Raw genomic sequence first — 115,343 nt, 5'->3', positions numbered from 1 at the left:
AGAAACCATTTATTTTTGTGGTGACAGTGGTTATTTCCAGGGTTTCAAAGAAATCGGCAAACGCTTTTCAATTGATATTGCCCTTATGCCAATTGGCGCTTATGAACCAGAATGGTTTATGAAAATATCCCACGTTTCACCTGAGGAGGCTGTGCAAGCTTATTTAGACTTAAACGCTACACACTTTATACCAATGCATTACGGAGCTTTTGCTCTTGCCGATGAAACACCTCGTGAGGCAGTAACAAGGCTTCGAAATAATTGGAATTTACGTATGTTACCGTGGGAACAACTGCATGTACTCTTTTTAGGCCAAACTTTCACTTATAATAGCGTAACAAATGATAAGCAAACAAATGAAAAAAGTGAAACGATACACGTATAACGTAACTACTTATTTTCTATATTCAACATATACTATAGAAAATCATAAAGTGAAACTTTAATCAGTGGGTGTTTTCTATGAATGAATATTTACAGACTCGCTATATCATTAGCGGTAGTGCCTGTATAGCCCTTCTTATTTCTTACTTCCTATTCACATAAAAAAGCTACTTGAAAATTCATTTCAAGTAGCTTTTTTATTACTCTGCTAAATACATAAATCCGATTGCACCTGGACCTGTATGAGTACTGATAATAGGCGTTGTAAAGAAAATTTCTGATTGAGCAAATCCGCTCACTTTTTCAACAGCCGCTTTTACATTTTCAGCTAATGGAATTGCTTTCGCATGTGGAATTGCAACAGCTTTTACAACTTTTCCAGCTGTATCTTCCTCAAATAACTTAGCTAACGTTTTTACAATTTGACCTTGGCTACGCACTTTCGTTACAGGGTTATAAACACCATCTTCAAGGCTAGCAATTGGTTTTATATTAAGTAGCGAACCGATAAACGCTTTTCCTTTACCGATACGCCCACCCTTCACTAAGTTTTCTAATGTATCTACTACTACATATAAACGAGTGTTCTTTCTCACTTCATCTACACGTTTTAAAATTTCTTCTAGTGAGCGTCCTTCATTTGCCATTTTCGCAGCTTCTATTACTTGATATGCTAAAGCATGTGTAATAAATTGCGAATCAACAACTGTTACTTTTGTATCGGTCATTGATGCAGCACTATTTGCAGTTGCCACAGTACCACTCATTCCACTTGTCATATGAATGGAAAGTACTTCACTTCCATCTTCACCTAACTTGTCATACATTTCTACAAATGTACCCATTGCTGGTTGTGATGTTTTTGGTAGTTCTTCTGATTTAATCATTTCTTCAATAAATTCATCCGGTTGTAGATCAACGCGATCTAAATATGTTTGTCCATTTACAGAGATTGATAATGGTAAAACATGAATGTCATACTTCTCAATTACCTCTTGTGATAAATCTGCTGTTGAATCTGTTACAATTTTAATTTTTTGCATATTATATTCTTCCCTTTCCAATACGCTCTCCTTGTTATTATACTAGTATTCCCATTGCTTTCAACAATTTGGAACGAAATTTAATCAAATTAATTATATTTTTATACCTAAAATGAAAAAGACAGAGCTCCTAACCCTGTCCCCACTCTATATCATGCATTTTTTTCAAGAGTATTTGTTTTATATACATTTAAATAATCATTCCACTTCAAACAATTTTGTAAATATTCACGGAAAGAATACGAAAATCTTGGGTGTTTTTGTTTTTGAATTTTTGCAATAAATAATTGAAGACGAGACTGAATTAGAAACGATAATGGATGCTGCGCCTGTAGAACAGGGATTTCAAATATTTTAATACAATCCCCTGTTGAATGAGTGAAATAAAAACTTTTCGTAATCACAATATCAATCCTCTTTTTCATTGGATTTTGAACTTCTTCTACTTTACGCTGTAACACGTTGTTTAAAGTGGAGACTCCTGTGAATACAAAAGTATCCTTAGACAATCTCTGTAGTCCTTATGGCTAGAAGATTTATACTCTATTCATCTCCACCTAATCCATCCCCCATCCTAAATTTCGCATAAGACGAGGACTCGTTATCCGTATATTGCTTAATATATTCAGTATAAACTTATAAAAGCGCAAAGTTTGTCTAAATTTTGGAGATTCTATAATTTTTTTCTTCTCTATATTGTATACGTTTATAGCTAGAGTATAACAAATAAATAAAAAAAGTGCCTTTATAACGAGGCACTTTTCGATTGGATTTCTTCTTCTCTTTTCTTTTTTCGCTTACTAACAATCTTTGATAAAGCAATACTAATTTCATAAATACAAATAAGTGGTACCGCAACTAAACTATGAGATAAAAAATCTGGCGGTGATATACACGAGGCAATGATAATCAATGCTACGTAAGCATACCTTCTTATTTTTATTAGAAATTCCGCCGTCAATAGTCCAATACTCGTTAAAAACATGACAACTACAGGCAATTCAAAAATTACAGCAAATGGAACTGTTAAATTAAGAACAAAATGAAAATACTTTTCTGTCGTAAACATCGTATTAAACATTTCATTACCTATCGTTGTTAAAAAATGAAATAAAAACGGCATTACAACGAAATATCCAAAACATAAACCTGCAATAAATAATATAGACAATACCGGTATATACATTACTGTCATCTTTTGTTCATTTGGATGTAAACCCGGTTTTACAAATAACCAAATTTGTATAGCAGCAAAAGGAATTGTACAAACGATAGCAAATACTGTAGCAATCGAGAAAAAAATCCACAATACATCACTTGGACCGAGAACAGTTAATTTCATTGGTAAATCTTTTACAAGCCAAAAATAAATATCCTTCGTAAAAGTAAACCCAACAATTAAAAATAGTACAAAGGATAGCACTGTATATATTACTCGTTTGCGAAGTTCAACTATATGTTCTACTACGCTCATTTCCCGATCTTCCATCTCGTTCACCACACTTTATTTATCCATTACAAGGAAAATTTATTACATTTTTTCTTTCTTTTCCTTCTCTTGAAATGCATCATCAGTCAATTCTTTCGTTGATTTTTTGAATTCTTTTAACGTTTCCCCTAAAGCCTTTCCGATTTCCGGCAATTTTTTCGGGCCAAATAAAATAAGTACAGCTACTAAAATTAAAATTAATCCTGGAAAGCCAATATTTGAAAACATTTCTCCATCCCCTTTATTAGTAGATTCCTTGTCCTACTATTGCATAATTTTATTTTGTCAAAAAAGTTTGAAAACGTCAACAAAACCATTGTCTTTTGTCAAAAAAATTCAAAAATATAATCAATTATACAAATTTCATTTTCTATTGCTCTTGTGTATGATATGGTAAGGGAAACGACATATTATTTTATGATAGTAGAAAGGATTACCATTATGACTGAAAAAATGACACGAATGACGCAATTTGTGAAAGAAGAAATTGCAAACGCAATTACACATGGTATCGGTGCCATTTTAAGCATCCCTGCCTTAATCATATTGATTATACATGCCTCTAAGCATGGTACCGCATCTGCTGTTGTTGCATTTACGGTTTATGGTGTAAGCATGTTCTTACTGTATTTGTTTTCGACATTGTTACATAGCATCCACCATCCAAAAGTAGAAAAATTATTTACTATACTAGATCACTCAGCCATTTATTTATTAATCGCTGGCACATATACTCCTTTTTTATTAATTACGCTTCGTGGACCATTAGGCTGGACGTTACTCGCTATAATATGGACACTAGCAATCGGAGGTATCATCTTCAAAATCTTCTTTGTACGCCGCTTTATTAAAGCATCAACATTGTGTTATATCATCATGGGTTGGCTCATAATCGTTGCAATTAAACCACTTTATGAAAATCTAACTGGGCACGGTTTCTCACTACTTTTAGCGGGCGGAATTTTATATTCAGTAGGGGCTATATTCTTCCTTTGGGAAAAACTTCCTTTCAACCATGCCATTTGGCACCTTTTCGTTTTAGGTGGTAGCGCGATGATGTTTTTCTGCGTACTCTTTTATGTCTTACCTACAGCATAAAAAAGGTTTCAGCTTATATAAGCTGAAACCTTTTTTGTTAATTATGTAATTGTGATGCGATAACATCTTGTGTATGCTTCGTTAACTCTTTAATATCCATATGCGCATACTCTTCAGGTGTAATCGGCTTAGAAATTGTTACTGTTGCATGAGCTCGTTTCATGCGGTTTCCATTCGCTTCAAACATTTTATATGTCCCATCTAATGTTACAGGTAAGATTGCTACACCAGATTTTACTGCAAGGTGAAAACTCCCAGCCTTAAATTCTCCAATTTCGCCACCTTTACTTCTCGTCCCTTCTGGGAAGATTACGATAGAATGTCCATTCTTTAACAGCTCAATTCCATCTTTAATCGCTTGAAGTGATTGACGACGATCATTACGATTCATAAATACACAATTCATAAGTTCCATCCACGTTGGTACAACTGGAAACTTCTTAATCTCTGCTTTTGAAACGAATCCAATTGGTTTATTTAAGTAACCTAGTAAAACAGGAATATCCATATTACTTTGGTGATTACTTACAACTAGTACCGGCTTATCTTTTGGAACGTTTTCAAGCCCCTTTACTTCAACTGTAGATCCAGCTACTCGTACCATTTTCTTACCAAACCAATTTGTCGTTTTATACACAACATTATCTTTTTCTTGTGGCGACATCGTATTTACTTGTCTTTTCAGACGCCACATTCTCGGTGTAATCGCAATTACAATTAAAATTAAATAAAAGATTTTAAAAAACGTTTGAATCATACAGAACCCCCACCTATTATCATTCCGACCTTCATTATACTAGACAAACGAAGGAAAAAGAAGAAAAAATGTCCAAACAGCAAGTGTTTGGACATTTTTAAGTATTCTATATTAGAAACGTTTTGCTAATTCACGCGCATTAGCAATTGCTGCTTCTTTAATTTCTTGTGCTTTTTCAGGGTTTGCATTCATACCTTCAACTGCAATATATTCAGTATCATTTACACCAACGAATCCTAATACTGTTTTTAAGTGATTGCGACCGAAGTCTACAGATGCGTATGCTCCTTCAGAATAAACGCCACCTGTTGCTTGAATGTGAAGTGCTTTTTTGCCTTCTAATAAGCCAACTGGTCCATTTTCAGTATATTTGAATGTTTTACCTGCGATTGCTACGTTATCTAAGTATGCTTTTACTACTGGTGGATAGCTAAAGTTCCACATTGGAGTTACGAATACATAACGATCCGCATGCATAAATGTTTCTAAGTTTGTGTTCATTGCTGCAACTTTTTGTTGTTGAACTTCAGTTAAAGTTTCAAAGCCTTCACCTGCTGCAAATTTACCCCAAGCAGCGAATACATCTGCATCAATTGCTGGTACTGTAGTATTGAATAAATCAATTGTTACAACTTCGTCTTGTGGATGTTCGTTTTTATAAGCTTCGATGAAAGCTTCCCCTACTGCCATTCCGAAAGAACCTTCTGCTGAATTTGGATTTGCTGTAATAAATAGTACTTTTGTCATTGTATTCTCTCCCTTTTATACATTTTATCTTTAATTTGAGATTTATAATTTGAAAGTAAATAACTTACCTTATGTAAGTATAATACAAAAAGTTATGTGTGATGTCAATAAAAAATAGCTACTTTTTTTTCGTAAGTTAATGATTTATTTTGTTTCTTTAAAATTCAGTATATAGATATTGAGAATTCTTTCAAACAAAAAGGCTATCTCTACAAATTATAGAGATAGCCTTTTATTACATATTATTTTTGAAACACATGTTTCACTTTTTCAGCTGGAATGTTACTTCCACCTCTACCTTTTACATCTTCAATCATCATTGTAATGACCATATCTGGTGAATTTAAATCAAATGCAGCGAACCAGCCTAGTTCTTTCCCTTCGGCCTCTTTTGATACTTTTAATTCCGCTGTACCTGTTTTTCCAGCAAGAGTCATTCCATCAATTTTAGCAATTTTCCCAGTACCATCTGGATCATTAATTACTTTCGTCATAGCAGTTTTTAATATATCCTGATTGCCTTTTGAAATTACATTCTCTTTCCAAACTTTTGGTTGCTTATCTGTTTTAATAATATATGGAGAAGGTATGTTTCCATCATTAACAATTGGTGCGTACGTTAATGCTAGATGGAGTGGCGTCATTAATACTTGCCCTTGTCCATAACCTGTGTCTGCCATTTGAATATCATTTTTAATACCATCATTTGCGATTTTAGAAGCTGGGAATCCATATTCAATTGGTAGTTTCTCATCGAATCCGAACTTTTTCGCTTCGCTCATAAATTTATCTTTTCCGATTTTCAAAGCTTCTTGTGCAAAATAAATATTATCCGAATATTTCATTGCCTTATCAAAATCAATCGGATTTGCATCTTTTACACGTGTTACATAATAATTACCCCAAGAAGAATCTTTTGTCCATTTTAATCCTTCAATTTTCAACTCTTCTTTTGGATCAATTGTTTTCGTTTCAAGACCGATTGCAGCTGTAATCGGCTTAAATACAGATCCTGGCACTGATAATTGTGTAAATCGATTCGTCATCGGTTTTTTTGGATCATTATTTACCGCATCACGTTGCGCTTTTGACGCCCCTCTTGTAAGGGTATTTGGGTTATAAGCCGGTGTGCTCACAAGTGCAAGTGTTTCTCCAGTCTTTGGATTAATGGCTGCACTTGACCCTACTTCATTTTTCATTTCATTATAAATTTCGCTTTGAACTGCACTGTCAATCGTTAAAGTTACATTTTCTCCATCAACAGCATCTGTTTTTGCTAAATTTTTCATTTCTTTTCCTTGTGCATCTTCTACGAAGACACGACCACCTTTTTTACCGCGTAGCTTTTCTTCCAGTACTTGCTCTAAACCAGCTTTACCTACTGGATCATCAGCTTGATAGCCTTTCTTTTGTAGCGTTTTCAAATCTTCAGCATTCACTTTTCCAATATAGCCAGTAAGATGTGCTGCTTCTTCTCCTAATGGATATGAGCGAACATTTACTGGCTTTGTTGCAACACCCGGTAAATCTATGTACGTATTTTGAGTTGCTCCTTCAGGCAATATTCCCATTGGTACAAGGTAATTTGGTTTTACCCATTTAGCTGCTAATTTTTGATCAATTTCTTCAACAGACATATTTAGTAACTTCGCTACCGTTTCTTTCGTTTGCGGAGCAGCATCACCTAACTGTTCAGGAATCATTCCGATTTCAGAGGCTTTACCATTTACTGCAAGATATTTACCATTACGGTCATATATTTCTCCACGTTTCGGCTGCGTCGTTTGCATACGCACTTTACTATCTTTCGTCATACCTGGGAATATAAAATCAGGAGTCCAATCTACTTTCCAAGATTCTTTATCTCCATCTTTTTCTTTCACCATTTTTGCTTCATGACCAAAAGTGATTTTACCGCCAACTGTATCCATACTTACTTTAAAAGGAACAGGGCCTTCATCTTTTTTATCTTCTTTTACTTCCCCTGTTTCTACTTTTAAATCTTTCACTTCAATGCCAGAATAAATTTTTTCATATTTCTCAGTGAATTCTTTCTTTGAAATATCTTTTTTTGCCTTTTCTGATAATTGATCATACATTTCAGCAAATTTTTGTTTATTCCATGCTTTTGCATATGTATCAAATGCTTCTTGTGGTTTTTCTTCTTTACCACATCCAACTAACATGAATGTTAAGCAAAGAAAAAGAATCCCCCATATCTTTCTCAATCGATTCTCCTCCTCTTTCTATACAAATACTTTAGAAAATATTAGCATTTTTACATGCTACCATTCATTATAGCACTATCGAATCTCATCTATAAACCAATATTGATGGATATAAATAAAAAGATTGATGCGAATATTCACATCAATCTCTATTATTATTGTTGCTTTTCATATACATGATAATAGTACATATACGGATTTTTTTCATCCGTTAACCCTTTTTCAACAAAAATTTCTTTCCAATTTGCCATATCGATTTCTGGGAAGAACGTATCTCCTTCAAATGCATGATGGATTTTTGTTATATATAATTTGTCTACGTAAGGTAAAAAGAGATCATAAATTTGCGCTCCGCCAAAAATAAAAATCTCTTCTTCATTTTTACATAGCTCGAACACTTCTTCTACAGAATGTGCTACTTCACAGCCTTCAACATGATACCCTTCATTACGAGTTACAATGATATTACGTCTTCCAGGCAGTGGTCTACCAATCGCTTCATAGTTTTTTCTTCCCATAATAAGCGAATGACCCATCGTTGTTTTCTTTACATATTGTAATTCACTTGGTAAACGCCAAGGTAAATTATTATCTTTACCAATTACTCTATTCTCGTCCATTGCGACCATAAATGAAACTATCATCTTTTCATCTCCTCTACAATTACACTGCAACCGGTGCTTTAATTGCTGGGTGCGGATCATATCCTTCAATCGTTAAATCTTCCATTTCAAAATCAAACACAGATTTCACATCTGGATTTAATGTAAGTTTCGGGAACGGACGTGGTTCACGTGCCAATTGCTTTTCTACTTGCTCAAAATGATTCGTATAAATGTGTGCATCTCCAATTGTATGAACAAATTCTCCCACTTCAAGTCCGCATTCATGTGCAATTAAATGCGTTAATAGCGAGTAACTTGCAATGTTAAATGGAATTCCAAGGAATATATCACCACTTCTTTGATATAGCTGACAAGAAAGTTTACCGTCTGCTACATAAAACTGAAATAGGGTATGACAAGGTGGTAATGCCATACTTGGTACATCTTCAGGATTCCAAGCAGAAACAATTAGACGACGTGAGTCTGGCGTTTTTTTAATCATTTCAATTACATCTTTTAATTGATCAAGTGTCTCACCAGCTGTCGTTTTCCAAGCACGCCACTGCTTACCGTATACGTCTCCTAAATAACCATATTTATTTGAGAAATCATCATCTTCTAAAACGTTCTTTTTAAACAATTCCATTTGTTCATCGTACTGTACTTTAAATTCCTCATCTTGTTGTGAGCGAAGACCGAAATCGGTCATGTCAGGACCAGTATACTCGTCACTTTCTACCCAGCTCTTAAATGCCCATTCATTCCAAATGTTATTATTATGCTGCAATAAATAACGAATATTTGTATCACCTTTCATAAACCAAAGCAACTCACTTGCTACAAGGCGAAACGGCACTCTCTTTGTCGTTAATAAAGGAAAACCTTTACTTAGATCAAAACGCATTTGATAGCCAAATACAGATACAGTGCCTGTCCCTGTACGATCTTCTTTCTTCGTACCATGCTCCATTACATGGCAGCATAAATTTAAGTATTCATTTTCAGCATGTTTCATATGTAGTAAAACCTTCTTTCAAATCTCTAGTCTATATGGATTTTATCATAAATTTAATGCTAACAGATTGAACAAACTAAATTTATAAAAAAACATTTCTATACTTAACAAAATTCTACTTCTGTATGTTCTTACAAAATCTAAATTCATATGCGCCTGAACCTAATTTCATTTCAGGCATATCACTTGCCTTCCAATCATCTTCCACTATTCGTAATGTAGCAGATGTATTTGTTGGCACATCAACGTTTAATACTGCTTGTCCATGTTCTACACGCCAATCAATTTTAATTTCCCCATATGCTGTTTCACGCTTTATACAAACCCAGTCTAGATTAGAATTAAAATGAGGCTGTATATAAAAATGTTTATATGCAGGGTCGGCTTCATCCACTTCTAATCCAACGATATATCGGTATATCCATTCAACGATAGAGCCATATGCGTAATGATTGTACGAATTCATACTATCATTCCAAAGGGTTCCATCCTCTTTCACACCATCCCAATGTTCCCAAATTGTTGTGGCACCTTTTTTCACTTGGTATAACCATGATGGATAATCTTCATGAAATAGAAGCTTACAAGCAAGGTCATGACGGTTAAACTTGCTTAATATTAAATTTAAATACGGTGTTCCTATAAAACCAGTTGTTAAATGATTTTTACTTTCTTTTAAAAGCTCAATTAACCGATTAAATACTTTCTCCTTCACATCATCTTTCAATAGTTCAAAAAGAAGTACTAATATGTGGGCTGTTTGTGTGTTCGAACTTAACCTACCATTCGGTGTAACGAATTCATTTTGAAACGCTTGAACAATATTTGCATGTAATTCTTTATAAAACGTAGCATCTGTTTGTTCACCTAAAATCTCAGCAATTTTTTGTACAAGCGATGTTGAATATGCATAAAAAGCCGTCGCAATAAAATGCTTGTCTGTTCCGCCTTCATATATATCGGGTTTCGTATCTAATGCAAGCCAATCGCCTAAATGATAGCCTGTATCCCATAAATACTCGTTCTCACCTTGTGAACGTATGTAATCTATATACTTCTTCATACTGTCATATTGTTCTTTTAAAATTGATACATCTCCGTAATGTAAATAATGAACCCACGGACAAATAATTGCTGCATCGCCCCAACCACCGGAAGTATCCAGATTAAAATCTGCTCTTTTTCCAAACGCATCTGGTATAACTAAAGGCACAGCTCCGTTTTTATTTTGGTCTAGTGTTAAATCTTGGAGCCACTTTTTAAAGAACAATTGTACATCCATAATTTGCGTAGCTGTTCCAATGAACATTTGTGCATCTCCTGTCCATCCGAGCCGATCGTCCCGCTGCGGACAATCTGTTGGCACATCAAAAAAGTTCCCTCTTTGAGACCATTCCACATTATGATGAAGTTGATTGATTAATGGATTAGACGTTTCAAATTCAGTCGCTTTTTCCATATCTGTATACAATACAACCCCCTCAAAATCTGCTATTTGAGGCGGCTGAGTTAATCCACTTATTTTTACATACCTAAAGCCTTGATATGTAAAATGAGGTTCAAACGTTTCCTCCTCTTCTCCTTTTGCTATATACACTATTTTTTGTTTTGCCTTTCGGAGATTTCCAGTATAAAAACTACCGTCTTTATTTAATATTTCAGCATGATGCAATTCAATCTTTTGTCCAATATAAACATGATGGACTGTAAAACGCATCCACCCTACCATATTTTGTCCCATATCAATAAGCCATTCATGATTTGATAGTTTTGAAATAGCAATTGGTTTTATTATTTTCATTTTGCGAATCGCTTTATTTTCTTGTGCAACAATTATTTGTTTGGAATACTCAATTATTTCAACTTCTTCTAGCACTTGCCCACTTTCTTCAAGCCTAGCATCGTATACTTCACCTTCATAAATTTCTGAGTACAAAATTGGGCTTGAAGTTACCTTCCATGTTTCATCCGTTACAATTTTTTCTTTCGTTCCATCTTCATAGGTTATATGTAATTGAGCAATTATTGCTCGTCTTTTCCCGTAATAATTACGCACATGATGCATAGTAATTGGCCCTTTATACCAGCCGTTACCAACCAAAGTAGAAATATCATTATGCCCAATATTTAATACATGGGTTATATCATATGTTTGATACAATACCCTTTTATCATAACTTGTCCATCCAGGTGTAAAATAACAATCTCCAATACGTTCACCATTTATAGAAGACTCGTATAACCCTAAACTTGTGATATATAAACGTGCTTTTTTAACTAATTTTTTAATAGAAAAGCTTTTATGAAAAGACATAACTTGCGTGCTCTCTTTTTTCGCAGCAATCCAATTCCCGCTCCAGTTATCTTGCCCTTGTATTCCAGTCTCCCAAAATGCTACTTCTGACCAGAGTGATTCTTCTCCGTAATTATCCCATACCTTTACCCGGTAAAAATAACGCGTTTCTGCTCTGTATGAAAATGAATTGATTGGAATATGTAAGCTTTGATCTGTTTCTACTTTTTGGGAGTCAAACATTAATATTTCAAAATCTCTATCCTTCGCAACCTGCAATTGATAAGCAATTTGTTTTACATTTTGGTTACTCGATTCAAGCTGCCAACTCATTTTTACAACTTTTGAATCTATACCAATCGGATTTTTTTTATTATCGCAAAGCATTCTCTTTATTGTTAGCACACTTCTTCACCATCTTTTCTAAAACTTAATTTAAATTAATTATAATAAAAATAAAATTCTAAATAAATAATAATTTCATTCATCCTTACAAAATTATTAACTTTCCATAATTAAAAAGGTTTTCATTTTCTATTACCGAAAGTATAGTGCGGTAGAACAAAATTTATATTTGGAGGTTAGAGGTATGTCTAAAATTGAAACGCCTGTTATGACTTCTTTACAAACAACGATTGAAAAGATGATGAAGGATTTAAATGTTCCTGGCGCTGCTGTAGCTGTTATAAAAGATGGTGAAGTTATTATTTCAGAAGGTTTCGGATATCGAAATATAGAGAAAAAAGAAGCTGTTACACCGAGTACTCGGTTCGCGATCGGTTCCTCAACGAAAGCCTTTGGTACACTTTCATTAAGCTTGTTGGCACAGCAAAAAAAGTTTGATTGGGATACTCCCGTCCAGTCATATATACCTAACTTCTCTTTATCTGAACTACTTGCTAGCTCACAAGTTACAGGACGAGATTTGGCTTCCCATCGCACTGGGGTTAGTCGTCATGAGGCTCTTTGGTACAGCTCTTCCTTATCTCGAAAAGATCTCGTTGAAAAAATAAAACATTTACCACTTGATGCACCGTTCCGTACATCATTTCTTTATAACAACTTAATGTATGCAACAATTAGCTACATTGTTGAAAACATTACGAATCAAAGGTGGGAGCAATACGCTACAGAACATATTTTAGAACCTTTAAATATGAGACATACAAACTTCTCTGTTACAGATTCACAAACTACAGATGATTATGCTTTACCTTACGTTGAAAATGAAGGTGAAATAAAAGAAGTTCCATTCCATAACATCGATACAGTCGGCGCTGCTGGGTGTATTAATTCTACAATTGAAGATATGGCAAATTGGGTACTTCTTCACTTAAACAAAGGGAAATTTGGAGACCATGAATTAATCTCCTCTGAATTATTACAACAAATGTATACACCACATAACTCCATTCCAGATCAACCAGTTTTATCACTTCCTGAATCTCCATTAAATAGTTACGGTCTTGGTTGGTTTATAAGCGCTTATCGTGGTAAAAAGGTGATTCATCATGGCGGTAATATTGATGGATTTTCAGCGCTTGTTTCATTCATACCAACAGAAAACATAGGCCTTGTCATTTTAACGAATGCTGGAGGCACATTACTTCCTACTTATCTTGCTAATCAAATTTATGACGAACTACTTGAATTAGAATCCATTAATTGGCATAAACGTGTTGTAGAAGATACTGAAAAAATGAAAGAAATGATGAAAGAAGCAACTGAATCCATTCCTGAACAAATGAAAGGGACTACACCTTCTCACAAGTTAGACGATTACACTGGTACTTTCGAACATCCTGCATACGGAGCATTACAAGTATACAAACGAGATGATTCGTTATTTGTACAATTTATGGAGATGGACATTCAATTAGCGCATCATCATTACGACATCTTCTCTGCAAAAGTTGATTTATTTCAAATGAAAATGAGTTTATTATTCGCTTATGAAATGAATGTGAGCGGTGAATTCCCATCCCTTCAGTTACATGTACCAGCTATGTTAAGTACGCAGCCACTTGCATTTAAGAAAATTAAATAAATTTTTTAATAGAGGGATGATAACACATCCCTCTTTTCTCTATCTAAAAAAGGATAATACGTAAAGAATACAGAATTCTATTATTCAACTAATCAAATTGCTAGGAGGAAAAGCAATGTACACAGAAATTTTCAAAGAAGTTGTTTCGATTACTCATCACGATTATTCCGGTTGTATTGATAAAAAAGGATGGGACGATCCTTCTACTTATTTACAGACAATCGAGAAATTAGAGAAACACGGAGAACTGACACCAGTACAATTTACTGAAATTGTACGTGATTACTTACTAGACTTTAAAGATAATCATATGTTTTTCAAAATGTACTCTAACAATCAACCTCTTAACAGTGTTGGCTTCCAAGTGAAAAGATACGAAGACCGCCTATATATTACATCCACTTCACATGAAGTAAGAGTGAAAAAAGGACAGTCTATTCTTGCAATAGATCATATGAAAATTCCTGAGCTATTAATAAAATATAAAAAGTATTTAAACGAAACTTCATATGAACGCGAAAAATGGGATTATGTTTTATTAAAATCATCCAATTGCACACTTATAGATGAAGATGGATTGACGCAAACAATTACTTTACAAAAGTATAAACAAAATGAATACACGCCTATTTATTCATTTAAACAGCATAATAAAGATACACTTTTAATTACTTTGACGGACTTCACGAATGCTGAAGCTATTAATAAATTATTAGACTCACATAAAGATGAGCTTAATACTTTTCCAAAATTAATAATAGACGTGCGTTTGAATCGTGGCGGGAGTGATGATGCATTTTTCAACCTACTTCCTTACTTATTTGAAGAAAAAGAAATTTCTCTTTTCAACTCTTCAGATACAATGCAATTAAATCATACAGAACGAAACTTTCATTTACGTATGAAAGACATCGAAATGGAAGATTATGATTCTTTAGACGAACTTTCCAAAATATTTACAGATATATTTATTCAAGATTTAAAAAAGAATTATAAAAAAGGTTTCGTTACATTTGATCCTTCTGAATTACCAAAAGAACTCCAATCATTAACAATACACGGAAGAAAATCACCTACTAGAGTAGTGATATTAACAGACGTTACATGCGGAAGTTCTGGTGATTCTTTTGTAGAAGTTGCAAAAAAATCATTGAAAGTAAAAGTAATAGGTCGTCCTACTGCTGGATTAAATGATTATTCTAATTTAGCGGTAATGGAATGGGCAGATACATTCGCTCTTTACTACCCTACTTCACGGCTTTCTATTATAGATAAAGGCGAAGGAACGTCCGAAATTGGCATACAACCGCATATACATATCCCGTGGACTCCTAAACATATACAAGAAGATGTTGATTTAAATTTAGCATTACAACTACTTCAAAACGAAGAATGGTAAATAAAAAAAGGTAGATGTGAACCACACCTACCTTTTCTATTTCATATCAATCTTTTCTGGTTGAAACCAAATCGGCTTTAATAGCTCAAAATCTTTATGATCCTCTAAAACGATAGTAAGGCGTTCTAACGTATCCTCTAACATATGCGGTGCTGCTCGTAATGACCATACAACTGATGAGAAAACTGTCATGCCCACGTATACCGCGTATAATTTCCAAAACTCCTCTGGTATTCTCTCATTAAAGTATCCTTCTATTTGTCCGATTGAATACGGAATACTAATATCCCTTGCAAATAGCGCAATTTTCACGAAATCATGAAGTGGGTCGCCCCAGTCGTAGCCATTAAAATCAACAACACCTACATATTTCCCATCTCGTACAATTATATTTTCTAAATGAAAATCATCGTGTTGAAATCGATTTGGGCGGTTCTTTAAATATATTTCATTTTCATCTATAAACTTAATGATTTTATCATCATTTTTTATTTTTATTCCACACGTTTTATATGCCTCTACATATTTTCGATGTTTTTTCATTGCTCTTTCATACCACGGAAGGATATCATTAGGAGCTTCATATGTATGCATTTTTGCTAAATCTTTTCCTGCCTCTATACCAATCTCATATTGTTCTTTTGGTGAATACGTAGGCAATAGTTTCTTCGCATCTTCCCCTTCTATATATGAGAAAATACTATATACACCTTCTTCTTCCAATATATCTATTTCAATCGGCCTTTGTGCCTGTACGTTACGTTTTACCATTTCATTTAAAATTTGAAATTCTATTTTCCTTCTTTCATACTCTTTTATATCGCCAATCCGTAACAAATATTTTTCATTATCAATTGTCGTAACTATATATTTCTTATCTGGTGAGAAACCTTTAGAAATTTCTTCAATATTTGCTGCATCTTTTACTATCTGTATATTATTTTGCCATGCGGTAATTGTTTTCATCTATATTCCCCTTACATTTCTACATTTGTTTTATACGCTACCCAAAATTCAATATGATGAATGCCTGCACGAAGTGTATTCATATTAAGAATATGCCCCTTGTACTACTTGTACAATTTCCATTGGTGTATTGACCATATAATCTGGTGCATCTTTTTTCACTGTTTCAATGACATCATACCCCCAAGATACCCAAATTACATTCACCCCAGCCTTTTTACACGCTGCTACGTCTCGCTGTTCGTCACCGACGTAAAACATATCTTTCTCTGTTATTTTTTTCGATTTTAAAAATCTTTTTATCATTTTATCTTTACCGAACAAATTTTTAGAACAATATACTTCTTGTATATTTTCTATATCATTATTGTGTAAAAATGCCCGAATATGCTCTTCTGAGTTCGATGATATGACTGCAATTCCGTATCCTTTTTTATGTAGTTCCTCTAATACATCCTTCATCCCATGAAACAAAATGAGATCTTTTATAGCAGGTTGATACAATTTATAAAATTCCAGTGCTAATATCGGTAGTTTATACAGTGGTACATCGAGTTGTTTACATCTTTCTGGCATCGTTAATTTACGTAAATACTCAATTTCTTCTTCCCTTACCGTTTTATATCCATGCTTTTCAGCAATTTGATTATAAATTGGTACAAATATATTTTGTGAATCTACTAATGTGCCATCAAAATCAAAAACAATATATTTTTGCATTCTCATACTCCCTTTACTTGTTTTTCCTAAACCTATTTTATTCAACACCGTAGTTGTCTTACCCTTCTATACATATAAAAAAAGAACAAGATTTTCTCTTGTTCTTTTTAAGAAAGCCATTTTGGCGGTACATTCGTATTCCAATAAATATTTCCTAATTCATGATGTCCTGAGTACCCATCATCAAAACGGTGATAGTGGAAATTAAAATAGTAACCATCTTGCGGTGGATGATCTCTCCTTACATGAAATCGCAATAAGTCATTTCCTGATTTCGTGTCATAAACGTGAAAGATTTTTTCATTATTCCCACCAGCTGGTTTTTGAGAAATCGCTAATGATTGTAGCGAATCTTCTGGTACATCATTGGCAAGTTCAGCAATTGCCTCTTCAATTTTCGGTAATATTACATCTTTAAACTCATCTTCAATTACTGGACCAATTTTAGTGCCAAACTTTTGCATCGACTGTTTCTCTGCTTCTTGCATTGCATACGTAATAAAAGTATCGGTGGTTAACCTGTCATTCGTTTCTTCATATGTATAGGACGTACTCTCCAAATTTTGTTGCCCAGCTGTGCTTGTAGGCTTGTCCGCAGCTTTGGCATTATCAAGCAATATGGAAGGAGGCGTCACTAAACCAAATGTAAATACGGTAATTAAGGCGACTAAGGTTTTTCTAAACCAATTTGGCATGTATATTCCCTCCCCTTTCACTCATTATATTTTATATAACGGTTGTTTCTTCCATTATACAAAATGATTGTAATTTTTGCACTTTACAATTTTGTTAACGTTCACATATTTTTCACTTGAATATGAAATTGTAAGATTTCATACAATAAAATACAACAACAATGAGGAGGCGATCATATGTCTTTAGATGTCATGTATTCCGCCGCAAGCATACTCGTTTTAGCATATTTTCTTTATCAATGTGTGACAGATTAGAAAAAGAGCCATTTTCCGGCTCTTTTTTTATGGTAAAAATACAATCCAACCAATCCATACTATAAAAAGAATCCCGGCAATTACAGCTAGTAATAAATAAAAATGAGAAAGGATAACTATTCCATACAAAAGTAGTACTGGAAATAATAAATAGCGATCTGCCTTCCATCTTAACAATAGTAATTTTCCTTCATCACAATATAAATGAAGAAACATTTTTTTCGAAAATTCATTCCAATAATCGCGCGCATAACGAGAAATTCCAACTAAAGTAAATGCAAGAATAATAGCTGCAATCCACCTCGGACTCATAATAATACTGACTGTACTTATGCATAGAAGTTGAATATAAAATATTCGCGCACTACTTGTACGGAAAAATTCTTTTAAAAAGGATTCAACAATACGAGATTCCTTTTTCTTTCCTAAAAACTTTTTAGAACGCGGAAACATCCATGGTTTTTTATTCGAACTACTCGGTTTAGCTGTATGACCACCAACTTGCATAATCCCACTCGTCCAGCGCATACTTTCTTCTTTCTCTGTCTCAACTTCTTTAAAAAAACAATTTTTATAATTCAATTTTTCTTTTATCAATACGATAATTAGAAAAACTGCTAGACCGATACATAGTATAGAATAAAATGGATTTTTATAAATAAGAAACAGACTCAATCCAAAAAAGGTTAAACTTATAGAAAACATTACATTTTTCATAATCTATAGTAGCCATCGTTTCCCCACACGTATATGAATAAATCTCGTTAATAACGACAATAAAAATCGAAATACAGTAAAGAATACCCAAAATAATACGACTTGTATTTTCGTTACTCCAATACTTTTCATCAATACTGGTAACATAGCAGCTACTACCACTACATTCGTTATCGCTATTCGAATAAACGTATATGTCATGCCATACTGGATTAATTTTTGCATGTGAGCGGGATACGAAATTAAAAATAAACTATCCGCTTGTTCAAAAAATGAACGAACTCCTCTCGAATATGTAATCACATAAAAAGCGAATAGACCTAACCCAAAATAAACTGTCTCTCCCATCGATAATTCTTCTATCCATAGTGAACGATAATAAATCCCTATAAATATAAGTGCTGGAATAATAATATATAGCGCGACTGTCCAATCAGTTATAGAACGTATGGACTTCCATTTCCGTCCCAGTTCATGACGCAATCTTTTATAAAATTGTTGTTTAATCATGCTGTTCACGCCTTACAATTACATCAAAACAGTCTAATAATGAACTCCCTGGCATTTCCGCTAACGTTTGGATAGATTCTAAATGTCCATCTGCGACTAATGTACCTTGTGAAATGAGTAAAAATCTCTCACAAATTCTTTCAGCTGTATCTAATACATGTGTACAAAGTAAAATTCCTGCGCCACGTTCTTTCTCTTTATATAAATAACTTAAAAACTCTTTCGTAGCTACTGGATCTAAACCGATAAAAGGTTCATCAATAATATAAAAATCTGGTTCAGTTAAAAATGCCAAAATGAGCATCGATTTTTGTTTCATTCCTTTTGAAAACTTTGATAAATACTCATGTTTATGTTTATCCATTCGAAACATATGTAATAATTCTTCAGCTTTCTTTTCCCAGCTTCCTACTGCGTTCTCGCGAGCAGCCATTAATAGTTCAATATGTTCCCATAGCGTTAAATAATCATAATATGTCGGGTGCTCCGGCACATATGCATAAGGGTTCTTTTTTTCACCGAATGATATTTCACCATTCATATTTACAAGTAAACCGAGCATCGTTTTAATTGTCGTACTTTTCCCAGCACCATTCGCACCAATAAGTGCAACTAATTCACCTTTTTCAATTGAAAAGGCAATATCATGAATTATCTTTTCCCCTATATCATAACCGGCAGTGCGGATATTCACGTCTAACATACATTCCCCTTCTTTCCATTTCCAATGCAAACTAGGAAAAGAATAACATATAACTATCTATATATCATTATAAAATATTTATTTTCATAGCAGGAATAAATATTTTTTAACAGAATACTTAATGTTTGATTACATTTAATTGGAGTGGATAATATGTCTTTTCAAATTCGTGAAGCTACGATAGACGATATAGATGCACTTTGCTCTTTAACAACAGAACTAAAAGGTTCCTCTATTTCGTATGAGGATATGAACAACCGATTACAATTCGTACAAATGAGTCCTTTTGATTTTTTATATGTTTATGAGGAAGAAGAAACTATATTTGGATTACTTGGGTTTCGTATACGTGAAAATTTAGAAGATGTAACTCGTTATGGGGAAATTTCAATTATTAGCGTTGATTCTACAATACGACGAAAAGGCATTGGGCAAGTATTAATGGATTACGCAGAGCAATTAGCAAAGACACATAATTGTATCGGCACATGGCTAGTCAGTGGAACAAAAAGATTAGAAGCACATCCTTTTTATAAAAAATTAGGCTATGAAGTGAATGGATATCGATTTGTAAAGCATTTTTAAACTATCTATAAATGGAAAGGACTAAAACTATGACAAACATCGAAGCTATTTTTATTGATCGTGATGGTACAATTGGTGGTGACACTACAATACATTATCCGGGATCTTTTACATTATTTCCGTTTACAAAAGCAGCTTTGCAAAAACTAAAAGCTCAAAATATAAAAATTTTCTCTTTCACAAATCAGCCAGGTGTCGCAGACGGGATAGCAACTGTTGCTGATTTTGCACAAGAATTAAAAGGTTTCGGCTTTGATGATATATACATATGTCCTCACAAACACGGTGATGGTTGTGAATGTCGTAAACCAAGTACAGGTATGCTGCTACAAGCAGCCGAAAAACACGACCTTGATTTAACAAAATGCGCTGTAATTGGTGATCGCTGGACTGATATCGTTGCAGGAGCAACGGTACATGCGACAACGATATTAGTGCGTACAGGCGCTGGATACGATGCTTTACATACGTACCGAGACAAATGGGCACATATTGAGCCAAACTACATTGCAGAAAACTTTGAAGATGCTACAAATTGGATTTTAAATCAACTGTAATACAAATGAAAAGAGACGTTTTTATAATGAAAACGTCTCTTTTCATTTTATTTTTTTTTAAAACGTTAATTCATAATGGAAATAACGATTATCTCTCAAATAACCATTTTCAGCGTATAATCGCTGCGCTGATAAATTATCAATCTCTGTTTGTAATTTTACACCTTTTGCACCATTTTCTAAGGCAAATTCTTTAGCCGCTTCTAATAATTTTTTTCCTGTTCCTGCCCCGCGCTTAGTAGCTTGTACAAACAGATCATTTAAAATCCATAATTCTTTCATCGAAATAGAAGAAAATGATGGATATAATTGCGTGAATCCAATATATTCACCGTCTTCAACTGCCACGAAAATAACAGATTCCTTTCTCTCAATTCGATTTCGCAAAAATACTTTTGCTCCGTCTATATCGGAATCTTGTCTATAAAACATACGATAATTATTAAAAACTGATGCTAGTCCATCTAAATCTGCAATTGTTGCCTCATATATTCTCATTTTACTCCATTCCCCTTCCAATACTGTTTCATTATATCCGTTGCCCATTTAGGCTGTACAATTTCTTCTGTCGGCATAAACTCTTTCATTACCGGCTTTATATCCAATATAGGGGTGCCATCAATAGCATCTAATCCCTCAACAATAATTGATTTACCTTCTCTTTTGATTACCTTTGCAATTGTTGCTCCTATGCGATTCGGACGATTTTTCCCGCGCTGTGCAAAAATGCCTACTTTAGGATAATCATTATTATTTCTAGGATGTCTAGCAAAATATTGAATTTGTTCATCAGTTACTTTATGAAAATAAAAAACAACTTCAATATGAGAAAAATCTTCAATCCCTTGTATACTTTCTTCTGTATACATTTCATTTAAAGTAATATAGGATCTTACTTCTCCCCACTCATCATCTTTTATTTCCTTTCTTTCATTATGTACAAATGCGATTGGTTGAACTGAAAACATACGCATTCCCCCTTAAATGTAACCACTTACATTATAAAATATTTTCTGAATGTTTTCCACAAACACGCATTAGGTTACATAATATAATTATAATCTATTTTGTAAAGCGAAATTAACTGCTTCAACTGCATGTATATGAGTTGTGTCGAATATCGGAACTGATACGTCTTCCTGCTTTATTAATAATCCTATTTCTGTACAACCTAATATGATTCCTTGTGCCCCTTGTTGTACTAGCTCTTCTATAACTCTTTTATAATACTCCCTAGATGGAGATGTTATCTTTCCTAAACATAATTCTGTATATATTACTTCATTTATCTTATCTCTATCCTTTTTTGATGGAACTATTACTTTTATATGATCTTCCTCTATGCGTAATTTATAAAAGTCTTGTTCCATTGTATATTTAGTTCCAAGCAAACCAACCGTTTGAATGTCTTTCCTTTTCATTTCTTTCGCAGTTGCATCAGCGATATGTAAGACTGGAATATGAATATTCTCCTTTATTTTCTCAATTACTTTATGCATTGTATTCGTGCAAATAATTATAAAATCTGCTCCTCCCCTTTGTAACGCATATGCTGCATTCCCTAATACTTCTCCTGCGCCATTCCAATCTCCGTTAGACTGGAATCGTTCAATCTCTTCAAAATCCACACTATTAATCATACATTTTGCTGAATGTAACCCTCCTAATCTCACTTTTATTTCTTCATTTATAATTCGATAATATTCAGACGTTGATTCCCAACTCATACCACCAATTAAACCTATTGTTTTCATGAAAAATAACACCTACCTCATACTATTTTCAACAACTAATCGCTACATTTTATTATGTATATTATTCATAATAAAACAAGACTTTACGTTCAAAATATAAAGTCTTGTTTTAACTATTTCCAAGGAAATTTTATAAGAATATTCTGAAATTAATTATCTAATATTTTTATAGAATCTTCATATTGATAATGAAAACACTCTCGATACAACTGTTTAATTTCATCATATGATGGCACACGTGGATTATTTGCTGGACTTCCACTTTCAATTGCATCAGATGCCATTTTAGAAATAGCTTTTTCAAACTCAACCTCACCAATTCCATATTCTTTTAAATTTGGAATACGAAGATCAAAGCAAAGTTTTTTTATTTCCCCGAGCGTGTAATCGGCTACTTCTTCATCACAGTAGGAATACATATCTTTATTTAAACAACGTCCAATTTCCGCTAGTCTTTTTATTGCACTCACTTTTGTATATTCTAAAACTGTCGGTAATAGTATTGCATTCGATATACCATGTGGTACATGAAATAACGCACCTACTGGTCTTGACATTCCATGAACTAATGTAACAGATGCATTTGAAAATGCGATTCCAGCTTGTAAGGATGCTATCATCATCGCTTCTCTTGCCTCCATGTTCTCACCGTCTTCATATGCAATACGTAAATATTTCATAATACTTTCAATTGCGGAAAGAGCTATTACATCTGTAAGTGATTGTGAAACTTTAGAAATATATGCTTCGACTGCATGACATAATGCATCTATCCCTGTTGCTGCTGTAATGTGAGGTGGTACCGAACGTGTTAAAATTGGGTCAATAATCGCTACTTGCGGGGTAAAACTTGGATGCTTCATCATCATTTTTACATCTGTTCGTTTATTCGTAATTACTGCTACACTTGTTACTTCCGATCCAGTTCCAGAAGTTGTTGGGATTGCAATAAGTGGTAGCGGATCATTGTCTATTTCCATATCCTTTTGGACATAATCTTCCACTTCTCCACCATTTGTATATAACACCGCAACTGCTTTCGCTGCATCGATACAACTTCCACCACCAATACCAATAATAAAATCACACTTTCCTTCTTTACAAAGTGTTAACGCTTCTAACACGTGTAAATTGGTAGGCTCAGCATTCACTTTATTATATGTAATAACAGTAATACCTTTCGTATTTAATTGTTGTATACACCTCTCGACATATCCTAAATCCTCCATAATTGTATCCGTAACTATAAATGCTCTTTTCCCCAACTTTTTAGATTGTTCCCCCAGTTTTTCAAGCGAATTTCTTCCATATAATACAGACTTCGGCATACGAAACTCAGCAACTTCTTGCAAGTACTCCACCCCTTCTTCCCCTAATTAATATTTTAGTTCATAACATATCGACTTAATAAATTCCTGTTACTGTATAGAATGCAATAACTAAAAATACAGCAACCGTTTTCAAAACAGTAATTGCAAAAATATCTTTATATGACTGTTTATGTGTTAAACCTGTAACTGTAAGAATAGTAATAATTGCTCCGTTATGTGGTAATGTATCCATTCCTCCTGATGCCATTGACACGATACGATGCATTACTTCTAATGGAATATCGAATTGATTGGCCGCTGCAATAAACTTATCTCCCATCGCACTTAAAACAATTCCCATTCCTCCTGATGCAGAACCTGTAATTCCAGCTAAAATATTCGTCGTGACTGCTCCATTCACTAGAGGATTTGTGAATGTGGCAGAAATGCCATCTCTCATAATCGCAAATCCTGGAAGTGCTGCGATGACACCACCGAATCCAAACTCAGCTCCTGTATTCATCGTTGCAAGTAGCGCTCCACCAATACTTGTATTCAATCCAGCTTGAAATCCTGTTACTACACGTTTCCAATATAATAATAACGTAGTTACTATACCTATAATAAGTGCCAATTCTACTGACCAGATTCCAACTACTGCACTTAATTCTACTTTTCCAAATGACTTCATACCAATAGCTGAAAAATCAAAACCATTCGGATACCACTTCGGTATCATAATAGTAAAAATTTTATTCATTACACCTACTAAAATAAGTGGTATAAAAGCAATCACTTGTTGTGCTCTTGTAATTTCAATACTTTTCAGTAACGGCATATCTTTTTGTTCTGCTTGTAAAGAAGCTGCCATTTCAGTATTCCCATCGTTAAAACCAAAATACCCTTCTCCTGCTGCCTTTGCCTTCTTACGTCTACTCTCTAAATATAGTAAACCTAACGTAAGTACAAAAATTGCCCCTACAATACCAAGTATCGGTGCAGCGTAGATGTCCGTTTTAAAAAACGTTGTAGGTATTACATTTTGAATTTGTGGTGATCCAGGTAGCGCATCCATTGTAAACGTGACTGCTCCAAGAACGATTGTTCCAGGGATTAAACGTTTTGGAATATTCGCTTGTCGAAACAACTTAGCTGCGAACGGATATACAGCAAACACTACTACATACACACTAACGCCACTATACGTTAAGATAGCACCCATTAATACAATCGCTAAAATCGTACGTTTTTCACCAACTAACTCTATAATTGTCTTTGCAATCGAGTCCGCAATTCCTGACATTTCTACTACTTTCCCAAATATTGCCCCAAGTAAAAATACAGGAAAATATAGCTTAATAAAACCTACCATTTTCTCCATAAAGATATTAGAAAAGAAAGGTAATACAAAACTAGGCTCTGTCAAAAATACCGCAAATAATGCAAAAATCGGTGCAAATAATATAACAGAAAAGCCTCTATAAGCTACAAACATTAGTAAACTAAGTGCTAATAATATAATAACTAGCTCCAATTATACCCCTCCATTAAACTGAAAATTCAAACTTTTATTATTAAACTTCTACTGATCTTTTATTTCTGACATTCCTCCTCTTATTCATACAAATTTTTTATGCTAAAAATGTCTAATTATAAGTATTCGATTACATATGAAAAATCCCTTTAAACAAAAACGATTTCATCGTCATCTGTCATAAAGGGATTTTTAGTCTCTATATTTACTTTTTTACCAAACTATTTTCTACACAAAAATAATGTAATTCTTTTATATCATTTACTATATGAGTCGCACCAACTTCATTCAATTCTGTTTCACTACCATAGCCATATAATATACCGACTGAAGCAATTCCATTATAATTCGCCCCTATTATATCGTGTTTTCTATCTCCAATCATAACAATTTCTTCTTTATTAAGATCTTCATTTGTTTGTAGAATATGAGCAATGATCTCTTCTTTCTTTATTCTCGTACCATCTAAATTACTTCCAATGATATCTTGGAAATAATCCGTTAGTTGAAAATGCTCTAATACTTGTTTTGCAAATACAGTAGGCTTTGAAGTTGCTATAAATAAACGATTTCCGGTATCTTTTAATTGTTTTAAAAGATTTGGAATACCCTCATAAACATTATTTTCTAACAATCCACGCTGCTTTAAATACTCTCTGAAATAAAAAACAGCTCGTTCAACTTCTCCTTCATTCATATTGTATCTCTCTACCAATGATTGCTGAATGGGCGGACCGATAAATGATTCCAACTCACTTACATGTAATTCTTCAATTCCAAGCTGCTTTAATGCATACAATACTGAATTTACAATTCCTTCTTTCGGATCCGTCAATGTTCCATCTAAATCAAATAGAAATGTTGTATACAAATTTAATCCCCTCACTCATTTTTACTTTATATATTATATGGAAGGCTTATTCATGCCCACCTTTTACTATACTATCATTATTTATCTTTTCGAAATATTTTTCCTTCTATGTCACATACTTTCAGTTACAAAGTGTAATACATATGTTAAAGTAAAAAAGTTACAATTATTTTAATAGAAACTGGTGAATCTAATGTCAATTACCTTAATTGTTATAATGGTTTTCACAATTGTTATTCACGCGGTTGAAACAAGCTCTTATAGTATTCGATTAGCTGGAGTGCGTTTAAAGAGAATTGCTGTTGCTTTGTCTGTCGTAGGCATGGTGTTACTTATATCAAGAACATCTAACATGCTACAAGCCTTTTTAATCGGCGGAATCGTCGATGAGGCAAAACGAGACGCTTCCATTAATTTAGAACATACTATACGGCTCATTCTATTATCCGCCTCTGTCGGTACTTTACTTGCGATTATACTGTATCCAACTTTGACCAAATTATTTGGATACGTCATTCAAAACTTTGAAACAAATGGTTCTTTCATTCGAATGATGAAAACAAATAACATTCAAAAATTAAAGTATACAAAAAAATACGTACGCTTTCCAAAATTAGAAATGATTCATAGACTGCGTATCGGTGGTATTCCAAAACGTATTATGCTTATTAATATGTTTGCTACTGCAATTTATACAGCTGGTGTTCTTTCAGCCCTATACGCTTCCTTTTTACTTCCAGCTTACGCAACAAAAGCTACTACAGCTTCCGGCCTTATTAATGGTTTTGCTACAATTTTATTAACAGTGCTGCTTGATCCACGTATCGCACTTTTAACAGAGCGAGCTCTTCAATCAGAAGAAGGTGCTGAAGCAATGAGTAAAATGTATGGTTGGTTAATGATTTCTAGACTTTTCGGTACGTTATTAGCACAACTATTATTCATACCAGGTGCTTATTGGATCACATGGATTATAAAACTAATGAATTAGTCCTCAATTAAAAAGTAGGTGGGATAACAAATGACAATCCAAACAGAGCAAGATATAATTCACTTAATAGAAAACGACGAATGGATGATGAATATATTACAAATGGCAAAATCACTACAATTACCTGATTGGTGGATTTGCGCCGGATTTGTTCGCTCTAAAATTTGGGATACTTTACATAACTATGAATCTAAAACAGCTACGCCTGATGTTGATGTAATTTTTTATGATAGTCTACATAAAGATGAGATATACGAACAATCTTTAGAAACGAAATTAAAGAATATGGATGCTACTATCCCTTGGTCTGTAAAAAATCAAGCTCGTATGCATGTATTGAATAATATGCCACCGTACTCTTCTTCTGTTGATGCTATTTCTAAATTTCCTGAAACGGCAACGGCTTTAGGAGTTACACTTGATGAGCTAAACAACGTCATATTAACGGCTCCATGTGGTATTGAAGATGTGATAGCCTTACAAGTGAGACCAACAGATCATTTTCTTGAAACAAAAGAACGATTACATATGTACAACGCTAGAGTTACTAAAAAGAATTGGCAAAACAAATGGCCTAACATAACAATTACTTATCCAAAAATATAAAAAAGGAGCTTCGTATTATACGAAGCTCCCTTTCTATTTTATTTCAAAAACTCAATGACTATTTCAGCAAAACGATCTGCTTCCTCATAATGCGGTGTATGTCCACTCTCTTCAAATGCGATACACTTGCCGTTTCGAGCGTCTTTATTAAACGTTTCAATTTGTTTTTCACACGTTACTGCATCGTGTTTTCCTACAATTAATAACATTGGGTTTGTTATATCTTTTATTTTAGGTAATAATGAAGTATGGAATACTCCTTCTAATTTTAATCTATCAAAATGGGTCTTGGAGCGATTTGAAAATACTTCCCACTCTTCATCACTATATAAACTCTCGTCTGTCACATCTTCCTTATTATTGTAAATCTCTCTTCTAATTCATCACTTAGTCTTATATAAGCTTCTAACAACTCTTCTGAACTAGCATTGCTAGATGAATACGCAAGAGACTCTTCTGCTACTTCTTCTTTTCCATACTTTTTTAATAAGTTACCTGTCTTTTGTAACAAACCTTTACTTGTTAATGCAAAATCGAAAGTTGGCCCTTCAAATATGATTTTCTCTATTGAACTTGGATAAATCGACGCATATAACAACGCTACATATCCACCGAAAGAATGTCCAATTACAGACCACTTATCAATTTGTAATGCTTTTCTTAGTTCCTCACAGTCTTCAATTAAATCATGTAATCCAAAAGCTTCGTCCTCAGTAATTTCTTCTGAGCGACAAACACCCCTTTGATCTATCATAATTACAAATAAAGAATCTTTTAAACGTTCCGCTTGATGAAATGAAAAATCATAGCAACTTTCTCCTGGTCCACCATGTAAGTATAGGACTGGTTTATTTTTAGGGTTTCCATGCGTTTCAACGTATAGCTTTTTGCCTCTAATATTCATGTATTTCCCTACTTCTATCAAATTTGCCTTTATAATCATCACCTTCTTTTTCACTGAATATTATAACACTTTATCTTAAATAATACCTATTACATTTAAAAAGACGATGATAATTGCGAGCGGTGCTACAAATCGAAGTAAAAACGCCCAACAAGTAAATACTTTCTTTCCATAATTACCACCTACAAAAAACTCTGCTTCTAGTACCTTCTTCTCCATTTTGAATGAAACGAAAATACTAATAAATAGTGCTCCAAGGGGCATTAATATATTACTAGATAAGAAGTCTACTGCATCAAAAATATTCTTTCCAAAAATCGTAATATCACTCCATATTCCAAACGATAATGCTGATGGTATACCTACTAAGAAAATGCCGAAACCGATCATCCATGATAATTTCGTTCTCTTTTCTTGTTCACCATTTGCTAATGCTGAAACAACTGTCTCTAATAGTGAAAAAGCTGATGTTAATGTCGCAAATGTAAATAGTGCAAGAAATACTGTTAAGAAAACCCCACCGAATGGAATTTGACTAAATACTGATGGTAATACGATAAATAGTAATCCAGGCCCTTCTGTTGGCTCCATTCCTAATGAAAATACGGCCGGAAAAATAGCAAGACCTGCAAATAATGAAACAAATAAATTCAATCCAACAATTGTTATTGCTGATTTTGGTAAACTTTCTTTTTTATTTAAATAGGAACTATACGTGACCATAATCGAAATACCGATACTAATTGCAAAGAAAGATTGGCCCATTGCGAACAAAATACTTTCTGAAGTAATCTTTGAAAAATCTGGTTGTAAGAAAAACTTCACACCTTTCATTGCATTATCAAGTGTTAACGAGCGAACAATAAGAGCGACAAATAAAACGAACAATGCTGGCAACATATATTTACTTGCTTTTTCAATCCCATTTTGTACTCCCTTTGATACAACCCAAATCGTAATGAACATAAAAGCGAAATGTCCCATAATCGCCCAAGCGGGATTTCCAATTGTTTCAGTAAATAATGCTCCGTAATTTTGCCCTGGAGTAATAAGTTGCCCCGTTACTCCTCTGAACAAATAAATGAATACCCATCCACCTACAACACTATAAAACGAAAGTAGTATAAAACACGTTCCAACGCCAAGGCGTCCAATCCAGTGCCATCCTGTATTAGGTGCGATACTTTTAAATGCGCCAACTGCTTGTTTCTGCGTACTACGTCCAATCATAAATTCAGCTATAAGTAACGGCAGCCCAATTAGTACAGTAAATAATATAAATATTAGAAAGAATGCTCCTCCCCCGCTCTTCCCAGCTATATAAGGAAACTTCCATATTGCGCCAAGCCCAATTGCCGATCCTGCTGCAGCCATTATAAAACCTAATTTCGAAGTCCATTGCTCTGTCTGTTTCATCTTATTTTCCCCCTAATTAAATCTTTTTATATAAATAATAGAATTTTATAAACCAGTCCAAATAAACCCTCCATTTCTATTTCCATAAAATAAAAAAATGGCCCAACGTCTCTATATAAAGAGACGCTAAGCCATTTACTTAACGCGGTACCACTCTTATTGATTCCATTATGAATCCACCTTAGTAGTAATCGTTTGATTACAAACCTAATATCGAAGGTTAACCGTTAAGATTTACTAAGAATGTGATTCCGTTCCACCTTACTGCTCCTAGGCGAGTTCAGGATGTCATTTGACTATGTCACACCAACCCATAGCTCTCTGTACAAATATACGACCTTACTACTCCTATTCAACACAATTAAATATTTAGAATATATTTTCTTTTGAAATTAATATGAAGTATATCGGTTATATTAGTAACTGTCAAGGGGTATATTAAAATTTGTTGAGAAACCTTTTTTATTTTTCGCTATCCATCATCATCACCGTGATCATCAGTACCTTCTTCTGGATTATCTTCATCTTGTTGTTGTGATGACTCTTTTTGTTGAATAGCGTTATTTACCGCTGTAGTAGACATGACTCCACCTGTTATTGGATGTACTCCATCTACACTATATTTTATTTCAGTGTACGTTTCGATTTCATCAAAATCACTAAAGCATCCTAACCATAAAGAAACATCGTTTTTCATTTTTTATCTCCTCAAACCTTCTGGTAAATACATAATGCCATTTTTTATTCTATTTTCAGCCCACTCATTAAGCCCTTTAAAAAACTTTCATAGTCAGAAGTAGAATCAATAATCTTTAACATTTAATTATGTATTTTTGTCGAGCCTCTTCTTCCATGACGACCAGGTGGATTTACAAATTCAACATCTTTAGTCAGAGACCTCATTTCTTTAATATCATCCCTACTAATTCCCCACCGCTTAAATTTAGGAGTTCTTGCTACAAGATGCCACTCATGGTATCCTCCTGAGCGTCTAATCCTATCTTCTATTTTACTTCTCAACTGAGGATTATTCTACATTTCCTCAAATTCTTTTACTGTTAGATTATCAAACCATTTATTAAACTCATTGTTTCTTACTGATGGAATTTTCACATCACTTAAACGCTTACTATTCCCACTAGTACTCTTACTACCTTCACCCGTACCCTTATTTAAAAACAAAAGCGATAATTGGGTTACCAATTATCGCTTACTAATTCAAATCATTTGATGTACTATAAAGTAACAATTATTTTATTATCTATGATAGTTCTAAAATTGGTGTAATTTCTCATCATGTTATTACCATATGCACTAACTGCTTCATTACTACACACCATACTTTCATAGTTATCTTTAAATTCTTTTTTTATTGACTCTTCCAAACTGGCATAGTATCTTTTGATAGCTTCCTCTGCCAATTCACGCGACCCGTGCGTTAATATAAAATTAATATCTATCATATAACCCTTTTGAGGATAAAAACCCTTTTCAACAACCTCTTTTACAAAGTTATTTAAATCATTTGTGCACTTTTCTAAAATTGGCATAAATACACTATTTAACCAATTAGTGAATTCATTAACTGTCCGCTCCCACTCTTCCTCATTTGCTATGTTCCAATATAACTGATCGCTTGGTACATTGCACTGACGTGTATTAATATGAAATATTTTATCTTTAGATTTTAAAGGAAGAATTGCACATTCACCATAAAATACTACATTTTTATCAAATATATTATTCCAACTTGTATAAAGGAGTACCTTATAAATGAAATTTTTATCTTTTTTACTCATCCAATGACCTGACTTAGAATATTTCCAACCATTATCTAAATACTTTTCAGATATTAGATTACATACATATTCAAATGCTTTATTCGCTTTCATATTACATCTCCAATTCAAACTACCTAAGATTCATATATTTTAAACTCAATCCTTAAATCTTGAGTATTCTCCCTAAAATTCTCCAATAATTTGCAACAACGTATAAATTTGATTTCTGTAATATCTCATAAAAACGAACTCTTTTTTCTTCATTCTGTAAAACTTCCACTAACGTCTCATCTAATGGACAAATTTCTAGTAAACTCATTGAACTACACTCTTTATTTAAAATAACTTCGCCACCTTACTTAAAGTAAGATGGCGAATGTTAAATCCTTTATTTTTGAATATTGATAACTGGTACTTCATTTGTATTATTAGTTCTATTTACTAGATTTAGGTAGAAATGTGATACTGTAGTAGTATAATATGGCGTAATCCAAAGATATGGAAGATTTAGTGTAAATATTCCCACCAATGAACCTAAAATAAACCACCCAATGAAACTTAACCAAGTGATAAATAAATCTAACTTATGTCCTTTCATCATCATTTTACTTTTTTTAATTGCTTCACTTGCTGTACATTCTGGATCCTCTAACATAATGTAGTAAGCCATAGAATAAGAGAAAAATTTAATAATACCTGGAACAATGAACAAAAGACTCCATAAGCTAATAAATATTGTTTGTAAGATACCTAATTTCATAGCTCTAAATATATTTTTTGAATTGAAACCAGCAAATAAATCACCTATTGTGGTAGATTCATTTTTCGCTAAACGTAATGTGATTGTATAATAGCCGTAACTCATAACACTTTGTACAACAATATAAAGAATAAAAATAATAGCCCATACAATAATTTGAGATAAAATCAATCCAAAATTAATTTGAGGTTCGCCATATGAATAATATACAAAGTTCTCAGGTCCTATAATATCTATAAACAAACCCAAAATTAGAAATACTACTATACCAATGATATACATACTTGCTACGGGGATGAGATAATTAAGAAACGTTGAACCTACCCCTAATCCCCATCGGCCTTTCAATGAGGCTAATGCTTCTCTTTTTAAATTGCTAATCATCTTTTTTCCACCTTTCAAATTCTGTATTATGCATAGTGTGGCTTTAATGAATAATTAATGAGTTTAGTAAAATTCAAATTTCTACTAAACTCATTAATATTTACTCCTTATGCGAAATAATTTCGCCATCTTACGCAAAGTAAGATGGCGAATGTTAAATCCAATTATTTTTTAACGTTCATAGCTTTAATTTTTTCTACATTCTCTTTTGCTTGTTTCGTTATTTCTCCATTAATAGCTTTTTCATATTTATCACGAGTTAAAAATTCAAAACATTTATACGCATTATTCGTATCAGTTGCAGACATATATCCTGCACCTTTATTAAACATTTTTAGAGCTACCGTATTCATCCACTCTTTTGCATCTGCTTCTGGATATCCTAGTTCCATAGAGTGGTAAGTTAATTCAATTGCTGAAGCTAAATCTTCAATCGTATCTTTATTCCCGCTTACCTTTGCAGCTTCAAATGTACTCAAATACTCAATTGCCGCTTTTACCCCATCTTTAATTCCTAATTCTTCAATACCTGGTGTTTTATATAAAATTTGATAGTTGTTTAACGCTGATTTATATTGCGTTTTTTCTAACTGTTTTGCTTCTTTAATTACAAGACCAGCTACATTAGAAAATCCTGTTTTGTCAACCACACCGCGTGAAGCTGCTTGACCATAATAATGTAAAGCATTATACAGGCTCGTTTGTCCTTCTTTATTTGCTTCATCACCTGCTAATTGCACAAGTTGAATTCCCTCCATTTTTTTTGATGCATTATCAATCATATTCATACCACTAATTTGGCCAATCGTTTTATCAATATCTTTTAACTGTGCAAGTAATGTGTATGATGGTAATAATGTTTTACCTACTTCACTTTGCCATCCTGTCGTTCCATTCATTTTATTCCATTCATTTTCTGTATCTGTCCATAATTTATTCGCATAATTAACCATTTCTTCTCTTGAACGTTCCAATGGGTGCTTTGTACGAATTGCGTTTGCAATATTTAATACTGCTGTATAATATTCTCCATTATTTGCAGCATCGTTTGCTTTTCTTTCAAACATTAGCGGCATTAATAACTTATGAGATTCATCTTGAACGGATTTTTCTACTCTTGTCGTATTTGCTAATAAATTCGCTTTATTTATAGCATCTTCGACTTTGAAATTAGAATCTTTAATTTGTCCACGAAGTCCCTCTACAGCCGCACTAAATTGCTGTTCTAATTTTTCTTTTTGTTCTCCTGTTGCACCGTCAATATACTTATTTGCTAATAGTAAAGCATTTTCATATTGTGGATTCGTTGGATTTAAATATGTTTCTATTTGATCGATTTCTTGACTAAATGGTTCAGATTTTACTTGTGCTTTTTGAGTACTTGAATCGATATTATTTGTTTTCTCGTTATTTTTGGTACCTCCAGTCTTAGCATCTTTTTGGTTTTTCTCAGTTGTTGTACTTGTTGCCTCATTTTCTTCTGTAACTGCTTTTCCTTCATTACTGCTAGTATTTTCTTTTACAGGGCTTGCTTTTTCTTGTATCTCAGTTGCAGACTGCACTACTGTTGTTTGGATATTAAGGTTCTGTAATTCTTCTTGTAATAGCTTGTTGAAAATATCTTCTACACCTTGATTCGCTTTTTCTACTAATGTAGGATCTACGCTTTCAAGTACTGATGTAACTAAATAAAATTTACTTAATGCTTGTTCTAAAGATGCTACATCCCCTGTATTTGACCACTCTCTTTTTTCTTCTATTGCTGTTTGATAAACTTTTTCTGCTACAGATTTAATATAATCTTTCTTATTTTCACTTAAATATCTTTGTAATTCTTCTTGTGTAGTAACCGATTCATTTAATACATTCATTTGGTTACGTAAATAGAATAGTGCTCTCTCATTTGAATATTCACCACTTGTAAGAATTTGTTCTACATTATCTAATGCTAACTTATGTTCAGCTATCGATTTTGATTTTGATGGTGTATTCAATTGGCTAACGAGCGTCCAGTCTTCTTTTTTGCTATAGTAGTTTGTTAAATTATTTAATGCATTTTCATCCAGTTCTTTTTGACTCGTATAAAAATCATTAAAGAAAACAGATGAATAGTATTTTCCATTTCCAGCGTACCACTCAACTAAAATATCACCCGTTTTTGGTGATACTGTAATTGTTGGGTGTGTTGGTTCTGGATCCGGCTTTGGTTTTGTGTCTGTATCTGGTTTTGGTTTTGTACCTGTATCTGGTTTTGTGTCTGTATCTGGTTTTGTACCTGTGTCTGGTTTTGTGTCTGTATCTGGTTTTGTGCCTGTATCTGGTTTTGTGCCTGTATCTGGTTTTATGTCTGTATCTGGTTTTGTGCCCGTATCTGGTTTTGTACCTGTGTCTGGTTTTGTACCTGTGTCTGGTTTTGTACCTGTGTCTGGTTTTGTACCCGTGTCTAGTTTTTGTCCGTCTCCTTCTTGTACATTTGGCTGCTGTTTATTATCATTTGCTTTCCCCGGTTCTGCCACAGGTCCAACCATATTAGTTGGTAAATCTAGTTTTTGTGGAGTTGGTGCATCTGATAATTTGATTTGTGGATCTTTCTTTTCCACCGATACTTCATCAGGTTTATACGTTACTGGCGTAATTGGTGATTTATTATTTCCAATTAAGTCTGCTAAATTAATAGTTGGTTTTTCGCCGGGTTTTTCATCTTTTTTTGCAGGATCAGCGACTAAATTGGGGAACATAGACTGTAAATCGCCCCCTGTAATACGATCATCTTTTTTCTCTTCTGTATTACTTGCTAGTTTTACTTGTTCTTTTCCTGCTGTCTTAAAGCCTTTGTCATACACAAGATATCCTGACGTCCCAAATAAAGCTACTGACATTACTGATATAGCGACTTTTTTCCCTAAGTTATTATTGTTTTCCTCCATGTCCTGTTCCCCTTTTCCTATCTTTATTGAATCCAACCGTTTGTTTTCATTTCTGTTAGTTTTTCTTGCGCAGCTTTCACTTCGGATTCATTTTCATTTGCTTGCACTGTTTTTCTTAAGAAACGACTTGCTTCCTCGTATTTTTTCTGTTTAATTTTAAACATACCGAATGCAAAATTCACATGTGGATTTTCATCGTTTTGTGAGTATGCTTCTGTGAAAAGCTTCTCTGCTTCATTCCCTTGTCCCACTTTATCGTATAAAATCCCTATATTTACAAGCGTATTTATGTCGCGTGTTCCACTGCTGACAACTCTATTGTAAGCTTCTAACGCTTGCTGATATGCAGCAGTACTCTTTGCACCATCTCGCGTTTCATAAAATTGACCCGCTTCGTAATACACAATTCCTAGTTGATTTAACAACTCAATATTTTTCATATCTTTTTGAATCGCTACTTGTAAAATGTGAGATGCTTGTTGATAATTCATTTCTTTCTTTGCACTATCAATTAGATTTGTTTTATTCCAAAGCACATATAAATTTGAAAGTTCAATTGTATATATGGCATTCTTTGAATCTTGCATAATAGCTTGTTTAAAGAAAGATTCTGCTTTGTCTAACTGTACCGTTGCGGTTGATAATTGACCTTTTAAATAAGAAACAATTGCCTTATCCTCATTTGTCTTCGTGCTCATTTTGACAATAACATCTTCCGCTTTTTCAAATTCTTTCATTTTCATATGACTTACAGCTAAATCTCGCATCGCATCTTTTTTGTATGGTTCAATTCCTTTTGCATTATTCGCTAACGCTTGTTCAAAATTTTGCACTGCTTCTTGATATTTTCCAATTCGGAAATTAGCTGAAGCTAATAGATAAGCAGCTTCATTATTTTCTTTATCGATTTCTCTATCTTTTATTAGTTTTGTAATATAATCGATTGCAATTTTATTTTTTCCTTCAGCAACGTAAATCGTTGCTAATTGGAGATAAGCCTCGTCTTTACCCTTCACAGCAATTGCATGTCCAACAGCTTCTTCAGCTTTTGTATATTTTTTATCATCATAAGCTTGTCGTGCTTGTTCCATAAACTTTTGATATTTAGCGTTTGTTGTGTAGAAATAAAATAACGTTGAACCACCTATAACAACCACTACAGTTGAACCAATAATCAAAATTCGCTTTTTATTCTTTTTCCACCATGTAGAAAAAGCCGACGGTTCGCTTTGTTCATGCGTTATTGTGAGTGGTTGATTTGATGCTTTTGCATTTAAAATTTCATCATCCACATCATATTCCACTTGTTTTTTCGTTTGTTTTCGGCTCTGTAGAATGCTATTTGGCACTGTAATTGTAGCTGCTACTTCTTGCTGCGACTGTGTTCCTTGCTCTTCTTTTATCTCTTCAATAATGCTTTCAATTTCCTGTTTTAACGCCTGGTCAATGTTTGGAAATTGTACGATTCGTGAATAGACGAAACAAGCAAATGCTGCATTGTTTTCTCGTTCCAATTCAGTAGCTAATTCCAAATAATGTTGTAGGACCATTTTATTATTTATTTCAGGCTCTTGACTCTCCATAGTTTGAATGATATATGCGAGTTCTTTTTGTAGAGCTTTTGATGGATTGAGTGAATTGAAAATTATTTTATACTCATATAATGCCGCTTGTTTAAATCCTCTCTCTTCTAATAATCTTGCAATTTCCAAACATTTTGATACAAAAAGAGAGTGTTCTTCTGCTGACTGCCTTTCCGCATCAATTTTTATTCTTTCTCTCGCGCTATTAAATACATTGTACCACTGTGCAAAGCTTGGGCATTCTGCGAAAGATTTACTGCTCCATGTCCGCTTAAATAATTTTGCAATTTCCCCGTTCCATTCATCATGTAATACTTGTTGAAGTAACGTATACCTTTCACATTCTGTCTGCATTTCTTCCGTTTTAAAGTAACTTGCATCCGTCCATTTTTTATTTCGAACTTCTTCACTACACCAACTTAATATTTCTCCCAATAAAATAGCACCAGCAAATCGATCGGCTTCTTTTTGCCATACTCCACTTTTTAAATACATCGGTGCGTAACCCGCTGAACCTGCTGGCAATAACGAAGGTCTTTTCGTTTTTGGGCCATACATTTGCTCAACATCAACAAGTTCGATATAGTGTTGACCTTTAATTGGATTTTCACTTAAGAAAGGTACAAGTATGTTGCTAGACGATAAATCATTATGAGCAACTTCATTTTCTTCCATCATTTTAAGTGTTGTAAGAAATGCTTCTGCAATAAAGAAACATTGTTCTTTTGATAACATTCGTTGCTCTTGTAAAATATCAGCCCAAGTTGGACCTTCAATCCAAGGCATTACAATACTGTTAGCAAGATCTTCTGATTTTTCAATTGCAGATATATGTTCTTCTTTAGTAACGATATAGCGTGAACATACTTTAAGACCCGCTATAGAAGAAAGTGGTTTCAAAAATGCTAGTTGATGTTTTTCCTCACGATAGCGTTCCTTAAAAACTTTTAATGCAATTCGTTCCATACCATTTTCATGTTGTAGTTGATAGACTGTTCCTTGTCTACCTTCTTGCCCATATGGCATTTCAATCCCAACTACTGCTGGATGTTTCTCAAACCGATAAACATCTTTATTAAGACTAATTTCTTCTCCTACTTCCGGTCGGAATCCCATTTTATCCCCTTACTCTCATATGACAATTTTTCATACAAAAGACCAGGAACAATAGCTCCCGGTCTTTTGCAATTGTTCTATTCTTAGTATGTGTTATCTGTACTACGGAATTTCTCAGCAATACGTTTTAGGTCTCTCGAAATTCCTTCTAAAATAGGAATGTATTGTTGCATTTTTTGTTTAGAATTTTCAAATTCCCCTCTGAATTTCGCTTGTGTTGACCCAGCCCATTGTCCATCTAAGCTTTTAATATCGCCTTCAAGTCTATTAACTTGACTTTGTGCTTCCGCAGCTGCGTTATTAAAGTTATTAGAAATTCTTTCAAGGTCTTCTGGTCTAATTTTAATTTCTGTCATTTTATTAATTTCCCCTTTCAAATCATAAATGATACAACAATTAGATTATAAACTATATTCATACAATTTTAAAAGAGTTAAATTGCAAAAAAATTCTATTTTATAGTAATTTAACCCTATTTTAATATTATTTCACTTTTAATTCAGACCATTTCACACTAATTTTGTCTGTCATCGTGCGAAGTAAATGTAATGGTGTATATGCACATTTTATTTTTATTGGCTTTCTACGTATGCAATATCCATCCCCACTTAATAATTCTTGATCGATTTCAGCATGTGGAAGTTTCATATTAAAGAAATACACATCGTTATTGTGAGTCGTTCCTAATAAATAACCTATACTTCTCTTTCTAATTTCCGCAAACCATTTTTCATGTGAAAAGTTATTTACACTTGATGTTGTAGCCGCCGTTAAAAAATGAATCCCTTTATTTTTACAATTTTGAACTATTAGTTCCATTTTATTTTTCGCCTCATAATCATTAGATAATACAGTTAACATTTGATCAATATCATCAATTGCAATGATTATTTTCTTATATGGAAACTCCACTGTTATGTTTGGATCTATAGAAGGTACTACTGCTTCTCTATTATTTATTAGCTCTAACAATTCATCTAACATTTCTTTTAATTGCATATCATCTGTAACTTTCTTCTTCACATGGGGTAAATCTCCAAGAGCTAATATGCCAGTAGGTCTTTCACCAAGGTCTACTAAGTATAGCTCAACCTTTTCTGGAGAGTATTGGTATGTAGTAGTGAAAAGAAGTGTTTGTAATAATGATGTTTTCCCGCCTTCTATTCTTCCACCGATAAATATATGATTCATTTCGTCCAATGAAAAATTTTGCAAACGGATATCGTCTGTTTCAACTCCTGCAGAAATTTGAGTTGGTTCTAATTGCTCAACTAAATCTTCTACAAATATTTCTTTAGGAACCATTGGAATCTCTTTTGCTTTTTCACCATTCCATTCACTGCCCATTTTTTGAATAATCGTTTTTAATTGCTGTGAGTATTCTAATTCACTTTCACCTATAAATGGCAGTGCTGCTTGGAACAATTCAGGTGGTTGTCCTTTCATTAACCCACGGCCAGTAGGAACTTCAATTAACGGGAAATTCGGTCTACCAACTAAACTAGGATATTCAGCTCTATCTTGCAATTCAAATGTAATTGCCATCGGTATATTATTACGAACACGATCAAACATATCAATTGTTTGATTAAGCGAGAAATAGAAGTACACGCCATATGTGCTTGATTCGCGTAATAACATTTCTAATACTTCATTCTCTTTTTCGAATTCATTTTTAAATCTTATATAACCATCTACCATTACAACGATAGCAGGAATTCTCTTTCCAACCATTCGATTATACATAGAGAATGACTTTGCACCGATATTAGAAAAACTCTCTTTTCTATACGTGATTTCCTTCTTTAAAAATCCGAATAGACGTTTCATTTTTTCATTTTCGTCCTCTTGTACAACCCCGCCTACATGAGGTAAATCTCTAAAATCTAAGAACATACGACCAAAATCAATAATATAAAAATTCACTTCTTCTGGTGTATGAGATACTGCTAGAGACATAATAATCGTTTGTAACATCGTTGTTTTTCCTGTTCCTGGCATACCATAAATATTTAAGTGTCCTTCTTGTAAATCTAACTTCAGCGGAAATTGCGCTTGATTTGCAACATCATCAATTAATCCTACTGTTACTTGTAAATATTCTTTTGATTTATTCCACTCACTAATTGTCCAATCTTCCATAGCATAAAATTCTTTTAACAATAATTTTTCTGGTAATGGATCCAGCCAAGGTCCTGGTAATGCTTTAATATTTTCTTTTTCTGATACGCTCTGTACATATTGAATAAAAGCTTGTAGTTGTTTTGGACTATTTGTCATTGGTTTTGGACGCTTTTTCACTTTTATTCTTTCACCCGATAGCTTAACTTCTGTAAAATCAACTATATCAAGAACTTTCTCTTCATCTGGATTATAAGGTGCTCCGCTCCATGCTGATTGGAATAATTCCAATACTTCATTGCTACCAACTTGGAGATACCCTCGTCCTGGTACATTGATTTTTGATGCATCTGGAATCTTTAACATTTCACGACTATCCGCATCATCTTGTACACGTAAACAAATTCGAAAACGCGAGTTACTCCAAATCTTGTCATTTACAACTCCTGAAGGTTTTTGAGTTGCTAATAATAAGTGAACTCCTAACGTCCTTCCTATTGCAGCGACACTAATTAGCTCGTCCATAAATTCTGGTTGTTCCTTTTTCATTTGAGCAAACTCATCAATAACAATAAATAAATGTGGTAAAGGTTCTTTTTCACGCCAGCTTGTTTCATAATATTCATCTAGATGCTGGACATTTCCAGCCTGAATGAATAATTTTTGTCTACGCTCTAATTCTGCTTTTAATGAAATTCTGGCACGCTCAATTAAATTTGGATCTTCTAAGTTCGTAATAGATGCAATAATGTGCGGTAATCCCGCAAATGTATTTGACATTCCACCACCTTTATAGTCGATAAGCATAAATGCCATCTCATGAGGATGATAGGTTGCCGCTAACGCCGCTATTATAGACTGAATTACTTCGCTTTTTCCTGATCCAGTTGTACCAGCCATTAGACCGTGCGGACCATGCCCTTTTTTCTCTATTTTATCGTGAATATTTAGAAAAACAGGTTTACTTCCTTCTCTTACACCAATTGGAACCGGCAATGAAGTCGGGTATCGATTTTCTTTCCATCTCTCTAGCACTTGTAATTCTTCCATGTTTTTAGCTTGAAACAAGTCTAAAAATGTTAATACTTTCGGAATGTTGGCTGCTGTTGAACTTTTCATTCGAATTGGAGCAATACTTCGCGCTCCTAATTCACATCGTTCGAATGAAAGTCGATCTACTTTAAAACTAGCACGCGTTGTTCCACTATTTTCAGCTGAACTTGAAAACGTTTCTACTAATTCACCATTTTCTCCATTTAAACTTATTACAAGATCACATTCCATCGGTAAACGTTCCCTCTGTTCCGCAAAAATAAATGTAGAAGCTCCTACACTTTCACCTTCTCTAAGTAGCATTGGAATTAAAGGGTCATCCTCTAATAATTCTCTCGCTGATAAGAAAAAGACATACATCGGAATTAAAGGAACTTTGGCATCCGCTTGCGCAGAGGAATTATAGATTCTACGCATGTTAAGTGGGGTAAATAGTACTTCAGCTAGTTTCTGTGCATCTTGTTGATTTTCAGATAAAAAGCGCATACTTCTCTGTTCATCCCATACGTGAGGAAGCCACCTCATCCACTCCCACTGCTTTTTCTCTTTCTCATGATAAAATGCTGCTATTTTCACTTCATTTGGTGCATGATGCGTCATAATTTGCGTCGTTACAATTCGAATAAAGTTTAGTCTATCTTCTTTATTTCCAACTACACCAATTACATCGTTTTTTTTCAAAGAAATAGAAATGTGTCCATTTGGTATCGTATTGAAATCCCTTTTCACATTTTGTGCTTCTGTAACTAATGGATTTTCCTCATAACCTTTCTGCTCGGGCACCTTCAATTCTACAAGGAATGGTCTTTCTCCAGTTCCAATACGAATATCTAAAAAGTCCGGACTTTCAGGTGTACGCTCCCATAAATTACTTTCCCGATTTTCAATTCTTTGTACACTTTTTAATGGGCTTGGATTTTGTGTAATTAAATATTTTGCTTGTTCAACCTTTAACGTATCTAATTCCACTCGATGCTTTTGAATTTGCTCTAAGTATCTTGTTTGTAATTGTTCAACCATTTGACGATGTTCTTTCTTTTTACGGAAATGTCCCATCGTTGTAAATAGATATGACCCCAACATCGGAATACTTGAAACCATCATTAATGGCATATAACTTGCATTCATCTTCATAAATTTCATCATTACAAAATATAATACCAATGTTAAAACCGTCATCATTGCAGGCAGTAACATTGTTTCAATTGAAAACTTCGGCTCCTCCGGTATATTCGGTGGATCATGAATAATAACATCCCCTGTCGGTATATCTACTTTCACACGCGGAGAGCGTTGAAAATACGGTGATTTTTGCACAAAACATTTCTCCTTCCCCATCCAAAAACTATTACTCAATGATTTTCCATACATAATCTTCTTCACTAGAAGACATATCTTTTTTAACAGGTTCATTATAAACTTCTTCTGCTGGCATCATTTCAAAAGAAGGGATAATTGCTCCTTTTTTATGTAGCATTACATATTGTCCATCCCATACATCATTATCGCGCAACGTTTCATCATTTCCAATAGAATGCCACTCCTCTTTATCTTTTGCCACTCTAATTTCATAGATCCCGCTTAATGCTTCATCTATTTTTTCATGATGTAAAATCGATTCAATAATTTGCACCACTTTTACGTCATTTGGAATTGCAATATCTATTTCTTCATTTGACTGTTTTATGTATGTAACAATAATCTCTTCCACATTTATTCACCTTTTTTCCATCATGTTTGTTACCAAGAAATATCTAAAAATGAAATATCATCGCTTGTCGGAGAGTTCTGTGCCCTCTCAATTTCTTTTGACACTTCCTCAAAGTTATACTGCTTAAGCGGCACAAGTCCGTCTGAGTGAATAACTATCCGATTAGCTTCTTGCCTAGATAATGTCTTTGAAAAAACCGCCAATTCCCCACCAATAATGCCCCGCTGCGTAGACCACCTTTTCTCTATATTTCTCTCAAACTTCATTACATTCAAACAATTCTCTTTATCTTGAAACAATTGTACAAATGAATCGCCATGTGTAACTATCGCTATTTGTACTTTATCTTGATTTGGAATCAGCTCTATTTTCCCACCGATAAACATCGCTTCACTACCTTGTTTTCGCTTTTCTTCTAATACATCGCGAAGTAACCACGGTGTTTCTTCTGGCAATCGAAATGCACTCACTTCCTCTGAAGCTTCTTCTATCCAATTTTTTAACTGTTCATTTAATAATGTAGCAATATCCAGTCCACTTTCTTGACATGTTTCAAACAAGTTTACTAACTTCATACCAAGAAATTTCGCAGCAATTTCACCATGAAAAGACAGCCCTACACCATCACATAACGCAAATATGAAACTAGTTCCATTATCTAGAAATACTAGAAAGTCTTGTCCACTCTCGTTTAAATCCTGCGTTTCTTTTGCTCTTACATAGCTATATCGATAAGTAAAATGTTTCGTTTCCTTTTCTTGCAATACCGTTTCTTTCTCTTGAGATAGAATATATTTCATCATACTTCTCTCTCCTATCGAACCGGCGTTGCAGCAGACATTTGAAATCCAAGTGATACTAAGTCCGCATTTGTCCCAGGAAACATCATCACAGCACCATCTGCAATATGAAACCCATGTTCCGTCATCATCTCACGATAGCTTTGAGGGATAGGCGATGAAAGTCTTTGCAACTTTGCACCATATTCATCTGTAATCTCTGTATTTGGCATAATTCCTTCCCACTTCTTTATATTAGAAATTTGGTCTTGCATAATTTCATCTGAAATAAAAATATTTTCAATTAGTACGTTTCCATCAGGTACAGCCATATTCATAATTCTTCGTACAATTGATTCTGGATCTTCACCAGTTGATGCCCCATCTGTCATATGACAAACAACAGGAGCTGGCCCGTCTTGTAAATTTGGTAGTTCCTTTTGCAATAACTTCTCCACTACTGAGAAAGCTTTTGCTGTATCAGTTAAACGATGCGTTTGGATTTTTTCTAGTGGGCGAAGTCTTGCTACCTCATCTATTGTTTTCACACCACCCAATAAATCAAAAACATGATCGCTATAGGCTAAAATAGATAACTTATATCTCGGAAGCAAACGACTACCTTTTGTTGAACGAAATACCATTTGGCGAATCGCTAAAGAAAGAGCATCCGTTACAATATCAATTCTTCTTTTTTCTTCTCCGCCTGCATCCATCATTTGGTTCATTGATGCGCTTACATCAAGAAGATAAATTATATAAGCTGGTGTTTGTTGTGTTGCTTGAGTTTGATATAACATGTTTCATACCCTTCCATACATTATTATATGAACTTTTTTTATATTCATATTTCATTATAACTTATGAATTTTCTTTTTCTCAATTCATTATAAAATGTTCTTAATATAATTTACATATTTTCACACAAAAAATTATTCCTTTTAACATGTGTTGAAAGGAATAAACCCCTTCTATAGTATAGAAGGGGTTTATTCTTATGGTATAAGACGCGTACAATCTCTCGGAAAAGCACTCGCCTCTCGTACATTTGTTAATTCTAATAGTTTGTATACAACTCTCTCTAATCCAATTCCAAAACCACCGTGCGGGGGACAACCGTATCGGAATGTAATTAAATAAGATTGAAATGTATCTAGATGTAATCCTTTTTCTTTAAAAGAAGCAAGTAACATTTCATAATTATGAATTCGCTGCGCCCCTGAAGTTATTTCTAGTCCTTTATATAGTAAGTCGAACGAATCAGTAATAGATGGATTCTCATTATTCGGCATCGTATACATCGGCCTAGCTTCTTTCGGATAATGTGTAATGAAAACAAACTCACTCTTATATGTTTCCTTCACATATTTCCCTAATAGCTTCTCGCCTTCCGTATCTAAATCTCCAATTGGCGATTCTTTTCGGTACTTACTTTTCAAAATTTCTTGCGCTTCTAACAATGTAATTTTCGGTATTTCTGTAATAACAGGTACTTCTATTTGTAATAGTTGCAGTTCTTTTTCACAGTTTTTTGCCACTTGTTGAAACATATATCGTAAAACATCCGTTTCTAGTTGCATCACTTCATAAAAATCATGAATAAATCCAAGTTCTACGTCTAACGATATATATTCATTCAAATGACGGGAAGAATTATGATGTTCTGCTCTATAAACAGGTGCAACTTCAAAAACACGTTCTAACCCTCCAGCTACCATCATCTGTTTATAAAACTGTGGTGATTGTGCTAAATAAGCTTCTTTTTGAAAGTATGGAAGTTTAAAAACATTCGCTCCTCCTTCTGCCCCTTGTGAAACAATTTTCGGAGTAAATATATGCGTGAAATCGTTCTCTATAAGAAATTCACTAAAGCTCTGAACGAGTGTAGATTTCACTTTAAATATCGCCGCAGTTCTCTCATGCCTTAATGATAATACCCTTTCATTCAGTAGTTGATCCAAGCCAACTTGCAATTTCTTTTTATTTATTTCAAATGGAAGTGGTTCTGCACCATTTAATATTTTCACTTCGTGAGCAAGTACTTCAACTCCTAATTCTGTTTTTGAAGTCTCCACTATTTGGCCTACGACTTGAACGACACTTTCCACATCTACTTTAAATCCAGCTAGCTCGTTTTCTAATACGCATTGCATAACTCCTGATCGATCCCTTATTAATAAAAAACTAACATTACCTAGATGACGAATCTTTTTTACCCATCCTTGAAGTACTACAACTTTTCCGCTTTGCTTTGTACATTCTTTTGTGAGTGAACGCTTCATTACATTTCCCTCCAGTAAATTTATATTTATTTACGTTATTGTTGTTGTCATCGTCATCATCCACGGTCACTCACCTCCCTTCAAAGAATACAAAAATCCGCCCCTATAAATAGGGACGGATTTTTCCGCGGTACCACCCAAATTGTCATAATGACCATCTTAGCCCTGATAACGGTAGGTACCGTTTGCTTTTACTAATTATCACGTTCAAAGCAACACTCACAGGTGTCTTTTCATCATGCGGTATCGCAATCTTCTCAGCAACCGATTGCTCTCTGTAGACCTTTGCATCATGTACTTTTCCTGATCATCACTTTTTATATTTACAGAGTATTCTATCTCTTCATTTTATTAAATGCAAGCCTTTTTAAATATATTTTCATTTTTCATATCCAATTTTGTACGATTTCCTCTAAAGCCATTCCGCGTGAGCCTTTCAATAGTACGACATCCTTTTTCGTTATTACTTTTAATACTGCCTCTGCTAATTTTACTTTATTATTAAATGACTGTACTTTTCCTGTTTCAAAGTTCTTTCTTGCTTCTTCCGCTACAATTTCAGCTAACTCTCCATAGGTAAATACATATTGAACGCTCTCTTGATTTAACATTTTGCCAATTTCTCTATGATATGTTTCAGCTTCCTTCCCTAACTCCAACATATCCCCAATTACTATCATTTTTTTGTTATAGACTTTTAATTTCTGTAACGTTTCAATTGCAGCCTTCATTGAAGAGGGACTTGCATTCCATGCATCGTTAATAATCGTAAAACCTGTTCTAGCAGTTAAAAATTGAAAGCGCATATGAGTAATATTTACTTGACGCAATGCTTCCTGTATTTTTTCTGCAGTGACATTATAATATTGACCTACAGCGATTCCGACGATCGTATTTAATATATTATGTTTTCCATGTAAGGGAACATCGTACTGTATATTTGAATCATTTAATTTAAAATGAACACCATATTCATCTAATTGCACGTTTGTTGGAAACAAATCATTTGTATACGTTTCACCAAATGTCTTACAATTTATTCTTGGTAGATTCTTATTTTGCAAAAGCGATGGTTCATCACCATTATATAAAAACAAAGCATTTTCTTTTAACCCATCAATAATTTCTAGTTTAGCGTTCGCAATCTCTTCTTTTGATCCAAGCGTTTCTAAATGTGATTGTCCAATCATGGTAATGATCGCTACATCTGGCTGTGCTATTTTTGATAAGTTTCGAATTTGTCCTTTTTCACTCATTCCCATTTCAAGTATTAAAAACTCTGTATCTCGTTTCATTTCTAAAATTGTTAATGGCAAACCAATTTGACTATTAAAATTCCCCTTTGTTTTATGCACACGATGAGTTGTACTTAAAATCGTGCTTACAATATCTTTTACTGTTGTCTTTCCATTACTACCAGTAATTCCGATTACTTTTACATTTAGCTCTGTTCGATAATATTGTGCCAATTGTTGCAAAGCAAACAAAGTGTCCTCTACAAATATAACTGGTATTCCTTTTGGCGGAGTACCGTGAGACTTTTTCCATAAAGAAGCGACAGCTCCATTTTCCATTGCCTCTTTCACATAATCATGTCCATCTTTCACTCTAATAATTGGGACAAACAAATTCCCTTTCTTAATTTTCTTGGAGTCAATGCAGATACCTTGTATCTCTATATTGTGAAATGATTCTTTTAACCCTTCACCATCTATTACCTCTTCCAGTTTATTTAATTGTATTTGAATCAAATTATCACCTCTTTCCATTTTATTACATAAAATTTGTATTTTTTTCGCATATTAATTAACAAATTTAAAGCGAGGTGTGTATATGAAAAAAACAATAAGTTTCTTTCTCCTTTTGTTATGCCTAATCGTAGTAAATGAAACGTACGCCTATTCTCCAAAAGCTTTACCAACCTCCCAAAACTCTAATCAATGGCAAGTGAATATTGATGAACCGAAAAAAATAAGCAAAAAGACTCTTCAAGCTAAAAAAGATGAATTTCAAACATATCAATTTTCAGTAAAAAATGTTGGCAACAGTGAAGTATATAACGTACAAGTCGAAGTATTCCGCAATGAGCCAAAAACGAAAACGAAATATGAACTTTTTTCCCTAAAGGAAAGTCGTTTAGCAAGTGGAAAAACCGGATTTAGACATGCTAATTTTCCAGTTGCTACAAAAGCAGATGTAGTTGATGTAATCATTACTTGGCAAGAACACCCTTTCCGCTCCATGAGAAACGGTCAGAAAGTTGAGTCTAGAAAATTTAAAGAGCATTTTGTTTTTAAAGACGAGAAAAAGTAAACAAATACATATAAATTCACACTACCATTCATTTTGCTTACTTTACTAGTACCAGTTCATTAGCAAATTAAAAAGTCGTGGCTTATAAATGCCACGACTTTTTATATTAATTCGTACTAATTCCTCTTGCTGCCCAAATACGATCGATATCAGCAGCATGTTGTCCGCCATATAAAAGAGCATCCGCTTGCTTAATCGCTTTTGCTCCATCACTGAATTTAGAGTTTGGTGTTAATGACCAGTGCGATTGTAAAATAATTTTCGTTGCTACATCACGTCCAAATGCTTGTGCCATTTCGTATTGACCTTGTGCCCAAATTTCACCATCATCATGTACCTCATTTGTAATATCTTTCGGATATACTTTATTCGTATCTAATCGGCGTAAGCACGTCGGATCTGAACTAGAATAAGCTGTCGCATCCCATTCTCCAACACATGCTTTTCCGTACCCTGTCGTCGATACTGCATCTTCATAAGTTGCACCTAAAAAATCGCCAAATCCTTCTCCCATCGCTCCACCTTCTGCCGAACTACCAAAACCAGGTACTTGGTTATCTTGAATCGAATGCCCGTATTCATGTGCGATAATACCAGCATCTTCTGCATCATCTACTCCGCCAGTACCGAAAGTTAAAGCTTTCGTTGTCGGAGAATAAAATGAATTATCAGCCGTCGTTCCATTCACATTCACTTTAATAGAGCGATTATTAATATTTTTAAAACCTAACCCTTGAATGTAACGCTGTAATGTATCGATATGATAATACGACATCACGTCTTCAAAGCTATCATTCGCGCGTGTATAGTTAAATTGTAAATTTGTAGATTTCGTTTTCGCTTTTGAAGAAATCGTTACATACTCTCCAATTAAAAATCCTGTTCCATCTAAACCTTTTAACGTAACAGTCTTCAATTGGTTCGTTAGCGCTGTTGAATCTGCATCGTTATTATCTTTTAAGCCCACTTTACTACCACTAGATACGACAGGGTTAGGTAAAAATACTTTTCCTGATCCTTCTGCTTTTCGGTTTATATCAACCTTTTTAATTAACTTTCCGTTTTCTGCATCAATAAATGTTTCCCACGCACCAAACGGGTTATTAGAATGGACTACAACTTTATATACTGGACGAGCAATTCCTTCTTCCACAATATATCCGAATTCTTCCTCTGTAGGAGCCCATAAGTTTTGCTCACTAGCTTCTCCAACATATGCCATTGATTTTTGTATTGCATCTTTTTCACTAATTTTTGTCGTTACTTCCTTCACACCTTTAACGGATTGATAATCAGAAACAGCAAGTACTCCTTTTCCCTCTCCGTTAAGAGTAACTGTAATTTGTTTTGAAAATACAGATGCACCATTAACAACTTGCTGGAACCTAACATATGAAGCTACTGACGTTTCTGTTGTAGAAATATATTGTAAGTCTGAAAGGTCTGTTTTCAATCCATACTGCGCAGCATTTTCTTTTAAATATTCCGTTGCTTTTTTCTGCGGCGAATAAGCTTCTAGCTTTACTTGCTGCTGTTTTTCCAATGCCGAAACCGTAGAAATCGTCCCCATTACTAACGGCACAGTCATTGCCATTGCCACCATTTTTTTATTAAACATAGAACCACTCCCCCTAATAAAGTAGCTCAACCTTATCCCATTACCACTAGGCAATCATTCCCCACAAAATGGGGGGATAAAAATTGAATCTACGAGTAATTCTCTATAAACAATTCTATTACCTTTCCATTTAGGGTGAGTGAAATTTTCTCAATATTTATGTGTAAAATGAAAACAATACTTTAGAAAGAAATTTTCACAGCATTTTAATTAGCTTGATGTGGAAAAAGAAATTTACTAGGGGGGCCAATCGAATGGATTAATTTCCATCATAAAAAAAGGAAGTTGAAATCATTCCAACTTCCTTTTTTTCTTTATTGTGCCGCGCTTAATTTAATACGGACTTTCGTCTCACCTAATGATAGTTCATCGTCTTCATTCGTTAAGCGATCGAATGTAAATCTCTTAACGAGTAAATTTTCTTCCAACAACTCTTTATGGTTCGTTAATGTTCGCTTTAGTTCTTCCTCTGTATCAAGAATAACATCGACTCGTAAATTAACCGGTAAATTTAGTTGCTTACGATATTCTTGAACCGCTCGAATAAATTCACGTGCTACTCCTTCTTGTAACAGTTCTTCCGTGACATTCGTATCTAACATAACTGTATATTGTCCGTTAGTCGTATTAGAAAATCCTGATTTTGCTACTTTCTCTACTAATACATCTTCAGCCGTCACCACTACTTCTTCTCCTGGTGCAGCTTCGTAAACTGCTCTTTCTGTAGATACAAAGTGTTGTACCTCTTCTTTTGATAATTGTTTTAGCCAACCATTTAATGCATTCACATTTTTACCAAACTTCGGCCCAGCTGTTTTAAAATTCAGCTTTAATTGATAGGACGTGTATTTCGTTTCATCGAGTTCAACATGGAAGGCCTTCACATTTAACTCATCCATGACGATATCACGATAAGATTCCCAATCCATATCATTTTCATTATGTGCTAGTAATACAAGTTCTGCTAACGGCTGTTTTACTTTTAAAGAATGCTGATTACGGTTACTTCTTCCAAGTTCAACAACTTGTAAAACAGCATCCATTTCTGCTTCTAATTTAGGCTGAAGTAGCGATTCATTTACGACTGGATAATCCTCTAAATGAACACTATTTCCAGTTAAATTCACATGAATATCTTCAGCTACAAACGGTGTAAACGGTGCAATTAATTTACTAATTGTCACAAGTACTTCATGAAGTGTCTCATACGCAGCTGCTTTTTCAGCATTCATACCAGATTCCCAGAAACGATTACGTGATCGTCTTACGTACCAGTTACTCACTTCATCTACAAGTGCCGCGATTTCACGAGCTGCATTCGTAAATTGATAATCATCAAGTGCAGCTCTCACTTTTTTCGTTGTGCTATGCAATCTTGATAATACCCATTCATCCAATTTCGTCCGCTTTACATCATACGTTTCTTTCGGATTATACTCATCTAAATTTGCATATAAAACGTAGAAGCTATACACATTGACTAACGTATCTACAAATTTAGATTTTGCTTCCAGTACTGTTTTTTCAGAAAAGCGCTTCGCATTCCACGGAGCACTATCAACGAGAAGCGCCCATCTTAAAGCATCTGCACCAAACTGATTTACTAAATCAACTGGATCTAGTGCATTTCCTTTACTTTTAGACATTTTCTGTCCTTCTTCGTCTAATACATGCCCTAGTGATAATACTCGTTTATAAGGCACTTTTCCTGTATATAGTGCTGATACTGCTAATAAACTATAAAACCATCCGCGTGTTTGATCAATGCCTTCTGCAATTACATCTGCTGGAAACTGTTCTTCAAATAACTCTTTATTTTCAAATGGATAATGATATTGCGCAAATGGCATGGAACCACTATCAAACCAAACATCAATTACTTCTGGTGTACGATTCATTGTACTTCCGCATTTTTCGCAGCATACTTGCACTTCATCTACATACGGCTTATGCAATTCTAAATCTACAGGTGTTTCTTTCGTACTATGCTTTCTTAAATCAGCAATACTTTTCGGTGCGAATTGATGATCGCAGCTTTCACATTCCCATACGTTTAATGGTGTTCCCCAATATCTATTTCGGCTAATATTCCAGTCCACCATATTTTCTAAAAACTTACCGAAGCGTCCATGTTTCATATGGTCTGGATACCAAGTAACAGAATCGTTATTTTGTAAAAATGTATCTTTAATTGCAGTTGTGCGGATTAACCAACTCTCTCCTGCATAATAAAGAAGTGGTGAATCACAGCGCCAGCAATGTGGGTAGCTATGTTCATACTTTTCTTTATGGTACAGTAAGCCTTCCTTCGCTAAATAACGAACGATATCCACGTCACAATCTTTTACAAATTTACCTTTCAAAAATGGTACTGCTTCTGTATACTCGCCTTTCTCGTCTACAACATGTAAGAATGACAATCCTTCACTTTGAACGACTCTATAATCGTCCTCCCCGTATGCTGGAGCGATATGAACGAGTCCTGTACCACTATCTGCCGTGACAAAATCTGCCGCGATAACTCGGTAGCCATTTGTAACTTCCTTCATTGGAAATGGCGGCATATAAGATGTATTTACTAATTCTTCGCCTTTATGAACAGATAATACTTCATAGTCTTCTTTTAATACATCTTGAACACGTTCTTTCGCAACAATGTATACATAACCTTCTTGTTTCGCTTTCACGTATTCCATATTTGAATGTACAGCGAGCGCAACATTTGCTGGAAGTGTCCAAGGTGTTGTTGTCCAACCTAGGAAATATTCATTTTCACTATCTTTCACTTTGAACTTAACTGTTGCACTTAAGTCTTTTACTGTTTTATACCCTTGTGCAACCTCATGTGAACTTAGTGAAGTTTGACAGCTTGGGCAGTATGGTGAAACTCTATGCCCTTTATACAATAATCCTTTTTCATGAATCGTTCCTAAAATATGCCATACACTTTCGATATATGGATTCTCTAACGTAACGTATGGATCATCCATATCGACCCAATAACCGATGCTCTCAGTGAATTCACGCCACTGCTTCTCATATGTGAATACACTTTCTTTACACTTCTGAATGAATGGCTCAATTCCATACTCTTCAATTTCATGTTTACCAGAAATACCGAGTTGCTTCTCCACACCTAATTCTACAGGTAAACCGTGTGTATCCCATCCCGCTTTTCTTAACACTTTATAACCAGCCATCGTTTTATATCTTGCAACTACATCTTTAATTGTCCGTCCAAGTGCATGACCTACATGCGGCAATCCATTCGCCGTTGGTGGTCCTTCATAAAACACAAACGATTGTGCGCCTTCTCGATTCTGAATTGATTGCTCGAAAATACTTTGCTCGTTCCACTGCTTACGAATACGTGTTTCTCTCCCTACAGCTGACTCTTTTACATCTACTTTCTTCATCTACAATCACTCCTTTGAATGTTTTAAAGCACACAAAAAACCCGTCCCTATAAAGTAGGGACGGGTTTACCCGCGTTACCACCCTAATTCTATTAGCTCTTCACTAATAGCACTTAGCAACGTACTATCATACGTGTTCTTTGTAACGGTAGACATCCGTCCGGGCTTACTCACTTTCAGCCTCGGCTCCTCGGAGATGATTTTCAAATAACGTCTGCACACCGGCTTTCAGCTACATACCGGCTCTCTGGGGAACAGTACACTATTTTACTCTTTCTCGTCTTCAGATTTGTATACTTTGTTAAAAGCTATTTTATGCCATTTTGCAATAAATTGTCAACTAATTCTAAATATATTTTATTTATACCCTTTTTTCCTATTTTTATACAATTACTTTTCAAATTCTCGCAATGCTGCTAAATTTTCCTCATCCTCGATAAGTTCAGCAAAAAATCCTGACTCATCCTCACGAAGTACAATTTCAAGCTCTTCCTTCGCCTCTTCATTTCTGTTTAACTGTGCTAAATAACAAGCACGATCATATCTCGCTAACAAATCACTCGCATCAATTTTTAATGCTTCATTTGCTATTTTTTCTGCCTTTCGTGTTTGGCCGGCACCATGATATGCAGATGCTAAAGAAAGAAGAATTGCTGTTTCATTCGGATGATGTATAGAAGCATTTTCTAATACATGAATTGCCTCTTCAAACCGTTCTTGAATTTGATATATTTCTCCTAAAGCAAGAAACGCTCTACTTACAAACGGTGTTTGCTCCGTTAATTGTAAAGTAATCTTTTCTGCTTTTCTTTCTTCTCCCATTTTAAAGAATACTTGTGCTTGTAAAAGAAGCGTATCATAATCATCTGGTAACTCTCGAACCATTTGCTTCGTTAATTCTGAAGCATCCCGTAACCTATCTTCTTCCTCACACTCTATGAAAAGATTTACAAGTTGCTTCGCTACATCGTAATCCCATTTACTTTCTAATGATGTTTGCAATACATCTATCGCCTCGTTGTTCATCGCCACATTCTCGTAAAATAGTGCAAATCGCTGTGCTGCCATACTATTTTTTGGATTTAACTTTAATGAGATTTCATATAAATCAATGATTGTAGTAATAATCGAAATTTCTTTCGCACGGTTTTTCATGCGATAAAAAGCTCTCGTAATTATGGATTTCTTCGGCTGATCATTTTGTTGACGTTCAATCCATCTTTCTGTAACCGCAGATGCAGCATACATAAATGCCATACTTCTTTCTGCCTTTTTCACTTTTAGTGTATGAAGAAAATCTCGTATATTAGACCATTTCTTATGTTGTTCTATCGCTTTTACATATACATCAAATATACGTTCATTATTTGCATCTTTTTGTATCACTTTCATGGCAATTTCAATTGCTTTCGCATTTCTATTTTTCACTAGTACTTTTGCATAATGATATAGAACTTCTGTATGCTCACCATCTAATTGTAGTGCGTATTCAATCTGTTCTTGTTCTTTATCTATTTCGTCCATCGCTCCATACACATATGCAACCGCATCTAATCTCCATATTTCAGGTACTTCGTCTGCTAATTGTTCTAGCTCAGTTAGCAATTCTTCCTGTAGATTCATTTCTACTGAAAGCTGTGCCAAATATTCCATATTAATATGTAACGGCTCTTCTTTCATCGCCTGAACCATATGACTTTGTTCTTTAGAACGATTTTCTTCTTTTTCGTATATTTCCGCAAGCTGTAAATGTACACCTACGAAATTCCCATCAAGCTCTAAACATCTTTCATACGCTTGTTTTGCTTCCGTCAATTGCCCTAATAGCATAAGTGTTTCACCAATTCGGTAATACGGTAATGCCGTTTCCTTTTGTTCTATCGCCTTATTATATCTTTTCATCGCTTGACCGTACTGTCCAATAGATTCATATAAAATACCTGTATAACAGCCGTATTCACTTACTTCATTTCTTTCTTTCTGTAACGTTCTTAAGAATGCTATACCTCGTTGTACAAATACTGTTCCTTTAATTCGATTCACATATTCATCTAACGCACTTGCTACATTATATTCGCTCTGCTTTATACCACTCTCTAACTTAGACAATGCTACTTTAAACCCTTCTTCACTTCCACCAAGTTCAACCTCTGCATCCCATAAAACCATCCCTGCGTTCATAAGGAAATCTTGACTCTTTTCAATTTGTTTTTCGATACTGAGAATATATTCTTTTGCTTCCTTATATTGTTCTCTTGCCATATAAACTTGTGTAAGTCCGAAGTGAGAGTATACATCATCATGATTTTCTTCCAAAGCACGAGCATACAATGTTTCTGCTTCTTCCAGACTATCATTTTGGAAATGGTAATCACCGAGCTTTACGTATAGAGGTGCCTTATCGTCACAATTCTCAATACCTTTTAATAAAACTTCTTTCGTACTTTCTTCATCCTTCAAATCAGATTCGTATATTTCCGCAAGTTTCGTATAAATGTATGGTGCATTACTATCCAAATGAATTGCTACTTTAAGCCCTTTTATCGCTAAATATAATTTCCCTAAATAATGCGCACATCTCGCTCGCTCATACCATACATGTGCTTCATTTTTATATTCTTTTAACAAATCATTAAAGATTTCATACGCTTCTTCATATCTTTCTAAATCTATTAATATTAACCCGTGATTCGTTAAAGTGAATCGTTCTGGACTACGTTCCAAGGCAACTTGAGAAAACTGTAACGCCTTTTCAGACTGATCGATATACATATACGATAAAGCGAGAAAACTCCAAGCAATCGGCTGATCTGCGTCTAATTGTAACGAGGAACGAAAACTTGAAATCGCTTCTATATAACTTTCCTGCTCAAAAGCATACCTTCCGTTTATTAGATGATATAAAGCACGATTATTTTTCTTCTCAACACTCGCAAGCATGTGCCCCGCTTTTTCTAATTCTTCAAGGCGAATAAAGCACTGTGCACCATGTAATTTAACAAAATCTGAGTTTGGAAACTTCTCCATTAACTTTTCAATACAAGATATAATAAACTCGTTATCTACTTCAACATCTAAGTGCTTAACCGTATACAACCACGTATTCGGATTATCACTCGTCTCTTTTAAAAATTGTACTAACTTGTGAATCCCCTCTTTATCTTGTTCATCTAAATGATCCGTTAAAGAAAAAATGGATTTAAAATAATGATGTTCTTCCTCATTTAAAAATGATAATTGTTCCTTCTTTTCTTTCGGAACAAACGTAATCGCTAAACACCCTGTATAACGATATTTTTCTTGTAACTTACTATACTCCACAATGACTGGTTCGATAAAGTTTGGATCTTGAACATAAAAAGCTTGTAACGTATCATCATACCCAGCTAACACTTGCACATGTGAAGCATGCTCAATATCAATACTTAATAAAACGGGAATTCCTTCACCGAGTAATCTCTTATATATTTCCTCATTCCCTTTAAAATAACGATATTCATAACCTAATTCTTCTAAATACGAAACAGTATCTGAAAACTTCGAGCCTGTCATATCAAAAATGAAATCTGCTATTTCATCTTGCGTACGTTTTTCTCCCCATAAGTGCAACATCATTTCTAAACTTGTCGGCACACAATAATTATCCTTTTGTACAATCGGAACTATCGGTAAGTGAACCTTTTTGCCATCTGGATTTTTTTCTAAATTATGATATAAAGACTCTTTTAAACTTTTTTCTTCTTTTAATAACTGTTGTAAATCTACAAGTTTATTCATTTTGTAAAGTGCTTCTGCACGTAAATGTACGAAGTAAGTTTTATACGCATGATAAGGAAGCTGATTATTTATGTTATCTATTACGTCTAACACTTCTTCATACTTCCCTAAATCTAATAAATATTTCACCTTTTCAAAATGAAAATATGGTACTTGCGGGAACTTTACAATTGCATCATCAATTAGCTGTAATGCACGTTTTTGTTCCCCTTTATTTGCATATAACTGTGCTAATAAATAAGTAGATAACTCTTCACAATCTTTATGCTGCATGCCGGCTATAAATTGTTCTTCTGCTTTCTCCCATTCACCTGTATGCATATAGACGTAACCCCATTTATCAAATACGGCACGTGCACTGTACTCCTCTGCCTTTTGCATATAAATAAGCGCTTCTTCATTTCGTTTCATTTCTAACAAACATCGTACTAACGTAAAATATGTTTTCGCTAAAAGATCAACTTCTATCTCTTCTTTATTTACCTCTTCTAATGAATCTTTTAACAACTGTTCTACTTCAAGAATTTTCCGCTCATCAATTAACTCATCACAATATAAAGAGAGCGTTCTCATATTTGGGAATTTTTTATAAGCGTAGCGAATGAGGAATGAACTGTATTGGTGCATAAGCCCTTCATCAGTAAGACGTATTAATATATCAAACTCCTTATGTGAAGGAATATTAGCAAGCCAATTCTTCAAATAAGATAAAGTATTCTTTTCTTTTATATATGAAATTTCATTATTTATTTCCTGTAATCCATCTATAAATCTCTTGTCTTTCAAACAAGCATCTAACTGCTTAAAATCTAGCATGTATTCACCTCGAATAATTTTTTGCACTGCTACTTGCTTAGATTTTACACATCATATTGTAGGTATTCAACTAAAATCTCCTATAATGGATAGTATTATTTAATATTATTCGAATTTATAACAAAATATAGTAAAAAAGATTGTTTTTCTCCATATTTTGTTTGATTAAATGAAATAACGTTACATGAGGATCTTATCTTTTGGAAGCTGAAATCAGTACATAAAATTATATCGATGATAATTTAAATATATCAGCGATTATACGGTGGATATCGACTTATAGACAAATAATGACACCCCTCAACATATAGCTATCTTTCAACATTCTACGTCACCGAATGTAATTTTCATATTCGGAGCATATACTAAAGAGGAATGTAGATGAAACGCTCTAAAAAAATTGAGTTCAGCTTTATATTGAGCTAGCGCATCATCATTTGTTAATCCTCTATCCATTAAACGTTCTATAAATTGCTGTTTATCACCTGGATCTCCTGCAATCCCCTCTTCTTTTAATGAATGATACAAACTTTGTTTATCATTATGCTGCATATTAGAATCTAAAAAGTTTACTTTATCACTTACTCTACATTGAATATTTTTCACGCCTAGTTCACTTAAAAACATCGGTATTTTCATACCAATATTTCCATCTTTTCCGCTTCTCTGCGTGTCAATTTCAAATAACTTTTGCAAAGCTCCTAACCTAATAATTTCCGATTGATTCTCTCCATTTAAAAAGTATGAAGACATATTTGATATCCAGTGTGGTTCAAAACAGATTATTTTTCCGCCCCTTTTAACTGAATGTATCATTTTTTGTAGCATCGTTTTTGATAAACTCATATGTAATAAGAAGGCATGACAGATTGCTATATCGTATGTATCATTCAGTTCAATTTCTGTAGCATTTTCCTCAAGAAATTCTGTCTCATATGGTAGTAAATGAAACAACTCTCTTGCTTCAGCAAGTAATGTTTCTCCACTATCAATGCCTGTATACTTTGAACCTTTTGGAAGTAATGGCATTAATAATAAGCCTAAATAACCATATCCACAACCGAAATCAACAATATGTACTGGCTTAGTAATCTTCCAAACTGTATTTACTAAAAATCTTATATAATCGTCATTGTAATATAAATCTCTCGTGTTTTTTAAGTATGTTAGTTTACTGTTCCAATCGTATGTTTCCAAGTTTCACGCCTCCTTAATATATATGACATTACAATTCTCCATTTAATAAGGACATTCCTACACCTGAAGCAACTCTAGAAAAGTTTAAACTTAATAAAGTGAAACTTTATTAAGTAGGAGGGTTCTTCATCCCCCACTGATTATCAGCCCTCACCAATCGGACTTTTATGGGCAGTTGATTCCCTACCTAAATTCTTTGCTTTCGCTCAATTTTGAGGTGGGGGTCTTACTGCTCATTAAAGTGGGATAAAAATAAATAAGAATACATATCAACTATGATACGTATCCTTATTTATTTTACATCTCCTCAGGAGCATCCACCCCAAGTAAACGTAATCCCTCTTTTAATACAACTGTCACAGCATATACTAATGCCAGTCTGCTTTCTTTCTCTTCACTCTCTTCCAATATACGAACATTTCCGTAATATTTATTGAACGATTGTGCTACATCTAATACGTATTTTGAAATGATTGATGGCTCATTTTTGTTGAAGGCCGCTTCAATTACTTGTGGGAATTTATTCAGTAATTTTACGACGCTCCAGCTATGATCATCTTCTAATGCAAACGTACACGTTTCAAATTCTACACTTTCTTTTCTTAAAATAGAGCAAGCACGTGCATGTGTGTACTGTACATATGGACCTGTTTCACCTTCAAATTTCAGCATGTTTTCTAATGAAAATTCGATATTATGCATACGCTCGTTTTTTAAATCGTGGAAGATAACTGCGCCAACACCGACTTGCTTCGCTACTTCTTCTTTCTGTTTTAAGTTTGGATTTTTCTCTTCAATATTTTGTTTTGCAAGGTCAATTGCTTCCTCAAGTACTTCTTCAAGTAAAATAACTCTTCCTTTACGTGTCGACATTTTCTTACCATCTTTTAAAATGAACCCAAACGGTACATGTTCCATGCCGTCAACCCAATTGTAGCCAAGCTTTTTTAATACCGTGAAAAATTGATTGAAGTGTAGACTTTGTTCCGGTCCAACCACATATAACGCTTTATCAAACGAATATGTGTTTTGACGATATAACGCTGCCGTTAAGTCACGCGTTGCGTAAATCGTCGCACCATCTGATTTTCTAATTAAGCAAGGCGGCATTCCCTCTTCTTCTAAATTAACGACTAATGCGCCTTCTGACTCTTCAAGCAAATCATGCTCCTCTAAAATCCCAATAAAATCTTCCATTAAATTATTATAAAAAGCTTCCCCTTGAAAATTAGTAAATTCAACACCGAGAAGTTCATAAATACGAGAAAATTCTTTTAATGATTCGTGACGGAACCAATTCCAAAGCTCAACAGCTTCTTCATCACCTTCTTCTAATTTCTTAAACCAAGCGCGTCCATCTTCTTCTAGTTCTTCGTCGCCTTTTACCTCTTCATGGAATTGAACGTATAACTTAAATAGTTCACGTATTGGATCCTCTTTCACTACTTCTTCATTTCCCCACTTTTTATAGGCGGTAATTAACTTTCCAAACTGTGTTCCCCAGTCTCCAATATAATTAATTCCTACAACTTCAAAGCCACATTTTTCAGCGATATGTTTCAGTGAATTTCCAATCATTGTAGAACGTAAATGCCCCATTGAAAAAGGTTTCGCGATATTAGGAGAGGAATAATCGATAACTACCGTTTTTTCACAACCAAAGTGATTATGACCGTACTCTTCTTTCTCCGCTAAAACCGTTTTTAATACATTATCACTTACCGTTTCACGATTAAAAAAGACATTTACATAAGGACCAACAGCCTCTACTTTCGTAAAAAATGGATCACTTAATTTCTCCGCAACTTCTTTTGCGATAATAGCTGGTGATTGTTTATATTGCTTCGCAAGTGAAAAACATGGAAATGCTGCATCACCGAATTCATCTTGTTTCGGTATTTCAATTAAATCTAAAATTTGATTTTGCGTTAATTCATTCGTAAAAATATCGGATAAACTTTCCGCAAACTGCGTTTTATAATCCATACTATATAACCTCCTTATTTTTTTAAACACAAAAAACTCGTCTCTAAAAAGAGACGAGTTTAAACCCGTGGTACCACCCTTGTTGTTCATTACGAACCACTTTCCCGTTTATAACGAGGACAGGGGGCCTCGGCTTACTCTACTATTCGTTCAAGAAGCATCTCAGAAGTGCGCTTCATCTTTTTCTTCCGCACTAGGCTCACACCATCCCTAGCTCGCTTTCCTTCTAAAAAAGACTACTCTCTTCATCACAGACAGTATATTTAATTAATTATTGCTTATTATACACCTTTTCAAATAATTAGCAAGGGTCAATTACACCAAAGTGAAACTTAGCACTTTTTCTTTTGTATACGTGAAAATTATGTTTTTCAAACCTAGAACTACGGAAATGATCTTTCAGAACGACACGCTTTCTCGCCACACGCTTCGCTTCCGCAATTGTTTCGTCAGTAATATCATGATACAAAGCAAAGTGTTTTAACCCTTTTATTCCATCTGATTCTATAACAGTTTCTTCAAACATTGGATCAAGGTACACGACGTCATAACTATTATCTTCACATTGTTTTAAAAACGCGTAATGCTCCGTTTGCTTCACATCAATTCGTTGCATTGCCTCATCAATTTCAGAAACAGATGAAGACCATGTTTTCAAACCATTCTCCATAATATAAGCCATATACTCATTGCCTTCAAGTCCTGTTACTTTTCCGCTTTCACCAACAATGTAACTAGCTACAATACTATCTGATGCCATACCGAGCGTACAATCTAACACTGTCATTCCGCCCTCTAGTTGCGTAGCTTGTACAAACGGGTCGTGTTCTCCGCGCATTAATCTTTTCACACGAAACATCGCTGAGTTTGGATGAAAGAAAAACGACTCTTCCGTTCCTTTTGGATAAATAGCTAATCGATTTTTCCCTACAACAAGTACATCTTGTTCATATTGCTCATGCAGTTTATGTACTGGTATGTCGTTACGTTTAACGAATGAACCATTTAATTCTGCGGCCACCTGCTTTGCATAATCTGTCATTTCTTTATTCGTTCTTCCTGCTGTTGTTACAATCATTGTTTCACCTCTATATAAAGAAAAGAGGGAGATTTACTCTCCCCCTTCTTTAGCAATTCTTTTCGAAAGCTTGTTCTAAGTTCGTAATAATTTCGTCCATAGTTGCACCTTCAATTTCATGACGGTGAATGAAGTGAACAACTTCTTTTCCTTTTAACAATGCCATAGATGGTGAAGATGGAGGGATTTCTCCGAAGTATTCACGCATTTTTGCAGTAGCATCTTTATCTTGACCTGCGAATACAGTTACAAGATGATCAGGTTGTTTTTCAGCACGAACAACTGCTTGCCCTGCTGATGGACGTGCTAAACCAGCTGCACATCCACAAACAGAGTTTACAACTACTAAAGTTGTACCTGTAGTGTTTTCCATAAATTCTGTTACAGCTTCTTCTGTAGTTAACTCTTCAAATCCAGAACGCACTAATTCTTGGCGCATTGGGATTACCATTTGGCGCATGTATTCTTCATAAGCATTTGACATCTTGTAATCTCTCCTTCAACTTTCATTCCAAATTCATCATATCACGCTCTATTACTAGGTGCAAAAGAAAGATTACGATGATTTCATTTTTTTGTAGGGATTTCACATACTCCTTCACGGCAATGTCCAACTGGGACAAGTTTTCTATTGTTAGCGATATAATCGTATACTTTACTTCCAAATCCAAGTACGATAGATAACTTTATAAAAGGCACGGCAAACCAATAAGATGGAACAGCCTTTGCTAATACATGTATGCTATGAATTCCGTCATACCACTTATTATTTTTTAAAATATACAATCTTTGTTCCATCTTGCTTTGTAGTTCTTGAGAGAGTTCATACTTCTCAACTACATCTTCATCTCGAAATGAAACAAATTTCATTTTACCCTTTTTATCTAATTTTTTCGTACGTTCAGCAACCGCCGTACACATCGGACACCAACTATCATAGAAAACAATCATACATTATTCCCCTTTACGAGACTCCGTCATTTGTTTCCATACAGAACCTTTTGCTTCTTCTCCGCCTTCAATACGCTCTAATGCTAAACGTGCTTGCATCGCTACTTCAAACTCTGGATCATCTTGCGCTGCTTTTAATGCTGGAATTGCACTTTCATCTCCAAGTTCAAATAAGAACATAGCTGCACGCCAGCGTACTAATTTGCTTGAATCTTTCAGGGATTTAATCATAACGAACATTGCTGCCGGATCACCTACATCTGATAAACAATCACCCGCTGTACGGCGAACACTTACTGAACGATCTAATAACGCTTTATATAATAACGGCAATACTCCATCACCTTTTACCATACCTAAATACGCTGTTGCTAAACGGCGGATCGAAACTTTTTCATCATCTAACGCCATCTTCAGCACTGGCATATCTTCTTCAGTAGGATCCATTTGTTCTAATGCTGCAAAGCGTTTTTTCCAGTCAGCATCTTTCATCATCTCTTCTGTTACTTTATATGGCTCGCGCTTTTGAATCGTTACTTCAACAGCCCCTGCCTGGTTTAATAATTCTTTAACTGTTTCATTTACACGTTCCTCTGAATAAGCAGCAACAATTTCTTCTACTACTTCTTTCCCAATTTCTTCAAAGTTACCGTAACGTGTACTTTGTTCCACCCATTTACGTTCTTTTACAACGTTTGGTGCAGACATTTGAACTTTCATAATTGATTCTTTAAAACGATCAGGTAAGCCAACACGCTCTTCAGTCGTTCCATCTGTTAACTTTACTTGCATTGGAATTGTAAAGAACATTTGAACAAACACTTTCACTTCCCCAAAATGAGCAAGTTGTTGTTCTTCGCTTTCTTCTACTACCTCTTCGCCGAAAACAGCACGAACTTGTTGTAATAAAACTTTCCAGTCAAACTTCGCATTTCGCTCCACTGCTAAAAAGTCGGCTACATGATATACACCTTTAATTCCTTCAATTTTCAAAATTTCTTGCACTTGCATTGGTGCTTGTTCTTTATTTTCATTTGTATAATTATTACGTGCTCCTGATGGTAATACTTCATTCAAAATAACTTTCATTGTATTTGGACTTGGCGTCGGTTCAATTGCTTTAATCTTCACGTAAAAAACTCTCCTTTATTGCATGTTCTTAGCTGTATTGTAACATGTTACCACTCTATCCTCCTACTCGGATGCTTTATTTTGCTGATTTCTTTCCACCATCATACTTTAAATTCCTCAGGTCTCCATCTTATTACGATGCCCCCTCCCGCCTTTTCTCCAAAAATGTAATATTTTCAATCACAACTTCCGTTACATATATTCTCTTTCCTTGATCATCCTCGTAATTCTTCGTATGAATACGTCCAGTTATTCCAACAAGTGAACCTTTCTTACAATATTCCGTTACATTCTCAGCTGACCTTCTCCAAACGACGCAATTAATAAAATCTACTTGTTGCTCACCTAAACTATTTCGAAAACCTCTATTCACCGCAACACATACTCGTGCATACGCGACGTCTTGCTTTGTGTAGTATAATTCTGGCTCCTTTGTCAATCTACCGATTAATACAACTCGATTCATCATAAGTTTTACCACCTCACATATTTTTCTTCATTGTAAAGAAAAATGTAAGGAGGGTAAAAAGCGTAAAATAATGTATTTTAAAGTAAAAAATATTATTTTTTATGCTATAAAAGAAAAAAAGAAACCTTACATATTTTAAACATGTAAGGTTTCAAAATTTATCCCACTTTAATGGGCAGTAATACCCCCACCTCAAAATGCAACGAAAGCAAAGAATTTAGGTGGGGGGCGGGCTGCCCATTAAAGTCCGATTGGTGAGGGCTGATAATCAGTGGGGGATGAAGAACCCCCCACTGATTAAAGTTTCACTTTATACTTCACTGCATGAAATGTAATATCCACCGCGAGCCATTTTTATCTCAACGCGGTACATTACATTCTCTAAGTAAAAAGTAATCGGTTTAACTTTACTTTCAAAATTTAGTCTTGCATTGCATTCAGCCGCATATCCCTCTATTGCTGTAGTAATAACTTCTGATGATGGATACATTAAAGCATCATCTAGTTCTATGAAAAAACTTTTAGAAAATAGTTTTTTCATAATCCCTTTCTTCTCTTTCATCATACTCCATCCCCTTCATTTCAAGTTAACAGCATCCAATAATACTACATTCTCAATTTATCTTTGAAAATAAAAAACCCTGCATTTTTCATGCAGGATTTTTTATTAGTCATTTTTCGTAAAGTAAGAAACGAAACGAAGAATTTCTAAGTATAACCAAACTAATGTAAGCATTAGTCCCATTGCAGTGTACCACTCCATATATTTCGGAGCTTGACTACGTACACCATTTTCGATTAAATCGAAATCTAGTAATAAGTTTAATGCAGCAACTACGATAACAACTGCACTAATAATAATACCGATTGTACCACCCTGGTGAATGTACGGAACCGTTACACCAAACATGTTTAGTAGAAATACGACTAAGTACATAACCATAATTCCAAGTGTCGCTGCCATCACGCCTGTACGGAATTTATCCGTTACTTTTACTACGCGCGTTGCATATAACACTAACATTGCAAATAGAATTGAGATTGTTAGTAATACAGCGTTTAAAACGATAGAATCGCCAAACTTCATTGTATAAACAGCTGAAATACTACCTAATACTACTCCTTCTACCGCCGCATAGATTGGTGCACCAAAAGGTGAAATACGCGGGAAGAACATAGACGCAAATGCGATGATTGCCGCAACGATTAAAGCACCAATTAATACTGGCATTTTCATCGTACCCTCTATCATCTGTATGTATGAATAGACAGACGTTGCAAGTAGCAAGATAAGCATAATAAACGTTTTGCCTACTGTTCCGCCAATAGTCATCGCAGAAGCACTTGCTCCCTCTTTACGGAATGCCTCTTTTTTCAACATTGGATTAGATGTTCTCATTTTTTCCCTCCTAAAATAGGTTCTACCAATAGTGTAAAGTTTTTCTCTTTACTTTTCAATATATGCAGCTTGTTTTTATTTTAATCCTTCAACAATATCGGATAGTTCACTCCATCTTTCCATCGTTTTTTCTAGCTCTTCTTCTGTTTTTTGCTGTGCTTCAGATAATTCTTGTGCTTTTGTGAAATCAGAACCAACATTCGCAAGTTCTTCTCCGATTGACTCAAGTTTTTCTTCAAGCCCTGCAATTGTATCTTCAATTGTTTCCCATTCGCGCTGCTCGTTATATGAGAGTTTACGCTTACGTTGTTGTTTCGGTGCTTCTTCTACTACTTTTTTCTCTTTCTGCACTTCTGCTTTCTCAATAAGTTCTCTCGTTTTTTCCATTTCTAAATAATCTGTATAACTACCTAGAAATTCGCGTACTTCTCCTTCTCCCGTAAAGATGAATAATTCATCTACTACTTTATCTAAGAAGTAACGGTCATGCGATACAGTTAAAACAACGCCTGGGAAATCTTCTAAATAATCTTCTAACACTGTTAATGTTTGTGTATCTAGATCATTCGTAGGCTCATCCAATAATAGTACGTTCGGTTCTCCCATTAATATACGTAATAAGTATAAACGTCTTCTCTCGCCACCAGATAGTTTACCTATCGGTGTACCATGTGAATGTGGTGGGAATAAGAAACGTTCTAACATTTGAGATGCACCAATTACTTTTCCGTCTGTCGTATGAATGACTTCTGCGATTTCTTTAATGTATTCAATCATACGTTGATTTAAATTCATTTCTTCATTTTCTTGCGTATAGTAAGCGATTTTTACTGTTTGCCCAACTTCAATTTCACCACTATCGGGGGATATTTTACCTGCAAGCATATTTAATAGAGAGGATTTCCCGCTTCCATTCGCTCCAATAACCCCGATACGATCGCCTGGTTTCACAATATGATTAAAATTGTTCAGTACAGTTTTATCACCGAATTTTTTCGTTACATCTTTTAACTCCAGTACTTTTTTCCCAAGGCGGCTACCGCTAAGTGCAATATCAACAGATTGTTTTGCAGCTGGGCCTTCTTGACCTTTTAGCTCATCAAAACGTTGAATACGTGCCTTTTGCTTAGTCGAACGAGCTTTTGCACCACGGCGAATCCAAGCTAGTTCGCGGCGATATAAGTTTTGACGTTTTGATTCCTGTGCAAGCTCTTGTTCTTCACGAAGTGCTTTCGCTTCTAAAAACGTACTGTAATTCCCTTCATAACTATACAGTTTTCCATTATCTAATTCGAAAATACGATTCGTCACACGATCTAAGAAATAACGATCATGGGTTACAAGTAATACTGCACCTGTATATCGTGCTAAATATTCCTCTAACCATTCAACTGTCTCATGGTCAAGATGGTTCGTAGGCTCATCTAAAATTAATAGATCCGGTGTTTCAATAAAGCACTGTGCCATCGCAATACGTTTTTTCTGTCCACCAGATAAATTTCCAACAGTTGCTGTGAAATCAGTAATTCCTAATTTCGTTAATAACGATTTTGCATTCGCATTTGCTTCCCACGCGCCCATCGCATCCATACGTTGTTGCACTGCAAATAATTGTTCCTGTACCTTTTCATTACTTGGATCTTTTTCGATATGTAATAGCGCCTTTTCATAGTCACGAAGAAGACGAATTAAAGGTGTATCACCATGGAAGACTTGTTCTAATACTGTTAATTGCTCATCAAACTCCGGTTGCTGTGATAAATAACTAATTGTATACCCACGTGAATGAGTCATATCACCTGTATCAGGAATTTCTGCCCCTGCAATAATTTTTAATAACGTTGATTTACCAGTACCGTTTACACCGATAATTCCGGCACGTTGTCCTTCTGCAATACTAAATGATAATCCATCAAATAACGGTTTTTCTCCATATGATTTTGATAAGTTTTCCACAGTTAACATTTTCATATTTGTGCATTCCACTCTTTCATAAATTGTTCAATAAACTGTTCCATATAGCGATGGCGAACTTCCGCCTCTTGTTTTGCTGCGTTCGTATTCATTAAATCTTTTAGTTTTAAAAGTTTTTCATAAAAATGATTTAAAGATGGGTCGTTATTTTTTCTATATTCATCTTTCGTCATCACTTCACGAGGTGGAATAGTTGGATCATACATTAATCTCCCTTTCGCCCCACCATACGCAAATGTGCGAGCTATTCCAATTGCTCCAAGAGCGTCTAAGCGATCTGCATCTTGAACGATTTTTCCTTCAAGAGACTCCACTTTACCTCCATGACCACCTTTATAAGACATATTGGCGATGATATGAAGGACATGTTTACTTTCCTCTTCTTCCACATGTATCTCTTCTAACCAATCAGAAACTTTTTTCATTCCTGCGTCTTCACTTTTATTTAACTTCTCATCAGCCACATCGTGAAGTAATGCTGCCATTTCAATTATAAAACGATTTCCTCCTTCTTGCTCGGATAAAGAAATCGCCAGTTTATGTACGCGCTCAATATGATACCAATCATGCCCACTCGCATCTTTTTCTAAAATATGTTTTACAAAAGTAATTGTTTTTTGAATCTTTTCTTGTTTTGTCATTTTATCTTCACCCAGTTACTTATTGTAACACGCCCGCATTTTTTCATCACATATTTTCTTGTCCGCCCATACACTAGGTGGTAGGCATCATCATGAAGGAGGAATAAGTATGTTCTATAATAATCAACCGCCTTATCCACAACAACCATTTTACCCTCAACAACAAGAACAAAGATACACAGAACAATATGAAGAACAAGAGCCACAATATGAACAAAATCCATACGCAACACAACAAAACCAAGAAGCTAATTATCAACAAAATTCATACGACACACGTCCCAATTATGAATACCCTCAAAATCCATATGCAGCACCGCAAAATCATGAACAACAATTTCAACAAAATCCATACACAACAACGCAAAATCATGAAACTGAATATCAACAAAACGCATACGACACACGTCCCAATTATGAATACCCTCAAAATCCATATGTAGCACCACAAAATCATGAACAACAATTTCAACAAAATCCATACACAACTCAGCCTCAACAACCACAATATCAGCCGCGAATGTACCAACCAAACTATGACGCGCGTGTTTCACCCCCAGCACCACAAACAATTGATCCTACGCAACCACAAATTTTACCACCAGGCCCAACACTTGATATTACACAACCGCAAATCTTACCACCAGGTCCAACATTTGATATTACACAACCGCAAATCTTACCGCCTGGACCGATTACAGAACCAACGCAACAACAAATCCAGCAAGTTGTCGGTACACAGTTTTTACCTTTAAAGAAACCTGTACTAGATTTCGTAAAACCTTGGGTAGATTACGGTTTAAATGAAGCAAAACATACATCACACAAACACGCTCTAACAGAAGTTGCGGCGATTATGTTTTTAGTTGGAAAAGGGTTCAACCCGACGATTGCACATTATATTGTGGAATCTTGGGAGAAGAATGAGCAGTTTTAAGGTTATCCATTTCATTTTAAATAAAACAAAAAAAGTGTCACAAATGCGTAGGTTATAAGCATTTGTGACACTTTTTTGTTTGTTATGTTAAATGTCATTTCAATAGTAAATTACTGCAGTTACCTTTTCTTCCTAGGACCAATAATTAATTTAATCGCCGTTCTTTCTTGATCATTAATAGTAACCTCTTGAAATGCTGGAACGAAGGCTAAATCGATACCACTTGGAGCAACAAATCCTCTTGCGATTGCTATTGCTTTAATCGCTTGATTTAAAGAACCAGCCCCAATCGCTTGAATTTCTACATTTCCACTTGTTCTTAGTACACCTGCTATTGCACCTGCAACTGAATTTGGGCTTGATTTTGAAGATACCTTTAATATATTTTCCATATAAGTTGCTCCCTCTATAATTTAATTACTCCTTCGTTACGGTATAGAATATTTCCACGTATCTTTAACTACTATTCACACAAAAAGCAAACAATGCTACATATGTACATTCATTCGATACTTTTCGTCTTCTTCCTGCTCTACTACGTAAATAAAGGAGAACAACCATAAACTCTAATATACAAACTCTTCAACACTCACATCATTGCAACTGAGGATAACAGTTTTACTTCTACATGTGAAGTTAAAATAAGCATTCCCGCTATACTTTAACATTTCATGATATTCCACTGATATTTTTACCAAATCATTAACCTTTTCTTCTTCAAAAATTTTTACAACTACTATTATTACTATATTTCTTTCATCGTATTAGCACTTTATACTCCTAATCTATCACCTTTTATATAAGACAAGCATAAAATACTATGAGTATACACGTTATTCATAATAGGGGGTAATATATTGGGTTCATACTATCATTCTTCAAACTCCAATAAAAAAAGTTCATGCAATTCTTCTTCCAGCTCATATAAAAAATGCTCGTGCAACTCCTCTTCTAGTTCTTATAAAAAATGTTCATGTGACCATTCACATAAAAAAAGCTGTCCGGCATACGGAACTTTTTGGCAAACTGAGTTTATAACTGTTCCTTTTAGAGAGCCTTTTCCATTTAATCACGTTGGCCCTATAGCAGGAGGAGTTTCCTTACTAAATCCTACTACTATACAATTTAGTCAAGCGGGTGATTATAGAGTTTCTTTCATTTCAACGATTAACACTACTGTAAATCCTGTGTTTCCACATATTCCAGTCATGACTATATTTCTAAATGACAATCCACTTGCTAATAGTCAAGGTGACTTTGCTTTTCAAATGAATACCTCATCAAATAACGAATGCCTTCAATTAGCAGGTGAAACGATTGTTACAGTACCCGCTAATTCAACTCTTCAATTGAAAAATAATAGTGGTTTCAATCGTCAAAGTATTGCAACTTGTGATAATGGTATCAATGCAGTTGAATTAACAGTTATTAAACTAAGTTAATAATCATCTTCACATTTAGATGCTATTTCAGCATCTTTTTTATTGAATAATGCTTTTCTGTTAATCTAGTAAACATGAAAAAGAACCGAACTCTTCTACTGCAAAAGTTCGGTTCTTTTTATATTAAAACTTCTTACTTCTCCACATAAACCGACTTAACGATTGTACGATTATATGGTTGTCCTTCTTTATTCATCCCTTTTATATCCATTGTAACGTTATATACTCCTGGTTGCTTTATGTTCTTCAAAGCACCAGTAAATGTATTGTTATTCACATTTTGTAATTCATTAAATTCAGAGACTAGTTTTCCTTCTTTATTAACTACTCTTACTGTTATGGAAAGATCCCCTTTCATTTCAGGTGCCACAGGTGATTTTTTCAGTTTATACTCAGATTTATTCGCTTTAACTTTAGTAGGCATTTGAAGTACAAATGGTGCGCCGCTCTTGTAATCGCTTACAACTAAGTATGCATCTTTCGACTGCTTCGCCATCATTTTAACTTTCCATTCTCCTACATCCATTTTATCAAATTTAAATGTTCTAATTGTCGCGCCACCAAAGAAAGATTCATCTTCACCAGTAGTTATAACGCTATCTTTATTTGTATATATTTTTCCTTTTGGAGATATCATTTGTACTTCTACATCCGAAGAAGCAGTTAATATAGAAACGATTCCTTCTGTCTTTTTATCAACCGTAACAGTTTGCTCTATCCACTGATTTTGTGGCAATTCCCCACCTAAAATGTTTTGATTGGAAGTTGTATTTAATTGTTCTATATTTTCATTTGTACTAGTGCTGGATGCTACTAAAGCTGGAACCGGTACATTTGCTGTACGTAAATATGGTTCAATTCGCGCGAATACAGCAGACCCTTTTCGTATATTATCATGATCAAATTTGGAATCTGTAAATAAATGCGTTCCATACGGTAACTTAGCACTCCACTCATTTACTAATCCATCATTTGAACCGTATGATGACAAATATAACCCGCCCATAGATAAAGCAGAAAATACCGGTCCCCAGCTAGTCCCAGTAGCAGTATAGTAGCGATTTAATTTAGCTGCTGGATTATTATCAATCGTTGAACGAAATTTTGCCATTTCGCCCATTTGTAATGAATACGTACCATCATCTTTTTGACCTAATATAGAAGCAAGCCATCCTGCCCACCAACTATATGATAAATCCGCTAAGTTTGATCCATGATGTGGTGTCGCAAGTGTAATAACATTTCCGACAAATCGATTTGCACCATATCCTACTAATGCAGCCTGTGTATCAATACCGCCTTTACTATGTGCTACAATATTAACTTTTTTACCGAAATGATTATATATTTCTTCTAATTTTTGTGCTAACAATTTTCCGTTGTCCCATTGACTAGCTGACCCTTTTCCAGCAGCATCATATAATTGTATAAATACTGTTTGATAGCCTGCTTTCAAAGCATAGTCATACATATCATTCATATCGTGATACACTGTCTTACCATACCAACTATCAGCATTCCCATTCCTTCCTTGCACAAAGAGAATTGGAGGTCTATTCTCATCATAATTAGCAGGTTTTTGACCTAAAAACCATTCTCCAGGTGTAAAGGCTTCTTGATCTGGAAAGCCTGTTTTAAGCTCTTTTACAACTTCTGCTCGCACATTTGTGCTAATCATTGGAACCATGATAAAAAATACAATTAGTAAGGCAACACATCTTCTCATCAATCGCATATTATTCCCCCCACTTTTTTTGAAAGAAGGTGCTCTTTGTAATATTTTTTTATCTTCTCTCTTAATACTAGATAATCTTTTTACTTAAACAAAATCTTGTCCCTATTCCCACGAGATTACTAGTACCCCTTCTTCCTTAACACACGTTATTCTCTTTGTTTCTATCTCTTCCTTTTGAGAGAACACTATAAAAAAGTTTCTCAATAATTGTTAACCGTACTAAATCCAAATATCTCTAAATCATTATTGTTTATATAAAGTATACAAATCTTGAAAAAACTTTAGTAAAAAAACACTTTTTTACCACCTAGTTATAAAAAAGATTAATGAAGATATGTACTTTTATTTAATTTAATACAAAACAAACGAATAAAAGCTTATGCTGTAAGACTTTCCTAAGATTAAATATTAAACTGAAATTTCTAAATAGATAGTAAGGTTTCCAGAAACATATATTATGATAATTTTCGCAGACTTGAATTAAACTTTTAGAAGTACTAACCTATCGGTGAGCAGAAGAAAATTCTGTAAAAAGAAAGGAGAATGCTTTATGATGACCAATTTACAAAAGGAGTTTTTTAAACGACTAAAAATTCCTGAAAAAGAAATAACATTTACTGATTTAGATGAAATTCTCTTGAAAATGGGCTTGATTCTCCCCTATGAAAATCTCGATATTATGGCTGGTACTATTACAAACATCTCAAAAAATAACTTAGTAGAAAAGTTACTAATTCAAAAACGAGGCGGTCTTTGTTATGAATTAAACTCCTTATTGTATTACTTTTTAATGGATTGTGGGTTTCAAGTATATAAAGTAGCCGGTACTGTTTATGATCTTTACGATAATAAATGGAAACCCGATGATGGTCATGTCATTATCATATTAAATCATAATTATAAAGATTATGTTATAGACGCAGGTTTTGCATCTCATCTACCTTTACATCCAGTCCCTTTTACCGGAGCAGTCATCTCTTCTCAAACGGGAGAATATCGAATTCGCAAACGAACTACCCGAAAAGGTACACACATTTTAGAAATGAGAAAAGGAGCTAACGGGGAATCTACAAATTTCTTGCAATCTGAGCCTTCACACGAATGGAAAATAGGCTATGCCTTTACTTTAGATTCAATAGATGAGAAAAAGGTGAATAACATTCAAAAAGTGATTTTAGAACATAAAGAATCTCCTTTTAATAAAGGGGCTATTACTTGTAAATTAACTGATTATGGGCACGTATCATTAACAAATAAAAATTATACAGAAACCTTTAAAGGCATCAAAAATAAACGACCAATAGAATCAAAAGATTACGCTCGCATTCTTCGTGAATCTTTCGGAATAACACAAGAAAAATATGTAGGAAAAACACTAGAAAGAGGATAGTTGACTAGAAGTATTTCATAATAAAGCAGATTCCATATTTAGAATCTGCTTTATTTTATATTTTGTTATAAAAAAGTTTGTTTTGCTCTTACCCTTTAATTCTCAATTATATACTCATCATCATATTTATCGTATTGGAGCCCTGACCCTATTTTTGATTCCGTAACTTGATCTCTTAAAAACGGTGCAGCTTCCATTTTGCTAGTTGCAATTTCAATTCCATATTTTTTCGTTAAATGGGCTAATTCTATTAAAAACCACTCTCTTCGTAATGTGACTGGAATATCAAATGTTCTTCTTTTCATATATAATAGCACCTCTTTAATTTTCATAACTTAAAAAACATTATAGTATATGCATGTCCATTCTAAATGTGCTATTACTAAAATAACATTTTAGTTTACATAAAATAATTATGTATTAGTAGAAAGAGGCTTGTCCTCCTCTTTCTACTGTAGAGATTTAAATTAAGAACATCTTGGTACACCTAAAGCTAAGAATAAACCTGCTACTCCCGCAGTAATCGGTACTTTCAACGTAATAACATCATCTACTTTCGTTACTAAAAAGAAAGCATTACCTTCTTGTAATATACAAGTTACCAACAATTGGAATTCCATTCAAATCTCCTCCTTTCAATCGATATATTATACTTTATGGATTTTATTAAAAAATGTAATAGGAAATATATCCATTTTCTCCTATATACAAATAAATTTTCATCAGTCTATTAAAAATATTAATGTCCTCTGTTAAATACCACTCCTATTATTCTCAAAACTGACACATAATAAGTGATTTCAATCACCACATTGTTTTTCATTTATCGCTATTCTTAATTTAGATATTACATTTAAACTTTATGGAGGCATTCATATGGAACATACATTTACTGAAACTTCAATTGTTGGTGAGATTGTTACACAATTTCCAAAAGCTAGTGATCTTTTTAAATCATATAGAATAGATTTTTGTTGTGGTGGTAATAAGCCACTTATTGATGCAATTCATGAAAGAAATTTATCAGCTTCTGAAGTAATTACAGAGTTAAATACGCTTTATCATAATACGAAACAATTAAATGAATCTGAAATTGATTGGAAAAGTGCTTCTTATCGTGAATTGATTGATTATGTAATTCATAAGCATCATCGTTATTTAAATGAAGAGTTACCGCAGTTAAGTCCATATGTGACGAAAGTATTACGCGTTCATGGAGCAAATCAGCCTCATTTAGCTCAAATTCATAAGCTATTTCATGAACTTAAAATGGAATTAGAACAGCATTTAATTAAAGAAGAAACGGAAGACTTCCCATTAATTTTAGAATTTGAACAAAATCCAACTGATGAAAATTATGAAAAATTACGTAAAGTAGTAGATGAACTAGAAAATGAGCACAATCATGCTGGAAATATTATAAAAGAACTTCGTAAAGTGACAAATGACTTTACTCCTCCAGAAGGCGCTTGCGGTACTTATCGACTTGTCTACCAACGTCTTGCAGCTCTAGAGTCTGATTTATTTGAGCATATTCATTTAGAAAATAATATTTTATTTCCGCGTGCCATTACAAAAGCATAAATCAATTGCAGGACATGAGTGTAGATACTTATGTCCTGCTTTTACATTTTGCGAAAAATATCCACATCCCCTTCACATAAAACCGAATTTTAATAATTTGTGAATCATTATAAAAATGTGATAAATATCACATCTCCCCCTTATTTGATTTCCTATAATAGAAATATAATTCTTTGTTCAACATTTCACATAAAAGGGGAAATGAAAATGAAAAAACGTTTAGTTATGATCGGAAATGGTATGGCGGGCATACGCTGTATGGAAGAAATATTAAAACATGATAGTGATTCATATAAAATTACTATTTTTGGAGATGAACCGCATCCAAACTACAACCGTATTATGCTCTCTCATGTTTTACAAGGCAAAACAAATATGCAAGATATCATTATGAACGAATACAGTTGGTATGAAGAAAACGAAATAACTTTGTATACAAATGAAAGAGTTCAAAGTATTGACCGAGAAGAAAAAATTATTATTACTGAAAAAAATCGTACTCTTACATATGACAAGCTCATTATTGCAACAGGTTCTAGTGCTTTTATTTTACCAGTTGAAGGTTCCACCCTTCCTGGTGTAACAGGATTTCGAACAATTGAAGATACACAACTTATGATGGATACCGCTAAAGAAAAGAATAAGGCCGTTGTTATTGGTGGTGGGTTACTTGGTTTAGAAGCCGCAAGAGGTCTAATTGACTTAGGAATGGACGTACACGTTGTTCATTTAATGCCTAGCTTAATGGAGCAACAACTAGATACGAAAGCAGCTTCTCTATTGCGTGAAGATTTAGAAGCGCAAGGCATGAAGTTTCTAATGGAAAAGAAAACTGTAAAGATTCTTGGTACAGGCCATGTTGAGGGCATTCAATTTGAAGATGGTGAAGTTGTAGATTGTGATTTAATCGTAATGGCTGTCGGAATACGACCAAATACGCAAATAGCAAAAGATGCTGGTCTAATTGTCAATCGCGGCATTGTAGTCAATGACTATATGCTAACAAATGATGAGTCCATTTATGCAGTTGGCGAATGCGCGGAACATGATGGTATCGCATATGGACTTGTTGCCCCTCTTTATGAACAAGGCTCAATATTAGCGAAGCATATAACAAGTATACAAACGAATGGATATACAGGCAGTATCGTCGGTACGCAATTAAAAGTCGCTGGTTGTGATTTATTCTCTGCTGGCCAAATTTATGAAGATGATCAGACGAAAGCAATTTCAATCTTTAATGAATGTAAACGTTCCTATAAAAAAGTATTAATTCGTGATAATAAAGTCGTAGGTATCGTTTTATATGGTGACACAGCTGACGGTACACGCCTCTTTAGCATGTTAAAGAAAGAAGAAGATATTCAAGAATATACACCAGCTTCCCTTCTTCACAAAGCTGGTGTAGAAAGTGAACTTGACGTTGCTACAATGAGTGCTGATGACACGATTTGTGGATGTAATGGTGTTACGAAAGGTACAATCGTTCACGCTATTTTAGAACAAGAGTTAACTACTTTTGAAGAAGTAAAAGGATGCACGAAAGCCGCTGGTTCTTGCGGAAAATGTCGTCCGCTTGTGGAACAAGTTTTATCTCATACACTCGGAGATGCTTTTGATGCTTCTGCGCAGCCTGCTGGTATGTGCGGATGTACAACTTTATCACGTGATGAAGTCGTAGCAGCCATTCACGAGAAAGGTTTAAAATCGCCAAAAGAAGTACGAAATGTTCTTGGTTTTGTACATGAAGACGGCTGTTCGAAATGTCGTCCTGCTTTGAACTATTATTTACGTATGGCCATTCCAGAAGAATATGAAGATGATAAATCGTCCCGTTTCGTTAATGAAAGAATGAATGGTAACATCCAGCACGATGGTACATTCTCTGTTATTCCACGTATGTACGGCGGTGTTACAACAGCAGATAATTTAATGAAAATTGCTGAAGTTGCGAAAAAATACGATGTTCCTCTTGTGAAAATTACAGGCGCGAGCCGAATCGGCTTATATGGTATTAAGAAACAAGATTTACCTAACGTATGGGCTGACTTACATATGACTTCGGGATATGCGTATTCAAAATCGCTTCGTAATGTAAAATCATGTGTCGGTTCTCGCTTCTGCCGTTTCGGTACGAAAGATTCATTAGGACTTGGTATGTTACTTGAGCAATCATTAGAAATGGTAGATACACCACATAAAATGAAGATGGGTGTAACGGGCTGTCCGCGTAACTGTGCGGAAGTATTAACGAAAGATTTTGGCGTTGTTTGTGTCGAAAATGGATACCAACTTTATATTGGCGGAAATGGTGGTACAGAAGTACGCGAAGCTGATTTTGTAATGATTGTCCCTACTGAAGATGATGTCCTTCGCATTGCTACAGCTTATATGCAATATTATCGTGAAACTGGTATTTACGGAGAGCGTACTGCCTACTGGACAGAACGTTTAGGCTCCGATCACATAAAAGAAATACTACAAGATGCAAGTATGGTTACTACGTTAAATGAACGTTTCCAAACAGCGCGCAGCACATATATGGAAGCTTGGGGACAAGCACTAGAAACGAAGTCATTAAAAGCGATGTATGAAGTAGAAACTGTGAAATAAGGAGCTGTGATTTATATGATACAAACGAAAGAAAAAATAAAAGTTATGCGTGCGGAAGATCTTCCTATTCAAATCGGTAAAGAAGTGCAAATGAAAGGTATGTCTATCGCCCTATTCCGCCTTTCAAATGGTGATATTCGAGCTGTAGAAAATCGTTGCCCTCATAAAAACGGACCGTTAGCAGAAGGAATTGTATCTGGAGAATTCGTCTTTTGTCCACTGCATGATTGGAAAATCTCACTAATAACAGGTGAAGTTCAAAAACCTGATGACGGCTGTATTCAAACATACGAAGTAGAAGTTATTGATGGTGACATTTATTTATACATGTAATTTTCGAAAGGAAGCCTCCCCTGGCTTCCTTTTAAATAAAAATTGATGAGGTGCGATGATGAACGGATATGTATATTTAGTTGGTGCAGGACCAGGTGATGAAGGGCTTATTACAAAGAAAGCGATAGATTGTTTAAAGCGTGCAGATATCGTTTTATATGACCGTTTATTAAACCCTTTCTTTCTTAGTTATACAAAAGAAACATGTGAACTTATTTATTGCGGAAAAATGCCAAAGAATCATATTATGCGCCAAGAAATGATTAACGCCCACCTCCTCCAATTTGCGAGAGAAGGAAAAATCGTTGTCCGCTTAAAGGGCGGAGATCCATCTATTTTCGGCCGTGTCGGTGAAGAAGCAGAAACTTTAGCAGCAGCGAACGTTCCATATGAAATTGTACCAGGTATTACATCTAGCATCGCCGCTAGTAGCTATGCAGGTATCCCCCTCACTCACCGTAACTACAGTAACAGCGTTACTTTATTAACGGGGCATGCGAAAGGTCCTTTAAGCGATCATAGAAAATTTAATTCATCCCACAATAGCGACACAATTGCCTACTACATGGGTATAAAAAACTTACCTACAATTTGCGAAAACTTACTACAAGCAGGAAAAAAAGATGATACACCAGTAGCAGTCATTGAATGGGGTACAACTGGAAAGCAACGAGTTGTCACAGGAACACTTTCAACCATTGTTCCTATCGTCAAAAACGAGAATATTTCAAATCCATCTATGACAATTGTTGGTGATGTCGTTTCCTTACGAGATCAAATAGCTTGGAAAGAGCGTAAACCATTACATGGTAAAAAAGTTTTATTTGTCTCCGCAACGAATAAAACAAGTTTAATGAAGCAAAAGTTACAAGAAGCCGGTGCAGAAATTTATCAAATTCCTACTTTCAAAAGGAAAGAATACACATTAACCTCTGAACAAATCAATGAAATTTTTAACGTTGATCGTCTTGTTTTTTGTTCAGCTGAAAGTGTTGAAATATTGATGAGATCATGTAGTAAACATCAGAAAGATATTCGTTCCTTACAGGCGAAACTGCAATATATAAACGTTGCAACTCAAGAAAAACTTATGCAGTATGGGTTACTAAGTAAACAAGCAGAGTTTTCCTTCGATACTACTGTTTATTTAGGCAGAAATATTAATCGAATTGCTTTTATACAAGAGAAAATTGGTGCTGGCTCCTACATGATGACTCATGAGTATACAATTGATCATCGCTTCGATGAAGTCCATACTCGTATGCTTTCTGAATTCTCATGGGATAGCATTGTGTTTGAAGGGCGTGCCTCAATTGATGCATTTTTATCAGAAATAAAACGACTTGGCTTTATCAATATTCTTACTCTCCCCTTCTCATATACCGACGTTTCAACTTTACACTATGCGAATAAAGTCGGTTTTCATCATGTAGATGAGCAATTACAAGACATGATTATGAAGAAGGATTTGGTGCTGCGATGAAAGGTATTGTATATGTGGGACACGGGAGTCGCCTGCACGAAGGTAATGAACAATTCATTCACTTTATTCAATCTGTTATGAAAGAACGTAACGAACGGATTCAAAAAATAGCTTTTCTAGAACTAACAACACCTACTATTTCGGATGCCGCTACAGAAACGATACTAGAGGGCGCAACAGAAATAATGATTGTACCTGTCTTATTATTTGCAGCAGCTCACTATAAACGTGATATTCCTTTTGAAATAGAACAACTACAAAAGAAATATCCACAAATAACATTTTCAGTTGTACCTCCTTTTAGTACGCATCCACATATGGTGGAACTTGTAGTAAAAAGAATACATGAAACTATGCCAATGCAAGGTAGTAGTATTTTACTCGTAGGACGAGGCAGTAGTGATCCACAGCCGATACGGGAGTTACAACAAATCGGAGTAGCTGTCGGACAAAAACTCGGTATGCCAGTATCGTGCTCCTTTTTAACGAAAGGAACACCCTCTTTTACTGCTGAACTGAAGACTATAACATCGACTGCGTCCCATGTATACGTCATGCCGTATCTTCTCTTTACCGGACTGTTGCTTCAAAAAATTAAGTTGTATACAAAAAAATATGATCACGTTACAACTTGTAACTGCCTACAATTTGATACATATATGAAATTAACATTATTAGAACGAATGGAGGAATGTGCGTATGTATAACATGTACCCTCTCATGCTTAATTTAAATAAAAAAGTTGTCGTAATTATTGGTGGAGGTAAAATTGCATATCGAAAAGCGTCTGGATTAAAAAATACAGACGCTTTTATCACCGTTATCAGCCCAGAAATTTGCGAAGAAATGAAGGAACTTCCTTTTATTACTTGGAAGCAAAAAACTTTTAGTAATGATGATATTAAAGATGCTCACCTTATTTATGCAGCTACAAATCAACATGCTGTAAATCTGATGGTTAAACAGGCCGCCCACGATTTCCAGTGGGTTAACGTTGTAAGTGATGGTACAGAATCATCGTTCCACACACCTGGCGTCATCCGACATGATGAATATGTTGTCACTATTTCAACTTCAGGTAAAGATCCATCGTTTACGAAGCGTTTGAAGCAGGAACTAACATCAATTTTTCCTACTCTTATAAAAAAGCTTTCTCTTACTCACAAATTATAATCTATTTCTTAGCTAAAATAGTAATTACCTTTGGACAAACGTTTTTTAGAAGCGTTTGTTCTTTTTGTTTCGGTTTCTTTTTTGAATTAAGCCGCTTGATTATGAGGCATGCTACAATTGTAAACTACACCTAATATATCAAAGACTGTTTTCCTCTCATATCGATGGGATTTCCGTCCATCATTTACCGCCTCAAATCTATTCGTTTTTAAACGTATATTCAAAACAAAATATAGGACAAATAAATAACGACAGTTACTGTAATAATGCTAAAAAGTGTTGAAAATAAAACGATTTGTGCATGTAATTCAGGCTCTATTTGATATTCCATAGCAATGGTTGATGTATTTCTTGAAGTAGGAAAAGAACTTGCAATAAATAATGATTGTGCAACAATACCATCAATGTTTAGTAGGTAGATCATGGCAAGTGCTAATAATGGTCCCATCAATAATCTTCCAATTAAAGCCCATGTTATGACTCGATGGAAAAAATTAAGCTTAATGTTGGATAATTGCGCCCCTAGCAATATGAGTGCTATTGAAACAAAACTATTCGCAAGCTGATTAAGAGGTAGAAAGATAGAATTAGGTATTTGAATTGTGAAAGATTGGAAGAGAACCCCTAATATGAGTGCATGAAATACAGGCATTCTTAGAAATGATTGAATAATACTTCCGATAGTTTTTGTTGCTGACAGTAAGTTATATATCCCATACGAATAAGTTAAAATATTCTGAAAAATAACGATAAAAATTTGAATGGAAACCCCCACTGGATTGTGACTGAAAATCAATTGACTTACTGGTAATCCATAATTACCGGAATTCATTAACGAAATGCTATTTTTTAGAGCTGCACTTTCTCCTTTTTCTAATTTTAATGTTTTTGAAATGAAATGACTTACCATCATCACACTCAGACTGTAAAGCATTAAATAGTATATTATCTGGAGCAACAAACCTGTTTCTATACTAATATCATATATATTCACAAATACAGCCGCTGGCATCAAACAATAAGTAATAAGTGTAGATAGCTGCTTTAAGTTAAATTGGAACTTTCTTTGTAAGATTGCACCAATTAGCATCAATATTAATATTGGTAATATTACGTCTAATATAATAAAAATAAACATTTATAACCTCATTCTAAATATATTTTAGTTGGATTAAACGCTTTACTAAATATGTACACATTTAATTCAAATGTAGACCCTGCCGCTACCCAAAATACCATTTGAAAGCATTCGTATACAGGATGTTATCGGTAGCTTGTTCATCAAATAGCTGTTGAATTAATTTGATATCTCCATACTCAAAAGGTCTTTTTGCTCTTGTAGATGGTAAATCTGTTCCAAACATAAGTGCATCTGGGTTAACTTCATAAATCGACTTTAAGGCATTCTCAACATCTAATTCGACACGACCAAAACCAGTAGCTTTCACATGTACCCCTTTATCAACTAGTTTTAATAAATGTGGTAAACCTTCTTCTGATAACCCTAAATGATCAATTGATATAGCTGGTAATTTTTCTATAGTAGATGCAATTTCGGATAACTCTTTTGCATCAATATAAAGCTCACTATGCCATCCTACTAAATCATGAACTCTTCTAGCAAAGTAATCCAGCTTCGATAAATCTTCTGAACCACCTCTTTTAATATTAAAGCGTAATGCTTTTATCCCATTTTCATTTAAATTTAGTATTTCTTCATCCTTCACTGTAAAAGGTAATTGTGTTACGCCACAAAATGTTGAACCCAACTGTTTTAGTGCCTTTAATAAATATTCTTGATCCAACCCTTGGAAAGAACCAGATACGATCGCTCCACCAATTACATTCAAATTAGGAGTTTCATTCTGATAATCTTCTACAACAAAGTTGGGTGGAAAATATCCTTGGTTCTCAATGATCGGAAAATTAAAATCAATAATATGAAAATGTGCATCAAAAATTCTCATTTCATTTCCCTCTCCTCTCTTTTCTTTAACATATCAAACATGACACATAAAGAAAATTATGGATTATTTATACAAATTCATAATTTTATCTTATCGACCTAAACTGTATTCTCTATTTTAAGTGTACTTTTTCACAATATCCATTAGCCTTACCAAAAAATCTGTCCCTAAAAAAGATAGCAATAAAACATGTCGAAGTCTATTACTAAAAGAACCATCCTAGATTACTTTAGGATGGTTCTTTTTCTTTATTAATGATTTTTTAACATCACTAACAGCTTTTCTTGACTATACATCCACACTGTAATGATTAAACAAGCAAGTGCGACTTCTGATAATGCCATAAATCCAATTGCATAATGACCTGTTAATTGGAATAGTAAAGTTAAAATTAGCGGCGGGAAGAACCCTCCTAGTCCGCCTAAAGCTGAAACGAGTCCGTTTACAATCCCTGCTTGCTCTGAGAAGTACATTGGAACGAGTTTGAAGATTGTACCATTACCAATCCCTGCACAAAATGCGACTAGTAAGCAACCAAATGTATACACGTTCATACTAGGCATAAAGGATAAAATAATACCTGAAAGTGTTAAACCGATAAATACGAAGATTAATATTTTAAACGGGTTAAACTTATCACCAAGCCAACCACCAATTGGACGCATCATTGTTGCGAGTACAATGAATCCAGCTGTCCGCATACCTGCATCTACTTTTTCTAATCCAAAGTGAGATACTAAAAAGTTTGGTAAGTATACTGTAAATGCGACAAACGATCCGAATGTTAAAAAGTAAAAGATACATAGAAACCAAAGTTTTTCATTTTTATATACACCTTTTATTTGTTCCATTAATGGTGTATTCACCTTTTTCTCCTTACGATCGCCTAATAAAAAGTTCATAAGTGCAAACGCTGCAAGTAAAACTAAATAACACTGTACCGTCGTTCTCCAGCCAACTGAAGTTGCAATGACAGGTGCTAAGAACGAAGTAATTGCTGTTCCGGCGTTACCGACACCGTAAATACCATTTACAAAACCGTGACTCTCTTTCGGAAAGTATTTCGGTAAAGAAGTTACGCCTACAGAGAATACAGCGCCACCGATTCCGACAAATAATCCACCAATAATTAAATCCATCATTGAATTAGCAACACTAATATAAAAGACAGGAAATAATAATAAAATAAAACTAATAAAGAATAATTTTCTTGCTCCGAAACGATTTGTCCAATAACCAATTGGAATACGAAGAACAGAACCTAAAATAACCGGTACTGCCGTTACCATAGAAATTTGTCCCGCAGTTAATGGAATATCCACTTTAATATAAGGCATTAATGATGATAAAATGACCCATACCATAAAACCAATTACTAGATTAGAAGTTTGTAAACTTAATTGAAAATTAGGACTTTTCACCCTGTTCCCTCCTATGTATGCATAGTTATATTCATTCCCTCCAGCCTAATCACGTCCTAACATGATTAGGCTGAGAAGAATCAACCACCACTTACTGGCGGAATCATTGCTACGACATCGCCAGTTTGAATGATATCATCCTCATTTGCATACTCTTCATTGATAGCGATCATTATCTCACTTGAAATCGCTACGTTGTATTTCTTAATGAGCACTTCTTTTAGTTCAGCAACCGTAATATTTTCACAATCTATGTGTAATGTTGGCTTACTTACTTCTTCTTGTAAATGTGCAAATAATAGTACTGCAATCATATTCTCATCTCCTTTCCAGGCTCACCATTCTCATAAGCTACCTTCTCTAACTGATCACCTATCCATGATTCACCATCTTCCCAGAACTCTTTCTTCCAAATGGGAACAATTTGTTTTATACGCTCCATAATATATTCATTCGCCTCATAGGCAGCTTTACGGTGTGGTGTAGAAACAGCAACGACAACAGCAAGATCAGAAATTTGTAGTGTACCAATGCGATGTGTAATGGCGACATATGTCCTAGGCCACTTCTCTCCTACTTCGATGCCAATTTTCTCAAGCTGTTTTTCTGCCATTGTTTTATATGCTACATACTCTAAATAAAGCGTACGACGTCCTTTCGTAAATTCTCTAACAGTACCAATGAAAGTAGTAACTGCACCACACTCACGACGAATTACTTTGTTTGTAACTTCTTCAATTGAAATAGGTGTATCAATTACTTCATAATACGTATGTGTCATCTTGCACCTCTTATCTTTATATAAGTTAGCAATCTATTTTTCTATTATTTGTATGATCGAAGCGGTTCTTCCCATGGCCACTCACTCCCGGCAATTGATTCTAATAACAGTACCGAAACAGTTATTCCTGCTTCAAACCCTCTCGTTCCTCCCGGCAGGACGATACATGCATTTGCCTCTGCAAGTGAAGAAATTGCACTAGATTTATCTAAACCAACTGGTGTTGCTTGCAATTGGCCATCTACAATTTCTACTTTCCCTCTTACAAAACGCGTAAATGGGTTTGCTTTCGGAAAGTCTTTCTGTAAAATTGCCTCTGTACGAAATACATGCGCATTTTTCTTATGCAAGTATGTTCCAATGACTGGTCGAACAAATAATTCACATCCGACATAACAAGCAGAAGGATTACCAGATAGACCAAATAGTAGTTTTCCTTCTACCTCAGCTACAGTTGTCACACTTCCTGGTCGCATCGCTATTTTGTTGAAAAGTACATTGGCTTGCAATCTCAGATAAATAGCAGGTAAATAGTCATAGTCTCCTACCGAAACGCCACCAGTCGTAATTAAAATATCAACTTCTTTTATCGCTTTTTTTACAGTGTTATAACACGTCTCTAAATCGTCAGCGATTTGTCCATAATACTGTACAACTCCGCCCGCTCGTTCAATTTGAGCAGCGATCATATAGGAGTTACTATTTCGAATTTTCCCTGGCTTTAAGTGTTCATGTACTTCGAGCAGTTCGCTTCCTGTTGTTACAATTCCAATAACCGGCTGTTTTACAACATGTACTGAACTATAACCAAACGTAGCAAGAAGTGCTACTACTCCAGGATTAATAACAGTCCCCTTTTTCACAAGGATGCTATTTTGTTTTACATCTTCTCCTTTAAAAGAAATGTTATCCCCCGAAGAGAAAGAGTGTTTTAATTTCATATAAGTCTTTTTGTTTTCTTCAAATCCTTCCGTTAGCTCTAACATAACAACAGCATTACACCCCGCTGGAATTTCCGCACCCGTCATAATACGGACAGCTTGAAATGGTTTCACTTCTTCCGTAAAAACAAAACCTGCTCCAATTTCACCAATCACTTCAAACTGAATGGGATTACTGCTACTTGCTTCTTTTGTATCTTCCGCTCGAATTGCAAACCCGTCGTATGGAGAGCGATCAAAATGCGGAACGTCATAATCTGCAATAACATCTTCTCCAAGAGTTCTTCCATAACTTTCTATAAGAGAAACCTCTTCTATTTCACCTTGATGTGCATATTTCATTACTCGTGTAACTGCTTCCGCCACTGGAATTGGTATACGTTTTTCTAACATTCGTTTTCACCTCTATTCAATAAGGTGACACTCACTTTCTGTTCACCCTATATATGTTGCGTATAATCGTTTTGCTATTTTCACATCATTTGTCCCATGAATAAATGCCCTACCGTCTATAAATAAAACGAAACGATATTCATCAATTACAAATGATAGTAAGTACGGCGTTTTTTTGACATGTACACTCTTTTGTAATCGTTTTTGAATTTCGGTCAAATTAAGATTTTTCTTTATTCCTGAACGGATTTGAACTGTATTCCGTCCGCATAACACTTCCGTTTTCATCTGCGATTCAAATGTTAAACTTGGATACGTTCGTGATTTCCCGCAAGATGGACATGTACTTTTTTTCTGTCTATTTACTTTTAATGAGAGATATTGATTGTTCCAAATATCAAATGATAACATCGTCCCTCTTAGCGACTCATAATCATCCACCAATATTTTCATCGCCTCTGTCACTTGGTGCGCAACAACCATTTGTACAGCTGGCTGAATAATTCCGGCTGTATCGCATGTTGCACCGCCCGTAGGATGATCCATTAGACAGCGAAAACATGGTGTTTTCTCAGGAAGAATTGTATACGTTACACCGTAACTTCCGATGCATCCGCCGTATATCCAAGGTATATTCTCTTTTTGTGAAATGTCATTTATAAGTAGGCGTGTATCGAAATTGTCAGTCGCATCTATGATGAGATCCACATCTTTTGTTAACTCTTCTATTTCTTGCATCATGACATCTGTTACAATTGGTACAATTACCACTTCAGAATTAATCTTTCTTAAATGCTCTGCCGCTGCAATTGCTTTCGGTTTACACTGCTGCGCATCTTCTTCTGTATATAACTGTTGCCGCTGTAAATTACTCCATTCGACGTAATCACGATCGGCAATTGTCAATTTCCCAATTCCCATCCTAACGAGCGCTTCCGCATTTGCAGCTCCTAGTGCACCCGCACCGATTAGGAGCACATGCCTTTCTCTTATTTTTCTTTGTCCCATTTCACCAATTCCAGAAAACAATACTTGCCTTGCATATCGCTCTTGCATTTGGAATCCTCCTTTCACTATCCGCCAATGTATGACATTTCAACTTTTGGACGTTTATTTGTACTTTCCGCCGTTCTTTCATCTGAATATCGATCTGTTCTATATTGCCATGTATGTTGTAAAATTTTTAATAGTGATGCATCCGAAATATTTTCTCGAAGAAGCGTTCGCAAATCCGTTCCTTTCGTTCCAAATAGACACGTGAAAAACTTGCCGTCTGCCGAAATACGGGCTCTCGTACAAGAAGAACAAAATGACTCTGATACTGAAGTAATAAATCCGACTTCTGCATCGCTCCCTACATATCGATACAATTTCGCAACTTCTCCAAAGTAACGAGGTGGAACAGGCTCAATTGGATATACTCGATTAATCTTCTCTATTAATTGTTCCTTCGTAATCACTTGTTCAAAATTCCATCCGTTCGTACTGCCTACATCCATAAACTCAATAAAACGGAGCTGAATTTCTTGTTCTTTAAAATAACGAGCCATATGAAGGATTTGACTGTCATTCATTCCTTTTTTTACTACCATATTTACCTTTACTTCTAATCCAGCAGCCTTTGCTGCTTCAATTCCTTTTAGTACAGGTTTTGTACTTACATTTCTCCCATTAATTTTTTGGAAAATGTAATCCTCTATCGCATCTAAACTAATATTTACACGTTTTAATCCCGCGTCTTTTAACGCCTTAGCTTGTTTTGCTAAATGAATTCCGTTTGTTGTGAGTCCAATATCTTTTAAGCCTTCTAGCTTTGTAAGTCTTGCGATTAACCACGGTAAGTCTTTACGTAATAATGGTTCACCGCCAGTAAGCCTAATTTTTTCAACTCCCATACTTATAAACAATCTTGCTAATCTTTCTATTTCATCGAACGTTAATAAAAACTCTTCCTGTAAAAAAGCGTAATCAGGTCCGAACACTTCAGCAGGCATACAATATGTACACCTGAAATTACAACGATCAATAACTGAAATACGTAAATCTTGAAGTGGCCGTTCTAATGAATCTTTCATTTTCTCGTACATCTATATCCCTTCTTTTCTGTTGCAATCCTTAGTAAGCTTTCAATTTTTTATTTGCCTTTATTATAAAAAATAAGCTACAAATTCAATGTGACTTTTCTCACATCACTTTCCCCATTCAAAAATTCTTCACAAATCTGTTCGCATTTTGTTCACATCTTCAGTCTCTCCTCCTTACGGTCATTGAAATTTTACTATATTTTTAAAATAGCTCTTGCATTTTCAGCATATTTACACTCAAAATAGGAAATGTATTGCTTATAAGAAGAAAGGTGATTGCTGTGACAAACAGTATGACATTATCTCAAGATTTAAAGGAATTACTTGCATCTGTTGAATATAAAATGCAGATTAAAAAGGGGAGTTTTATTTTTCAAGAAGGTATGGAAGCAACAGAACTCTATATCATCCACTCAGGAAAAGTACAAATTAGTAAACTAAGTGCTGACGGGCAAGAATTAACACTCCGTATTTGTTCGGCATACGACATTATTGGAGAATTAACATTATTCACGGACAATGCGAAGTATTTATTGAATTCAAAATGCCTTGAAGATGTTGAAGTAGGAGTAATAAAGCGTGAAACCTTAGAAAAAGCATTACTCCAAAAACCCGCACTTGTATTTGAATTTATGAAATGGATTAGTGAACATTTAAGAAGAATGCAAACGAAGTTCCGAGACTTAGTATTACATGGCAAAAAAGGTGCCCTGTATTCTACTCTCATTCGAATGACAAATAGTTATGGTGTGTTAAAAGAAAACGGGATTCTTATCGATTTACCTTTAACGAATCAAGAACTTGCTAATTTCTGTGCAACTTCACGTGAAAGCGTGAATCGGATGTTAAATGAATTAAAAAAGCAAGGTACAATTTCTATTCATAAAGGAAAGATTACCATCCACGATTTACAGTTTTTAAAATGTGAAATTGCTTGTGAAGATTGCTCTGCTTCTGTTTGTAGCATTGATTAACATCTTATTTAATTACTTATACTTATAAAGAAAGCCGAGGTCTCCAATTAGATCTCGGCTTTCTTTATAAGTTACTAAACATATAAAACAACATTATTTTTTCAATTCATTTGGAATACGTCTTCTGTAAATTACATAACTACGGCTTACGTATTTAATTGGGGCACTAAATACATGTACTAGTCTAGTAAATGGCCATACTGCGAATAGACCCATACCTGCAATTATATGAATTTTAAACCATACTGGTACTTCCGTCATATACTCAACTTTCGGTTGGAAAATAAAGAGACTTCGGAACCAAGGACCAATCGTTGTACGATAATCAAACCCTTTTGAGTCGATGTTTAAAAATGTTGAAGAAAGCCCTGCTAGCATTACGATAAGTAATAAAATAAGCGCAATATAATCCCCCTTCGTACTCGTTGCAATGATACGTTTTACTGTTACGCGGCGGTACGTTAATATAATTAAACCGATGATAGAAGCAATACCTGCCGGAAGTCCGAAACTAATTGCCGCTGTGTGATACATATGCTCTGAAATACCTATTGAACGATATACAGCTTCTGGAATTAAAATTCCCATAACATGACCGCCAATTACGAACATAATCCCAAAGTGGAATAATAGACTTCCAATTCGTAGCATTTTCTTTTCTAATAGTTCACTAGATTTTGATGTCCATCCAAATTGATCATAGTTGTATCTGAAAATATGTCCACCGATAAAGATTGCAAAAATGATATAGGGAAACAACACCCATAGAAATTGATCCATCATTTTGACAACTCTCCTTTCTAATTTGTCTGTACACCCCATGTATCGATAGCGAGTAGCACAGCCGCAAGAATTGGTTCATACATGCTACCTGCTTCTTTTAACTGAACGTGTAATGCTTGTATGTTCTCTTTGTATTTACTCATAATTGGTTCACTGTCTTGCTCATTTGCATTTGCAAAAAACTCAAGTAAAAGTGGTAAATAATCAGGGAGTTCTTTATCTGTTACTTCAAAACCAGATTTTTTATAATGCTGCTTTAACTCTAGTAATTCAATACCTCTTTCTCTTTGTTCACCAGTGTTCATATAAGTAAGATACATATTTGTCTTTTTACCAAAATCAAATGTATATACGTAACCATCAATTAATTGATCGTTCTTTTTATTTAATGCTTGTTCTATAAATGTTGAAAGTGAAGCTTTAACTTCTTCCTGTTCAATCACTTCAACCTCTTCTTGTAATTCAGTTAAAGCTTCTCTCCACCCGATTTCTGGGTAGGAGAGAAGGAATGAAGAACATGAAAAAGCAGTTTGTAAACTTTGTTTCATATGTTTCCGCCCCCATTATTTAAGAAATTGTCGTGCAAGATCCTGGGCCACCTGCGAAGGATAAACCACAGCTTCCTTGTTCGTTATATAAATCTGCAACTTGTTCGCGGTGAGACGTTGGGATTACGAAGCGATTTTTATATTTCGCAATAGCAAGAAGATGATACATATCTTCTACATCCTGTTTCGTTAAGCCAAGTTCTTTTAATACCGCTTCATTTGGTTCTTTATTAATTTGAAGTGCTCTCATATGCGTTCGCATAACAGCCATTTTTTTCAATGTAAGACGAATATGTGATTCATCTCCTGCAGTGAGTAAATTCGCTAAATATTGAATTGGAATACGCATATTATCAATGGCAGGGAAAATCTCTTCTGCTTGCCAGTTACTCCCCTTCCCTTCCACCATGTTCATTATTGGGCTAAGCGGCGGAATATACCAAACCATTGGCATAGTGCGATACTCTGGGTGAAGAGGTAGAGCGATTTTCCAATCGATAATCATTTTATAGATTGGCGACTGTTGTGCCGCTTTTATCCATTCTTCAGGAATTCCTTGTTTTTTCGCTTCAGCTGCTACTTCTGGATCATTTGGATCTAGGAAAACAGTAAGCTGAGATTCATATAAATCTTTTTCATCTTCAACAGACGCCGCTTCTTTTACTTTGTCAGCGTCATATAGCATTACCCCAATATACCTGATACGTCCTACACATGTTTCCGAACAAATTGTAGGCATACCAGCTTCAATACGTGGGAAACACATTGTGCACTTTTCAGCTTTATTCGTTTGCCAGTTAAAATACACTTTTTTGTATGGACAAGAAGATACGCAAAATCTCCATGCACGACATGCATTTTGATCGACAAGAACAATGCCATCTTCTTCACGTTTATACATCGCACCAGATGGACAAGAAGATACACAAGATGGATTCATACAATGTTCGCATATACGTGGTAAATACATCATAAAGACATTTTCAAAATCTGTTTTAATTTCTTCTTCCATTTTCTTTACGTTCGGATCTTGTAATCCTGTTATATGTCCACCAGCTAAATCATCTTCCCAGTTTGGACCCCATTCAATTTTATCGATAAATTCACCTGTAATTGCTGATTTTGGACGAGCAACTGGCTGATGCTTACGCTGTGGACTATTTGTTAACGTTTCATAATCATAGTTCCAAGGTTCAAAGTAATCATCAATTGTCGGTTGATCTGGATTGTGGAAAATATTCACAAGGCGCTTCATTTTCGAACCGGATTTCAGCTGAATTTCACCATTTTTCAATTCCCAGCCGCCCTTATATTTCTCCTGATCTTCCCATTGTTTCGGATAACCAATACCAGGTTTCGTTTCTACGTTATTGAAATACATATATTCAGCACCTGGACGATTTGTCCAGGTGTTTTTGCACGTTACGCTACAAGTATGGCAGCCGATGCATTTATCTAGATTCATTACCATTCCGACTTGTGCTTTAATCTTCAAGCCAATCTACCTCCTTCAGTTTGCGAATTACAACGTTTAAGTCACGCTGGTTCCCAGTTGGACCATAATAGTTAAATCCATAACTTAATTGGCCATATCCGCCAATCATATGTGTCGGTTTTACGTGAATTCGAGTTGGACTATTATGCGTTCCCCCGCGGTTACTTGTTAATTTCGTACCAGGTACGTTAATGTGACGATCTTGCGCATGGTGCATAAATGCCATTCCTCTCGGTATACGGTGCGTTACAACAGCACGTGCTACAACAACACCGTTACGGTTAAAGCACTCGATCCAATCATTATCTGCAACACCCGCTTCGGCAGCGTCCTCTTTATTCATCCAAACAGTTGGACCACCTCTAAACAGCGTTAACATCGGTAATGAATCGAAATACATGCTATGAATTGACCACTTATTATGCGGCGTTAAATAGTTTAATGTAATCTCTTTCCCTTCTACTTCAGGCCGTGATTTACGGAACGGTTTATGTTGCAGAATTGGTTTAAATGTTGCCATCGTTTCACCAAATTCTTTCATCATGTCATGATCTAAGTAGAAAGATTGTCGACCCGTTATCGTTCTCCAAGGAATGAGACGTTCCACGTTTGTAGTAAACGGTGAGTAACGGCGTCCACCTTTTTCAGAACCTGTAAAGGCTGGAGAAGTAATCACTGTTTTTGGCTGCGCTGTAATTTGTTCAAATGTGAAGCATTCTTCTTCACGTTCTTCTGCTAAATCACGCAGTTTTAAATCCGTTTGTTTTTCAAGTGCTTCCCATGCTTTTACAGCCATATGACCGTTTGTTGTAGAAGAAAGTGTTAATACCGCTTCGGCAGCATTGATTGCTTCTTTTATGTCTGGGCAACCTTTTGCAATAGAATCTGTTCGAACGACTCCTAATCGGCTCTTTAATTGCTCATATTCTTTTTCCGCCGACCAAGAAATCCCTTTCGTACCAATCGGCTGTTTTCCGGCATTTGGTCCTAGCGCAGTCATCTTGTCATAAATCGTTTTATAATCCCTTTCGACAACATGAATTTGTGGCATCGTTTTACCCGGAATTGGTTCACATTCACCCTTACTCCAGTCTTTAATTTTGCCAAGTGGTTGCGCTAATTCTTGCGGTGTATCATGAAGAAGTGGTGTTGCCACAACTTCTTTCATTGGTTCAAGATCAATTTTCTTTGCTAAATCAGACACGGCTTTAGAAAGAGAAGTGAAAATATCCCAGTCAGAGCGCGCTTCCCACGGTGAACCGATTGCCGGATTAAATGGATGTACAAATGGATGCATATCTGTACTACTTAAATCATGCTTTTCATACCAAGTTGAAGCAGGTAAGACGATATCAGAATAAAGAGCAGTTCCAGCCATACGGAAATCTAAATTAATGAGTAAATCAAGTTTCCCTTCTGGTGCCTCTTCATGCCATTTAATTTCTTCTGGTCGCAACGAATCACTATCGTCATTCATTAATCCGTTCGTTGTACCTAATAAATGTTTTAAGAAATATTCGTGACCTTTACCGGAACTTGAAATTAAATTTGCACGCCATACGAATAAGTTGCGCGGGAAGTTATTTTTGTTATCTGGATCTTCAATTGCAAATTTCAGTTCTTTATTTTTTAGTTTTTGCGCAACGTATTTTCCGATTTCTTCTTGCGTTGTTGCACCAGCGGCAACAGCTTCTTTATATAATTCAATTCCATTTTTCTCGAATGTCGGATACGAAGGTAACCAGCCAAGTCGTGCTGCTAATACGTTGTAATCACCGTGATGTTGATAACGAGAGTTGCCTTCTACTGGTGATGCTAAATGTCCAACTGGTGTATCTTCATAGCGCCATTGATCTGTTACGAAATAGAAGAAAGATGTACCGTTTTGTAATTTCGGTGGCCCTTGCCAATCTTTTGCCATCGCGATCGTTTGCCATCCTTCTGCTGGTCGTAATTTTTCTTGTCCAACGTAATGCGCCCAACCACCGCCGTTTACACCTTGTGCCCCAACGAGAAGAACGAGATTTAAAACAGCACGATAAATCGTATCAGAGTTAAACCAATGGTTAATACCAGCTCCGACAATAATCATTGAGCGACCATTTGTATCAACAGCATTTTGTGCGAACTCACGAGCGATTTGAATAATAAGCTCACGTTTCACTCCTGTCATCTTCTCTTGCCATGCAGGTGTAAACGGCACATCATCATTGAAATCTTTCGGCTCTTGTCCGCCAAGCCCGCGGTTCACACCGTAATTTGCTAACGTTAAGTCGTATACAGTTGTAACGAACACTTCGCCCTCTTCTGTCATAACCTTTTTCACTGGAATTGTACGTTCTAATACTTTGTTTCCATCATCAGAGAAGTACGGAATTTGCACAGTTCCAACATTATCTTCCATTCCAAGTAAAGAAAGACGTGGATCAATCTTTTCACCTGTTTCTTCATCTTCTAAACGTAAATTCCATTTCTTTTCGTTATCCCAGCGTGACCCCATTGTGCCATGAGGTGTTGCAAAATCATTCGTGTTCTCATTCCAAAGTACAGGTTTCCATTCTCCTAACTTCGTTTCGCGCCCAATATCAGAAGAGTTTAAGAAACGATCAGCAACGAATTGATCTCCTTTTTGTTTCAATGTGACGAAGAAAGGAAAATCAGTATATTGCTTCGCATAATTTGTGAAGTATTCCACTTGATTATCTACGTAAAATTCTTGTAAGATTACGTGCCCCATTGCCATCGCAAGTGCACCATCTGTACCTTGTTTCACACTAATCCAATCATCCGCAAACTTTGTAGATTCAGCGAAGTCAGGACTAACAGAAACGACTTTCGTTCCTTTATATCGAACCTCTGCTAAAAAGTGAGCATCTGGTGTTCTCGTCATCGGTACATTTGAACCCCACGTCATAATGTAACCAGAGTTATACCAGTCACTACTTTCTGGTACATCTGTTTGATCACCCCAAATTTGCGGAGAAGCTGGTGGTAAATCTGCGTACCAATCATAGAAGCTAAGCATTGGTCCACCCATAAGTTGCATAAAGCGACTACCAGCTGCATGACTTAACATCGACATAGCTGGAATTGGCGAGAAACCAACATTTCGGTCTGGACCGTATTTCAATACTGTGTATAGTAATGAAGCAGAAACAAGTTGTAACACTTCATCCCAATTCGCACGAATGAATCCCCCTTTACCACGCGCCTGCTTATACGTACGTGCTTTTTCAGGGTTTTCCACAATGCTTTTCCATGCGTCTAATGGTGACTCGTTATTTTGTAATTCTTCTTGCCACATATTCCAAAGAACACCACGTACATACGGATATTTCACACGAAGCGGACTATAAATGTACCAAGAAAAACTCGCTCCACGTGGACATCCTCGTGGTTCAAAATCAGGCATGCCAGGACCTGTCGTTGGATAGTTAAGCTCCTGTCCTTCCCAAGTTACAATTCCATCTTTCACATATATATTCCAACTACATGAGCCAGTACAGTTTACGCCATGTGTAGAACGAATTACTTTATCATGCTGCCAACGCTTTCTGTACACATTCTCCCATTCACGATCTTCATATGTTTCTTGTGTATGATTATCGTTATAACGATCTATTGGTGAAAAATATTTTAAACGTCTCATTAGTGCTGAAGGTTTCTTCTTCATACTGTTCACTCCTTTAATACGTCTCTCTTACATACCCTTACTATAAGAGAGGGTGTAAAATTCAGATGTGACATTTCGCACAGTTCAAGAGATTGTCAAAAATTCCGGAAAACATATAAAAAAGTGAAAATCTAATCATTGTAGAGGGCTCACATCCTTCACTGACTGTTAAATTACTTCCTTGCTTCTAGCAAAGTTTAAGATGAAGTACAGATAATAATGAGCTTGCAAAAAAATTTCTTATATAATAGAGGAAGTAATTTGGGAGTAGTTAAATTCGATATAACTAAATTGTTAGATGAGTTAATAAATGAAAATACAATACTTTAAATCCACCATATCAAGGGCAACTATCCTGAAAATAGTTGAACAAAAAACGCCAGGAAATCCATATGAATTGTCAGCAATTTGGATTGAATCAATAGAAGAATCCACCAAGAATGGCAGGATTTTAAGATAATAATAAAAGGAGTATATTATGAAAATAGAACCGCTTTATGCAGAAAACATTATAGTAGCCGTCATATATAAAAATGAGTTTAGATGGTATGTAACAGATAAAGAACTATGGTTTTTAGATTATAATAAATTAGATCATGCATATAAAAATTTAGGTATAAGCATTGAAGATAATGACGAAACGGAAGAAAGAAATGGAATAAAAGTATTAGATCATGAAAATGTAGAAGTATTTTTAGTAAGGATTAATCAATATAAAACAACTAAAGAAGAATTAAATTATTTACTACTTGAAAATATTAAAAGGAAAAATGCAGGAGAAGATCTATTAGATTTTAGTCCAATCTTATTAATTAACTTTGATAATAAAATACTATATTCAATGTTTCCAGAACCGGCATCATACGAAAACTATGTACCAAAAGATTGGAGTGGTACATATGAAGATTTCACTGAATTCATACCTACAGCAGAGAAATATTGGATAGATGAGTTTAATAACAATCTATTTTCACTATAATTTAAACGGGATAAGGATGATAATAGTATGAGTAATAAAGATGTAGTAACTATATTAAATGAAGAATTCGAAAATGAGCAGACTGGTGAAAAGTTACAAGGGTTAACAGTTATAGTTGATGGAAAGTTAAAGCAAGTCATGGATATAATAATCGACAAAAATGATAATTATAGTAATTATACTGAAGTAGTCAAAGATGCACTATTTGAGGGGATAAATAATATCATTAATAAAATTAATAAATGATAGATACTAACTACAAAAAATTAAATACTTAATCTAAATAACGAGGTAAAGTGTAACGAAAATAAAACACAAATATATATCATAATAAATAATAACGAAGGCTACTACTAATAACGAAGGCTACTACTAATATAAAAGGCGTTAGTCTTCGTTATTATTTTTTTTAAAATGAAAGGAGTTCAAAATACAACGAATATACTCTCGACTTCAAGCCCTGAAATTTAAAATTTTGCGCCGCTGTTTCAGGCACCTGGCAAATACAAATTCCGAATATCTCCTCCGCCCTTAAAGAAAAAAGCCCGTATCTATACCGACTATAATTTGAACGTTTTTAATTTGTCTTCGATTTGTTCTCCAGTAATTCCAATGGATCTTAACGTTATCGAAGGATGACTCTGATTTAATAAGGAATTTATTTTCTCCAACGATACTATTTTATATCCAGACATATTTTATATAAAACTACAAATCATTATTTACCATATTGCCCTAAGTTACGGAAACAATTATACTAGATGTAATCAGAATAAATAATCTGAATATTCTTAGAATTAAAGATAAAATCTTTACTACCCACAATTAGATGGATACATTCTATTTTCCACTAAATAGATTAGAAAACGATAATAACATTAGGAGGATTACGATGCACCAGCTTGATTCATTACATCCCATTATAGAAAAAATAATCAACAATATTGAAAAGTTAATGGTCGGAAAACGAAAAGAAACGATCTTAGCTTTGACAGCTCTCTTAGCTGAAGGTCATGTACTATTAGAAGATGTTCCTGGCGTCGGGAAAACAATGTTAGTACGGGCACTTTCTAAATCTATTGATGCTGATTACAAACGTATTCAATTTACACCTGATTTACTTCCATCAGATGTTACAGGTGTTTCTATTTATAATCCGAAAGAGCTCCAATTTGAGTTCAAGCCTGGACCAATTATGGGGAATTTTATACTGGCTGATGAAATTAATCGTACATCTCCAAAAACACAGTCAGCCTTACTTGAAAGTATGGAAGAAGGCAATATTACAATAGATGGTATGACAAGACCGTTACCAAAACCGTTCTTTGTAATGGCTACACAAAATCCGGTCGAATACGAGGGAACATACCCTTTACCAGAAGCACAGCTCGATCGTTTCTTGTTGAAACTAAAAATGGGATATCCTACACCAGAAGAAGAATTTGAAATTTTAAATCGGATGGAAAAAACGAATCCTCTCTCCCATTTACAAGCTATTACTACAATAGAAGAATTACTTTATTTGCAACAGTGCGTACGGGAAATAAGCATGGACAAAGCAATCAAGCATTACATTGTAAAGCTTGTTAGTCAGACTCGTTCTTATAGTTCTATACAGCTTGGTGCAAGTCCACGTGGCTCGATTGCTTTAATGAAAGCTTCACAAGCTTATGCTTTTATCCATGGAAGAAATTATGTTATTCCAGACGATGTTAAATTTTTAGCTCCTTACGTATTGGCTCACAGACTCATTCTAAAAATGGAAGCAAAATTTGAAGGGATTACAGGAGAACAAGTTATCGCAAAAATTGTTGCAAGAACTACCGTACCGACTCAAAGGAAGATGAACCTTTGATGAAACGAATACTACGATCACTCTATCATTTTACTAAGTTATCACTCATTCCGTTATGCTTAGTCTTAACATTTGTATACGCTATGCTTCAAGGAGGATTTGTAAGTTGGTTTTTGTTTTACAGTATGATTCCTATTGGTCTTTATTCATTATTACTCCCCTTCTATGCTTTACGGAACGCCGAAGTAAAACGAATAACAAATCAAGACGAATATGTTGCAGGAGAACCATTTTTAAGCACCATTACAATAAAAAGAAAATTTCCTTTTCCCTTACTTTATTTAATTATAGAAGATGAACTACCATCACAATTTACAAATTGTAAACAAACGAGAATGAATAAAGTAATACTCTTTCCAGGATTGAAACGAAATATTTCGTTTCAATATGCAATTGACACAATCCCTAGAGGTGAGCACTCTTTTTCAAGCGTACGTGTCAAAACTGGCGATCTATTCGGTATGATGGAGAAAGAAATAACTTTCTCAGTTCCAGATACATTTTTAGTCTATCCTCAGTATGTAGATATAACGTATCGACAAATGGAAAATCATTTCGAACAAGGAGCTCTTTCAGCAAATATAAATTTAGTAAAAGATTCTACCATTTCTGTCGGTGTGAGAGACTATAAACCTGGTGACCGCTTTTCGTGGATTGATTGGAAAGCAACTGCACGAACAAACAACATTATGACGAAAGAATTTGAACAACAGCGCAGCCATAATATTATGATATTCATGGACAGAACCTCATCCCCTCTATTCGAATCAGTCGTCACATTTACTGCCTCTATTGTTAGGACTGTCTTGAAACAAAATTCACCAGCGTCATTCGTGTCTTTCGGAAAAGAGCGAACTTTTTTCCCTTTAGACAATGGAGATAGTCAGTTACATCAAATCTTTTGTCATTTAGCGAAAGTACAAGCGGACAGCGCATTCCCGCTCTCCAGGAGTGTTGAAATGGAATTAAGAAAAATTTATGAGCCTGTAACGATTATACTCGTGACAAGCGATCTTTCTCCCGATATTCAAAAAACAGCTGACTTTGCTGCTATAAAAAATAGAAAATTAATGGTTTTTGTCGTGAAAGAAAAAGCAAATCAACTCTCACATCGAGAACTCAGTATTCTAGAAACTCTACAAAAAAGAAAAATATTTGTAAATGTGGTTTATGGAAACCAGTATACAAACGTGTTTTTTGAGGTGAGCAAATGATAACATTACAGGCAAAAAAACAATTGGATATGACTAGATTTTTCATGCATGCATGCGCATTTCTACTTTTACTAGAATGGCTAAGGCCTCTTATAGGTATTACAAACGTAGGTAGATTAGATATTTTTGTAATATTTATAGGGATTTGCTTCACTCTCTCTTTTTTTCAAACAAGATGGCAGATTCCTATAAAGATTGTCACAATTTTATTCATCATTCATTTCCTGTATTATAAAAATGCTTTTATAAATCCATCTTGGTTAACGAAATTTTTTACTGATATTTCTCGTAATTCCTCCTTGTTATTTCAAGGGAATTTGCTAGATATTTCTCCAGTTTTTCCAACACTTTTATTTTTTATATCATTTTGGTTTTTGAGTGCTTTCATCTCTTTTTGGATGATTCATAAAAAACGTGGATTTTTATTTCTTTTATTGACTATTATTTATATTACTGTTTTTCATAACCTGCATTTATATAATGCTAACTACACTATTGTTCGTGCTGTTGTTATTGGCTTTTTTATGCTTAGTCTTCTTCGCATAGAACGAATAAAAGAGATGGAACACTTACAAAATTATGCTAGAGAAATCTCAAAATTACTTAGACCACTTACAATATTTATTGTATTGTCAGCAACCATCGCATACTTCGCTCCAAAATTTGGTGCTCAATGGCCAAACCCAATGGATTTTTTAAAATTCAACACGTCCGAAGCAAGTAAAAAGCAAGGAATTTCTAAAATTGGGTATAGTTTAGATGACTCGAGATTAGGCGGTCCTTTTAAGGCGGATCCTACAATTGTTTTCACAGCACAAACAGAAAACAAACAATATTGGAGAGTCGAAACGAAAGATTTTTATACAGGAAAAGGCTGGGAAGTTTCTGAAAATCAAAAAAAGGTTTCTTTTAAAAATAAAAATGACGTCGTGAGCTGGTACGAACAAAATACAAAAACAGAGACAACTAAGGCGACAATTACCATGCAAAAAAGTTACCCTCACCTTACCTATCCAGCAGGATTAGTATCTGTTGCAGCTTCTTCTAATGTATCATACAGTATTGACCCATTTTCAGAAAAAATCTATACGATGGACGGAGATTCTTCTACTACTTTACATTCATATAAAGTAACGTATGAGGTCCCGGAGTTTTCCATAGAAAACTTAAAAGCTGTAAAAACGAATGAAGGTCAAGAAACAAATCCTTATTTCATGACAAAGTACACGCAACTTCCCGAATCATTACCGCAGCGAGTAAGAGACTTAGCTGCTAATCTAACAAACGATAAAGACAACCGATATGATAAAGTATTGGCTATTGAAAACTACTTCACTGACCATTCTTTTGTATACGAAACAACAAGTGTCTCATTCCCTGCCAAAAACCAAGATTATGTAGATCAATTCCTTTTTGATACAAAAAGCGGCTACTGTAATAATTTCTCAACATCTATGATCGTGTTACTTCGTTCTGCCGGGATTCCTGCTCGCTGGGTAAAAGGTTATACGGAAGGAACTCTTGATAATACACTCGCCTCTGCAGACGGTGAGGATGTTTATAAAATCGCAAACGATAACGCACACTCTTGGGTCGAAGTATATTTCGCTGGATACGGATGGATTCCATTCGAACCAACAAAAGGATTTACGAATCCCTATAATTTCACAAATAATACCCCTGCTCCTACTATACAAAATAGCGAAGAAACTAATTCTCAAAACACGCAAATGCACCAAAGAAACAATGAAGCAAAGCTTAAAAGTTTAATAGAAGATACAGAAGAAACTCCTACTAAAAAGATTACAAATTCTAAAAATAAATTTTCTTGGTGGTACGTGTTCCTTTCTACGATACCAATAAGTATCATCGGCTATACTCTCTTCGCTACTAGAATGAAATGGATTACATTTTTTATCATTCTTTTCTATAAATATCGAAAAGATGATACTGTTTATAGCAAAGCTTATGATGCCCTTTTGAAACAATTTGCGAGAACTGGTATACCACGAGAGGAAAGTCAAACATTCCGAGAATATGCTTTCCATATCGATACACTTTACAGCTCAAATGATATGCAACAGCTTACTTTCAGTTATGAAAACGCTATGTATCAAAAGGGACAGGCCGCAGCAGAATGGGAAAAATCTGTACACTTGTGGGAAATCCTTATGAAAAAAGCTGCTTCTCCGCCTAAATCAAATGACTTCCATTCAGCGATTTAATCTTGAAAAAGCCTCAAAGAACTACATTGTTCTTTGAGGCTTTTTTTAATAAAGTGAAACTTCTAGTTATTCTCCAAGTACCTTCTCAATCTCGACCTCTAAATCAACCGGCTTCGTCTGCGGCGCAAAACGCCCTACTACTTTCCCGTCTTTTCCAATTAAAAACTTAGTAAAGTTCCATTTCACTGCTTTCATACCTAGTAAACCTGGTGCTTGTTCTGTCATGTATGTATAAAGAGGATGAGCCTTATCACCTTTCACATCAATCTTTGCAAACATCGGGAAATTCACACCGTAGTTTAACTCACAAAAACTAGTAATATCTGCTTCTGTACCTGGTTCTTGTCCTCCGAATTGATTACAAGGGAAACCGAGTATTTCTAGTCCTTGGTCTTTATATTTATCATATACTTCTTGTAGTCCTTTATATTGCGGCGTAAAACCACATTTGCTAGCTACATTTACAATAAGAAGCGCTTTCCCTTCGTAATCTTTTAACGATTTATCTTCTCCTGTAATCGTTTTAGCTGAAAAATCATAAACTGTCATTATCCTTGCCCCTCTCTTCACTACCATTCTATGTTTATACTATACTACATTCGTGAATATACAGCTCTTATTACGTACTTACAACCAGAAATGATAGCGCTTTATTTTTGTTCAAAAATTCGACACAAACTACTAGACTTTTAAGATGCAAAGTTTTACAATTAAATTGTGAACAAAATGTGACAGTTTATATTCTATTATTATAGAAAAGGATGGTGTTCAATATGAAAACTGCACAACATGAAACGATTTCAAATCGCGAGTTTTATTTCGTACTATATATGATGTTATTGTATGTGATTGGCTGGGTAATCGATGTAAATGGTTTATTTTTAAGCTCCTATTTTAATTTAGCTGGAGAAATTATGCTTCCATTAGTTGGCGGTATTGTTGGGCTGTTCGTTATGTCTATCAATAAACAACAAAAGCAATAATTACAATACAAAAAGGCAGAAAACGAGGCTTTCGTTTTCTGCCTTTTTGTATTTTTAGCGTATAATAGTTACATACCTTATATAAGGAGTGGTAAAGATGAAAAAAGTAGAGCAACTATCTTCTCACCTATATCTGATTGATGATTTCGATCTACAGCATAATGAACGAACAGGTACATACGTTTTATTAGGTGACGATATTACTTTAATTGAAACTTGTGCAGCCCCTTCTCTTCCGTATATTTTAGAAGGCTTACAACAATTACATATTGATTTAAACGCAGTTAAAAACATTATCGTTACACACGTTCATTTAGATCACGCAGGGGCTGCTGGTTTAATGATGGAAAAGTGTCCAAATGCTACTTTATATGTGCATTCTCGCGGTGCTCGTCATATGATTAATCCAACAAAACTCATTTTAGGCGCAAAAGCTGTATACAGAGAAGATTTCGACAAACTATTTGATCCCATTCTTCCTATAGTAGAAGAACGTGTTCATATTGTACAACATGGTGATACATTACAAATTGCCGAAGACCGCATCCTTACATTTTACGATACACCGGGACATGCAAAGCACCATATTAGCATTCACGATTCATTAACAAACGGCATTTTTACTGGTGATACAATTGGCATTTATTATAGAGAACTTGCAGACGTTGGTGTAGAACTATATTTACCATCAACGTCTCCTTCACAATTCCAACCCGATGCGATGATTGCTTCTAAAAATCACATTCAAAGTATGAATGTAGATAGTATTTATTTCGGCCATTACGGCGCATCATCCAATGTTACAGAAGTATATAACCAGCTTGAACATTGGTTACCTATTTTCGTTCATACTGGAAAAGAGGTCTTTGAACAGTATAATGATTTCGATGAAGCTACTAAAGCTTTACAAACTGTATTAATGGATAAGATCTCTTCCCACCTTACAAAGTTAAACGTTCCATCAGATCATTCCGTTTATAACATTTTACATCTAGATATAGAAATTAGCGCGATGGGCATTATAGATTATTTCACGAAGCAAGAAAAAGAAAACTCCACTATTAACTAACCGTAAAAGAAGAGATATACAACAGTAGTTATTGTATATCTCTTTTTTCTTTGAATATATTTTTAATAAAGGATGGTGGAATACAATGCAAAAAGTGATGCTATACCTTTGCTTTACATTATTTATCGTCTTATTATTATTCGTCGGAGTGAAAATTCAATTTTATTTAGATACAGATGCGCAGGCAACCTTTAACGTTTATCCAAGATTATTCTACTTTACACTCTTCCCTCTTATAGTTGGCATTTTATTACGATTCCTTCAATCCATTAATCGCTACACAAGTAAACAAAACTGGCGCTTTCAACCGGATAAATTTATCGCTATTACTGTGCCTACTCTATTCATTTCCTTTTCTCCAGCTCTACTCTTTTCATCACTTGGTGCGTACTTACCTTATTTAGCTAATATTATTCTTATAAATACAACTTTTGTTACGATAATTAGTTTAATAGCTGGTTATTCACTGTTAGATTCCTTTATACAAAAAGACACTGCAAATATGAAAAAATATAATTGATGACCAATACTTAAATATCATTGGTTTCGGCGGTTTATTTATAAATGCAATATTACTTATAAAAGTCGCTACACATGAGAAAAGGAAATTTATATTAAACTAAAGGGGATCACGTACTAAGTCAAATTACATTTCAATCAAGGGAGAATTATTATGTATAGATTTTTTGGAATCTCATGTTTAATGTTTCTCGCAAGCATATTTTCTTTCTTTATTCTAAGAGGGCCTAATGCAAATTTAACTTTAGTTATTTCCATACTAGTTATTCTCTCATTACTCGGCATTATTTTTGCGATAGCTTCAAAGAATTGGTTATTCGGAATAGTTGGTACAGCATTAAATGGAATAATACTAGTAGTTGCATATTTCCTATTGCTAGCAAAAGGCATAGGTGGTTAATATATTTACGTTTCAATAAGAAAAACTCAGAGCTTAGACTCTGAGCTTTTTTACTTATCTCACCTTTTCGTCTACATACTCCATAAACTGCTCTGCTTTCATAAATCTTTCTTTATATGCCTCAGGTACTTCTTCTAGTTTTATTGCACCGGTTGATTTTGTCTTCACTCGTACTATTTCATGTGTCATTAAAGCTTCCATATAGCGATCAAACTCTTCTTGCGTTAATACTTCCCTACTTGATTTATGACCATTTAATTTATCAAAGTATGGTTGAAGGCCCATACTTACCTTTTTCATTTCTTCTCTTTTTGCTGGTGATAATGCATCATAATCAATATTACCGTTCGAATCTCCGTACGCAAGCTTTGCATTTGTTAATTTTTTAAGTTCTTTTGTAAACACTTCATATTCTTTTGTACCCATTTCATCTTTCGCTTCTGATAGCTTTGCACTAAAACGCATGTACGCCTCTAATGTCATCGTTCCAGCATGTTTTTTTAAGTTTTCAAAAGATCCGTATATACCATCTGCCATAATAGATTGATACGCAAAACCGGTCGTCGGGATTAAAAAAGCCGCTGCAAGTACTCCTGCGATAAGGCGTTTCTTCCTCTTACGCCCCCCTTGATTCATTTTTATTTGAACGATTACTTTTTCTTTCAACTCCGGCGGGGCAACAATCCCCTTCGCTTCCTCTTGTATAGATTCTCTAACTCTACAATCTAAACTCATTTCACATTCCCTACCTCTCCTAAAAAGATTTCTTCTATTTGCTCTTTTTGACGTAGTTTTTTTAATGCTGCGTGAATTCTAGATTTCACAGTACCAATTGGAATATGTAATATTTGTGCTACTTCTTCTTGAGAGTAGTCGTGTAAGTATCTTAATATAATAACTTGTTTCAATTTATACGGTAATTTATAAATAAGTTCGATTAGTTTTTGATTTGATATTTTACTTACAACATCGTTAGAAAAATCAATTTGTACTGGTTTTCTTTGCTCTTCTGCTTTTTTTATAATTCGTAGTCGCATCCACCTCTTTCTTCTATAAGAGTGAATTTGTTTAATCGCAAGTCCAATTAACCAAGGACGAAATGGCTTCTCGCTATCATACTTACGAAGCGATTCATATAGTTGTATGTATATTTCTTGAACGACATCATCTACATCCGCTTTATCATCTATTAAAAAATGTGCTGTTTTATATACTTCTTGAATCGTTTTATCATACAATTCGCTATACGCTTCTTTATTGCCTGATAAAGTTAATTGGATTAAATCTGTATACACTGTTTCATCCTTCATATACCATCCCTCCTTTGTCTTACACTATATATTGGCAAGTAATCCATATTTCGTTCGATTTTTTCAAAAGTTTTTTATATAAATTAATATAATGATTCAATAAGTTCATAAGCTTCACTTATAACCTTGCATAACAATTATATAATTTTCCAATTTCTAGTGAACATTTAAAATGATTTATATAGTCAAATTTAGGGGGATAAATAATGAAAGCTATCATTGTAACGTCGTTCGGTGGTCCTGAAGTGATGAAATATACAGATGTGGATATGCCGGCTATTTCAGAAAATCAAGTTTTAATTCGTGTTGTTGCTACGAGTGTAAATTTCGCTGATATTAAATCACGTTATGGCAAAAAAGGAAATAAAGTACTACCTTTTATTCCAGGGATAGATGTCGCTGGTGTTGTAGAACGTGTCGGCTCTCATGTAAAAAATATTCAACCTGGACAACGTGTCATTGCTTTTCCTCAAAATGGATCTTACGCTGAATATGTTGTTGCAAATGAAAATCTTACTTTCGTATTACCTGATGAAGTCGATTTTCAAATTGCAGCAGCATGCCCTATCGTATCTTTCACAAGCTATAATTTACTCGCAAATGTAGCAAGGCTTCAACAAGGTGAATCTGTACTCATTCATGCGGCTGCTGGTGGAATTGGCACTACTGCTATTCAACTTGCAAAACTATTAGGGGCTGGAACAATTATAGGTACTGTCGGAAGTGAAGCAAAAAAAGAAATTGCTTTAGATGCCGGAGCTGATTATGTTATTTGTCATCAAGATGAAGATTTTGTAGAGAAAGTCAATGAGCTAACAAACGAAGAAGGAGTGAATATCATTTTGGACTCTATTTCTGGAACTATTTCGGAAAGAAGTTTAAAATGTCTTGCTTATTACGGTCGCCTCATTCATTTCGGTAATGCAAGTGGTGAAATAGGCAATTTCCAAACGAAAGATTTACATGCAAGTTGCCGCTCTATACTCGGTTTTAGCTTTGGAACTACACGAAAAAAACGTCCTGAACTGCTCCAAGAAACTGCAAATGAAGTTTTCCGTTATTTGTGTGACGGAAGTTTGCAACTTAAGGCTACGAAATCTTTTCCACTCCAAGATGCAGGGAAAGCACATGAATGGGTCGAAAGTAGAAAAAGTACAGGGAAAGTAATACTCACTGTTCAGTCCTCCTCCTGAAATGAATACTTGAAACCGAGGTGTCATTCATGGGATCACGAATTATGCATGCTATTATCGCTAACGGTATTGCCGAAAAACTATGTATTCAAGATAAAACTTCTTTCATACTCGGAGGTGTAGCCCCTGATGCGGTTCATTCAGCAGAAGAAAAAGGAACTTCACACTTTTACGCTGGTACAACGAAAAACTATACGAGAAGGATAGATTTCAATTCTTTTTTTCAAAAATATAAAGCTCAAATGGATTCCCCTTTTCTCTTAGGCTATTACACCCATCTCATTGCCGATGATAATTGGCTAAGTGGCTTTTTTCTACCTTGGCTAAAAAATAGAATAGAAAATGATGAAACTATCGCACCTATGTACTATAACGATTTTAAATTGTTAAATGCAAAGTTGCTTCATCATTACGATAAAGAACAACAGCTATTCTCTCTTCTCAATCAAGAGGCTCACATCGTGGATATTGAAGAAGTTACTAAAGAAAACGTCTTAGAATTTCGAAAGTACCTTTTTGAAGATATGTTGTATCCTGAGCAACATTTGCATGAAGACTTACAAGTATTTACGTTTAATCAAATCGTTGGTTACATTGAAACAGCTATTGAAAAAGGCGTATTTTATATTAATCAACTCTCTAATGAAAAATCCACTTCAAACATGTAATCCCCTTCAATATATTTGAGGGGGATTTTTCACATAGCAATATTATTATTTGTTCTTTTCCATAACCGCAAAATAATTCCCTTCACTATCAGCAAAGTTAAACACTTTGCCAGAAGGCATAGTTACCATTTCGCCAACAGTAACATTTTTATTTTTTAAATCTGTATATAATTGATCAAGATTTTCTGAGAAGAACATTAAGGACGGTGTACCAAGATTTAATTCTGGGCTCATTTTCGAAATAACTTCTTTATTATGTAATATAATGCTTGTTTCTGCACCGCTAATCGGAGCAATTTCAATCCATCTCATTCCTTGCTTATTATCTTCCTCTGCTACTACATGAAACCCTACCTTTTGCGTCCAAAAATTTACTGCATCATCTTGATTATTTACATATAACATAATTTGTCCAACTTTATGGATCATTTCATTTCCCCCTAATGTTTTTTATATTCTATGTAGGTTTCTACAAATACTATCGTTATTCCTTTTGAGTTGGTATGTACTTCTTTGCAAAATTTATCGACTGACTGATCCCATCCAGTTCATCAAAATAATCATTTCTTTCAATCATGTTATATCCTTCGAATCTAATTTTATCTAATACCTTGAAGAATATATCGAAATCTACTTCACCATTCCCTGCTGCGACTTCAATATACTTACTTGAACTACCGCTTTTTACTTTTGTACAATCTTTAATATGAGTTTGTACTATATAATCTTTTAGTAGTAATAAACTTTCTATCAAGTTTTCATTTATATCGCTAATTAAATTTGCTGGATCAAAGTTAATCGCTAATCCTTTTGAATTTATATTTTCTAAAAACCGCTTTAACACTATCGCTTTTTCAGATCCCGTCTCAATGGCGAAGAATCCTCCAAATCTGAACGCTAAGTCTCCTATTTCATTACAAACACGTATCATTTTATCATAGTGCTCACTATTTTCATCATCAGGGATTTTCCCAATATGGGCTGTTACTATGTTAGCACCTAACCTTAACCCTTTATCAGTAATATATTTAAAATTCTCTATTGCACATTCAGCTTCCGTTCCTATTATTCCATTTTCTCCGAAGCTAATTGCTAATGACGGGACTTGAATCTCATTAAAAGATAAGTTTTCTTTTAATGTGTTCCATTGTACCTTTGAAATGTTAGCTAAGTTGAAAGTCGAATTCACAGCATATAATTGAACATATTCTAACCCCCATTCTCTCGCCTTCTTTATTCCTTCGTTTACTTCAATATGTTTTGTATTTAAAAACATTCCTAATTTCCTATCCATATGTGTACCTTCTTTTTATTATTTCGCGTCAGTTTAATATTCGACTTTTTTTATGTTATTTCCTCGTATAAACGAAATAAACTACCCTTTTTTCGATACTCCCAGTAGAAGCATATATATGATAGGCACATAAAAAACACTAATACAATTCCCATTATCACTTGATTACAAACAAAAAAGACGTAACTACAAATAGTTACGCCTTCCTCATCATTTATCTAGGTTTTTTCTTCCCAGTAAACGCTGGTTTCTTTTTCTTTGGTGCTTTCGGTTTCGTTTCTACAAATGATCCTTTGAACATTTCTTGCTTTGTAAATACAATACCTAATTTTTTCGCAAATTGCAGTAGTTTACGCTCTTCTTGTGGAGTTACAAGAGATACAACAGTTCCTTCTTTGCCCATACGTCCAGTACGTCCTGAGCGGTGAATGTATTGGTCTACTGTGTCTGGTAATTCTAAGTGAATTACATGTGTTAAATCATCAATATCAATACCGCGTGCCGCAATATCAGTAGCAAGTAGTATTTCTAATTTACCGCCGCGGAAAGCACGCATCGTCGCTTCACGTTCTTGCTTACTTGCTTCTGCATGAAGAGCTGCTGCTTTCATTTTACGGAATTTCAATTTCTGAGTAATTTCATCTAAACGGAATGGGTCGTTTAAGAAAGCAACTGCTTTTACATCGCCCATATGCATAATTCTTCTTACGTAATCATTTTTTTCGCGTCGCTCACAAATGATATACGTATGCTCAACTAAGCTTTTTGACTCAGCACGAGTTACACGTACCACTTGTGGTTCAACTGCTAAATCACGTGCCGCATCTTCTGCAGCTTTTGTCATTGTTGCCGAGAAGAATACTAATTGACGATCGCGCATCGTTGATTTAATTACATCTTGTACGGCGCCCATCATCTTTTGTTTTACAATTTGATCAAATTCATCAAATACAATCGTTTTCACTTCATGCATTTTTAGCTTTTTCATACGGATTAATTCTAAAATACGTCCTGGTGAACCGACAATCACTCTTGGGTGTTTCTTTAATTTTTCAACTTGGCGCTTAATGTCTGCACCACCAATTAAAGATGCACCTGAAATCTCAGTTCCTGCTGTAAACTTTTGAACCTCTTCATGAATTTGCATAACAAGCTCACGTGTTGGCGCTAAAACAACAACTTGTGGTTGTTTTACTTCAGGGTTAATTTTATGTAAAAGGGGTAATAAGTACGCTAATGTTTTTCCTGTTCCAGTTGGAGATTCAGCTATAACGTCTTGTCCTTCTAAAATAGTTGGAATCGCTTGTTTTTGAATTTCAGTTAATTCTTTAAAACCAGCCTTCTCCCAAGCTTGTTGTAAAAATGGTTGCATATCTTTTATCATTTGTTTTTCTCCTTTATCTCTATTTTTGAAGAAAATGTTGTATTGTTCGCACCGTTTCTATCATGTGTGAAATAACAGCTATTAAATCATCAACATGGTCTTCTGTAATCGCTTTTTGAAATAGAACCTCTACCTTATTATGATATGAAATCGCTTGCTTATTATATTCGTATGAAAGTTTTTGCGTAATCATTCTTTCTTTTCCCCATATAGAATGCATGAAAGTTTCAATTTCTTCGCACGCTACCTCTGGCTTTTCTATCGGGAATGAAAATGCTAACTTCATTTCACAACCTGGTGTAAATTGTGGTACTTCTAATATTTCACCAGACAAGTTCTTTGCATCTACAGATAGTGAAAATGTTGCTTCTACTAACGGTTCGAATGGTTCTGTTAATTGAAATGAAATATGATATATACGACTTAATGAAGCAAGGTCCATCATATCTTTTCGATCTGTTACAAGAATATCTCCATGTAAATCAAAATCATAAACAGCGCCTTCTACGATTACTTTTAAATTATCAAAAGCAGTTGGATCAAACATAATTTCCTCCAAAAAACAGGCGCCTTTCGATGGAAAGGCGCCACTTGATGTATATATAGTTTACAGATAAACGAGATGAATTACAACCTTTTAGAATAAACCTACTGCTTTTCCATCTTCATTTACATCCATTTGCAGTGCTGCTGGCTGTTTTGGAAGGCCTGGCATTGTTAACATTGTTCCTGTTAACGCAACGATAAACCCTGCACCGATAGATGGTTTTAGCTCACGAATTGTAACGATAAAGTCAGATGGACGACCTAATTTTGTTGCATCGTCAGAAAGAGAGTATTGTGTTTTCGCCATACAAATTGGTAGGTTACTCCACCCTTCTCCTTCATATTGAGCTAATTGCTTACGTGCTTTCGGAGCAAATTCAATATCTTTTGCACCGTACACTTTTTGAGCAATAGTACGAATTTTTTCTTCTAATGGTAATTCTAATTCATAAAGTGGTGCGTAGTTGTTTTCACCTTTTTCAATTTCTTTTAACACTTTTTCAGCAAGGTCAACTCCGCCTTGGCCACCTTTCTCCCAAACTTCCGTTAAGGATACTGCATAGCCACGCTCATTGCACCACTCTTGTAAGTATGCAACTTCTGCATCTGTATCTGTAATAAATTTATTAATTGCAATTACGAAAGGCACACCGAAGCTTTGAATTGTTTCAACATGCTTCTGTAAGTTTTCCATACCTTTTGCTAATGCGTCTACATTTTCTTCTTTTAATTGATCTTTTGCTACGCCACCATGCATTTTAAGCGCACGAATAGTCGCAACAATAACAACTGCTTCTGGTTTAATGCCAGCTGCACGAGCTTTAATATCTAAAAACTTCTCTGCACCTAAATCAGCACCGAATCCAGCTTCTGTAATAACATAATCACCTAATTTTGCTGCCATTGTTGTAGCGATAACACTGTTACAACCGTGAGCAATATTCGCAAATGGTCCGCCGTGAATGATAGCTGGTGTATTTTCTAACGTTTGCACTAAGTTTGGTTTTAATGCGTCTTTTAATAATAACGTTAACGCACCTTCTACACCTAAATCTTTAACCGTTACAGGTTGATTTGCAAAGTTATAAGCAACTACGATGCGAGATAGACGCGCTTTTAAATCTTGAATATCTGTTGCAAGGCAGAATACGGCCATAATTTCAGATGCCACTGTAATATCGAAACCGTCTTCACGTGGTACACCTTGAACTGGTCCACCAAGACCAATTACTACGTTACGTAGGGCACGATCATTTAAGTCAACACAGCGTTTCCAAACGATTTTACGCGTATCAATCCCAAGTGTGTTTCCTTGTTGGATATGATTATCAATAAACGCTGCTAACGCGTTATTAGCAGTTGTGATCGCATGAATATCTCCAGTAAAGTGAAGGTTAATGTCTTCCATAGGTACAACCTGTGAAAAACCACCACCTGCTGCCCCGCCTTTTAGCCCCATCGTTGGTCCAAGAGATGGTTCGCGAAGTGCAATTACTGTTTTCTTACCAATTTTATTAAAAGCTTGACCTAAACCAACTGTTACTGTTGATTTACCTTCTCCAGCTGGAGTTGGGTTAATCGCTGTTACTAAAACAACTTTACCGTCTTTCTCGTTCTGTAAGCGCTTAAAAATATCAAGAGATAACTTACCTTTATAATGTCCGTATGGCTCTAATTCATCTTCTAAAATATTTAATTCAGCTGCAATTTCTTGAATCTTCTTCATACTCGCTTCTTGTGCGATTTCAATGTCGGATTTAACTGTTGTAGTAGTTGTCATATACCCTAGTCCCCCTTTAATTGGTTCTGATGATATTGTATCAGTTTTTTGTATTTTCTGCACTTATTTACCTCCTAAAAATTCTTTCATTTCTTTATACGTTTTTTAACATAAATACCCATAAGAATGTTAACGATTGTTGTAACTCTGTAGGGAGTTGACCTAACATCTTCTCATTTACTCCGCGCTTATATACCCCAATCCCATCGACAACTTCAAAACCTTGTTCTTTCGCTAACTGTTCAAATTCCCAAGGCATCATCGTATTACAAACAACGTCTTTGCCGTATAAACGAGGATAACTGTTCTCTCGAGGTTTTGCTGTTGGTCCTAAAATTGCAATACATGCATACCCTTCGCTTTTTAAAACGCGCTTTATCTCATTTAATGCTCGTAATGGTTCCTCGGTCCATTCTAAAGAATTAATTGCCATAATAGATTCAAATTGCTCATTTTCAAATGGTAAGGAAGAAAGATCCCCTTTTATAAAAGATAAATTCGGTCCTTCTCCGCGCTCCTTCCCTTTTTGAATCATCACTTCTGATAAATCTACACCAACTGCTTTATAGCCCGCCCGACTTAATTTATATGTACCATATCCATCTCCACAACCAACATCAAGCACCCGAGCTTCCTTATTCACGTATTGTTCAAAAAATGGAATAATTGTACTCCTACTCCCGCTATCCCACATCTCCTGACTATTTTGATT

Annotated in this window: 101 protein-coding genes, 4 pseudogenes and 4 other annotated features (2 of these 109 only partly in view); of the genes and pseudogenes, 30 read left to right on the top strand and 75 right to left on the bottom strand. The window is 34.8% G+C overall.

Features of this window, described 5'->3' with window-relative positions; translation table 11 throughout:
• On the top strand, positions 1 to 385 hold the end of the coding sequence (locus tag AC3WTI_RS02050; RefSeq protein WP_087956320.1) for an MBL fold metallo-hydrolase. It extends 590 nt beyond the left edge of the window; 385 of the gene's 975 nt are visible here — the last part of the coding sequence; its start codon lies off the left edge, out of view; its stop codon occupies positions 383 to 385.
• A gap of 199 nt (positions 386 to 584) precedes the next feature.
• Here the strand turns inward: AC3WTI_RS02050 and AC3WTI_RS02045 are convergent, their stop codons facing one another.
• The 4 genes from AC3WTI_RS02045 to AC3WTI_RS02030 all read right to left on the bottom strand — a co-directional run bounded on the left by AC3WTI_RS02045 (position 585) and on the right by AC3WTI_RS02030 (position 3,144).
• Positions 585 to 1,427, bottom strand: coding sequence for a DegV family protein (locus AC3WTI_RS02045; RefSeq protein ID WP_087956639.1), 843 nt, complete (start codon positions 1,425 to 1,427; stop codon positions 585 to 587).
• A gap of 152 nt (positions 1,428 to 1,579) precedes the next feature.
• The gene (locus tag AC3WTI_RS02040) at positions 1,580 to 1,831 is read right to left on the bottom strand and encodes a DUF2535 family protein (protein ID WP_000629012.1); all 252 of its coding nucleotides are present in this window, start codon (positions 1,829 to 1,831) and stop codon (positions 1,580 to 1,582) included.
• A gap of 341 nt (positions 1,832 to 2,172) precedes the next feature.
• On the bottom strand, positions 2,173 to 2,916 hold the full coding sequence (gene tatC, locus AC3WTI_RS02035) for a twin-arginine translocase subunit TatC (protein ID WP_000390140.1): 744 nt from the start codon (positions 2,914 to 2,916) through the stop codon (positions 2,173 to 2,175).
• A gap of 42 nt (positions 2,917 to 2,958) precedes the next feature.
• On the bottom strand, positions 2,959 to 3,144 hold the full coding sequence (locus tag AC3WTI_RS02030) for a twin-arginine translocase TatA/TatE family subunit (RefSeq protein ID WP_000492443.1): 186 nt from the start codon (positions 3,142 to 3,144) through the stop codon (positions 2,959 to 2,961).
• Between the two features lie 213 nt (positions 3,145 to 3,357).
• Here AC3WTI_RS02030 and trhA point away from each other — a divergent pair, with 213 nt between their 5' ends.
• Positions 3,358 to 4,014 carry a PAQR family membrane homeostasis protein TrhA gene (gene trhA / locus AC3WTI_RS02025; protein ID WP_000136894.1) on the top strand — a complete coding sequence of 219 codons (657 nt, stop codon included), beginning with the start codon at positions 3,358 to 3,360 and terminating at the stop codon, positions 4,012 to 4,014.
• 37 nt (positions 4,015 to 4,051) lie between these two features.
• On the opposite strand, the gene AC3WTI_RS02020 is transcribed toward trhA, so the two are convergent.
• The 6 genes from AC3WTI_RS02020 to AC3WTI_RS01995 all read right to left on the bottom strand — a co-directional run bounded on the left by AC3WTI_RS02020 (position 4,052) and on the right by AC3WTI_RS01995 (position 12,064).
• Entirely contained in the window at positions 4,052 to 4,771 is a 720-nt protein-coding gene (locus tag AC3WTI_RS02020) for a lysophospholipid acyltransferase family protein (protein ID WP_087956319.1), read from the bottom strand.
• 111 nt (positions 4,772 to 4,882) lie between these two features.
• Entirely contained in the window at positions 4,883 to 5,518 is a 636-nt protein-coding gene (locus AC3WTI_RS02015; RefSeq protein ID WP_087956318.1) for an FMN-dependent NADH-azoreductase, read from the bottom strand.
• A gap of 242 nt (positions 5,519 to 5,760) precedes the next feature.
• The gene (gene pbpC, locus AC3WTI_RS02010) at positions 5,761 to 7,746 is read right to left on the bottom strand and encodes a penicillin-binding protein 3 (RefSeq protein WP_087956317.1); all 1,986 of its coding nucleotides are present in this window, start codon (positions 7,744 to 7,746) and stop codon (positions 5,761 to 5,763) included.
• A 155-nt stretch (positions 7,747 to 7,901) separates the two neighbouring features.
• Positions 7,902 to 8,390: a dihydrofolate reductase gene (locus AC3WTI_RS02005; protein WP_087956316.1), complete on the bottom strand. Its 489-nt coding sequence runs from the start codon at positions 8,388 to 8,390 to the stop codon at positions 7,902 to 7,904.
• A 19-nt stretch (positions 8,391 to 8,409) separates the two neighbouring features.
• Positions 8,410 to 9,366, bottom strand: coding sequence for a thymidylate synthase (locus AC3WTI_RS02000; protein ID WP_087956315.1), 957 nt, complete (start codon positions 9,364 to 9,366; stop codon positions 8,410 to 8,412).
• 115 nt (positions 9,367 to 9,481) lie between these two features.
• A complete protein-coding gene (locus AC3WTI_RS01995; protein ID WP_097841443.1) occupies positions 9,482 to 12,064 on the bottom strand; it encodes an alpha-L-rhamnosidase in 2,583 nt (860 codons plus the stop codon).
• Between the two features lie 184 nt (positions 12,065 to 12,248).
• Here AC3WTI_RS01995 and AC3WTI_RS01990 point away from each other — a divergent pair, with 184 nt between their 5' ends.
• The gene (locus tag AC3WTI_RS01990; RefSeq protein ID WP_097841442.1) at positions 12,249 to 13,706 is read left to right on the top strand and encodes a serine hydrolase; all 1,458 of its coding nucleotides are present in this window, start codon (positions 12,249 to 12,251) and stop codon (positions 13,704 to 13,706) included.
• A 115-nt stretch (positions 13,707 to 13,821) separates the two neighbouring features.
• Positions 13,822 to 15,105 (top strand): S41 family peptidase, encoded by a 1,284-nt coding sequence (locus AC3WTI_RS01985; RefSeq protein ID WP_097841441.1) that lies wholly within the window; start codon positions 13,822 to 13,824, stop codon positions 15,103 to 15,105.
• Positions 15,106 to 15,141: 36 nt separating this feature from the next.
• Here the strand turns inward: AC3WTI_RS01985 and AC3WTI_RS01980 are convergent, their stop codons facing one another.
• The 5 genes and pseudogenes from AC3WTI_RS01980 to AC3WTI_RS01960 all read right to left on the bottom strand — a co-directional run bounded on the left by AC3WTI_RS01980 (position 15,142) and on the right by AC3WTI_RS01960 (position 19,671).
• Positions 15,142 to 16,071 carry an aminoglycoside phosphotransferase family protein gene (locus AC3WTI_RS01980; protein ID WP_087956311.1) on the bottom strand — a complete coding sequence of 310 codons (930 nt, stop codon included), beginning with the start codon at positions 16,069 to 16,071 and terminating at the stop codon, positions 15,142 to 15,144.
• Between the two features lie 84 nt (positions 16,072 to 16,155).
• Positions 16,156 to 16,791 carry an HAD family hydrolase gene (locus tag AC3WTI_RS01975; RefSeq protein ID WP_142286517.1) on the bottom strand — a complete coding sequence of 212 codons (636 nt, stop codon included), beginning with the start codon at positions 16,789 to 16,791 and terminating at the stop codon, positions 16,156 to 16,158.
• A gap of 107 nt (positions 16,792 to 16,898) precedes the next feature.
• Positions 16,899 to 17,486 (bottom strand): YpjP family protein, encoded by a 588-nt coding sequence (locus AC3WTI_RS01970; RefSeq protein WP_001134412.1) that lies wholly within the window; start codon positions 17,484 to 17,486, stop codon positions 16,899 to 16,901.
• A gap of 282 nt (positions 17,487 to 17,768) precedes the next feature.
• Positions 17,769 to 18,968, bottom strand: a pseudogene (locus AC3WTI_RS01965) (ABC transporter permease).
• Positions 18,961 to 19,671, bottom strand: a complete 711-nt coding sequence (locus tag AC3WTI_RS01960; RefSeq protein WP_087956309.1) for an ABC transporter ATP-binding protein — start codon at positions 19,669 to 19,671, stop codon at positions 18,961 to 18,963. Before AC3WTI_RS01960 ends, AC3WTI_RS01965 begins: the two are co-directional and overlap by 8 nt.
• Positions 19,672 to 19,824: 153 nt before the next feature.
• Here AC3WTI_RS01960 and AC3WTI_RS01955 point away from each other — a divergent pair, with 153 nt between their 5' ends.
• Together AC3WTI_RS01955 and AC3WTI_RS01950 are read left to right on the top strand one after the other, a co-directional pair.
• Positions 19,825 to 20,256 (top strand): GNAT family N-acetyltransferase, encoded by a 432-nt coding sequence (locus AC3WTI_RS01955; protein WP_087956308.1) that lies wholly within the window; start codon positions 19,825 to 19,827, stop codon positions 20,254 to 20,256.
• A 29-nt stretch (positions 20,257 to 20,285) separates the two neighbouring features.
• Positions 20,286 to 20,813: an HAD-IIIA family hydrolase gene (locus tag AC3WTI_RS01950; RefSeq protein WP_097841440.1), complete on the top strand. Its 528-nt coding sequence runs from the start codon at positions 20,286 to 20,288 to the stop codon at positions 20,811 to 20,813.
• A 57-nt stretch (positions 20,814 to 20,870) separates the two neighbouring features.
• Here AC3WTI_RS01950 and AC3WTI_RS01945 read toward each other — a convergent pair whose 3' ends face one another.
• From AC3WTI_RS01945 to AC3WTI_RS01920, 6 genes are all read right to left on the bottom strand, one after another.
• The gene (locus AC3WTI_RS01945; protein ID WP_087956306.1) at positions 20,871 to 21,311 is read right to left on the bottom strand and encodes a GNAT family N-acetyltransferase; all 441 of its coding nucleotides are present in this window, start codon (positions 21,309 to 21,311) and stop codon (positions 20,871 to 20,873) included.
• Positions 21,308 to 21,787, bottom strand: coding sequence for an SAM-dependent methyltransferase (locus AC3WTI_RS01940; protein WP_179192004.1), 480 nt, complete (start codon positions 21,785 to 21,787; stop codon positions 21,308 to 21,310). Before AC3WTI_RS01940 ends, AC3WTI_RS01945 begins: the two co-directional genes overlap by 4 nt.
• Positions 21,788 to 21,868: 81 nt before the next feature.
• Complete coding sequence (locus AC3WTI_RS01935) at positions 21,869 to 22,567, bottom strand: aspartate/glutamate racemase family protein (protein WP_097841439.1); 699 nt, start codon at positions 22,565 to 22,567, stop codon at positions 21,869 to 21,871.
• Between the two features lie 149 nt (positions 22,568 to 22,716).
• The gene (eutG, locus tag AC3WTI_RS01930; protein ID WP_097841489.1) at positions 22,717 to 23,919 is read right to left on the bottom strand and encodes an alcohol dehydrogenase EutG; all 1,203 of its coding nucleotides are present in this window, start codon (positions 23,917 to 23,919) and stop codon (positions 22,717 to 22,719) included.
• A 52-nt stretch (positions 23,920 to 23,971) separates the two neighbouring features.
• Entirely contained in the window at positions 23,972 to 25,411 is a 1,440-nt protein-coding gene (locus AC3WTI_RS01925; protein ID WP_097841438.1) for a GntP family permease, read from the bottom strand.
• 205 nt (positions 25,412 to 25,616) lie between these two features.
• On the bottom strand, positions 25,617 to 26,282 hold the full coding sequence (locus AC3WTI_RS01920) for an HAD family hydrolase (RefSeq protein ID WP_087956302.1): 666 nt from the start codon (positions 26,280 to 26,282) through the stop codon (positions 25,617 to 25,619).
• Positions 26,283 to 26,475: 193 nt separating this feature from the next.
• Here AC3WTI_RS01920 and AC3WTI_RS01915 point away from each other — a divergent pair, with 193 nt between their 5' ends.
• Together AC3WTI_RS01915 and AC3WTI_RS01910 are read left to right on the top strand one after the other, a co-directional pair.
• Positions 26,476 to 27,273, top strand: a complete 798-nt coding sequence (locus AC3WTI_RS01915) for a lipid II flippase Amj family protein (protein ID WP_097841437.1) — start codon at positions 26,476 to 26,478, stop codon at positions 27,271 to 27,273.
• Positions 27,274 to 27,303: 30 nt separating this feature from the next.
• On the top strand, positions 27,304 to 27,879 hold the full coding sequence (locus AC3WTI_RS01910; RefSeq protein ID WP_097841436.1) for a nucleotidyltransferase family protein: 576 nt from the start codon (positions 27,304 to 27,306) through the stop codon (positions 27,877 to 27,879).
• 38 nt (positions 27,880 to 27,917) lie between these two features.
• Here the strand turns inward: AC3WTI_RS01910 and AC3WTI_RS01905 are convergent.
• The 15 genes and pseudogenes from AC3WTI_RS01905 to AC3WTI_RS01835 all read right to left on the bottom strand — a co-directional run bounded on the left by AC3WTI_RS01905 (position 27,918) and on the right by AC3WTI_RS01835 (position 48,465).
• Positions 27,918 to 28,783, bottom strand: a pseudogene (locus AC3WTI_RS01905) (alpha/beta fold hydrolase).
• Positions 28,784 to 28,858: 75 nt separating this feature from the next.
• On the bottom strand, positions 28,859 to 30,199 hold the full coding sequence (locus AC3WTI_RS01900) for a sodium-dependent transporter (protein ID WP_087956298.1): 1,341 nt from the start codon (positions 30,197 to 30,199) through the stop codon (positions 28,859 to 28,861).
• Between the two features lie 116 nt (positions 30,200 to 30,315).
• Positions 30,316 to 30,564: a binding site (T-box leader), on the bottom strand.
• A 107-nt stretch (positions 30,565 to 30,671) separates the two neighbouring features.
• Positions 30,672 to 30,806: pseudogene (locus AC3WTI_RS01895) on the bottom strand (PepSY domain-containing protein); the annotation flags it as partial.
• Between the two features lie 628 nt (positions 30,807 to 31,434).
• Positions 31,435 to 32,091 (bottom strand): hypothetical protein, encoded by a 657-nt coding sequence (locus AC3WTI_RS01890; RefSeq protein ID WP_097841434.1) that lies wholly within the window; start codon positions 32,089 to 32,091, stop codon positions 31,435 to 31,437.
• 88 nt (positions 32,092 to 32,179) lie between these two features.
• Positions 32,180 to 32,299 (bottom strand): annotated as a pseudogene (locus tag AC3WTI_RS01885) (SseB family protein); the annotation flags it as partial.
• A 69-nt stretch (positions 32,300 to 32,368) separates the two neighbouring features.
• Entirely contained in the window at positions 32,369 to 33,124 is a 756-nt protein-coding gene (locus AC3WTI_RS01880; RefSeq protein WP_097841433.1) for a DUF975 family protein, read from the bottom strand.
• Positions 33,125 to 33,288: 164 nt separating this feature from the next.
• Positions 33,289 to 36,051, bottom strand: a complete 2,763-nt coding sequence (locus tag AC3WTI_RS01875; RefSeq protein ID WP_142306576.1) for a hypothetical protein — start codon at positions 36,049 to 36,051, stop codon at positions 33,289 to 33,291.
• 23 nt (positions 36,052 to 36,074) lie between these two features.
• Positions 36,075 to 38,750 carry a tetratricopeptide repeat protein gene (locus AC3WTI_RS01870; protein WP_087956294.1) on the bottom strand — a complete coding sequence of 892 codons (2,676 nt, stop codon included), beginning with the start codon at positions 38,748 to 38,750 and terminating at the stop codon, positions 36,075 to 36,077.
• A gap of 83 nt (positions 38,751 to 38,833) precedes the next feature.
• Positions 38,834 to 39,106: a WXG100 family type VII secretion target gene (locus AC3WTI_RS01865; protein ID WP_000136048.1), complete on the bottom strand. Its 273-nt coding sequence runs from the start codon at positions 39,104 to 39,106 to the stop codon at positions 38,834 to 38,836.
• Between the two features lie 127 nt (positions 39,107 to 39,233).
• Positions 39,234 to 43,241, bottom strand: coding sequence for a type VII secretion protein EssC (gene essC / locus AC3WTI_RS01860; protein ID WP_142286519.1), 4,008 nt, complete (start codon positions 43,239 to 43,241; stop codon positions 39,234 to 39,236).
• A gap of 31 nt (positions 43,242 to 43,272) precedes the next feature.
• The gene (locus AC3WTI_RS01855; protein WP_097841432.1) at positions 43,273 to 43,635 is read right to left on the bottom strand and encodes a ubiquitin family protein; all 363 of its coding nucleotides are present in this window, start codon (positions 43,633 to 43,635) and stop codon (positions 43,273 to 43,275) included.
• A 29-nt stretch (positions 43,636 to 43,664) separates the two neighbouring features.
• Positions 43,665 to 44,438 carry a hypothetical protein gene (locus AC3WTI_RS01850; protein WP_087956292.1) on the bottom strand — a complete coding sequence of 258 codons (774 nt, stop codon included), beginning with the start codon at positions 44,436 to 44,438 and terminating at the stop codon, positions 43,665 to 43,667.
• 11 nt (positions 44,439 to 44,449) lie between these two features.
• On the bottom strand, positions 44,450 to 45,214 hold the full coding sequence (locus tag AC3WTI_RS01845; protein ID WP_087956291.1) for a vWA domain-containing protein: 765 nt from the start codon (positions 45,212 to 45,214) through the stop codon (positions 44,450 to 44,452).
• Between the two features lie 195 nt (positions 45,215 to 45,409).
• Positions 45,410 to 46,696, bottom strand: a complete 1,287-nt coding sequence (gene aspS / locus AC3WTI_RS01840) for an aspartate--tRNA(Asn) ligase (protein ID WP_097841431.1) — start codon at positions 46,694 to 46,696, stop codon at positions 45,410 to 45,412.
• 108 nt (positions 46,697 to 46,804) lie between these two features.
• Positions 46,805 to 47,016, bottom strand: a binding site (T-box leader).
• Between the two features lie 66 nt (positions 47,017 to 47,082).
• The gene (locus tag AC3WTI_RS01835) at positions 47,083 to 48,465 is read right to left on the bottom strand and encodes a UDP-N-acetylmuramoyl-tripeptide--D-alanyl-D-alanine ligase (protein ID WP_142305880.1); all 1,383 of its coding nucleotides are present in this window, start codon (positions 48,463 to 48,465) and stop codon (positions 47,083 to 47,085) included.
• Between the two features lie 64 nt (positions 48,466 to 48,529).
• On the opposite strand from AC3WTI_RS01835, the gene AC3WTI_RS01830 reads away from it, so the two are divergent.
• Positions 48,530 to 49,009 (top strand): YozF family protein, encoded by a 480-nt coding sequence (locus AC3WTI_RS01830; RefSeq protein ID WP_253621548.1) that lies wholly within the window; start codon positions 48,530 to 48,532, stop codon positions 49,007 to 49,009.
• Positions 49,010 to 49,115: 106 nt separating this feature from the next.
• On the opposite strand, the gene AC3WTI_RS01825 is transcribed toward AC3WTI_RS01830, so the two are convergent.
• From AC3WTI_RS01825 to AC3WTI_RS01760, 14 genes are all read right to left on the bottom strand, one after another.
• Positions 49,116 to 50,627: a M36 family metallopeptidase gene (locus AC3WTI_RS01825; protein WP_492304295.1), complete on the bottom strand. Its 1,512-nt coding sequence runs from the start codon at positions 50,625 to 50,627 to the stop codon at positions 49,116 to 49,118.
• Positions 50,628 to 50,941: 314 nt separating this feature from the next.
• Positions 50,942 to 54,043 (bottom strand): isoleucine--tRNA ligase, encoded by a 3,102-nt coding sequence (gene ileS / locus AC3WTI_RS01820; RefSeq protein WP_097841428.1) that lies wholly within the window; start codon positions 54,041 to 54,043, stop codon positions 50,942 to 50,944.
• Positions 54,044 to 54,096: 53 nt separating this feature from the next.
• Positions 54,097 to 54,336: a binding site (T-box leader), on the bottom strand.
• 97 nt (positions 54,337 to 54,433) lie between these two features.
• Entirely contained in the window at positions 54,434 to 58,636 is a 4,203-nt protein-coding gene (locus tag AC3WTI_RS01815) for a bacteriocin-processing peptidase family protein (protein WP_097841427.1), read from the bottom strand.
• Between the two features lie 318 nt (positions 58,637 to 58,954).
• Positions 58,955 to 59,833, bottom strand: a complete 879-nt coding sequence (locus AC3WTI_RS01810; protein WP_097841426.1) for a methyltransferase domain-containing protein — start codon at positions 59,831 to 59,833, stop codon at positions 58,955 to 58,957.
• A gap of 297 nt (positions 59,834 to 60,130) precedes the next feature.
• Positions 60,131 to 61,819 (bottom strand): arginine--tRNA ligase, encoded by a 1,689-nt coding sequence (gene argS, locus AC3WTI_RS01805; protein WP_087956283.1) that lies wholly within the window; start codon positions 61,817 to 61,819, stop codon positions 60,131 to 60,133.
• A 46-nt stretch (positions 61,820 to 61,865) separates the two neighbouring features.
• Positions 61,866 to 62,080, bottom strand: a binding site (T-box leader).
• A 40-nt stretch (positions 62,081 to 62,120) separates the two neighbouring features.
• Complete coding sequence (locus AC3WTI_RS01800; protein WP_087988147.1) at positions 62,121 to 62,897, bottom strand: class I SAM-dependent methyltransferase; 777 nt, start codon at positions 62,895 to 62,897, stop codon at positions 62,121 to 62,123.
• Between the two features lie 49 nt (positions 62,898 to 62,946).
• On the bottom strand, positions 62,947 to 63,381 hold the full coding sequence (locus tag AC3WTI_RS01795; RefSeq protein WP_000063712.1) for a BrxA/BrxB family bacilliredoxin: 435 nt from the start codon (positions 63,379 to 63,381) through the stop codon (positions 62,947 to 62,949).
• Between the two features lie 83 nt (positions 63,382 to 63,464).
• Positions 63,465 to 63,848, bottom strand: coding sequence for a thiol-disulfide oxidoreductase DCC family protein (locus AC3WTI_RS01790; RefSeq protein WP_000634876.1), 384 nt, complete (start codon positions 63,846 to 63,848; stop codon positions 63,465 to 63,467).
• A gap of 3 nt (positions 63,849 to 63,851) precedes the next feature.
• Positions 63,852 to 64,979, bottom strand: coding sequence for a conserved virulence factor C family protein (locus AC3WTI_RS01785; protein WP_087959684.1), 1,128 nt, complete (start codon positions 64,977 to 64,979; stop codon positions 63,852 to 63,854).
• Positions 64,980 to 65,112: 133 nt separating this feature from the next.
• Positions 65,113 to 65,448 (bottom strand): single-stranded DNA-binding protein, encoded by a 336-nt coding sequence (locus AC3WTI_RS01780; protein ID WP_087959683.1) that lies wholly within the window; start codon positions 65,446 to 65,448, stop codon positions 65,113 to 65,115.
• Positions 65,449 to 65,758: 310 nt separating this feature from the next.
• Complete coding sequence (locus AC3WTI_RS01775; RefSeq protein ID WP_087959682.1) at positions 65,759 to 66,013, bottom strand: DUF4318 domain-containing protein; 255 nt, start codon at positions 66,011 to 66,013, stop codon at positions 65,759 to 65,761.
• Positions 66,014 to 66,115: 102 nt separating this feature from the next.
• Positions 66,116 to 66,847 (bottom strand): Bax inhibitor-1/YccA family protein, encoded by a 732-nt coding sequence (locus AC3WTI_RS01770; RefSeq protein ID WP_001260642.1) that lies wholly within the window; start codon positions 66,845 to 66,847, stop codon positions 66,116 to 66,118.
• Between the two features lie 75 nt (positions 66,848 to 66,922).
• Complete coding sequence (locus AC3WTI_RS01765) at positions 66,923 to 68,818, bottom strand: ABC-F family ATP-binding cassette domain-containing protein (RefSeq protein WP_097841424.1); 1,896 nt, start codon at positions 68,816 to 68,818, stop codon at positions 66,923 to 66,925.
• A complete protein-coding gene (locus AC3WTI_RS01760) occupies positions 68,815 to 69,462 on the bottom strand; it encodes an HD domain-containing protein (protein WP_097841423.1) in 648 nt (215 codons plus the stop codon). The genes AC3WTI_RS01765 and AC3WTI_RS01760 overlap by 4 nt, the downstream gene beginning before the upstream one ends.
• Positions 69,463 to 69,571: 109 nt before the next feature.
• On the opposite strand from AC3WTI_RS01760, the gene AC3WTI_RS01755 reads away from it, so the two are divergent.
• A complete protein-coding gene (locus AC3WTI_RS01755) occupies positions 69,572 to 70,399 on the top strand; it encodes a hypothetical protein (protein ID WP_253621547.1) in 828 nt (275 codons plus the stop codon).
• Positions 70,400 to 70,518: 119 nt separating this feature from the next.
• Here the strand turns inward: AC3WTI_RS01755 and spoVS are convergent, their stop codons facing one another.
• On the bottom strand, positions 70,519 to 70,791 hold the full coding sequence (gene spoVS, locus AC3WTI_RS01750) for a stage V sporulation protein SpoVS (RefSeq protein ID WP_048528790.1): 273 nt from the start codon (positions 70,789 to 70,791) through the stop codon (positions 70,519 to 70,521).
• Positions 70,792 to 71,256: 465 nt separating this feature from the next.
• On the opposite strand from spoVS, the gene AC3WTI_RS01745 reads away from it, so the two are divergent.
• Positions 71,257 to 71,841, top strand: coding sequence for a preprotein translocase (locus AC3WTI_RS01745; RefSeq protein ID WP_097841421.1), 585 nt, complete (start codon positions 71,257 to 71,259; stop codon positions 71,839 to 71,841).
• A gap of 133 nt (positions 71,842 to 71,974) precedes the next feature.
• Here AC3WTI_RS01745 and AC3WTI_RS01740 read toward each other — a convergent pair whose 3' ends face one another.
• Positions 71,975 to 73,576, bottom strand: coding sequence for a lipase family alpha/beta hydrolase (locus tag AC3WTI_RS01740; RefSeq protein ID WP_097841420.1), 1,602 nt, complete (start codon positions 73,574 to 73,576; stop codon positions 71,975 to 71,977).
• A 550-nt stretch (positions 73,577 to 74,126) separates the two neighbouring features.
• On the opposite strand from AC3WTI_RS01740, the gene AC3WTI_RS01735 reads away from it, so the two are divergent.
• A complete protein-coding gene (locus tag AC3WTI_RS01735; RefSeq protein WP_097841419.1) occupies positions 74,127 to 74,966 on the top strand; it encodes an arylamine N-acetyltransferase family protein in 840 nt (279 codons plus the stop codon).
• A 95-nt stretch (positions 74,967 to 75,061) separates the two neighbouring features.
• Here AC3WTI_RS01735 and AC3WTI_RS01730 read toward each other — a convergent pair whose 3' ends face one another.
• Both AC3WTI_RS01730 and exsG read right to left on the bottom strand, forming a co-directional pair.
• Complete coding sequence (locus AC3WTI_RS01730) at positions 75,062 to 75,271, bottom strand: hypothetical protein (protein ID WP_000830253.1); 210 nt, start codon at positions 75,269 to 75,271, stop codon at positions 75,062 to 75,064.
• A 162-nt stretch (positions 75,272 to 75,433) separates the two neighbouring features.
• The gene (gene exsG / locus AC3WTI_RS01725) at positions 75,434 to 75,586 is read right to left on the bottom strand and encodes an exosporium protein ExsG (protein WP_000395678.1); all 153 of its coding nucleotides are present in this window, start codon (positions 75,584 to 75,586) and stop codon (positions 75,434 to 75,436) included.
• Positions 75,587 to 75,842: 256 nt separating this feature from the next.
• On the opposite strand from exsG, the gene ric reads away from it, so the two are divergent.
• The 6 genes from ric to AC3WTI_RS01695 all read left to right on the top strand — a co-directional run bounded on the left by ric (position 75,843) and on the right by AC3WTI_RS01695 (position 82,152).
• Entirely contained in the window at positions 75,843 to 76,550 is a 708-nt protein-coding gene (gene ric / locus AC3WTI_RS01720) for an iron-sulfur cluster repair di-iron protein (protein ID WP_087959675.1), read from the top strand.
• Positions 76,551 to 76,757: 207 nt separating this feature from the next.
• A complete protein-coding gene (gene nirB / locus AC3WTI_RS01715) occupies positions 76,758 to 79,163 on the top strand; it encodes an NADPH-nitrite reductase large subunit (RefSeq protein ID WP_097841418.1) in 2,406 nt (801 codons plus the stop codon).
• 15 nt (positions 79,164 to 79,178) lie between these two features.
• Complete coding sequence (gene nirD / locus AC3WTI_RS01710; RefSeq protein WP_087959673.1) at positions 79,179 to 79,496, top strand: nitrite reductase small subunit NirD; 318 nt, start codon at positions 79,179 to 79,181, stop codon at positions 79,494 to 79,496.
• Positions 79,497 to 79,554: 58 nt separating this feature from the next.
• On the top strand, positions 79,555 to 80,979 hold the full coding sequence (locus tag AC3WTI_RS01705; RefSeq protein WP_098903481.1) for a uroporphyrin-III C-methyltransferase: 1,425 nt from the start codon (positions 79,555 to 79,557) through the stop codon (positions 80,977 to 80,979).
• Positions 80,976 to 81,686 (top strand): sirohydrochlorin chelatase, encoded by a 711-nt coding sequence (locus AC3WTI_RS01700; RefSeq protein ID WP_097841416.1) that lies wholly within the window; start codon positions 80,976 to 80,978, stop codon positions 81,684 to 81,686. Before AC3WTI_RS01705 ends, AC3WTI_RS01700 begins: the two co-directional genes overlap by 4 nt.
• Positions 81,679 to 82,152: a precorrin-2 dehydrogenase gene (locus AC3WTI_RS01695; RefSeq protein ID WP_087959670.1), complete on the top strand. Its 474-nt coding sequence runs from the start codon at positions 81,679 to 81,681 to the stop codon at positions 82,150 to 82,152. Before AC3WTI_RS01700 ends, AC3WTI_RS01695 begins: the two co-directional genes overlap by 8 nt.
• Positions 82,153 to 82,372: 220 nt before the next feature.
• Here AC3WTI_RS01695 and AC3WTI_RS01690 read toward each other — a convergent pair whose 3' ends face one another.
• The 8 genes from AC3WTI_RS01690 to moaA form a co-directional block, all read right to left on the bottom strand.
• On the bottom strand, positions 82,373 to 83,290 hold the full coding sequence (locus tag AC3WTI_RS01690) for an AEC family transporter (protein ID WP_087959669.1): 918 nt from the start codon (positions 83,288 to 83,290) through the stop codon (positions 82,373 to 82,375).
• 85 nt (positions 83,291 to 83,375) lie between these two features.
• A complete protein-coding gene (locus tag AC3WTI_RS01685) occupies positions 83,376 to 84,119 on the bottom strand; it encodes an amidohydrolase family protein (protein WP_087959668.1) in 744 nt (247 codons plus the stop codon).
• A 251-nt stretch (positions 84,120 to 84,370) separates the two neighbouring features.
• The gene (gene narK, locus AC3WTI_RS01680) at positions 84,371 to 85,540 is read right to left on the bottom strand and encodes a nitrate transporter NarK (RefSeq protein ID WP_087959667.1); all 1,170 of its coding nucleotides are present in this window, start codon (positions 85,538 to 85,540) and stop codon (positions 84,371 to 84,373) included.
• An 80-nt stretch (positions 85,541 to 85,620) separates the two neighbouring features.
• A complete protein-coding gene (gene moaD / locus AC3WTI_RS01675) occupies positions 85,621 to 85,854 on the bottom strand; it encodes a molybdopterin converting factor subunit 1 (protein ID WP_087959666.1) in 234 nt (77 codons plus the stop codon).
• Positions 85,851 to 86,321, bottom strand: coding sequence for a molybdenum cofactor biosynthesis protein MoaE (locus AC3WTI_RS01670; RefSeq protein WP_087959665.1), 471 nt, complete (start codon positions 86,319 to 86,321; stop codon positions 85,851 to 85,853). Before AC3WTI_RS01670 ends, moaD begins: the two co-directional genes overlap by 4 nt.
• Before the next feature lie 44 nt (positions 86,322 to 86,365).
• Positions 86,366 to 87,655 (bottom strand): molybdopterin molybdotransferase MoeA, encoded by a 1,290-nt coding sequence (locus tag AC3WTI_RS01665; protein WP_087959664.1) that lies wholly within the window; start codon positions 87,653 to 87,655, stop codon positions 86,366 to 86,368.
• A 42-nt stretch (positions 87,656 to 87,697) separates the two neighbouring features.
• Positions 87,698 to 88,711 (bottom strand): molybdopterin-synthase adenylyltransferase MoeB, encoded by a 1,014-nt coding sequence (locus AC3WTI_RS01660; RefSeq protein ID WP_087959663.1) that lies wholly within the window; start codon positions 88,709 to 88,711, stop codon positions 87,698 to 87,700.
• 17 nt (positions 88,712 to 88,728) lie between these two features.
• Positions 88,729 to 89,742 carry a GTP 3',8-cyclase MoaA gene (gene moaA, locus AC3WTI_RS01655; protein WP_087959662.1) on the bottom strand — a complete coding sequence of 338 codons (1,014 nt, stop codon included), beginning with the start codon at positions 89,740 to 89,742 and terminating at the stop codon, positions 88,729 to 88,731.
• 278 nt (positions 89,743 to 90,020) lie between these two features.
• On the opposite strand from moaA, the gene AC3WTI_RS01650 reads away from it, so the two are divergent.
• Positions 90,021 to 90,713 (top strand): Crp/Fnr family transcriptional regulator, encoded by a 693-nt coding sequence (locus AC3WTI_RS01650; RefSeq protein ID WP_097841415.1) that lies wholly within the window; start codon positions 90,021 to 90,023, stop codon positions 90,711 to 90,713.
• 93 nt (positions 90,714 to 90,806) lie between these two features.
• On the opposite strand, the gene narI is transcribed toward AC3WTI_RS01650, so the two are convergent.
• The 4 genes from narI to AC3WTI_RS01630 are packed head-to-tail and all read right to left on the bottom strand — an operon-like array spanning position 90,807 to position 97,212.
• Positions 90,807 to 91,496 carry a respiratory nitrate reductase subunit gamma gene (gene narI / locus AC3WTI_RS01645; protein WP_087959660.1) on the bottom strand — a complete coding sequence of 230 codons (690 nt, stop codon included), beginning with the start codon at positions 91,494 to 91,496 and terminating at the stop codon, positions 90,807 to 90,809.
• A 17-nt stretch (positions 91,497 to 91,513) separates the two neighbouring features.
• Positions 91,514 to 92,044, bottom strand: coding sequence for a nitrate reductase molybdenum cofactor assembly chaperone (gene narJ / locus AC3WTI_RS01640; RefSeq protein ID WP_087959659.1), 531 nt, complete (start codon positions 92,042 to 92,044; stop codon positions 91,514 to 91,516).
• Between the two features lie 19 nt (positions 92,045 to 92,063).
• Positions 92,064 to 93,539, bottom strand: a complete 1,476-nt coding sequence (gene narH, locus AC3WTI_RS01635; protein WP_492304294.1) for a nitrate reductase subunit beta — start codon at positions 93,537 to 93,539, stop codon at positions 92,064 to 92,066.
• Positions 93,529 to 97,212, bottom strand: a complete 3,684-nt coding sequence (locus AC3WTI_RS01630; protein ID WP_097841413.1) for a nitrate reductase subunit alpha — start codon at positions 97,210 to 97,212, stop codon at positions 93,529 to 93,531. The genes narH and AC3WTI_RS01630 overlap by 11 nt, the downstream gene beginning before the upstream one ends.
• A gap of 478 nt (positions 97,213 to 97,690) precedes the next feature.
• Here AC3WTI_RS01630 and AC3WTI_RS01625 point away from each other — a divergent pair, with 478 nt between their 5' ends.
• The 5 genes from AC3WTI_RS01625 to AC3WTI_RS01605 all read left to right on the top strand — a co-directional run bounded on the left by AC3WTI_RS01625 (position 97,691) and on the right by AC3WTI_RS01605 (position 103,485).
• Complete coding sequence (locus AC3WTI_RS01625) at positions 97,691 to 98,191, top strand: hypothetical protein (protein WP_097841412.1); 501 nt, start codon at positions 97,691 to 97,693, stop codon at positions 98,189 to 98,191.
• 27 nt (positions 98,192 to 98,218) lie between these two features.
• Complete coding sequence (locus AC3WTI_RS01620) at positions 98,219 to 98,437, top strand: hypothetical protein (protein ID WP_000066138.1); 219 nt, start codon at positions 98,219 to 98,221, stop codon at positions 98,435 to 98,437.
• Positions 98,438 to 99,083: 646 nt separating this feature from the next.
• On the top strand, positions 99,084 to 100,046 hold the full coding sequence (locus AC3WTI_RS01615; RefSeq protein ID WP_087959656.1) for an AAA family ATPase: 963 nt from the start codon (positions 99,084 to 99,086) through the stop codon (positions 100,044 to 100,046).
• Positions 100,046 to 101,260, top strand: coding sequence for a DUF58 domain-containing protein (locus tag AC3WTI_RS01610; RefSeq protein ID WP_087959655.1), 1,215 nt, complete (start codon positions 100,046 to 100,048; stop codon positions 101,258 to 101,260). The genes AC3WTI_RS01615 and AC3WTI_RS01610 overlap by 1 nt, the downstream gene beginning before the upstream one ends.
• Positions 101,257 to 103,485 carry a transglutaminase TgpA family protein gene (locus tag AC3WTI_RS01605; protein ID WP_097841411.1) on the top strand — a complete coding sequence of 743 codons (2,229 nt, stop codon included), beginning with the start codon at positions 101,257 to 101,259 and terminating at the stop codon, positions 103,483 to 103,485. Before AC3WTI_RS01610 ends, AC3WTI_RS01605 begins: the two co-directional genes overlap by 4 nt.
• Before the next feature lie 66 nt (positions 103,486 to 103,551).
• On the opposite strand, the gene bsaA is transcribed toward AC3WTI_RS01605, so the two are convergent.
• Complete coding sequence (gene bsaA, locus AC3WTI_RS01600; protein WP_000219424.1) at positions 103,552 to 104,034, bottom strand: glutathione peroxidase; 483 nt, start codon at positions 104,032 to 104,034, stop codon at positions 103,552 to 103,554.
• Positions 104,035 to 104,258: 224 nt separating this feature from the next.
• On the opposite strand from bsaA, the gene AC3WTI_RS01595 reads away from it, so the two are divergent.
• From AC3WTI_RS01595 to AC3WTI_RS01580, 4 genes are all read left to right on the top strand, one after another.
• A complete protein-coding gene (locus AC3WTI_RS01595) occupies positions 104,259 to 104,468 on the top strand; it encodes a DUF3925 family protein (RefSeq protein WP_000844977.1) in 210 nt (69 codons plus the stop codon).
• A gap of 97 nt (positions 104,469 to 104,565) precedes the next feature.
• Positions 104,566 to 105,537 carry an MBL fold metallo-hydrolase gene (locus AC3WTI_RS01590; protein WP_253621545.1) on the top strand — a complete coding sequence of 324 codons (972 nt, stop codon included), beginning with the start codon at positions 104,566 to 104,568 and terminating at the stop codon, positions 105,535 to 105,537.
• An 85-nt stretch (positions 105,538 to 105,622) separates the two neighbouring features.
• Positions 105,623 to 106,057, top strand: a complete 435-nt coding sequence (locus tag AC3WTI_RS01585; protein ID WP_087959652.1) for a hypothetical protein — start codon at positions 105,623 to 105,625, stop codon at positions 106,055 to 106,057.
• A gap of 153 nt (positions 106,058 to 106,210) precedes the next feature.
• On the top strand, positions 106,211 to 106,456 hold the full coding sequence (locus AC3WTI_RS01580; RefSeq protein ID WP_087959651.1) for a hypothetical protein: 246 nt from the start codon (positions 106,211 to 106,213) through the stop codon (positions 106,454 to 106,456).
• Positions 106,457 to 106,510: 54 nt separating this feature from the next.
• On the opposite strand, the gene AC3WTI_RS01575 is transcribed toward AC3WTI_RS01580, so the two are convergent.
• A complete protein-coding gene (locus AC3WTI_RS01575; RefSeq protein ID WP_087959650.1) occupies positions 106,511 to 107,191 on the bottom strand; it encodes a DUF3600 domain-containing protein in 681 nt (226 codons plus the stop codon).
• Positions 107,188 to 107,766, bottom strand: coding sequence for a sigma-70 family RNA polymerase sigma factor (locus AC3WTI_RS01570; protein WP_087959649.1), 579 nt, complete (start codon positions 107,764 to 107,766; stop codon positions 107,188 to 107,190). The genes AC3WTI_RS01575 and AC3WTI_RS01570 overlap by 4 nt, the downstream gene beginning before the upstream one ends.
• A gap of 206 nt (positions 107,767 to 107,972) precedes the next feature.
• Here AC3WTI_RS01570 and AC3WTI_RS01565 point away from each other — a divergent pair, with 206 nt between their 5' ends.
• Together AC3WTI_RS01565 and AC3WTI_RS01560 are read left to right on the top strand one after the other, a co-directional pair.
• Positions 107,973 to 108,959, top strand: coding sequence for a quinone oxidoreductase family protein (locus AC3WTI_RS01565; protein ID WP_087959648.1), 987 nt, complete (start codon positions 107,973 to 107,975; stop codon positions 108,957 to 108,959).
• Positions 108,960 to 108,988: 29 nt separating this feature from the next.
• Complete coding sequence (locus AC3WTI_RS01560) at positions 108,989 to 109,627, top strand: zinc dependent phospholipase C family protein (protein WP_087959647.1); 639 nt, start codon at positions 108,989 to 108,991, stop codon at positions 109,625 to 109,627.
• 45 nt (positions 109,628 to 109,672) lie between these two features.
• Here AC3WTI_RS01560 and AC3WTI_RS01555 read toward each other — a convergent pair whose 3' ends face one another.
• The 6 genes from AC3WTI_RS01555 to AC3WTI_RS01530 form a co-directional block, all read right to left on the bottom strand.
• The gene (locus AC3WTI_RS01555) at positions 109,673 to 110,056 is read right to left on the bottom strand and encodes a VOC family protein (protein ID WP_087959646.1); all 384 of its coding nucleotides are present in this window, start codon (positions 110,054 to 110,056) and stop codon (positions 109,673 to 109,675) included.
• A 55-nt stretch (positions 110,057 to 110,111) separates the two neighbouring features.
• Complete coding sequence (locus tag AC3WTI_RS01550; RefSeq protein WP_097841410.1) at positions 110,112 to 110,921, bottom strand: sugar phosphate isomerase/epimerase family protein; 810 nt, start codon at positions 110,919 to 110,921, stop codon at positions 110,112 to 110,114.
• Between the two features lie 214 nt (positions 110,922 to 111,135).
• Positions 111,136 to 112,305 carry a DEAD/DEAH box helicase gene (locus AC3WTI_RS01545; protein ID WP_087959644.1) on the bottom strand — a complete coding sequence of 390 codons (1,170 nt, stop codon included), beginning with the start codon at positions 112,303 to 112,305 and terminating at the stop codon, positions 111,136 to 111,138.
• Positions 112,306 to 112,324: 19 nt separating this feature from the next.
• Entirely contained in the window at positions 112,325 to 112,852 is a 528-nt protein-coding gene (locus AC3WTI_RS01540; protein ID WP_048528760.1) for a hypothetical protein, read from the bottom strand.
• Between the two features lie 90 nt (positions 112,853 to 112,942).
• Positions 112,943 to 114,631, bottom strand: coding sequence for a formate--tetrahydrofolate ligase (locus tag AC3WTI_RS01535; RefSeq protein WP_012644371.1), 1,689 nt, complete (start codon positions 114,629 to 114,631; stop codon positions 112,943 to 112,945).
• Positions 114,632 to 114,725: 94 nt separating this feature from the next.
• Positions 114,726 to 115,343, bottom strand: partial view of a class I SAM-dependent methyltransferase gene (locus tag AC3WTI_RS01530; RefSeq protein ID WP_087959643.1) — the 3' portion only. 63 nt of this gene lie beyond the right edge of the window; the window shows 618 of its 681 coding nt (coding positions 64–681); the start codon falls outside the window, past its right edge — the gene reads right to left on this strand; its stop codon occupies positions 114,726 to 114,728.

The sequence above is a fragment of the Bacillus sp. EB106-02-03-XG38 genome (assembly GCF_058792175.1).
The sequence above is the reverse complement of the archived record's forward strand: the minus strand, read 5'-3'. Positions and strand labels throughout refer to the sequence as shown.

What these genes read in the sequence shown, in the direction of transcription:
- AC3WTI_RS01955 (WP_087956308.1), top strand. Translation starts at nt 19,825, where the DNA reads ATGTCTTTTCAAATTCGTGAAGCTACGATAGACGATATAGATGCACTT.
- AC3WTI_RS01815 (WP_097841427.1), bottom strand. Translation starts at nt 58,636, where the DNA reads ATGCTAGATTTTAAGCAGTTAGATGCTTGTTTGAAAGACAAGAGATTT.
- nirB (WP_097841418.1), top strand. Translation starts at nt 76,758, where the DNA reads ATGAAAAAACGTTTAGTTATGATCGGAAATGGTATGGCGGGCATACGC.
- AC3WTI_RS01915 (WP_097841437.1), top strand. Translation starts at nt 26,476, where the DNA reads ATGTCAATTACCTTAATTGTTATAATGGTTTTCACAATTGTTATTCAC.
- AC3WTI_RS02030 (WP_000492443.1), bottom strand. Translation starts at nt 3,144, where the DNA reads ATGTTTTCAAATATTGGCTTTCCAGGATTAATTTTAATTTTAGTAGCT.
- ileS (WP_097841428.1), bottom strand. Translation starts at nt 54,043, where the DNA reads ATGAAGAAAGTAGATGTAAAAGAGTCAGCTGTAGGGAGAGAAACACGT.
- AC3WTI_RS01760 (WP_097841423.1), bottom strand. Translation starts at nt 69,462, where the DNA reads ATGACAAAACAAGAAAAGATTCAAAAAACAATTACTTTTGTAAAACAT.
- AC3WTI_RS01800 (WP_087988147.1), bottom strand. Translation starts at nt 62,897, where the DNA reads ATGATTGTAACAACAGCAGGAAGAACGAATAAAGAAATGACAGATTAT.
- AC3WTI_RS01550 (WP_097841410.1), bottom strand. Translation starts at nt 110,921, where the DNA reads ATGGATAGGAAATTAGGAATGTTTTTAAATACAAAACATATTGAAGTA.
- AC3WTI_RS01630 (WP_097841413.1), bottom strand. Translation starts at nt 97,212, where the DNA reads ATGAAGAAGAAACCTTCAGCACTAATGAGACGTTTAAAATATTTTTCA.
- AC3WTI_RS01555 (WP_087959646.1), bottom strand. Translation starts at nt 110,056, where the DNA reads ATGATCCATAAAGTTGGACAAATTATGTTATATGTAAATAATCAAGAT.
- AC3WTI_RS01830 (WP_253621548.1), top strand. Translation starts at nt 48,530, where the DNA reads ATGAAAAAAACAATAAGTTTCTTTCTCCTTTTGTTATGCCTAATCGTA.
- AC3WTI_RS01970 (WP_001134412.1), bottom strand. Translation starts at nt 17,486, where the DNA reads ATGCCAAATTGGTTTAGAAAAACCTTAGTCGCCTTAATTACCGTATTT.
- moaA (WP_087959662.1), bottom strand. Translation starts at nt 89,742, where the DNA reads ATGTACGAGAAAATGAAAGATTCATTAGAACGGCCACTTCAAGATTTA.
- AC3WTI_RS01795 (WP_000063712.1), bottom strand. Translation starts at nt 63,381, where the DNA reads ATGTCAAATGCTTATGAAGAATACATGCGCCAAATGGTAATCCCAATG.
- AC3WTI_RS01610 (WP_087959655.1), top strand. Translation starts at nt 100,046, where the DNA reads ATGAAACGAATACTACGATCACTCTATCATTTTACTAAGTTATCACTC.
- argS (WP_087956283.1), bottom strand. Translation starts at nt 61,819, where the DNA reads ATGGATTATAAAACGCAGTTTGCGGAAAGTTTATCCGATATTTTTACG.
- narJ (WP_087959659.1), bottom strand. Translation starts at nt 92,044, where the DNA reads ATGAAACAAAGTTTACAAACTGCTTTTTCATGTTCTTCATTCCTTCTC.
- AC3WTI_RS01535 (WP_012644371.1), bottom strand. Translation starts at nt 114,631, where the DNA reads ATGACAACTACTACAACAGTTAAATCCGACATTGAAATCGCACAAGAA.
- AC3WTI_RS01700 (WP_097841416.1), top strand. Translation starts at nt 80,976, where the DNA reads ATGAAAGGTATTGTATATGTGGGACACGGGAGTCGCCTGCACGAAGGT.
- AC3WTI_RS01595 (WP_000844977.1), top strand. Translation starts at nt 104,259, where the DNA reads ATGAAAACTGCACAACATGAAACGATTTCAAATCGCGAGTTTTATTTC.
- AC3WTI_RS01890 (WP_097841434.1), bottom strand. Translation starts at nt 32,091, where the DNA reads ATGAAAGCGAATAAAGCATTTGAATATGTATGTAATCTAATATCTGAA.
- AC3WTI_RS01775 (WP_087959682.1), bottom strand. Translation starts at nt 66,013, where the DNA reads ATGATGAAAGAGAAGAAAGGGATTATGAAAAAACTATTTTCTAAAAGT.
- AC3WTI_RS01985 (WP_097841441.1), top strand. Translation starts at nt 13,822, where the DNA reads ATGTACACAGAAATTTTCAAAGAAGTTGTTTCGATTACTCATCACGAT.
- AC3WTI_RS01660 (WP_087959663.1), bottom strand. Translation starts at nt 88,711, where the DNA reads ATGCAAGAGCGATATGCAAGGCAAGTATTGTTTTCTGGAATTGGTGAA.
- AC3WTI_RS01900 (WP_087956298.1), bottom strand. Translation starts at nt 30,199, where the DNA reads ATGAAACAGACAGAGCAATGGACTTCGAAATTAGGTTTTATAATGGCT.
- AC3WTI_RS01765 (WP_097841424.1), bottom strand. Translation starts at nt 68,818, where the DNA reads ATGAAAATGTTAACTGTGGAAAACTTATCAAAATCATATGGAGAAAAA.
- AC3WTI_RS01770 (WP_001260642.1), bottom strand. Translation starts at nt 66,847, where the DNA reads ATGAGAACATCTAATCCAATGTTGAAAAAAGAGGCATTCCGTAAAGAG.
- AC3WTI_RS01875 (WP_142306576.1), bottom strand. Translation starts at nt 36,051, where the DNA reads ATGGAGGAAAACAATAATAACTTAGGGAAAAAAGTCGCTATATCAGTA.
- AC3WTI_RS02045 (WP_087956639.1), bottom strand. Translation starts at nt 1,427, where the DNA reads ATGCAAAAAATTAAAATTGTAACAGATTCAACAGCAGATTTATCACAA.
- AC3WTI_RS01690 (WP_087959669.1), bottom strand. Translation starts at nt 83,290, where the DNA reads ATGTTTATTTTTATTATATTAGACGTAATATTACCAATATTAATATTG.
- AC3WTI_RS01620 (WP_000066138.1), top strand. Translation starts at nt 98,219, where the DNA reads ATGAGTAATAAAGATGTAGTAACTATATTAAATGAAGAATTCGAAAAT.
- AC3WTI_RS02000 (WP_087956315.1), bottom strand. Translation starts at nt 9,366, where the DNA reads ATGAAACATGCTGAAAATGAATACTTAAATTTATGCTGCCATGTAATG.
- moaD (WP_087959666.1), bottom strand. Translation starts at nt 85,854, where the DNA reads ATGATTGCAGTACTATTATTTGCACATTTACAAGAAGAAGTAAGTAAG.
- AC3WTI_RS01615 (WP_087959656.1), top strand. Translation starts at nt 99,084, where the DNA reads ATGCACCAGCTTGATTCATTACATCCCATTATAGAAAAAATAATCAAC.
- AC3WTI_RS02015 (WP_087956318.1), bottom strand. Translation starts at nt 5,518, where the DNA reads ATGACAAAAGTACTATTTATTACAGCAAATCCAAATTCAGCAGAAGGT.
- AC3WTI_RS01980 (WP_087956311.1), bottom strand. Translation starts at nt 16,071, where the DNA reads ATGAAAACAATTACCGCATGGCAAAATAATATACAGATAGTAAAAGAT.
- AC3WTI_RS02005 (WP_087956316.1), bottom strand. Translation starts at nt 8,390, where the DNA reads ATGATAGTTTCATTTATGGTCGCAATGGACGAGAATAGAGTAATTGGT.
- exsG (WP_000395678.1), bottom strand. Translation starts at nt 75,586, where the DNA reads ATGGAATTCCAATTGTTGGTAACTTGTATATTACAAGAAGGTAATGCT.
- narI (WP_087959660.1), bottom strand. Translation starts at nt 91,496, where the DNA reads ATGATGGATCAATTTCTATGGGTGTTGTTTCCCTATATCATTTTTGCA.
- AC3WTI_RS01790 (WP_000634876.1), bottom strand. Translation starts at nt 63,848, where the DNA reads ATGATTGTTTTCTATGATAGTTGGTGTCCGATGTGTACGGCGGTTGCT.
- aspS (WP_097841431.1), bottom strand. Translation starts at nt 46,696, where the DNA reads ATGAAGCGTTCACTCACAAAAGAATGTACAAAGCAAAGCGGAAAAGTT.
- AC3WTI_RS01825 (WP_492304295.1), bottom strand. Translation starts at nt 50,627, where the DNA reads ATGTTTAATAAAAAAATGGTGGCAATGGCAATGACTGTGCCGTTAGTA.
- trhA (WP_000136894.1), top strand. Translation starts at nt 3,358, where the DNA reads ATGACTGAAAAAATGACACGAATGACGCAATTTGTGAAAGAAGAAATT.
- AC3WTI_RS01910 (WP_097841436.1), top strand. Translation starts at nt 27,304, where the DNA reads ATGACAATCCAAACAGAGCAAGATATAATTCACTTAATAGAAAACGAC.
- AC3WTI_RS01865 (WP_000136048.1), bottom strand. Translation starts at nt 39,106, where the DNA reads ATGACAGAAATTAAAATTAGACCAGAAGACCTTGAAAGAATTTCTAAT.
- AC3WTI_RS01665 (WP_087959664.1), bottom strand. Translation starts at nt 87,655, where the DNA reads ATGTTAGAAAAACGTATACCAATTCCAGTGGCGGAAGCAGTTACACGA.
- spoVS (WP_048528790.1), bottom strand. Translation starts at nt 70,791, where the DNA reads ATGGAAAATATATTAAAGGTATCTTCAAAATCAAGCCCAAATTCAGTT.
- AC3WTI_RS01590 (WP_253621545.1), top strand. Translation starts at nt 104,566, where the DNA reads ATGAAAAAAGTAGAGCAACTATCTTCTCACCTATATCTGATTGATGAT.
- AC3WTI_RS01740 (WP_097841420.1), bottom strand. Translation starts at nt 73,576, where the DNA reads ATGCGATTGATGAGAAGATGTGTTGCCTTACTAATTGTATTTTTTATC.
- AC3WTI_RS01835 (WP_142305880.1), bottom strand. Translation starts at nt 48,465, where the DNA reads ATGGAAAGAGGTGATAATTTGATTCAAATACAATTAAATAAACTGGAA.
- bsaA (WP_000219424.1), bottom strand. Translation starts at nt 104,034, where the DNA reads ATGACAGTTTATGATTTTTCAGCTAAAACGATTACAGGAGAAGATAAA.
- AC3WTI_RS01850 (WP_087956292.1), bottom strand. Translation starts at nt 44,438, where the DNA reads ATGATGAAATATATTCTATCTCAAGAGAAAGAAACGGTATTGCAAGAA.
- AC3WTI_RS01695 (WP_087959670.1), top strand. Translation starts at nt 81,679, where the DNA reads ATGTATAACATGTACCCTCTCATGCTTAATTTAAATAAAAAAGTTGTC.
- AC3WTI_RS01735 (WP_097841419.1), top strand. Translation starts at nt 74,127, where the DNA reads ATGATGACCAATTTACAAAAGGAGTTTTTTAAACGACTAAAAATTCCT.
- tatC (WP_000390140.1), bottom strand. Translation starts at nt 2,916, where the DNA reads ATGGAAGATCGGGAAATGAGCGTAGTAGAACATATAGTTGAACTTCGC.
- AC3WTI_RS01960 (WP_087956309.1), bottom strand. Translation starts at nt 19,671, where the DNA reads ATGTTAGACGTGAATATCCGCACTGCCGGTTATGATATAGGGGAAAAG.
- AC3WTI_RS01975 (WP_142286517.1), bottom strand. Translation starts at nt 16,791, where the DNA reads ATGCAAAAATATATTGTTTTTGATTTTGATGGCACATTAGTAGATTCA.
- AC3WTI_RS01580 (WP_087959651.1), top strand. Translation starts at nt 106,211, where the DNA reads ATGTATAGATTTTTTGGAATCTCATGTTTAATGTTTCTCGCAAGCATA.
- AC3WTI_RS01625 (WP_097841412.1), top strand. Translation starts at nt 97,691, where the DNA reads ATGAAAATAGAACCGCTTTATGCAGAAAACATTATAGTAGCCGTCATA.
- AC3WTI_RS01540 (WP_048528760.1), bottom strand. Translation starts at nt 112,852, where the DNA reads ATGTTTGATCCAACTGCTTTTGATAATTTAAAAGTAATCGTAGAAGGC.
- AC3WTI_RS01755 (WP_253621547.1), top strand. Translation starts at nt 69,572, where the DNA reads ATGTTCTATAATAATCAACCGCCTTATCCACAACAACCATTTTACCCT.
- AC3WTI_RS01870 (WP_087956294.1), bottom strand. Translation starts at nt 38,750, where the DNA reads ATGGGATTCCGACCGGAAGTAGGAGAAGAAATTAGTCTTAATAAAGAT.
- AC3WTI_RS01545 (WP_087959644.1), bottom strand. Translation starts at nt 112,305, where the DNA reads ATGATAAAAGATATGCAACCATTTTTACAACAAGCTTGGGAGAAGGCT.
- AC3WTI_RS01940 (WP_179192004.1), bottom strand. Translation starts at nt 21,787, where the DNA reads ATGCGTATGTTTTCAGTTCAACCAATCGCATTTGTACATAATGAAAGA.
- nirD (WP_087959673.1), top strand. Translation starts at nt 79,179, where the DNA reads ATGATACAAACGAAAGAAAAAATAAAAGTTATGCGTGCGGAAGATCTT.
- AC3WTI_RS01670 (WP_087959665.1), bottom strand. Translation starts at nt 86,321, where the DNA reads ATGACACATACGTATTATGAAGTAATTGATACACCTATTTCAATTGAA.
- AC3WTI_RS01780 (WP_087959683.1), bottom strand. Translation starts at nt 65,448, where the DNA reads ATGATGAATCGAGTTGTATTAATCGGTAGATTGACAAAGGAGCCAGAA.
- ric (WP_087959675.1), top strand. Translation starts at nt 75,843, where the DNA reads ATGGAACATACATTTACTGAAACTTCAATTGTTGGTGAGATTGTTACA.
- AC3WTI_RS01935 (WP_097841439.1), bottom strand. Translation starts at nt 22,567, where the DNA reads ATGAAAACAATAGGTTTAATTGGTGGTATGAGTTGGGAATCAACGTCT.
- AC3WTI_RS01950 (WP_097841440.1), top strand. Translation starts at nt 20,286, where the DNA reads ATGACAAACATCGAAGCTATTTTTATTGATCGTGATGGTACAATTGGT.
- AC3WTI_RS01570 (WP_087959649.1), bottom strand. Translation starts at nt 107,766, where the DNA reads ATGAAGGATGAAACAGTGTATACAGATTTAATCCAATTAACTTTATCA.
- AC3WTI_RS01685 (WP_087959668.1), bottom strand. Translation starts at nt 84,119, where the DNA reads ATGAGAATTTTTGATGCACATTTTCATATTATTGATTTTAATTTTCCG.
- AC3WTI_RS01945 (WP_087956306.1), bottom strand. Translation starts at nt 21,311, where the DNA reads ATGAGAATATATGAGGCAACAATTGCAGATTTAGATGGACTAGCATCA.
- AC3WTI_RS01990 (WP_097841442.1), top strand. Translation starts at nt 12,249, where the DNA reads ATGTCTAAAATTGAAACGCCTGTTATGACTTCTTTACAAACAACGATT.
- AC3WTI_RS01705 (WP_098903481.1), top strand. Translation starts at nt 79,555, where the DNA reads ATGAACGGATATGTATATTTAGTTGGTGCAGGACCAGGTGATGAAGGG.
- AC3WTI_RS01880 (WP_097841433.1), bottom strand. Translation starts at nt 33,124, where the DNA reads ATGATTAGCAATTTAAAAAGAGAAGCATTAGCCTCATTGAAAGGCCGA.
- AC3WTI_RS01605 (WP_097841411.1), top strand. Translation starts at nt 101,257, where the DNA reads ATGATAACATTACAGGCAAAAAAACAATTGGATATGACTAGATTTTTC.
- AC3WTI_RS01565 (WP_087959648.1), top strand. Translation starts at nt 107,973, where the DNA reads ATGAAAGCTATCATTGTAACGTCGTTCGGTGGTCCTGAAGTGATGAAA.
- AC3WTI_RS01560 (WP_087959647.1), top strand. Translation starts at nt 108,989, where the DNA reads ATGGGATCACGAATTATGCATGCTATTATCGCTAACGGTATTGCCGAA.
- AC3WTI_RS01845 (WP_087956291.1), bottom strand. Translation starts at nt 45,214, where the DNA reads ATGTTATATCAAACTCAAGCAACACAACAAACACCAGCTTATATAATT.
- AC3WTI_RS02020 (WP_087956319.1), bottom strand. Translation starts at nt 4,771, where the DNA reads ATGATTCAAACGTTTTTTAAAATCTTTTATTTAATTTTAATTGTAATT.
- AC3WTI_RS01585 (WP_087959652.1), top strand. Translation starts at nt 105,623, where the DNA reads ATGCAAAAAGTGATGCTATACCTTTGCTTTACATTATTTATCGTCTTA.
- AC3WTI_RS01730 (WP_000830253.1), bottom strand. Translation starts at nt 75,271, where the DNA reads ATGAAAAGAAGAACATTTGATATTCCAGTCACATTACGAAGAGAGTGG.
- AC3WTI_RS01575 (WP_087959650.1), bottom strand. Translation starts at nt 107,191, where the DNA reads ATGAGTTTAGATTGTAGAGTTAGAGAATCTATACAAGAGGAAGCGAAG.